81 protein-coding genes and 1 tRNA gene (2 of these 82 cut by a window edge) are annotated in these 115,343 nt (G+C 48.9%); 39 read left to right on the top strand and 43 right to left on the bottom strand.

Translation table 11 applies throughout. From position 1 onward, the window contains the following. From R3B84_11980 to R3B84_11990, 3 genes are all read right to left on the bottom strand, one after another. Positions 1 to 245, bottom strand: the start of a protein-coding gene (locus tag R3B84_11980) for a sialate O-acetylesterase (GenBank protein ID MEZ6141280.1). Its footprint begins 685 nt before the window's first position; only the first 245 of its 930 coding nucleotides appear in the window; its start codon is at positions 243 to 245; the stop codon falls past the left edge of the window. Between the two features lie 211 nt (positions 246 to 456). After that, positions 457 to 540 (bottom strand) — tRNA-Leu (locus R3B84_11985). A 148-nt stretch (positions 541 to 688) separates the two neighbouring features. After that, complete coding sequence (locus R3B84_11990; protein MEZ6141281.1) at positions 689 to 3,142, bottom strand: DUF1553 domain-containing protein; 2,454 nt, start codon at positions 3,140 to 3,142, stop codon at positions 689 to 691. Between the two features lie 349 nt (positions 3,143 to 3,491). Here R3B84_11990 and R3B84_11995 point away from each other — a divergent pair, with 349 nt between their 5' ends. Further along, a complete protein-coding gene (locus R3B84_11995; protein ID MEZ6141282.1) occupies positions 3,492 to 4,817 on the top strand; it encodes a serine/threonine-protein kinase in 1,326 nt (441 codons plus the stop codon). A gap of 143 nt (positions 4,818 to 4,960) precedes the next feature. Here the strand turns inward: R3B84_11995 and R3B84_12000 are convergent, their stop codons facing one another. The 4 genes from R3B84_12000 to R3B84_12015 all read right to left on the bottom strand — a co-directional run bounded on the left by R3B84_12000 (position 4,961) and on the right by R3B84_12015 (position 9,736). After that, the gene (locus R3B84_12000; protein MEZ6141283.1) at positions 4,961 to 6,757 is read right to left on the bottom strand and encodes an ABC-F family ATP-binding cassette domain-containing protein; all 1,797 of its coding nucleotides are present in this window, start codon (positions 6,755 to 6,757) and stop codon (positions 4,961 to 4,963) included. 289 nt (positions 6,758 to 7,046) lie between these two features. Next, positions 7,047 to 7,634 (bottom strand): polymorphic toxin-type HINT domain-containing protein, encoded by a 588-nt coding sequence (locus R3B84_12005; GenBank protein ID MEZ6141284.1) that lies wholly within the window; start codon positions 7,632 to 7,634, stop codon positions 7,047 to 7,049. Between the two features lie 193 nt (positions 7,635 to 7,827). After that, positions 7,828 to 8,370 (bottom strand): hypothetical protein, encoded by a 543-nt coding sequence (locus tag R3B84_12010; protein ID MEZ6141285.1) that lies wholly within the window; start codon positions 8,368 to 8,370, stop codon positions 7,828 to 7,830. 79 nt (positions 8,371 to 8,449) lie between these two features. Beyond that, positions 8,450 to 9,736 carry a polymorphic toxin-type HINT domain-containing protein gene (locus R3B84_12015; protein ID MEZ6141286.1) on the bottom strand — a complete coding sequence of 429 codons (1,287 nt, stop codon included), beginning with the start codon at positions 9,734 to 9,736 and terminating at the stop codon, positions 8,450 to 8,452. A 44-nt stretch (positions 9,737 to 9,780) separates the two neighbouring features. Between R3B84_12015 and R3B84_12020 the strand changes: the two genes are divergently transcribed. The 11 genes from R3B84_12020 to R3B84_12070 all read left to right on the top strand — a co-directional run bounded on the left by R3B84_12020 (position 9,781) and on the right by R3B84_12070 (position 27,656). Then, positions 9,781 to 11,385 (top strand): DUF1549 and DUF1553 domain-containing protein, encoded by a 1,605-nt coding sequence (locus R3B84_12020; protein ID MEZ6141287.1) that lies wholly within the window; start codon positions 9,781 to 9,783, stop codon positions 11,383 to 11,385. Between the two features lie 59 nt (positions 11,386 to 11,444). Then, entirely contained in the window at positions 11,445 to 12,707 is a 1,263-nt protein-coding gene (locus tag R3B84_12025) for a DUF1501 domain-containing protein (protein MEZ6141288.1), read from the top strand. Positions 12,708 to 12,728: 21 nt separating this feature from the next. Further along, on the top strand, positions 12,729 to 13,823 hold the full coding sequence (locus tag R3B84_12030) for a hypothetical protein (GenBank protein MEZ6141289.1): 1,095 nt from the start codon (positions 12,729 to 12,731) through the stop codon (positions 13,821 to 13,823). Between the two features lie 316 nt (positions 13,824 to 14,139). Next, the gene (locus tag R3B84_12035; GenBank protein MEZ6141290.1) at positions 14,140 to 17,604 is read left to right on the top strand and encodes a PDZ domain-containing protein; all 3,465 of its coding nucleotides are present in this window, start codon (positions 14,140 to 14,142) and stop codon (positions 17,602 to 17,604) included. A 240-nt stretch (positions 17,605 to 17,844) separates the two neighbouring features. After that, the gene (speY, locus tag R3B84_12040; GenBank protein ID MEZ6141291.1) at positions 17,845 to 18,999 is read left to right on the top strand and encodes a deoxyhypusine synthase; all 1,155 of its coding nucleotides are present in this window, start codon (positions 17,845 to 17,847) and stop codon (positions 18,997 to 18,999) included. A gap of 92 nt (positions 19,000 to 19,091) precedes the next feature. After that, positions 19,092 to 20,537, top strand: coding sequence for an MFS transporter (locus tag R3B84_12045; protein ID MEZ6141292.1), 1,446 nt, complete (start codon positions 19,092 to 19,094; stop codon positions 20,535 to 20,537). Beyond that, on the top strand, positions 20,510 to 22,018 hold the full coding sequence (locus R3B84_12050) for an NADH:flavin oxidoreductase (GenBank protein ID MEZ6141293.1): 1,509 nt from the start codon (positions 20,510 to 20,512) through the stop codon (positions 22,016 to 22,018). Before R3B84_12045 ends, R3B84_12050 begins: the two co-directional genes overlap by 28 nt. A gap of 53 nt (positions 22,019 to 22,071) precedes the next feature. Next, a complete protein-coding gene (locus R3B84_12055; GenBank protein MEZ6141294.1) occupies positions 22,072 to 23,088 on the top strand; it encodes a KpsF/GutQ family sugar-phosphate isomerase in 1,017 nt (338 codons plus the stop codon). Then, positions 23,085 to 23,621: an HAD hydrolase family protein gene (locus tag R3B84_12060; GenBank protein MEZ6141295.1), complete on the top strand. Its 537-nt coding sequence runs from the start codon at positions 23,085 to 23,087 to the stop codon at positions 23,619 to 23,621. The genes R3B84_12055 and R3B84_12060 overlap by 4 nt, the downstream gene beginning before the upstream one ends. 7 nt (positions 23,622 to 23,628) lie before the next feature. Further along, positions 23,629 to 27,000 (top strand): hypothetical protein, encoded by a 3,372-nt coding sequence (locus tag R3B84_12065; protein MEZ6141296.1) that lies wholly within the window; start codon positions 23,629 to 23,631, stop codon positions 26,998 to 27,000. Positions 27,001 to 27,017: 17 nt separating this feature from the next. Beyond that, positions 27,018 to 27,656 carry a hypothetical protein gene (locus R3B84_12070; protein MEZ6141297.1) on the top strand — a complete coding sequence of 213 codons (639 nt, stop codon included), beginning with the start codon at positions 27,018 to 27,020 and terminating at the stop codon, positions 27,654 to 27,656. Between the two features lie 4 nt (positions 27,657 to 27,660). Here the strand turns inward: R3B84_12070 and R3B84_12075 are convergent, their stop codons facing one another. Both R3B84_12075 and nadA read right to left on the bottom strand, forming a co-directional pair. After that, entirely contained in the window at positions 27,661 to 28,329 is a 669-nt protein-coding gene (locus R3B84_12075) for a hypothetical protein (GenBank protein ID MEZ6141298.1), read from the bottom strand. A gap of 35 nt (positions 28,330 to 28,364) precedes the next feature. Next, positions 28,365 to 29,348, bottom strand: a complete 984-nt coding sequence (gene nadA / locus R3B84_12080; protein ID MEZ6141299.1) for a quinolinate synthase NadA — start codon at positions 29,346 to 29,348, stop codon at positions 28,365 to 28,367. Between the two features lie 331 nt (positions 29,349 to 29,679). Here nadA and R3B84_12085 point away from each other — a divergent pair, with 331 nt between their 5' ends. The 3 genes from R3B84_12085 to R3B84_12095 all read left to right on the top strand — a co-directional run bounded on the left by R3B84_12085 (position 29,680) and on the right by R3B84_12095 (position 32,970). After that, complete coding sequence (locus R3B84_12085; protein ID MEZ6141300.1) at positions 29,680 to 30,387, top strand: hypothetical protein; 708 nt, start codon at positions 29,680 to 29,682, stop codon at positions 30,385 to 30,387. Between the two features lie 566 nt (positions 30,388 to 30,953). Beyond that, on the top strand, positions 30,954 to 32,105 hold the full coding sequence (locus R3B84_12090; GenBank protein MEZ6141301.1) for an acyltransferase: 1,152 nt from the start codon (positions 30,954 to 30,956) through the stop codon (positions 32,103 to 32,105). A gap of 124 nt (positions 32,106 to 32,229) precedes the next feature. Further along, positions 32,230 to 32,970: a hypothetical protein gene (locus R3B84_12095; GenBank protein ID MEZ6141302.1), complete on the top strand. Its 741-nt coding sequence runs from the start codon at positions 32,230 to 32,232 to the stop codon at positions 32,968 to 32,970. Between the two features lie 10 nt (positions 32,971 to 32,980). Here the strand turns inward: R3B84_12095 and R3B84_12100 are convergent, their stop codons facing one another. The 4 genes from R3B84_12100 to R3B84_12115 form a co-directional block, all read right to left on the bottom strand. Continuing rightward, on the bottom strand, positions 32,981 to 35,311 hold the full coding sequence (locus R3B84_12100) for an AMP-binding protein (protein MEZ6141303.1): 2,331 nt from the start codon (positions 35,309 to 35,311) through the stop codon (positions 32,981 to 32,983). A 108-nt stretch (positions 35,312 to 35,419) separates the two neighbouring features. After that, positions 35,420 to 36,403: an amidohydrolase family protein gene (locus tag R3B84_12105; GenBank protein ID MEZ6141304.1), complete on the bottom strand. Its 984-nt coding sequence runs from the start codon at positions 36,401 to 36,403 to the stop codon at positions 35,420 to 35,422. Positions 36,404 to 36,411: 8 nt separating this feature from the next. Further along, a complete protein-coding gene (locus tag R3B84_12110; protein MEZ6141305.1) occupies positions 36,412 to 36,621 on the bottom strand; it encodes a hypothetical protein in 210 nt (69 codons plus the stop codon). After that, positions 36,614 to 37,291, bottom strand: a complete 678-nt coding sequence (locus tag R3B84_12115) for a hypothetical protein (protein MEZ6141306.1) — start codon at positions 37,289 to 37,291, stop codon at positions 36,614 to 36,616. The genes R3B84_12110 and R3B84_12115 overlap by 8 nt, the downstream gene beginning before the upstream one ends. Positions 37,292 to 37,384: 93 nt before the next feature. Between R3B84_12115 and R3B84_12120 the strand changes: the two genes are divergently transcribed. Both R3B84_12120 and R3B84_12125 read left to right on the top strand, forming a co-directional pair. Beyond that, positions 37,385 to 37,843 carry a helix-turn-helix domain-containing protein gene (locus R3B84_12120; protein ID MEZ6141307.1) on the top strand — a complete coding sequence of 153 codons (459 nt, stop codon included), beginning with the start codon at positions 37,385 to 37,387 and terminating at the stop codon, positions 37,841 to 37,843. Next, on the top strand, positions 37,824 to 38,519 hold the full coding sequence (locus tag R3B84_12125) for an IS630 family transposase (GenBank protein MEZ6141308.1): 696 nt from the start codon (positions 37,824 to 37,826) through the stop codon (positions 38,517 to 38,519). The genes R3B84_12120 and R3B84_12125 overlap by 20 nt, the downstream gene beginning before the upstream one ends. 14 nt (positions 38,520 to 38,533) lie before the next feature. On the opposite strand, the gene R3B84_12130 is transcribed toward R3B84_12125, so the two are convergent. From R3B84_12130 to R3B84_12140, 3 genes are all read right to left on the bottom strand, one after another. Beyond that, positions 38,534 to 39,154 carry a hypothetical protein gene (locus R3B84_12130; GenBank protein MEZ6141309.1) on the bottom strand — a complete coding sequence of 207 codons (621 nt, stop codon included), beginning with the start codon at positions 39,152 to 39,154 and terminating at the stop codon, positions 38,534 to 38,536. A gap of 183 nt (positions 39,155 to 39,337) precedes the next feature. Then, a complete protein-coding gene (locus R3B84_12135) occupies positions 39,338 to 40,552 on the bottom strand; it encodes a DUF790 family protein (protein ID MEZ6141310.1) in 1,215 nt (404 codons plus the stop codon). A gap of 2 nt (positions 40,553 to 40,554) precedes the next feature. Beyond that, a complete protein-coding gene (locus R3B84_12140; GenBank protein MEZ6141311.1) occupies positions 40,555 to 41,925 on the bottom strand; it encodes a DEAD/DEAH box helicase family protein in 1,371 nt (456 codons plus the stop codon). A gap of 137 nt (positions 41,926 to 42,062) precedes the next feature. Between R3B84_12140 and pckA the strand changes: the two genes are divergently transcribed. Next, positions 42,063 to 43,652, top strand: a complete 1,590-nt coding sequence (pckA, locus tag R3B84_12145; GenBank protein ID MEZ6141312.1) for a phosphoenolpyruvate carboxykinase (ATP) — start codon at positions 42,063 to 42,065, stop codon at positions 43,650 to 43,652. On the opposite strand, the gene R3B84_12150 is transcribed toward pckA, so the two are convergent. The 5 genes from R3B84_12150 to R3B84_12170 form a co-directional block, all read right to left on the bottom strand. Beyond that, the gene (locus R3B84_12150; protein MEZ6141313.1) at positions 43,653 to 43,985 is read right to left on the bottom strand and encodes a cystatin domain-containing protein; all 333 of its coding nucleotides are present in this window, start codon (positions 43,983 to 43,985) and stop codon (positions 43,653 to 43,655) included. It abuts the gene before it with no gap. A gap of 18 nt (positions 43,986 to 44,003) precedes the next feature. Next, positions 44,004 to 45,845 (bottom strand): hypothetical protein, encoded by a 1,842-nt coding sequence (locus R3B84_12155; GenBank protein ID MEZ6141314.1) that lies wholly within the window; start codon positions 45,843 to 45,845, stop codon positions 44,004 to 44,006. Beyond that, entirely contained in the window at positions 45,842 to 46,576 is a 735-nt protein-coding gene (locus tag R3B84_12160; GenBank protein ID MEZ6141315.1) for a hypothetical protein, read from the bottom strand. Before R3B84_12160 ends, R3B84_12155 begins: the two co-directional genes overlap by 4 nt. Positions 46,577 to 46,592: 16 nt before the next feature. Further along, a complete protein-coding gene (locus R3B84_12165) occupies positions 46,593 to 47,210 on the bottom strand; it encodes a hypothetical protein (GenBank protein ID MEZ6141316.1) in 618 nt (205 codons plus the stop codon). Positions 47,211 to 47,686: 476 nt separating this feature from the next. Then, positions 47,687 to 50,026: a fused MFS/spermidine synthase gene (locus tag R3B84_12170; GenBank protein ID MEZ6141317.1), complete on the bottom strand. Its 2,340-nt coding sequence runs from the start codon at positions 50,024 to 50,026 to the stop codon at positions 47,687 to 47,689. Positions 50,027 to 50,206: 180 nt separating this feature from the next. Here R3B84_12170 and egtB point away from each other — a divergent pair, with 180 nt between their 5' ends. Genes egtB through egtD form a run of 5 tightly spaced genes read left to right on the top strand, consistent with a single transcriptional unit; the run spans position 50,207 to position 55,006 of the window. After that, the gene (gene egtB / locus R3B84_12175; GenBank protein MEZ6141318.1) at positions 50,207 to 51,418 is read left to right on the top strand and encodes an ergothioneine biosynthesis protein EgtB; all 1,212 of its coding nucleotides are present in this window, start codon (positions 50,207 to 50,209) and stop codon (positions 51,416 to 51,418) included. Positions 51,419 to 51,431: 13 nt separating this feature from the next. Continuing rightward, positions 51,432 to 52,157 (top strand): ATP-binding cassette domain-containing protein, encoded by a 726-nt coding sequence (locus R3B84_12180; GenBank protein MEZ6141319.1) that lies wholly within the window; start codon positions 51,432 to 51,434, stop codon positions 52,155 to 52,157. After that, positions 52,157 to 53,680 (top strand): glycine betaine ABC transporter substrate-binding protein, encoded by a 1,524-nt coding sequence (locus R3B84_12185; protein MEZ6141320.1) that lies wholly within the window; start codon positions 52,157 to 52,159, stop codon positions 53,678 to 53,680. Before R3B84_12180 ends, R3B84_12185 begins: the two co-directional genes overlap by 1 nt. A gap of 20 nt (positions 53,681 to 53,700) precedes the next feature. Beyond that, complete coding sequence (locus R3B84_12190; protein MEZ6141321.1) at positions 53,701 to 53,985, top strand: DUF427 domain-containing protein; 285 nt, start codon at positions 53,701 to 53,703, stop codon at positions 53,983 to 53,985. Positions 53,986 to 54,031: 46 nt separating this feature from the next. Then, on the top strand, positions 54,032 to 55,006 hold the full coding sequence (egtD, locus tag R3B84_12195; GenBank protein MEZ6141322.1) for an L-histidine N(alpha)-methyltransferase: 975 nt from the start codon (positions 54,032 to 54,034) through the stop codon (positions 55,004 to 55,006). 10 nt (positions 55,007 to 55,016) lie between these two features. On the opposite strand, the gene R3B84_12200 is transcribed toward egtD, so the two are convergent. Genes R3B84_12200 through lipA form a run of 3 tightly spaced genes read right to left on the bottom strand, consistent with a single transcriptional unit; the run spans position 55,017 to position 57,552 of the window. Beyond that, positions 55,017 to 56,015 (bottom strand): DNA polymerase III subunit delta', encoded by a 999-nt coding sequence (locus R3B84_12200; protein MEZ6141323.1) that lies wholly within the window; start codon positions 56,013 to 56,015, stop codon positions 55,017 to 55,019. Beyond that, positions 56,012 to 56,638: a dTMP kinase gene (gene tmk / locus R3B84_12205; protein MEZ6141324.1), complete on the bottom strand. Its 627-nt coding sequence runs from the start codon at positions 56,636 to 56,638 to the stop codon at positions 56,012 to 56,014. The genes R3B84_12200 and tmk overlap by 4 nt, the downstream gene beginning before the upstream one ends. Then, positions 56,626 to 57,552: a lipoyl synthase gene (lipA, locus tag R3B84_12210; protein MEZ6141325.1), complete on the bottom strand. Its 927-nt coding sequence runs from the start codon at positions 57,550 to 57,552 to the stop codon at positions 56,626 to 56,628. Before lipA ends, tmk begins: the two co-directional genes overlap by 13 nt. A 167-nt stretch (positions 57,553 to 57,719) precedes the next feature. Here lipA and R3B84_12215 point away from each other — a divergent pair, with 167 nt between their 5' ends. Beyond that, the gene (locus R3B84_12215; GenBank protein MEZ6141326.1) at positions 57,720 to 58,073 is read left to right on the top strand and encodes a DMT family protein; all 354 of its coding nucleotides are present in this window, start codon (positions 57,720 to 57,722) and stop codon (positions 58,071 to 58,073) included. A gap of 35 nt (positions 58,074 to 58,108) precedes the next feature. Here R3B84_12215 and R3B84_12220 read toward each other — a convergent pair whose 3' ends face one another. Continuing rightward, positions 58,109 to 59,002 (bottom strand): alpha/beta hydrolase, encoded by an 894-nt coding sequence (locus tag R3B84_12220; protein MEZ6141327.1) that lies wholly within the window; start codon positions 59,000 to 59,002, stop codon positions 58,109 to 58,111. 88 nt (positions 59,003 to 59,090) lie between these two features. Between R3B84_12220 and R3B84_12225 the strand changes: the two genes are divergently transcribed. Continuing rightward, positions 59,091 to 60,071 (top strand): diadenylate cyclase, encoded by a 981-nt coding sequence (locus tag R3B84_12225; protein MEZ6141328.1) that lies wholly within the window; start codon positions 59,091 to 59,093, stop codon positions 60,069 to 60,071. 20 nt (positions 60,072 to 60,091) lie between these two features. Here the strand turns inward: R3B84_12225 and R3B84_12230 are convergent, their stop codons facing one another. The 6 genes from R3B84_12230 to R3B84_12255 all read right to left on the bottom strand — a co-directional run bounded on the left by R3B84_12230 (position 60,092) and on the right by R3B84_12255 (position 69,884). After that, on the bottom strand, positions 60,092 to 60,736 hold the full coding sequence (locus R3B84_12230; GenBank protein MEZ6141329.1) for an SCO family protein: 645 nt from the start codon (positions 60,734 to 60,736) through the stop codon (positions 60,092 to 60,094). A 29-nt stretch (positions 60,737 to 60,765) separates the two neighbouring features. Further along, entirely contained in the window at positions 60,766 to 63,012 is a 2,247-nt protein-coding gene (locus R3B84_12235; protein MEZ6141330.1) for a PSD1 and planctomycete cytochrome C domain-containing protein, read from the bottom strand. Positions 63,013 to 63,063: 51 nt separating this feature from the next. Then, complete coding sequence (locus tag R3B84_12240) at positions 63,064 to 64,602, bottom strand: YifB family Mg chelatase-like AAA ATPase (protein MEZ6141331.1); 1,539 nt, start codon at positions 64,600 to 64,602, stop codon at positions 63,064 to 63,066. A gap of 93 nt (positions 64,603 to 64,695) precedes the next feature. Further along, positions 64,696 to 68,385, bottom strand: coding sequence for a DUF1553 domain-containing protein (locus tag R3B84_12245; GenBank protein ID MEZ6141332.1), 3,690 nt, complete (start codon positions 68,383 to 68,385; stop codon positions 64,696 to 64,698). 94 nt (positions 68,386 to 68,479) lie between these two features. Further along, on the bottom strand, positions 68,480 to 69,367 hold the full coding sequence (gene dapA / locus R3B84_12250; GenBank protein ID MEZ6141333.1) for a 4-hydroxy-tetrahydrodipicolinate synthase: 888 nt from the start codon (positions 69,365 to 69,367) through the stop codon (positions 68,480 to 68,482). Positions 69,368 to 69,443: 76 nt separating this feature from the next. Next, positions 69,444 to 69,884, bottom strand: coding sequence for a hypothetical protein (locus R3B84_12255; protein MEZ6141334.1), 441 nt, complete (start codon positions 69,882 to 69,884; stop codon positions 69,444 to 69,446). 492 nt (positions 69,885 to 70,376) lie between these two features. On the opposite strand from R3B84_12255, the gene R3B84_12260 reads away from it, so the two are divergent. The 3 genes from R3B84_12260 to R3B84_12270 all read left to right on the top strand — a co-directional run bounded on the left by R3B84_12260 (position 70,377) and on the right by R3B84_12270 (position 74,025). Next, entirely contained in the window at positions 70,377 to 72,293 is a 1,917-nt protein-coding gene (locus tag R3B84_12260) for a DUF1549 domain-containing protein (protein ID MEZ6141335.1), read from the top strand. A gap of 69 nt (positions 72,294 to 72,362) precedes the next feature. Then, the gene (locus R3B84_12265; protein MEZ6141336.1) at positions 72,363 to 72,869 is read left to right on the top strand and encodes a gamma carbonic anhydrase family protein; all 507 of its coding nucleotides are present in this window, start codon (positions 72,363 to 72,365) and stop codon (positions 72,867 to 72,869) included. Further along, a complete protein-coding gene (locus R3B84_12270; GenBank protein ID MEZ6141337.1) occupies positions 72,862 to 74,025 on the top strand; it encodes a M24 family metallopeptidase in 1,164 nt (387 codons plus the stop codon). Before R3B84_12265 ends, R3B84_12270 begins: the two co-directional genes overlap by 8 nt. 26 nt (positions 74,026 to 74,051) lie before the next feature. Here the strand turns inward: R3B84_12270 and R3B84_12275 are convergent, their stop codons facing one another. The 4 genes from R3B84_12275 to R3B84_12290 all read right to left on the bottom strand — a co-directional run bounded on the left by R3B84_12275 (position 74,052) and on the right by R3B84_12290 (position 82,543). Continuing rightward, positions 74,052 to 77,525, bottom strand: coding sequence for a pyruvate carboxylase (locus R3B84_12275; GenBank protein MEZ6141338.1), 3,474 nt, complete (start codon positions 77,523 to 77,525; stop codon positions 74,052 to 74,054). Positions 77,526 to 78,195: 670 nt separating this feature from the next. Further along, positions 78,196 to 78,816, bottom strand: coding sequence for a hypothetical protein (locus tag R3B84_12280; GenBank protein MEZ6141339.1), 621 nt, complete (start codon positions 78,814 to 78,816; stop codon positions 78,196 to 78,198). Continuing rightward, positions 78,765 to 80,201, bottom strand: coding sequence for a hypothetical protein (locus R3B84_12285; protein ID MEZ6141340.1), 1,437 nt, complete (start codon positions 80,199 to 80,201; stop codon positions 78,765 to 78,767). Before R3B84_12285 ends, R3B84_12280 begins: the two co-directional genes overlap by 52 nt. A 35-nt stretch (positions 80,202 to 80,236) precedes the next feature. After that, a complete protein-coding gene (locus R3B84_12290) occupies positions 80,237 to 82,543 on the bottom strand; it encodes a serine protease (protein ID MEZ6141341.1) in 2,307 nt (768 codons plus the stop codon). A 251-nt stretch (positions 82,544 to 82,794) separates the two neighbouring features. Between R3B84_12290 and R3B84_12295 the strand changes: the two genes are divergently transcribed. The 4 genes from R3B84_12295 to R3B84_12310 all read left to right on the top strand — a co-directional run bounded on the left by R3B84_12295 (position 82,795) and on the right by R3B84_12310 (position 86,901). After that, positions 82,795 to 83,310, top strand: a complete 516-nt coding sequence (locus R3B84_12295; GenBank protein MEZ6141342.1) for a hypothetical protein — start codon at positions 82,795 to 82,797, stop codon at positions 83,308 to 83,310. A 130-nt stretch (positions 83,311 to 83,440) separates the two neighbouring features. Further along, entirely contained in the window at positions 83,441 to 84,364 is a 924-nt protein-coding gene (locus R3B84_12300; protein MEZ6141343.1) for a hypothetical protein, read from the top strand. Between the two features lie 104 nt (positions 84,365 to 84,468). Then, positions 84,469 to 84,918 (top strand): hypothetical protein, encoded by a 450-nt coding sequence (locus R3B84_12305; protein ID MEZ6141344.1) that lies wholly within the window; start codon positions 84,469 to 84,471, stop codon positions 84,916 to 84,918. Between the two features lie 198 nt (positions 84,919 to 85,116). Beyond that, positions 85,117 to 86,901 carry a YdjY domain-containing protein gene (locus R3B84_12310; protein MEZ6141345.1) on the top strand — a complete coding sequence of 595 codons (1,785 nt, stop codon included), beginning with the start codon at positions 85,117 to 85,119 and terminating at the stop codon, positions 86,899 to 86,901. A gap of 75 nt (positions 86,902 to 86,976) precedes the next feature. Here R3B84_12310 and R3B84_12315 read toward each other — a convergent pair whose 3' ends face one another. The 4 genes from R3B84_12315 to R3B84_12330 all read right to left on the bottom strand — a co-directional run bounded on the left by R3B84_12315 (position 86,977) and on the right by R3B84_12330 (position 91,204). Next, entirely contained in the window at positions 86,977 to 87,942 is a 966-nt protein-coding gene (locus R3B84_12315) for a DUF58 domain-containing protein (protein MEZ6141346.1), read from the bottom strand. Then, on the bottom strand, positions 87,942 to 88,397 hold the full coding sequence (locus R3B84_12320) for a hypothetical protein (GenBank protein MEZ6141347.1): 456 nt from the start codon (positions 88,395 to 88,397) through the stop codon (positions 87,942 to 87,944). The genes R3B84_12315 and R3B84_12320 overlap by 1 nt, the downstream gene beginning before the upstream one ends. A 23-nt stretch (positions 88,398 to 88,420) precedes the next feature. Next, entirely contained in the window at positions 88,421 to 89,446 is a 1,026-nt protein-coding gene (locus R3B84_12325; GenBank protein MEZ6141348.1) for an AAA family ATPase, read from the bottom strand. A 174-nt stretch (positions 89,447 to 89,620) separates the two neighbouring features. Continuing rightward, positions 89,621 to 91,204, bottom strand: coding sequence for a hypothetical protein (locus tag R3B84_12330; GenBank protein ID MEZ6141349.1), 1,584 nt, complete (start codon positions 91,202 to 91,204; stop codon positions 89,621 to 89,623). 382 nt (positions 91,205 to 91,586) lie between these two features. Between R3B84_12330 and R3B84_12335 the strand changes: the two genes are divergently transcribed. Continuing rightward, positions 91,587 to 92,780: a DEAD/DEAH box helicase gene (locus R3B84_12335; GenBank protein ID MEZ6141350.1), complete on the top strand. Its 1,194-nt coding sequence runs from the start codon at positions 91,587 to 91,589 to the stop codon at positions 92,778 to 92,780. On the opposite strand, the gene R3B84_12340 is transcribed toward R3B84_12335, so the two are convergent. From R3B84_12340 to larE, 3 genes are all read right to left on the bottom strand, one after another. Then, a complete protein-coding gene (locus tag R3B84_12340; GenBank protein MEZ6141351.1) occupies positions 92,781 to 94,094 on the bottom strand; it encodes a hypothetical protein in 1,314 nt (437 codons plus the stop codon). Positions 94,095 to 94,119: 25 nt separating this feature from the next. Further along, positions 94,120 to 95,412: a hypothetical protein gene (locus R3B84_12345; protein MEZ6141352.1), complete on the bottom strand. Its 1,293-nt coding sequence runs from the start codon at positions 95,410 to 95,412 to the stop codon at positions 94,120 to 94,122. A gap of 79 nt (positions 95,413 to 95,491) precedes the next feature. Then, positions 95,492 to 96,349, bottom strand: a complete 858-nt coding sequence (larE, locus tag R3B84_12350) for an ATP-dependent sacrificial sulfur transferase LarE (protein MEZ6141353.1) — start codon at positions 96,347 to 96,349, stop codon at positions 95,492 to 95,494. 704 nt (positions 96,350 to 97,053) lie between these two features. On the opposite strand from larE, the gene rpoB reads away from it, so the two are divergent. Next, positions 97,054 to 100,818 carry a DNA-directed RNA polymerase subunit beta gene (gene rpoB, locus R3B84_12355; GenBank protein MEZ6141354.1) on the top strand — a complete coding sequence of 1,255 codons (3,765 nt, stop codon included), beginning with the start codon at positions 97,054 to 97,056 and terminating at the stop codon, positions 100,816 to 100,818. Between the two features lie 166 nt (positions 100,819 to 100,984). Further along, the gene (locus R3B84_12360) at positions 100,985 to 105,550 is read left to right on the top strand and encodes a DNA-directed RNA polymerase subunit beta' (GenBank protein ID MEZ6141355.1); all 4,566 of its coding nucleotides are present in this window, start codon (positions 100,985 to 100,987) and stop codon (positions 105,548 to 105,550) included. A gap of 96 nt (positions 105,551 to 105,646) precedes the next feature. Here the strand turns inward: R3B84_12360 and R3B84_12365 are convergent, their stop codons facing one another. After that, positions 105,647 to 106,426 carry a hypothetical protein gene (locus R3B84_12365; protein ID MEZ6141356.1) on the bottom strand — a complete coding sequence of 260 codons (780 nt, stop codon included), beginning with the start codon at positions 106,424 to 106,426 and terminating at the stop codon, positions 105,647 to 105,649. 140 nt (positions 106,427 to 106,566) lie between these two features. Between R3B84_12365 and R3B84_12370 the strand changes: the two genes are divergently transcribed. The 4 genes from R3B84_12370 to R3B84_12385 all read left to right on the top strand — a co-directional run. Further along, complete coding sequence (locus R3B84_12370) at positions 106,567 to 109,059, top strand: DUF3656 domain-containing protein (GenBank protein MEZ6141357.1); 2,493 nt, start codon at positions 106,567 to 106,569, stop codon at positions 109,057 to 109,059. Positions 109,060 to 109,206: 147 nt separating this feature from the next. Further along, entirely contained in the window at positions 109,207 to 112,455 is a 3,249-nt protein-coding gene (locus tag R3B84_12375) for a DUF1553 domain-containing protein (protein MEZ6141358.1), read from the top strand. A gap of 14 nt (positions 112,456 to 112,469) precedes the next feature. Continuing rightward, a complete protein-coding gene (locus tag R3B84_12380; GenBank protein MEZ6141359.1) occupies positions 112,470 to 113,924 on the top strand; it encodes a DUF1501 domain-containing protein in 1,455 nt (484 codons plus the stop codon). Beyond that, on the top strand, positions 113,921 to 115,343 hold the 5' portion of the coding sequence (locus R3B84_12385) for a serine/threonine-protein kinase (protein ID MEZ6141360.1). Its footprint extends 293 nt past the window's final position; only the first 1,423 of its 1,716 coding nucleotides appear in the window; its start codon is at positions 113,921 to 113,923; the stop codon falls past the right edge of the window. The genes R3B84_12380 and R3B84_12385 overlap by 4 nt, the downstream gene beginning before the upstream one ends.

Here is a 115,343-nt window from a genome sequence, read left to right on the forward strand (position 1 = left end):
TCACGCACCTTCCATTTGCCATTCCCTTCATAAAGCGATCCGTATTTCTTTTTGGTGGCAGCATCTGTTGCAAGATACTCCAGGCTGCCTTTTCCTCCATTCCTCTTGGGATCGGCGTTTACAAAACCTGCACCAACCATGTTTGATTGGCCTGCCAGAATAAACACTTTCACGGGTCGTTCCGCACTATTTGCGGTGCCAAGAAGCAAACAACATAACCCACTGAGGAGGAGATGGTTTCTCATGGTTGAATTTCCTGAAAAAATTAATGAACGCGCCTTGAGCAGCACAAATGGCTGCGAAATTGACGCTTGTTTTCTGTGGGCATCGTACCACGCCTGCAAGTTGTGGTGCAACCAAAATGCGCAGTTTCAGGTATAGGCGATGCTTACGCTACTGGTGGGAATCTAAAGAAATGTGCAAAATAGAATCGCAATAAAATTGTCGTAGTCCAAATACCGGAGGTGGGACTCGAACCCACACCTCTTTAGGGGAGACCGGATTTTGAATCCGGCGCGTCTGCCATTCCGCCACTCCGGCAGGGAATCCATGATTGCAGATGGAATTCACTGGATTTAATACATTATGCGCCCAGCGAAGAATCGACAAGTGCCGTACTGCAAAGGTCCAGCAACTTCGATCTGATTCTGCTGGCAAACACGCACAAGTGGGACAAATAGCTGGCAAATTAATTATTACTCAAAAATTCGTCCATGTTCAGGATGCTCCACAGTACATCTTCCCACGCACTGTCGCGGTTGGTAGATTTTTTCAGAAAATCGGTCAGCAACTGCACTTCCTGTGGGTTGGGATTGCGGGCGAATGCTCGTCGATATAGTGCCTGGATGATTTCTGTATCTGCTTTCTTGGCAGTTACTTGCGCCTTCAGCCAGTTGTTCGGCTGGCGAATTTTCTCATTAATGGTGGCACCATTAATGAGTTGCAACGCCTGGGCCAGGTTCCCTTCATTCTCCCGTTCGCACTCGCACGCTAATTCCCGCGCGGGCTGGCCAAACGTTTTCAAAAACGGGTGATTCACCTCGCCATCGGGCAATTGAATCGCTCTGGTGCCTGCTGGCAGACCTGCGTACTTCTCTGGCACACCGGTCAGGTCGCAAATTGCATCCAGCAACTGTTCCGCAGTCAATGGACGTGGGATCGAACGAGAAAAATACCGAGAATCATCGGCATTGGTGGCATTCGGCTTGGCACTCAACTGATAGGTAGTCGATAGCACAATCGTACGAATGAGGTGTTGCATATCGAATTTGTTTTTGGCAAAATCAGCTGCCAACGCATTCAGCAATTCTTCATTGGAAGGTGGGTTTGATTCGCGGAAGTCGTCCACCGGATCAACTATCCCCTTACCAAACAGATGAAACCAGACCCGGTTCACCACGGAGCGTGCGAAAAATGGGTTATTGGTGTCGGTCAGCCATTTAGCGTAAACTTCTCGACGTGAAGCACTTGCGTCAAGTGGCGGGACTTCGCCCTTCAGATATTTGGGTGCCATTACTTTCCCGGTGCGGGGCTGGGTAATTTCGCCCGCACGTGCCGAAAAGATGAACTGGGCATTGTTGGCCTTTACCGGAATGCTGGTATCTTTCCGCAGTTTCACGCGGGCAAACCATGCAGCGGTGCTGTAATAATCGTCCTGAGTAATCGATTCAAACGGGTGGTTGTGGCACTTTGCGCATTGCATCCGAATGCCCATGAACACCTGGGCGGTGTTCTCCGCGAGTACAGTAGGATCTTTGGTGATCGTGTAGTAATTTGCCGGTGGGTTGCGGTAACTACTGCCGTTGGCAGTCAGAAGTTCACGAACCATCAAATCAAATGAAGTATTTTTCATAAAGTGCTCGCGCAACCACTGTTGCAGTGCGTAGGCACCTTTCACATCAATTACTTTCCGGTTAGAACGCAACACATCGGCCCACTTCAGGGTCCAGAAATCGGCATATTCTGGTCGTTGGAAGAGGTTGTTGACCAGTTTGGTGCGTTTATCCGGGCTGGTATCCTGCAAAAACTGATCCACTACTTCCGGTGGGGGCAGCATCCCACAGACATCCAGGTAAACCCGACGCAGGAATTCCGAATCTCCCGCCAGTTCGGAAGGCAGGATGGTCATCTGCTTTAACTTGGCAAAAACGTGTTGATCCACAAAGTTGGCTTCGGGCGGTGCCTGCCACGTAAACCCTTTGGCAGGAGGAAGATACGTAATTCGCACCGATTGCATTTCTTCCAGATAGCGTACCAGAATTGCCACCTCACCAGGCGAGCGAAATTCTACTTTCCCCGTGGCATCCACGTCGGCAATATTCGTATCGCTGCTGGAAAAGTTGCACAACCGAGTTACATCCTGCGTGCGGCTATCTTTGAACTGCGCCACCACACGCACCCGCTGGGTCGATTGTGGTGCGTAAATTACTCTCTTGGAAGGAGTTACGGAAAGTGAAGTTACCGGTGCTGCAGTCGTCACATCGTTGGGAGCCCCCTGGGCGATCCAGGTTTTCATCACTTCGGTAACGAAACTATCAATTCCAAGGCGTGCACCACCTTCGTGGGCCACCTGACCGGTCCCTTTCTGGACTATCAGACTATGTTCTGGCTGTTGTACAATCAAACGACGGTTGAATTGATCGCGGGTCAGTTGTTTGTAATCATCGGCAGGATCAAACCCACGCAGGCTAAGGCGAAAGCCATTTTTCCCACTGGGGGTGCCATGACATGCACCCATATTGCAACCTGCCACATTCAGCGTGGCCACCAGTTCATGAGAAAAACTCACATTTTCAGATGCAGTGACATTTTTCGCAGTGATCTGCAGGGGCAAAGTTAAGTTTTCAAAAGAAATTTTTGCTGTGGCCTCAAAATTTGTTTGGGCACGAAGCCAGCCATTTTCCCACGTAGCCTTGCCAGCGGCTGCCTGCAAATCGATTTTGCAGAGATCAGTCACATCACGCACGGTCTGGTCAGAATAGTGGGCAGTTACCAGCACCTGAACTGGCGAGCGTGGACCATCAATCAGCACCACCGGTGGATCTATTGACAATTGGGCGAGTGTTGGTTTCTCTTGCGTAAATCCTTGCTGAACAAGGATTAACGATGATAGCACGAGCGAGAATCGCACAAATTGTTTCATCTTGTTGCCTACCAAAGAAAGAAATACCCAGGTGGGATGAATAAGAGGGTACGATGGTTTTATTTCTCGATCATAACCGATCGCCGACAAAAAATCGAGTAAAAACCATCAAAATGGTTCCAATTGTGTGCCATGGCTGGTTAAAATTGAAGTAATACAACTGTTGCGTTGTAACAACATTGCAACAATTTTGTATCCCGCCGAGCAAAAAATTGTTGAGGATCGTCTTTAGATCAGCACCACACAGGGAAGTCATGTGGTAAACTTGAAGGTAATTTCCAAGAAAGCACTGCCTCCCCCTGCTTGCGATGAAAATATGAACATTAAACTAGGCATTCTGGAATAATCCATGTCGAACACTCTCGCCGCAAGTGACAGCACGGTTTTCCGTGCAACGGTGCTGGGCAGCAGTCTGCTGGCCGAAAGCCAGTATGATGTTGCAATTGCCGACCTGGAGCCCACTGCCGATCCGAAAGCGATCGCCAAACACCTGATTCGCAAAGAACTGATCACCAAATATCAGGCAGAACGATTGCTGGCTGGCCGCACCGATGGTTTCGTGGTGGGGCAATACCGCATTCTTGATGAACTTGGCCGTGGTGGCATGGGACGCGTCTACAAGGCACTCCACACCAGTATGAGCCGCCTGGTGGCGATGAAAGTGATCAGTCAGAACCTGCTGAAAACTGAAAAAGCCAGGGATTTCTTCCAGCGGGAAGTCCTCGCTGTTGCAAAACTGATTCACCCGAACATCGTCACTGCATATGATGCCCGTCAGTCGGAAGAAATCTGCTATTTAGTGATGGAATTTGTCGATGCACCCACGCTGGCAGATACGATTCGAAACCGCCCACCGATGCCTTTTCAGCATGCTGTAGAAATCATTCGGCAGACGGCAGCCGGTTTATCTTGTGCCCACGCACTGGAAATTGTGCACCGAGATATCAAGCCATCAAACTTGCTGGTCCAGAACAGTATTGCTGGCCCACTGGTGAAGATCGTCGACTTTGGTCTTGCCCGCCTGAATGTGGGGGATGAGGCACCCAAAGCATCCTCGGTGAATGGTGGGGCAATGGTCGGCACTGCCGAGTACATTTCGCCCGAGCAGGCCCGTAATTACAACAATGTGGACGCTCGTAGTGATATCTACAGCCTGGGCTGCACTTTCTATCTGTTAGTCACCGGATCGGTGCCATTTCCGGGGGGGACTTCGATGCAGAAGGCACTCCGCCACCTGACCGATCAGCCTGTTCCAGTGCGGCAGTTACGCCCCGATACTCCCCCACCACTGGCAGCGATTATCGAACGAATGCTGCAGAAAAAACCCGAAGATCGTTTCCAAAGCTGTCTGGAACTGCTTGCAGCCCTGGAAGGTTTTGGCGGGCCAATCAGTAGTTTTCGATTACCCAGCTACCGCCCAATGTCGACCGAACAGGATTTTCATGTACCCACCACGGTGGAAGACCCGTGGGCAAATCTGGCCGATCCTTCTTCTCAAACCCTTGCTTCTGTTGATACTCCCACGGGAGAGCAGCCCGCACCGAAGAAAAAGGAAGTCCGCAAACCATACCGCAAACAGGCAAAGCACCAGATGATCTGGATTACAATCGCGGTGCTGGTTTTCTGCCTGATTGTTGCCGGTATTGTGGGCGTTGTGCTCAAAAAAGTTGGTTGAAATTGCCCTGGCTCGCCTTTCGATAGCCAGAAATGATTGCTGTATAGTAAATGCAGCACGGATATAAACGATAGGCGTAATCTGTTAATTCAACAGAGTTCTTCTGGTATTGTTTGATCTATACCGTTCCACAATCTTAACGATTATTCTGCATTTCGTTTCGCTTCTAACTCAGCCCAGCGGGCATACAGTTGCTCTACTTTGCTTTGTGCTGATTCCATCGCCCGGCAAGCTTCGGAGAGTACGGTGTGACTTGAGGTGGCCGCATCTTCGACTTTTTGCTTGAGCACTTGCAATAATTCTTCCGCTTCCAGGATAGCCGTTTCCATGTTGTTGACTTCCTGCTGCTCTTTGTAACTGAGCTTTTTGGGCTTGGAAGTAGTGGGATTGGCAGATTTGGTGGCTGCTGGCTTCGAAGGAGCATTGGCTTTTTCGTAAGCATTCAGCCATTGATTGACACTGCCGTACAGTGCAGAGCCACCCAGGCCATCCAGGCCAATGAACTCAGTGCAGAGTCTGTCCAGTAAATCGCGATCATGGCTGACAATGACTAAAGCCCCGGGGAATTCATCCAGATTTTCCTCCAGCAATTCCAGTGCGGCAATATCAAGATCGTTCGTCGGTTCATCCAGCAATAACAAGTCCGCCGGTCGAAGCATTAATTGGGCAATGCGTACCCGGGCCTGCTCCCCGCCGGATAGGGCACTCATTTCCATATCGAGTTGGTCGGCATGAAATTGAAAACGGCTGGCCCAACCGGCAACATGCATCGGCTGATCGCGGAATACAACCGTATCGCCATTGGGGCACAACGCTTCCCGCAGGGTGATTGTTTGATCCAGTGATGATCGGCCTTGCTCGAATACTTCGATTCGCAATCCTTCCGCGTGGGTAATCGTCCCGGTATCGGGGGCGAGTTCTTTCGCAATAATTTTCAGGAATGTGCTTTTTCCGCTACCGTTGGGACCGAGCAGCCCCAGCTTCACCCCCGGTGAGACTAATAGTTCCAAATTTGCGAACAATTTCCTGCCGGCAATTGATTTGCTGACATTGGCAATGGTGAGTAGCTTTTTCGTCTGTCTCCCAGTACCGGCAAAGTCGATCCCGGCGGCTGATCCCTGTTTCGTGCGATAATTCAGTTCGGCCAGTTGCTCGCGGCGATCTGCTGCTGCCTCAATCCGGGAGCTGGCTTTCCGCGTACGTGCCTGGGCTTTGTGCCCCAACCAGTCAGTTTCGATTCGGACCCGGTTGGCAACCGCTTCCCGCTGTCGTTCCTGAGCTTCAATAAATGCTGCTTTCTTATCGGCAAATGAATCAAAACCGCCATCCGCCCGGAAAACACCTGCGGGATAAACGCGGTTGATTTCGACAATTTCATCGGCGACAGCCCGCAAAAAGGAACGATCATGGGTGGCAACCAGATAGCCAAATGCCGAACCACGTAATAACCGTTCCAGCCAGATCACTCCGGGAAGATCCAGATGGTTTGTTGGCTCATCCATCAGCAATAGTTCGGGCTCTTTCGCCAGCTCCCGCGCGATCGATAACCGCTTGCGCCAACCGCCAGACAAGGTATCCGCCCGCTGTTCATGATCGTAGAAGCCGACTTGGGTCAGGGAAATTGCTGCTCGGACATCTTTCTCGTGTTCCTCAAGCGTTTCTGCGATTAAACCGTCGAGGACAACCTGGGTAACAGTATGGCCAGCCGGGAAAATATCATCCTGAGGTACGTAACCAATTCTTGCCCCCCGGCGGATGCTCCGGGTGCCTTCATCAGGTGTTTCCAGCCCGGCAAGGATTTTCAATAATGTCGATTTGCCCGCACCATTGGGACCAACCAAACCGACTTTCTCCCCTGCGTGCATATCCAGGCTTAAATCGGTGAACAACTCGCGGTGCGAATAGCTCTTGGACACATGTTGGGCCGACAACAAATTCATGAATCACTCTTGAAAATACGTACCAGATTCCACGTACTTGTTCTATGGAATGCCCACACGACAAGAAATTCAGCACCGATGCAGAAAACAACCGGGAACCGCTTTGACGTTACCCGCTCCCTTACCCATCATCCGACCGGCCATTCCTCCGGTGATGAACCCGGCAGACGGGTCATCTAAGACGAAAATTTGATTTCCACTGCGAGTAGAAATACCTACGCTGCTGTCAATCTGGAGTGGTTAATTCACCTGGTTTCCCATTCGCCGGTATCAAAGATTTCTTCAATCGCTATCCACTGGCCATCGTGCGAAAGGAAGCGGTCGCCGGGGTACACGCTGCATTATGCGCCCAGGCGCTGAAGCCCCAACTCTCGCAACCCACGAAGTACGTGTGGTGGTCGGCGATTCTCAAATTATAGACGGTTTCCCATTCGTCTGTATCAAAGATTTCCTCAATGGATATCCATTGATCTTCGTGCGAGAGGAAGCGGTCGCCGGGGATCAAATCCTGGGCATCGATCCAGCCCTTATTCTCCACATAAAATGGATGCTCACCCGTTGTATTAATCACCTGGCCATGAACGTGGATAGAAAGAATCGGCGAATTTCTTACAAAGACCTCTTCGACAACCTTCGCTTCAATCAGTGCTGTCAAGTCGTATTCATTGCGAGATAGAACCACATCGCCAACCTGGAAATCCTCGATATTCTTCGACCCCTCCGGGGTCAGCAATGGCGTGCAAGCGGCGAAGCAGGCTTTGATCCCGAGGTGGTGCGCCATCGCCGCCAGGTTGTCGTGGATTCCCAGCGATTTGGTGAAATTGTTGTGAATGAAGAACGAGGCGATCTTATCCAGCCACGTCTTTGGCTTACGCACGGTTTGCGGAATCGCGTTGTCGCCTTGGAAATTCTTCCAGCATCAAATTTACAGGCGACCCTACATCGTTGCCAAAACCATAACATGAGTGTGTATCAAATGTCTTCGTCGCGTTATCCACAAATCATTTCTTCGAGAATAGCTTGCACCTACGTACGTCGTGTTTAGTGTTCTTGGAAGAATAATAAATGTCTTATATTGGTATATCAGTGTTTTGCACATAGTTAAAGCACTCGCCACTACCAGACTCTGTAAACCCCATTATTGCAATAGTGCGATTCCAAGTCGTACGAGACAGATAGTCTGATAAGAACTCGCCAAACTGTTTACTAGAAATCGTTTTTGCAGATTGAAACTGAATTACTTCAGTACCTTGTAGTTTTCTTGCAGAGTTCGCGAGCAGCGATATGATTACTAATGTATCGCGAAAATCATTGCGCAAATTTTCAATGGCAAGCGCGACCAACCCTTTAAATATAAGCAATGGATTATTTTTTCTGACTGAGCATACCGCCATCCAGTGAGCGTAACTATGAAACGTGTTGACGCAATTTTTTGTCACCGATAAGATTTTCGCGCGTTCATTTTCGTCGCCTTCCAAGAAGAACTTAATGAGTGCATCAACAGCACCATATTGTTTTTCAAAAAACAAAGAATCATCGCCGTCATCTGGGTCCGGTGGAAATTCTTCCAATGTATGAATATTGTTTGCTAGAAAAAAATCTAGTTTTGACATCGTTTTCACCTCTTAAAATTTTTTGCATATTATTAATATTACTCACATCTCAAGTAATTGCAAAAATGGTGGCTCTAATTCAAGAAGGTTTCAATGAAATGAATAGCGCTGACCAAGCATTATTGAACAACTTGAAAGCTGAACCAGTTGAAGTGTTTGTAGGCACGCGATAACCGGCATTCTTCAACATATTCAGTTCTCTTAAATAAACACGATCAATTGCAATGCCGCCTGGCAATCTCCGGACAAGGGCTGGCGTTGAGGGTCTAGTAACGAGATAAAACGTCTTTCGCGAATCAATTCCGCCTAACATCCACGCATCATTTGCGCCAATGCTCCAGCCGTGTACGGTGTCATCTAGTAATCCTTCAAGATACCGTCTCCCATGAGGATGTCTGGCTGTGTGGGTAAGTACATCCGGGCTATTTCCGAGTACTCGTGGTAAACGTCCCCTTGAGCCCATTTGATAGACTTCCCAGAGGTATTGTTGAAATGCTAAATCATGATTTCTTAATAATTTAGTCTCGATCCGTGCTAATTCCTTAATTCCATTTTGAGTTTTGTACAAAAACCGGTCGAAATCACGATTGCCGTATCTTTTAATAAATTCGTCAACATTGGCGCAGGCCGCATTATGCACCCACGCGCTGAAGCCCCAATCGTCGCAGCCCACGAAGTACGTGTGGTGGTCGGCGATTCTTAAATTATAGACGGTTTTCCATTCGCTGGTATCAAAGATTTCCTCAATCGAAATCCATCGATCATCGTGCGACAGGAAGCGGTCGCCGGGGATCAAATCCTGTGCATCAATCCAGCCCTTATTCTCAACATAAAACGGATGTTCCCCGGTGGTATTAATGACCTGGCCATGAACGTGAATTGAAAGAATCGGCGCCAGTCTGACAAATACTTCTTCGACAACCTTCGCTTCAATCGGTGCTGTTGAGTCGTATTCATCGCGAGATAGAACCAAATCGCCAATCTGGAAATCCTCGATATTACAGGACCCAACGGGAGTCAGCAACGGCGTCCCCGCCGCGAAGCATGCTTTACTGGTGTTGCGTTCGGCCCACTTCTTAAAATTTTCATATCTCTGTTCCGATGCGAACCGTTTGGCAACCGTGTGGATAAGGAAATCCCCTACCACTCGATCAACGACTCGCTCAAAGCGTGACCTCGGCTCCTTCACATCCATTGGATGCGGGCCGTCAACGCCCTCTTTGGGCAGAGCGTCGTATGTCGGGAAATCACTTTTTCTATGAGTGGGGTTGTGAGTTCCGAGTTCGACAGTCGGGATAGCCAAGGTCAGAATTCTTGCCAATTGTGAAGAATTATCTCTTGCATCCCACGTGGGCTGTGGTAACATCCACTTAACCTACCCGATGATGTTCAAATTAATGTGTGATTAAAATGTGTTTTCCCTCCCGAATGTTGGCCTGGCTGGTTACTGGAACTCTATTTTGCACAGCGAATTTGGCGTTTGCAGGTGATTTAACCACATTAATTGATCGCGAAATTGCTGCTAAATTGACGAAAGAGAAGGTGTTTCCTGCACCACCTGCGAGCGATGGGGAGTTTTTGCGTCGCACCTACCTCGACCTGGTGGGAACGATCCCCACGGCAACGGAAGCACGCGAATTTCTGCAATCCAAAGATGCCAATAAACGTAAGTCCTTAATTCAGAAGCTTTTAAACGATCCCGGCTATGCAATTCACCAATCAACGGTGTGGGATCAGGTGCTGTTTGGTCGAGACCCGCTGAACGAATATGCCACACGCACGCGGAGTGCGTTTCAGGAATGGTTACGGCAGCAATTTGAGAAAAATCGTCCCTACGATCAGATCGTGCGGGAGCTGATCCTGGCCGAGCAGGATGGCAGCGAGATGTACCAGGTACAGTTCCGCAACAATCCGGAGGAAGCCACTGTCGCTGTCAGCCGAATTTTCCTGGGGATTCAGCTTCAATGTGCCCGCTGCCACGACCACCCGTATGAAAACTGGACTCAGAAGGACTTTTACGGCATGGCCGGCTTCTTTGTGCGTCTTGTGGTGCAGGAAAAGCCAGGCAGCGGCAAAGAAAAACGCTGGAAGATTGCCGAAAAAAGCAGTGGGGAAGTATTATTCACGGGGCCGGCAGCCGAACAGAAGCCCGGCCAGAAAGGGGTGCCGATCCCACCTAAGTTCATTACTGGTAAGCCTTTAGAAGAACCTGCCCTGCCAAAAGATTTTAAAGAACCCGATTATCGCAGTGCGAAAGATTTGCCCAAGCCGTTTTTCTCCCGCAAGACGCAGTTGGCAAACTGGCTGGTGGATCACAATAACCCCTATTTTGCCCGTGCCTTAGCCAACAGAATCTGGGCTCAGTTCATGGGCCGTGGGTTGGTGCATCCGGTCGACGATCTCAGCGAAGATCATCCCCCCAGCCACCCGGTAATTCTGGATGCACTCAGCAAATGGCTGGTCGAGCATCACTTTGATCTGAAATCGATTATTCCGGAAATCATGTTGTCGGAAGCTTACCAGCGATCATCCGAAGGTGATAGCACTGTGGCGATGCCCCGGTGGTACGAACGTTCTGCGGTGCGTCCACTATCTGCGGAACAGCTCATCCGTGCTTTCCGGCAGGCCACCGAGTTTGATACACCAGGAAAACCGGAAAAACAGCTTCCTTCGGCGATGAAAGACTACATGATGCGCTATTTTGGCACCCCCACAGACGGTCAGGGGGAGTTTCAAGGTAGCCTGACGGAGCACCTCTTCCTGAATAATGGTGGCCACTTGCAGCAACTTTCCTCATCAGGTAGCACATTTGCGCGGGTGAAAAGTGCCAGTTTGGACAATGCCGCGAAAACCGAAGAACTCTATTTGAGCATTTTAAGCCGTTTTCCAACGGAAAATGAGAAGAAACTCATTATTGAGTTTCTGGACAAGAACCAAAAAGTGAAAATCGACTCATTAATCATCGACATCATGTGGGCACTGATGAATACGTCGGAATTTCGCTTTAACCACTAATTGAACGCTATTAAGTACTTACAAACCAGAAACTTACGCAGATAAATCAGGATTGTGTTATGATCCCCAGCTTCTCCGATCACTTCAGTAGACGGGCATGGATGAAAGGTGTTCTCGCCACATCCGCCGGTGTTGCTGTTCCCAACTTTGGCAGGTTATTCCACTCGCAGTTGGTGGCGGCAGAAGCCAAAAAGCGTGGCAAGAAATGTATTCTGCTCTGGATGAATGGTGGTGCCAGCCAGATCGACACATTTGATATGAAACCCGGTCGCCCCACGGCAGGCCCGTTTCGGCCCATTTCCACGAATGTGCCCGGGGTACAGATCTGCGAATATCTGCCCAAAATGGCAGCAATCACGAATAAACTTGGGATTATTCGTAGTATGAAAACGCAGTCGCCGGACCATCCCGACGGCATTTACCACATGCATACCTGCTACAAGCAATCGGAAAATGTGCCCCACCCGGAGTTGGGTGCGATGATTGCCAAGTATTGTGGCGACCCGAACAGCGATTTGCCCAGCTTTGTGCGGATGGGCCCCACTGGGAATGCCGGGCCAGGCTACCTGGGGCCAGATTACACCCCCTTCAGCCTCGGTCGTGATGGGAAGCTGGGCACTTTTGCCCGCAACAATTCGCCTGAAGACACTCTTCAGCGCCGAACAGAATTGTTTCGGTCGCTGGAAAAGGAATTCGCACAAACCCACGCAGCAGAACCGTTTAACAGCCACCGGCTGGGCAAAGAAAAAGCCTGGCGGCTGATGCAGGCCAAAGACGCCTTCGAAGTTGATGGTGAGTGGGCAAAATACCGCGATCGTTATGGCGATTCCGACTTTGGCCGTGGCTGTTTTCTGGCCCGCAAGCTGATTGAACGTGGTGTGCCATTTGTGGAAATCGGTCAGGATAACTACGACAGTCATGCAGACAACTTTGTCTGCCACAAGGCGAATATGCAGGTACTGGACCCTGCGTGGTCCAGTCTGCTGCTGGATCTGGAAGAACGCGGCATGTTGCAGGATACGCTGGTGGTCTGGATGGGTGAGGTCGGACGCACCCCGAACATCAATAACCGGGCAGGTCGCGACCACTATATCCGAGCCTGGACGATCGTTCTGGCTGGTGGTGGGATCAAAGGGGCTGTCCATGGCAGCACCGATGAAGACGGGAAGAATGTCAAGGATGATCCTGTTTCCGAAGGTGACCTGTTTGCCACCATCTACCATACGTTGGGGATTGACTACCGCGTGAAGCATTACGTGGGCGTGCGACCAATCTGGGCCACACCGGAAGGTGCCCAACCTGTGAAAACACTGATTGGCTGATCCATTTACGAGGAAAAAGTCATGGCAAACTGGAAATCAGCTCAATTAAAGTGGACCCTGACGTGGGATGCCGATTGGGTGACTGCGGTAGAGTTTTTGACGGATCAACACGTGGTAGCTGGCAATAATCTCGGTCAGATGATGAGTTGGGATTTCACCAATTCGGACAAAACGGGAAAAACAGCCCCGCCTCCAACCCGACTGTTGGTGGGGCATCAAAATTCCGTTACTCGAATTCGCAAATTACCCGGTTCCAGTACGTTTTTCTCATCAAGTTTCGACCATTCGATACAAACCTGGTCTGCGGACAGCCCCACCAATGGAAAGCAGCAGATTACGTTGAATGCCACTGCGATTGCCGATGCGGAAGCCCGCAAGCGAAACGGTGCCAAAGTTCCCCCACCGATCACGGCGGAAGTATCGCTGCAGCAATCCGTGGGCAAAATGACTGGCCATACTGACTGGATTGCCGACTTCGCGATTTCTGCCGACGGGAAAAACATGCTCAGTGGCGATGATGGCAATCAGGTCATCTGGTGGGACCTTGCCACGCAGAAAGAACTGCACCGTTGGAAATTAAAAGGTTGGGCGTACGCGATCGCGATTTCGCCGGACAAAAAAACGGCACTGATTTCCGAACGAATCCCACGGGTGTTTGATTCTGGCAGTCGCAATGCAGTGGGACTGTGGGAGATGTCCAGCGGCAAATTAATGAAAGATCTCTCACCAGATTTCAAAATGTACATTGCTTCGGCTGTTTTTTCTCCAGATGGCAAATCACTGTATCTCGGCCAGGGTGGGGAAGCCAACGGTAAATTATTCCGGCTGGAACTGGAAGGTGGCAAAAAACCGCAGGAACTCAGCCCCGCTCATCAGTATGGCGTTACCGATTTTGCATTGGATCCCACTGGCAAACTTTTTGCAAGTGCCGGCCGCGATACCGTGGTGCGGATTTGGGATGTTGCATCTGGGAAAATGCTGGCTGAACTTGGCAAGCCACGTGGGGGCCAATTCAAAGACTGGATTCACGCAGTCTCTTTTTCGCCCAACGGGCAGATGCTTGCTGCAGCCGATATGGCAGGTGCGGTGCAAATCTGGGAAGCTGGCAAAAATTAAAGTTCACTAACTAATTAATTTTTGTGTGGCATTTCTCATTAAACTATTATCACAATTCGCTTAACTTCAGAATTCGTATCGATTTTACCACCTGTTGTGGCAGAAAATTGGTCTGTTAACCCATCCATTGCTATTCTTCTATTAACGATCTGTTAAGCTGGGCTTATTGGTTAATTTAATTAACCTGGCGAATCTTTTCCGTATTTCCAATGACGAACGGTTACAAAAGATGAACAACCTGTATCCTCGATTGCTATTTTCATTTAAATTTCTTTTCTGTGCCACATTTGTATTATTTTGTCTTACCTCACCTCTGGTGAGTCGCTCTCAAGAAAAAGAGCAGGACAAAAGCAAGCAAATTGAAGACCTGGAGAAGCAACTCGCTGAACTTCAGGACCGGCTGAACAAATTAAAAGCGCCACCTGCACCTAAAAAGTTAAGTGCAGAAGAGCAAATTCTGCCCACTTCGTGGGTGGATCAATTCCACTGGCGGTGCGTCGGACCTGCAACAATGGGTGGCAGAGTTACTGGACTAGCAGTGTATCCTGCTGATCCCACTGTCTACTACGTTGCCACAGCAACGGGTGGGGTATTGAAAACCACCAATAACGGAATTAAGTTCGAGCATCTTTTCCAGCACGAAAATACAGTTTCGATTGGTGCAATCGCAGTCGCACCCAGCAACAAAGACATCGTCTGGGTGGGAACGGGTGAAGCAAACCCCCGCAACTCGGTTTCGTGGGGCGATGGTGTTTACAAATCCACAGATGGTGGCAAAACCTGGGCAAATATGGGCCTGCGACAGTCGTTCCAGATTGGTTCAATTGTGGTGCACCCCAAGAATCCCGATATCGTCTACGTGGGGGCATTAGGTCGCCTGTACGGACCCAGTGATGAACGTGGCTTGTACAAAACCGAAGACGGTGGCAAAACCTGGAAAAAAGTACATTTTGTCAACAATCAGACAGGTGTAATCCAGGTGGCCATGAACCCCAAAGATCCAGAAAATCTCATCTTTGCCACCTGGGAACGCCAACGCGATGCGTTTGACAGTTTCATGGGCAATGCAAAAAGCCCACCCGGAACAGATGATTACGCTCCCACGCTTTCTTATGGGCCTGGTTCGGGCATCTACCGCACGAAAGACGGTGGAAAAACTGTGGAAAAATTGTCGAAAGGTTTACCCACGGTGAAGTTAGGTCGGGTCGGTTTTGACTGGTCTCAGCAAACTGCCAACACCATTTTTGCCATCATCGATACTGAAAAAGCGGGTGCAGGTAAAGTATCCCCCAGCCCATACATGGGTTTAAGTTCCGAAACTGCCCAGGGTGGTGGTGTGCGTATCACAGCAGTCACAGAAGGTGGGCCGGCTGAAAAAGCGGGTTTCAAAGAAGGCGACATTATTAAGTCCTTTGATGATAAGAACTTGCGCACTTACAATGCGATGATCGAAGCATTGCAGGATTACGCACCTAAGGACAAGATTAAAGTTGCAATTATCCGTGGGAAAACGGAAATGGTGCTGAATCTGGAATTCGGCACCCGCACGCAGGTGCAAGGGCGACCCAGCATCGGCATTCAAGTGGATGAAGGGAAAGATGGCACGCTGCTGACAGAAGTTCTTGCGAACAGCCCCGCCGAACGAGGTGGTCTGAAAGTCGATGACCTTGTCATTGAAGTCGACGGCAAACCCACAAAAGACCGCCGTGCCTTCTTTGAAGCGATTCAAAATAAGGCTTTGGGTGACAAGCTGAAGGTAACCTACATTCGTGGGAAAGATAAAAAAACTGTTGAATTGACTCTGGATATGACTGCCGCCCAGATCAGTGGTCGTCCATATCTGGATCAATTAGGTGGTAACCGTGCCAACGTTCAGAAACGACAGGGTGCGGAAGGTTTCGAAACAGGTGGTGTGTACAAATCAACCGATGGCGGCACCAGCTGGACCCGAATTAACAGTATCAACCCACGTCCGTTCTATTTTTCTACCATCCGTGTTGATCCCAAAGACGACAAAACCATTTACGTGCTGGGCGTGAACCTTTCCCGCAGCACCGACGGTGGGGCGACCTTCACTGCAGAAAAACTGAACGATGGAGTGCACTCCGACCAGCACGACCTGTGGATCAATCCTGCCAATTCCCGCCATTTGCTGTTGGGAACCGACGGTGGGTTTTACACATCGTACGATCAGGGTGCTAACTGGGATCACATGAACCACGCAGCCGCGCTGGGCCAGTTTTACCACGTTGCAGTTGATAACCAGACCCCTTACCGAATCTATGGTGGGTTACAGGACAACGGTAGCTGGGGTGGGCCTTCGCGTTCCTCCAGCGGACCTGGCCCGATTAATGATGATTGGTTATTTGTCAACGGCGGCGACGGTTTCGTCTGCCGTGTCGATCCACTGGATCACAATATTGTTTACGCGGAAAGCCAGAACGGAAACATGATGCGTCGCGATATGCGTACTGGCCGCACCGTGGCTATTCGCCCACAAGCGATTCCTGGCAGTGGCGGGTACCGATTTAACTGGAACACTCCTTTCATTATTTCTTCACACAACCCAACCACGTTCTACGCGGCGGGGAACTACGTGTTTAAATCGCTGAAACGTGGGCAGGATCTGGTGCGTATCTCGCCAGAAATCACTCTCACGAAACGTGGCTCCGGCACCGCACTGTCCGAATCACCACGCGATCCGAACACGATCTGGGCTGGAACTGATGATGGTGGTGTCTGGTTGACCCGCGATGGCGGCACCAATTGGACTAATCTCAGCGAAAAGTTCAAATCAGCAGGACTGCCTGGAAATTACTGGGTCAGCACCATTGAAGCAAGCCGTTGGTCAACCGGTAGGGCTTACGTGGTGTTTGACGGCCACCGATCCAACGATGAAAAGCCGTATGTCTATGTTACAGAAGACTTTGGGGCAACCTGGAAGCCGATTAACAGTAACCTGCCGGAAGGTTCTACCCGTGTACTTCGTGAAGATATTGCCAACCCGGATTTACTCTACCTGGGAACTGAATTTGCAGTATTCGCCTCCATCAATCGTGGGGGTGCCTGGTCTAAAATCAATGGTTCGAAAGGCCTGCCAACGGTTGCGGTCCACGAATTTGCCCAGCCAACGACAGCAAATGAACTGGTGGTTGCAACACACGGTCGTTCTATCTGGATTCTCGATGTGACCGCTTTGCGGCAGATGACACCGTCTACATTAAGCGGTACAACCGCATTAATGATTCCCAGCCCCGCGGTACGCTGGGTTCGTTCTTTCAACAATGCACCATTCAGCTCATCCCAACGTAAGTATTATGGTGAAAACGAAAAACCTGGTGCCCACATCGATTACGTGCTAGGTTCAAAGGCTGCGAAAGTGGACATCATTATTGAAGATGCCACTGGTAAAAAGGTGCGGGAATTCTCTGGTAAAACGGAAGCAGGTTATCATCGTGTTACCTGGGATTATTCACGATTTACCGACCGTACCAATCAACGCCCCGCCCGCAAAGGCCCACCAGTGCGTCCGAAAGGACCTACGAACGATCCCATGTCTCTGAATCCATTGGCACGTGATGCGTCTCCAAGTGCTTCTCTTGTAGGAACTTACCGCGTAGTGCTGAAGGTGGACGATCAGGAGCCAATCATTCAGCCCCTGGTGGTCAGTGCGGATCCCACGGTTCCCAAAGAAGCTGCCACTGCTGTGGATGAAGCTGGTTTATTACGCGAAGCCATGAAAAAGTATGAACGTGGCCCACTTGGCCGAATTGAAGATTAAAGATTAGCGAAATTTTCTCATTTTTCTTCGATTTTTGTCATTCTGTTCACTTTCTGAAAGAAATTTCCCAATAATTTCAAATTTTCGCAAACTATTTTAGTGGAACTACGTTTATAGTATACATATGATCTATTTCTATGGGAATGGAGCATCTTTTTATAGTCCTTGTTGTTACTTCACCACCAATACAATGTTGAATTGGCGGTTGGAGTATCACCTAAACAGAGAACGGAAACGAATATGCACCCACACAAAACTGTACACGATCGCCATGGTGCGAGTGCGGACAGTGTCGAATTCATGAAGCAGATCAGTCGTGAAAAGATTGCCCCACCTGGGCTGGCGACGGGCATGCTGGCCGCCGACTTGATTGATCAGGCGTTTTTGTCCTACAACGGTGGGAGAATGCGCGAAGGCTGTCAGTTGTATGCCCAACGGATGCTGCATGACGACTGCACCGTTGGTCTGGCACTCAGTGGTGCTTTAACACCAGCCGGGCTGGGGATTTCCTGTCTGGTGCCCCTGGTGGAAGCAGGCTTCATTGACTGGATTGTTTCAACCGGTGCCAATCTCTACCACGACACCCACTATGCACTGGGCATGGATCTGTACCAGTCGGGTCCGAATCTGCCCGACCTGCAATTGCGTGAAAATCAAATCATCCGCATCTACGACATTATTTTCGATTACGAAAATCTGTTGGGTACGGATCGATTTTATCGCACGCTCTGTCGTGGGGAAGCGTTTCAACAAACTTTCAGTACGGCAGAATTCCACCACCTGGTTGGGAAATATCTTGACGAGCGTGAATCGCAAACAGGTCATCGTCGTCAAAGTTTGCTGGCGGCTGCATATCGTGCAGGAGTGCCGATATTCACCAGCAGCCCGGGTGACAGTTCCATTGGGATGAATCTGGCCGCACTGCAACTCGAAGGCAGCAAGTTACGAATTGACCCACTGCGGGATGTGAACCAGTCTGCAGCGATTGTCTGGAATGCCAAGGCTTCCGGTGGAACGAGTGGCGTTTTCATTCTGGGTGGTGGCTCGCCCAAGAATTTTATGCTCCAGACAGAACCACAGATTCAGGAAGTGCTGGGACTTTCGGAAGCGGGCCACGATTATTTTCTGCAATTTACTGATGCTCGCCCGGATACTGGCGGCCTGAGCGGTGCCACACCATCCGAAGCAATGACCTGGGGCAAAGTTGATCCAGACAAATTACCTGGAACGGTAACTTGTTACGTTGATTCGACGATTGCCTTACCGTTGATTACTGCATACGCACTGACTCGTCGGCAGCCAAGAACGCCGAAAAGATATATTGACAAATTACCCGCACTGATGGATCAGTTAAACGAAGAATATTCCAAAAATTTGGAAAATCGCGCTGACTGATCGACCATTTCAAGTGTCTAACAGAAAGATACCGTACAGGAAGCGGTACCAGTTAATATGTTCAAGTTATTTTCACACCGTAGGACAATTCGATGATTGCCGGTTCGCACGGACCTCGTTTGGCAGTAATGATGTTTGTGCAGTATTTCGCGTTGGGTGCATGGATTGTGCCCCTGGGTACCTTTTTGCGAACTTCTGCCACCAGCGGCGGAATGAGTTTTTCGCCTTCTGAAGTAGCCTGGATTTACAATTCCAGTGCCATTGCCGCACTGATCGCACCTTTGCTGCTGGGGATGCTGGCAGATCACCTGTTTTCGGCACAGAAGTTACTGGCGATCCTCAATCTGGTGGGTGCGGGCCTGGTCTTTTACGCAGGCCAGATTTGCACGCTGCACCAGCCATTGATTGCAGAAGCGGCACTGGTCTCTGCGGAAGCAAAATCATTGGCAGTCAAGGATGCTTTCCAGCCGCTGTTTATTACCATGCTGGCATATTCAATGTGCAACGCCCTGATTCTGCCACTGACGAATATTGTCAGTTATCGTCATCTGGCCAATCCCACGAAATGGTTTGGTCCGGTGCGGATGCTGGGAACGCTGGGCTGGATTGCCGTTTCACTTTCGCTGGATATGTTTGGGAAGCCGTTTTCTCCAGAACCCCTTTACTGGGCAAGTGCAGTATCGTTATTAATGGCAGTCTATGCCTGGACGTTGCCTTCCACCCCACCAGTGGGGCATGGGCGCGGCTTCCGCGAAATAATGGGGATACCCGCACTGAAGTTATTGCGGCTGAATAGTTTTCGTGTGCTCTTGATCACGATTTTTATTCTGGCAGGTGTTCAACAATTTTATGTGTTGTATGCGAACAGTTACCTGAAAGATCTGCATGCGGCCAAGCCCACATCGGTACAGTCACTGGCACAGGTTTCCGAAGTGGTTTGCCTGCTGTTTATGCCACTGATTCTAGGCCGATTCGGTTTCAAGTGGGTGCTGGTTTTTGGCATTGGGTGCTGGGTGGCCCGCAACGCCTTGTTCGCCACGTTATCGCTACCAATTGTCGCCGGATTTGGTCTGCCAATGCACGGGTTGTGCTACGGACTGTTTTTTATTGTCGCGAATCTGTATGTGGATCGCAAAGCCCCCACCCACCTGCGGGCAATGGCACAAGGAATGTTTGCAATTGTATCCAGCGGACTTGGCCAATTATTCGGCGGGATGTTGTCTTCGGCAGTGCTAAGTTCCTTGTCTCACAACGATGTCGTGGCCTGGCGCTGGTTCTGGCTCATACCCGCAATCATGGCCGCAGTAATGCTGATACCGTTCATTCTGTTTTTCAAAGAAGAAACCTATTTTGAAGGCAGTCACGAACGGCAGTCCACGCCACCCGATGATGGGAATAAATTGGCCCCACATTTGCCAGCAACCAGTGATTCGCCAGTAAAATCTGTTGATGAAGGTGTGATCGTTGTGCAGCCTAAAGAGCAGCCATCCATGGTGTCGGAAACGGGTCGGTGCGTGAAAGAGTGCGTGCCCACATAGCAATTTCGTGGTACAACGGAAGTAAAGTTCAACTGAGAGTAATCAGCGTGGCAAAATATTTCAAATACAAGAGTATCGATGATCTATTGGCAGAAAATGCCCGCCTGGGGTTGGATATTGCTTATTCAGACGATCTGGCCCCACTGTTTCAACCAGTTCACGTAGGGCAACGAGTGGTGGGCAATCGATGGTGCATCCACCCGATGGAAGGGTGCGACGGTGAATTGAATGGCCATCCCGGTGAACTGACATTTCGACGCTACAATCGTTTTGGTGGCGGTGGGGCAAAGCTGATCTGGGGCGAAGCGTGTGCTGTGAATATGAACGCACGTGCGAACCCACGCCAGATCGTTTTGAACGAGGATACGAAGCCCAGTTTTCGGGAATTAGTTGTTCAATGCCGACAGGCTCATCGGGATAATGGTGGCACGACAGATGATCTGCTATTCGGAATTCAGTTAACACACTCCGGCAGATACAGCTATCCCCACCCGATTATTGCAACCCACGATCCGTTGCTCGATCCCAGAACCATCGCGGATCGTACGACTGGTAAGGTAGTCGATGCTCAGTACCCACTGATTTCTGATTCTGAGCTTTCCCAACTTGTTGATGACTATGTGCAGGCAGCAAAGCTGGCACGCGAAGTGGGGTTTGATTTTGTCGATGTCAAGCAGTGCCACCGCTATTTGCTGAACGAATTGCTGGGTGCCCGCAATCGGCCTGGCAGGTATGGTGGGTCGCTTGAAAACCGTACCCGGCTTGCCACGGAGATCTTTACGGCGATCCGTGCAGCCGTCCCTGATATCCTGCTGGCAACGCGGATGAATGCCTTTGATGGTATTCCGTTCCACAAATTGCCCGACCAGTCAGGTGGGCCAGTGTCCCACACCACACCAGTGGTCAATGGGTGGGGCATCTCGGAAAACGATCCGCTTGAACCAGACCTGACCGAGGTGCTACAATGGATCGGCACGATGCAGCAGTTAGGTGTGCAACTGGTGAATATCACGTTGGGGAATCCGTATGCCCAGCCCCACTTTGGACGTCCGTTTGAATATCCCCCACCTGATGGCTACGATTCACCAGAACACCCGCTGGTGGGTGTGTCCCGCCACTTTTCGATTACTGCCCAGATTCAAGAACGCTTTCCCACGCTGGCCGTGGTGGGAACGGGGTATAGTTACCTGCAGGAATTCATGCCCATGGTCGGTGCGGCTAATGTCCAGTCGGGAAAGGTAACTTTTGTCGGAGTGGGCCGGGCATCACTCGCACAGCCGGATTGGGTAAAACAGATTCTGGAAAATGGGAAACTGGATCGGAAGCGAATCTGCCGTACATTCAGTTATTGCACGGCAATGATGCGTTCGAAAAACCACCCACTCGGCCAATATCCCGCAGGTTGCCCACCTTTTGATAAAGAAGCATACCATTCGCTCTGGCAAGAAATCCTGGAATTGGGTAAAAGGACCGATTCGTAGGCGATTTGGCTTCAATCATGGGAATGTCGCACCTGCCAGAACCGGAACACACAATGATCGACGTCGATCCGCGGCTGGCGTACGCACGTCAGGTGCTGGAGCACGAGGCGAACAGTATTATGCGGGTGGCTGAGGGGATTGATGTCCAGTTTACCCAGCTTGTCGATCTTCTATGGGATTGCACCACTGCAGACGGTAGAATTGCTGTCACGGGTGTGGGAAAATCTGCCGATATTGCCCAGAAAGTGGTGGGCACGCTGAACTCAACAGGTACGCGGGCATACCTAATTGACATTACAAGGGCTTTGCACGGCGACCTGGGGATGATTCACCCACAGGATTCTGTGCTGATCCTGTCGAAAAGTGGCGACAGCGAAGAGATTGTTAAATTATTGCCTTCATTACGCCGGATTGGCTGCAAACTGGCTGGATTGTGTTCAAACGAGCATAGCACGCTGGCGAAATCGGTCGACCTATGTTACATCTACGGGCCAGTGGAAGAATCCAGCCCTTACCGCCTGGCACCCAGCACCAGCGCACTGGTATCGATGGCACTGGGCCAGGCTTTGGCATTTTGCCTGTGCGAAATGCGAAACTTTTCTGATGAAGATTTCGCCCGCTTTCACCCGGCAGGCAGCCTCGGCTTTCGGCTGGCACCGGTAGAGCAATACATGCGGAAGGGTCGTGATGTCCGGATCGCCAGTGATCAGCAGACGGTTCGTGAAGTCTTTGCAGCCTTGCCCACCACAGGCCGACGGACTGGCGCCGTGATGCTGGTGGATGGATCAGGTCGACTGTCAGGCTTGTTTACCGATAGCGATCTGGCACGGTTATTTGAAAAACGCCTTGATCATCTGCTCGATTCCCCCATCCTGCAGGTAATGACCAGAACACCGATGACAATTACCTGTCGAGAGCGGGTCAGTACCGCCATTACGATGATGCGGTTGCGAAAAATCAGTGAACTTCCCGTGGTGGATGATGAAAATATCCCCCTGGGACTTCTCGATATCACCGATTTGATTGGTTATGATTCGCAGGCCGAGGCGGATGTGGGGACTACATCATGAATAATGCACGGCTGCAACAGATTCAATTATTGATTCTTGATGTCGACGGTGTGTTGACCAATGGGCAGATAGTCTACACATCCACCGGAGAAGAATTAAAATATTTTCATGTTCGCGATGGCACCGCGATCAAAGCGTGGCAGCAAACTGGGCGAAAACTGGCAATTATTTCCGGTCGTAGCAGTCCTGCGGTAACGATCCGTGCAAAAGAACTCGGGATTCAACTGATTTATCAGGGTGTAGCGGATAAAAGTGTTGCACTATCCAGTATTCTGGCAAAAGAATCGTTAGAACCCACCCAGGTGGCTGCAATGGGGGATGATCTCGCCGACATCTGCCTTTTCCTGCAGGTCGGAGTGGGAATCGCCGTTGCAAATGCCTGTGCAGAGCTTCGCCAGCTTGCCTATTTTACCACCAATGCCCACGGTGGGGACGGTGCTGTACGCGAAGCGATAGAATATCTGTTGACACCTTCGGGTGAATGGAAGCGGGTTGTGGCTCGTTTCCATGAATTATCTTCGAGCAAGGAGTAGAGGACTGATGTGGACACCCCGACGGATCATTTATGCCATCCTCGGTTTCGTCGTGTGCATCACCTGCTACGCCGTGTATACGTACTATTTGGGTGCATATAACGGTTTACCCCGCCTGCCGGAAGCATACCACCAGGAAAACGGCATGCAGCCGTTGGTTTCTGCAGAAATGGATCGTTCGATCCTCGAAAATCCATTCATTCAGGCCTTTGGAGTGAATTGTCCGGAAGCACGCCGGACCATTCGCCTCGATTTGCGTGCCTCTAAAAACCTCTTGCTTGCTGCAGACAATTTTACCCCCATCATGGGTGGCCCACGTGATGGGTGGGTCAGTTTATCACCTGTAAGTGTTGCCCACTATGGGAAATCTGTGGGCCCGGAAGGCATTAAAGATATTTCATTATTCATGTGCGACCGCGTTTACGTGCAATTTGATCGTCCCGTGCGTTCCGCCAATGAGATTGAAGGTGCCAACCCACAACGAGTGGAAATGTTTGCGGAACCGGAATCGGAACATTTTCACCCACGCAAAGGAAAAATCTGGATCATCAATAATCGGAAAACCTTTGATCGCTACGACGACATTGAAATGTGGACGAATGGCCCGATTTATTACCTGCCCGAACCGGCAGCAGGTGATCCCCACATCTGGACAAAATCCCGTGTAGAGGTGTTTGATTTTCAGAATACGAAACAGCCACTGCAGGACCGTGACCTGGGCCGTGCGGTGCCCACCGTGGCTGGCAATGGAATGAACCTATATCTGGTAGACGAAAAGCAGAAGAAAGCGAATATCAAAGCCAATCCGAATCAGAAAAGTGCAAGTGGGTTGGAACGCTTAGTTTTATCGTCCAATGTGGAAGTGAACTTATGGACTGATGGTGATGGTGCCTTTGCCAACGGTGGGGAGAACAAGCCGAAAAGCAAACAGGAAAAGAAACCGAGTGATCGCAAGTTAATGGAAATACGCACCAACGGTCCATTGCACTATCACATGCAGAAAGAAACGGCCGAGTTTTTCCGACCACAGGTGGTCAACCCGGGCCTGATCGAACGGGTTACCGTAGCCCGTGCAGGCCGTACCAAGGGATTGGATTTGCTCGATTGCGAATATCTATTGGTGAAATTTGCTCAGGATCAGGCGAAAGCCAAATCGCCTGCAGGTGGGAAAGGCTCCACCAGCAATGAAGCAGGGTCTTCGATTGAATTTATGAAGGCCACCGGCGAAAGTATCACCCTGACCTCTGATTCAGAAGAGTTAGAGGCTTCTGGGGTGGAATTGAATTACCACGCCGAAAAACAACTCACCGTTCTTTATGGCAAAGATGCAGCAGAACCGATGTATGCCCGCAAAGGCACCAATGTCATCCGTGCCCCACTGCTTGAAATGTGGGGAGGTGGCGAAGAACTGCGAGAAGCAATTGCCAATGGGCCAGGCTGGATTGGAATTGGTGAAGTGAACCCTCGCACCGGAAAACATCTCAAAGTAGCAGAATGGTCTGAAAAAATGACCTTCAGCAAAAAAATTGTGGATCAGAAGACTTTTGACGAAGTACGCTTTATCGGCACAAAAAATGGTACCCAGGCCCGCTTTACAGATCTCAGTGAAGAATCCCCTCAGGTGATCACCGCAGATGAATTGAAACTGCTTCTCTGGCCCGATGATCCGAACGCCAAACCGGTCGTCGAATCCGCCAGGAAAAAGGAAAAACAGGCGAAGCCCTATCAAGTTGAAGCGATTGGTGCGGTGCGTGGGATTACTCAGGAAACCATCATTCGCTACACCGAATATCTGAATGTTCGCTTCAAAGATGTCAAAGAGTTGACCGTGCCCAAGAAACAGGAGCACAAGACGTTAAAGCCCAACGATCAGCCCCCACCGACAGGTGGGGACCCGAAACTATTGCCACCCACAGGTAATGGAGAGTTGATTCTACCACCGATCCCAAAAGCGAATGAGCCGAAGGATACCAAACCTGCCAAAAAGCAACCACTGAAGGTGAAAGCAGATAGAATTGATGCATTTGTCAATCGTGATCCGGAAGGGAACCAGGAACTCGATACGGTGATTGCGACTGGCGATGTGACTGTTCAGCAGGACCCCAAAGGCTTGGAAGATCATGGTACATTCATCAGTGGGACCACCGTGAAGTTACGGAACTTCCCCCTTGGGTATTACCTGCATGTCATTTACGCACCTGCAATGGGTGTGGCGGATGCACAGACAGGCACCGTCAAGTTCGACAAACTAACGATGTTTGGCAAAGATATCATCATCGACCAGCGGATCAATGAGTGCCACATTGCAGGCCCTGGGCAAATGAGTATGCTGACTTCGAGTGACATGGAAGGCAAAAAACTGGAAGACCCCAAACTCCTGCATGTGTGGTGGTCGGAACAGATGGATTTCTATGGATCAGAACAACGCGTCGACTACCACGGCAAAGTGAAGGCACTCCAGGAAGACACCCGATTATGGTGCGTCTGGATGCAGGTATTGCTGGATCGGCCGGTATATCTTCGTGAAGTGAGCGAAAAAAAACCTGGTGAGAAAAAGGAAAATCCCAAGATTGAATCAGTCGTATGTACGCACGTTCCAAAGAATCCGGAACCGGGCCATCAACCCGAACCTGCTGATCTGGTAACGATCATTCAAGCTCAGCCGCTGGAAGGCCCGCCTGAAAAGATGATGGCGATACAGGCACCGTTTGTGGAAGTGGAAAATGCTTTGAAACCCGATGATCCCAATGGGCCACGGATGATTGCCCGTGCTGATGCGAACCACCTTGGGATGGTGCGTATTTTTCAGGAAGGGAGCCAGAATAACAACCTGTTGAACGATCCCGGACCTGCGTCTCCGATGCCAAAACAGGAAAAGAAAGAAAAGAAACTGACTCTGGTGCAGTTTGAAAATCAAATGCAGGCGTTTAATCGGCGACAACGGGCAAAGTTTCTGGGCAAAACCAGAGTGCTGCACCTGCCCACGGAGAATCATTTGTTGAATGTCAATCTGCGCGAGCTGGATATTCCTGCAGAATCATTTTTCATGGATTCCCGCGAATCCTTGTACGTGTATACCATTGAGGCAAAACAGAAACTGCCTGATGGGAAAATTGTGGATGTAAAATATCAGGCCATGGAAGCGATCGGTAATGTGAAGTTTCGCAAACAGGGTGAATTCTTCGGGGATGCCCACAAAGTGGATTACAACGAAGAAAAAGGCACCCTGACATTCCACGGTCTGCCCGATAACCCGGTCGTGATCAATAAATTGAAAGGGCAGGGGTTGCCCACAGAACAGATGCGTGGGACCAAGATTGTCTATTTCCTTCGCACCAAAGTTTTTGAAAAACAAGATGGTACTGGCGTTTCTCAGTAACGGAAGAGTCGAGATTCATGCCAACAGAGCCGATTAACCTCATCAATCTCTTTACATTTTATCTGGCGACTGTGTTTGTTATCAACACCTACCGTCGCATCAGACAGTATGGAGATATCTCTCAGATCGTTTTCAGTGCCCCTGGTCGCTGGCCCAATGTACTGAAACAGTTGAAAAAACATGGGGTCATGTTTTTTACCTGGACTACCTTGCGCCCTGCTGCTTTGGCAGTGCTGCTGATGGCAATCCAGATGATCTGTTCCAGGGTTCTCTATCCCAACGCAGTTTTGGCAATTCGTGATATCATTCGTGAATGGTGGATGTGGCCCGCACTGCTGTTGACGGGCGTTGGGATGATTGCGGTCGATCTTTACTTTATCATTCGCGTCGGTGCGTTCGATCGCATGGAAACCTTCCGCTACCTCGATGAAGCGGAGCACTGGCTGACATCGTGGAAAGCTCCACTAGTTTCCGTGGTAACTTTGGGATTCGTCAACCCTCGCAGAATGGTGGATGATGCGGTTCAACTTGCCGTTGCCCAGGGCAGTACCTTGTTACAACGCACGTTATGGTGGGTTTCTTTACAGACAGGATTGCGTGTGGCTTTTGGGCTGAGTTTATGGCTTTCGTGGGCATTATTGCCAATGTCGAAATAAACAATCAGCTTTTTGCTGGTGGTACCAGTTCCAGGCTGTGCCACAAAGATGGGTCGTTATCGTACGGATATTCTTCCGTGGTCCCTGCAAGTTGCGTATCTGTGTGGTGGTTAATTCGCCAGAAAACACCACATGTGGAAAATTCTGCCGGATGATACCCCGATAGTTCGGTGGCAGGTAGAAAAATCTCCCACAGTTGGCTTGATTGTTGGGGCGTGCAATGTAATATCAGGTTTTCCGTGTTCGGCAGTGGGGCATCCACCAATGCTCTGGCGATCCGAAACGCACCCACGCTGGGGGTGTCATCTTCCGGCCCAAAAGGAAAAATATGAAAATGGTGGCAGGTGCGGGTGGCACGGTGGCCAGTGCGATCCCCACGGGTGTCCAGCCAGAGGGAAATTCCAGTCGATGAAGTGGGCTGATCCAGCAGAATGGTTGCCTTTTTGCGATCAAATGCCGGCAACAAAAACGAAAAACCAATGCCATGATCGTTCCAGCCGCAGCGGATTTCAGTGAAATCAGGTCGATCGTCGAGATCGGCAAAGGTATCCAGCAACCCCTCCTTAGGAATTGCCAATTGTGCCCCTTTCCGTCGGCTGGCGGGCATATCAGGCCAATGAATGGCCCGATAGCGAAAATGCACATACATCTGGTAGGGAATGAGCTTCGTCATGAATGGTTCTTTCGTTGCAGAACTGCAAGGGAACGTTAATCACCCTGTGGCTGGCCCGCAATCAGCGTTTTTGCAGAGGGTTTCAACAAACTTCTGGACAATACTTCTTTGGCACGGTCAAACTCCGGCTGCCAGGTAATTTCCGGCGAAAGATCCCGCATGCAGTCCCGCAATTTTTCCAGTGTATTCAATGCCATATGGGGGCAATTGTTGCAGGAACAGGTGATTCCAGGAACGGGCAGATACGTATGTTGTGGGTGCTTCGATTGCAATTGCCAGAGCATATTTGCTTCAGTTGCCACCAAAAACGTTGTGGGGCTGGCGTATTCGCCCACATACCGGATCATTGCTTCAGTCCCACCGATGTAATCGGTGTGCTCCAGCACATTGGCGGGGCATTCAGGGTGGGCAATAGTAATTGCTTCCGGATGTTTTATCTTCATTTTCAGCAGATCCTGCACACTGAAAATCTCATGAACCATGCAGGAACCATCCCACAGGATCATTTTGCGTCCGGTCACTTCCTGCAGATACCGGCCTAAATGCTGGTCCGGTACAAATAAGATTTCATCTTCTTCCGGGATGGCACGCACAATTTCTTCCGCGTTACCGGATGTAACCACCCAATCAGAAAGTGATTTCACTGCTGCTGAACTGTTGATGTAAGTAACCATTTGAAAGCGGCGTCCATTGATCCGCAGCATTTCCTGATATCGTGCCAGCTTGTCGGGTGGGCAACTGTCGACCAGACTGCACCCCGCGTTGAGGTCTGGCAGCAGCACTTTTTTCTCTGGATTGAGCATTTTGGCGGTTTCCGCCATAAACAGCACGCCACAAAACACGATTACGGGCGAATCAACTTTGGTGGCTTCGCGTGCCAGTTTCAAGCTGTCGCCTGTAATGTCTGCCAGTTCCTGAATTTCACCCGCCTGATAATAGTGGGCGAGGATGGTGGCACCAATCTGCTTTTTCAGGTCGTTAATTTCGGCGAAAATATCGCCAGCTACAGAATTGCTCATTATTGTCCTTGTTTTTACGGTGGCGTAGGATCAACCCACACACAATATTGTATGGTAACAGCCAATTGTAGACAATTTTCCACGAAAAGTATCACGCTGTGGTAGGCTTAGAAGCAAAATTCGGTGGCAGCACGCACATTTTAACATTCAAAGCAAAAGTTCTTGCCCTCACCATAAGAATAGGTGCGGACAGGTGGGTGAAAATTACGATCTACAGCATTTAGCGTGCTTGTCGACTGATCTTGACACAATCACCACCACGGTGCACGCTATGGATGGTTGGATGTTGGTTCCAGATTAGTGGAATATTGCCAGATCGGCAGGAGATAAGATGCAGAAACTCTGTGCCTTTGTTATTCTAAGTTCTTTCTTGGCAAGTGGTTACGTTGGTGCACAGGAAAGCTACTCTTCCACAGATACGGCTGGCAGGGAAACCATTCGCTTACCCGCCTCGCTTGAGCAGCTTTCTGCAAAACAGAAGAAGCACATTTACGAAATTCTGCAGTACCCCACTCTGAAGACCCAGGCACCTGCTGAAAAGTTTGTTGCTAACAAAGAAATGTACCAGTGGTTGCTGGACCATCCGGACAAAACTTCCAAAGCATGGCAGAATCTGGGCGTTGCAGCCATTAATATTCAGGCGTTGAATGATGGGCGGTTTGTCTGGAAGGATGAAACAGGCAGCGAAGTGGTGTGGTATCCCATTGCCACCAGCGAACGGGGACGCATCTGGTATGCCACCGGTAAGGTAAAACCTGCAAAATTGATTCCCACGGTGCCCGTGACAGCGGTAGCTTTGCTGACCCATAGCGACGAAAAACGACCAGCAGGTGATGCTACAATCACCCACAAAGTGGAAGTTTTCATGCAGACAGACAGTAAAGTGGCTTCCGTAGTCACCCGAATGATGGGCGACCAGATCCCCACCATGGCCCAGACGGGGTGCGAGCAGATGTTGCTCTTTTTCTCAGGAATCGCCCGCTACACGCACCAGAAACCGGAAAAAATCGACGGATTATTCCAAACCAAGAAGCAGTAAGTGCTGATTATCTCAGTATCAGGTCAATAGATCTAAAGTCCTATCAATAAACAACTTAAACCAGAATCCTGGTGCCCGATTCGTTGCATTCTGGTCGAAAATTGGAAAATTTGTTCATTTTTAATTTTTTCTGAAACAAAATAGCCACTAGATACGTATAATAATTTACACAATGAATAATTGTTTATTAAATTGACAAAATGTGGAGTTATGATGAAGAAGTTATCACAAATGAAGAAGCAATAAGCATCTAGCGTCTACCATCGCCTGAAGGTAGTCGTGGGGTTGTTTAGCAGTGATCAACTGTGGATGGAATGTAGACTGGAAAGCAAAATTACTTGCGATGGCGGATCTTAGCCCGCATCCGGCGTTTCTTTCGACCTACTTTGCGACGTCCGTTACCTCGGCGGCGACCCATAAACCAATACTCCTTCTAACGATTTTAGATTCTATAACGAACCAAATATCTTAACGATGTTTCGGCGATTGGACAAGTATTCTTCCAAGAGATCAACAAAATTCGACATTTAATGGAGGGTTTTCAAGATCAAGATGAGTGATTCTGCATGATTTTGACCACAAAGCAGCGTTTCGACATCGATCCCATCCGTGGGGTTGTTGCCATCAGCCTGGCTGTGCTGCACTTCTATGTCGCTTCGGACCTGTCCGGCCGATTCGACCAGTTATTCGGAAACACTGGTAAGTGGATCGTTTGGAACATCCGATTTGGTGTGGAAAGTTTCTTTGTTCTGGCAGGTTTGCTGCTGGCATATAGTTTACGTCCAGTACCAGGTGCCAGATTATCGATAGGCGGTTACCTGCTGCGTCGATTTGTCCGACTGGTGATCCCACTTTGGATTGCAATCTGGCTGGTTGCTGCAAACCAATGGCTACCCACGCTTCTGGGTATCTCCACACATACGCCCCCTTCGACATTGCGGGAGATATTGATCCACATGACCTTTCTGGACGAGTTGTTTGGCATTCGCAATGCCGCAATCGGCTATTGGTCGATGGTGTCGCTGGAGCAGTTCTACATCCTTTACATTTTATGCTTTTACGTAGTAGGCAAACTAACACAGTTTGCGGGAAAAACCCAACTGTGGGATCATGAACGCTGGATGGCCCACCTGGTGTTGATGGTGGCACTGTCATCGGCAGGTTGGGTGATTTTTCGCTATCAGACCGGAATGCCTGGCCAGGATGCGACCCACCCGGAATTGAATAGTCCCTATGCGGCTCAGTTCAAGGTGACAACTTTTGCAATGTTCCTGTGCCTGGGGATACTGTTGTTTTGGGCTGTTCGTTGTGGATTCGCCCGTATCCACTGTGGGCTGGCATTTGCTGCCGTATTATCGGTTGGCATCTTCGCAGGAAATAATCAGCAACTTGCATGGAAGGCGTGCCTGATGGCGGTCATTCTGATCCCACTGAGTAAAGGGATTCAATTCCCGAAAAATTGGCTGACCCGTGGCCTGGCTTTTGTGGGTAAACGGTCTTACAGCCTTTATTTAATGCACCCAATCATTGGGTATCGCGTACTGCTGGTTGATCGGAAGTTGCACCAGCTTGGCAACTGGGTAGTAGTTTTCGAGCTGATTTTTGCGGTGGCTTGCAGCATTATCGGTGCGTACTTATTTTACCGCTTTGTTGAAGGCAGGTGCCTGCAACTGGCGCAGAAGATTCAGTATCGCCCCCAGCCAGTTTCAGGTACATAGAAAAATCAGAGATCAGGTTTACCCAGATTGTTTTTTCGAAAAATTTTCCCTTCCTTGTGCAAGTTCCGGCAATCGCTGCATTTTTCCTGCGTGAAGATTGTAACTTACATCAGGGAATATGGAAATGAGTGCATTCACACGTAGAGGATTGTTCGCCACCTGTGCAGGTGCAGCTACCGCAGCGTTGACATTGGAAACCAGTGAACTTTTTGCCCAGAATAAGCTGGATTTTGTCCCACTGCAACTGAACCGGCAGGGACAGGGGCAATTGAACCAGCAGGTTACCGCCATGGACCAGCACGAAGATCAGTTGCTGGATGACTTACTGGCCGGGAATCAGAATAATGAAATCCGCGACCTGGGAGATATCAACAACGATCTGACCGGAATTCAACGAAATCCTGGCCTGCAATTAGGTAACCAGCAGAATATTTTCGGGCAGGAAGCACAACAGATTCAGGTGCAGATCAATCTGATGACCAGACAACGAATGTGCCAGCGACGAAATATCTTCGGCTGCGTTCGGATGGTCGACTTTTTTGTGGGGCACTGGTATCCATGCAACGATATTCTGGAAATCGGCACCTGCGAATCGAAAATCTGGAACTATTGCAATCTCCGTCGGCCAAACTTTATGGCAATTGAGTTTTATCTGGAACATCTGCGATATGAAATGATGTCGATGTTTCAGTACCATCGTTGCAATGGTCGATTTCTGGAGCATTCTACCCAGTTGGTAACGATGGTTACCCGCGTTGAGCGGTGCGCCTCTTTTCAAATGGTGACTGAATGCCGTACAGAGATGATGCGACTGAGCATGGCAACCGACATCATGTATCGGAAATATTACCCACAGTGGTGCTGAAAAGTGCGTGTTATCCTGGGCTGCCCGTTGCGGCAATTGCCAATTGTTTGATTGCCTTTAAATCAAGCTTTCCCGTACCCAGCAATGGTAGAGATTCGGTCTCGTAGCAATCGCGTTCGCCGGGAATCCACAGATTTGGCAATCCGCGTTCCTGTAACAGTTTTAATGCATCCTTGATCTGGATGGGAATCGTTTCCAGATAGAGGACAATCAGGCGTTCCCCACGTTTTTCGTCGACAACGGATGATACCGCCAGATAACGTTCGCTGGTGCTGACGCACTGCAATAATTCATCTTCCACACGTTCGATCGGTACCATTTCACCAGCGATCTTGGCAAAGCGGGAAATCCGCCCAGTGATGGTGATAAAACCATCATCATCAATCCTTGCCATGTCGCCGGTTTTATACCAGCCATTCTGAACCACTTTAGCGGTTTGTTCTGGTTGGTGGAGGTAGCCTTTCATCACGTTGGGGCCCTTGACCCACAGCATCCCCTCGGCACCTGGTGGGAGCACTTGATTGGTGTCCTCATCCCGCACCTGTACGGCAACACCTGGGATTGGCTGACCCACACTGCCGTATTTGTACCGCACCTGGCGAATTCCCGCAATTTCTTCGTCGTAGGTGCTGACTGCAACCGCAGGTGTCAATTCGGTCGTGCCATAACCTTCCAGGGGTAGAATGCCGAATTTCTGATGAAACTCTTCTGCAAGCGATGGTGGAAGGCGTTCTGCACCACAGACCAGAAATCGCAAGGTTTTAAAATCGTCTGGCTCGCACCTGCGAATGTAGAATCGCAGGAAAGTGGCAGTGGCAACAAAGCCAGTACAGGCAAATTTTTTGCAAAGTTCGCCAATTTCTTTTGCCTGTCTGGGATCTGGGTACATCACGCACGATGCCCCCACCTGCAGTGGCATCCAAAGCAGAACTGTGTAGCCAAAACTGTGAAAAAATGGCAGCACTCCCAGGAGTCGATCTTTGGGAACTACAGTCAGGTGATCCACGACACCCGCAATATTTCCCGCCAGATTCTGCTGGGTCAGCATCACACCTTTCGGCTCACCAGTCGAACCGCTGGAAAAAATAATCGTGGCAACATCGTCTATGGAATGTTTGCCCATTCCCAATATCCAGCGATCGAGAACCCAGCCTGGCAGGAGAGCCACTTTCAGCATCGTGAACAATTTCTGCCACTTACCAATTTCAGCCAGGGCATCTTCGAGATAAACAATCGTAACCCCTTCGACGTTGAGCGGCATTCTGCTGAGAAATCGCTTGGAAGTGATCACGACATCCATACCGGTTTGACGCACAGACGACTGCAGCGCATCGGCACCTGCGGTGTAATTCAGATTCACGGTGACGCGGTGTAGAAACTGCAACGCAATATTGCCCAACGCACTGCCCGCACTGGTGGGGAGCCACAAGCCCACGTGCTGTTGGGTCCCGATCCTACTTTTCAGCCATTTTGCCATGCAAATGGCACCCACCAATGCCTTTGCGAAGGTAAATTCCCGTGGGCTACCTGCGGAAGCATCCACCCAGGCGGTTCGGCGCAGATTTCTGAATTTGGCAGCCACACGAACAAATCGACGATGGACTGGTAGTAATAGTCGGGACGCTTCAATGGCGGCATCAGCATCCATTGACATAATTACCTGGCGGATTTCTCCTGCAGTGCTGTTGCTGGGCATTGGGGCACCAAAAATCATCCGGACAGGGTAAGGGATGCGTTTGGGAAGTTTCCAAAGCACTTTCCCACGCGAATAGCTGAAAATACTTCCCCATAGCTGGTGCAGGCAAACTGGGATGATGGGAACCTGGTGTTTGGTATCTCGCAGTAGTTTTTCGAAGCCGCGCCGAAAAGGGAGCATTTGCCCACCGCCACGGGTGAGAGCACCTTCCGGAAATAAACAAACTACTTCACCAGCATCGAGTGACTCGACGATTTGTCGCAGTGAACGCACCAATTGCTTGGGCCCACCCTGGCCGTAGATCAAAATGGCATCGGTGGAACGAATGAACCAGCGGAAAACCCGGTGATTCATCCAGCCTGCCCACGCCACAAACCGCACTTTCCGTGGGCATGCCGACCAGATCAGTAACCAGTCGATGAAGGTAACGTGGTTACTCAACAGCAAAACTGGCCCCGTGGTGGGGATATTTTCCTGTCCAGTCGCTTTCAATCGATAGATGGTGCGCAAAAACAGCCAGGAAATTGGTCTCAGGAAGATCAGCGGGTAGAACAGTACCCCAATCAGGTAGAGCACCACGATTCCGGCAATAACACTGCCATCGATCCAGTCGAACTGGCCACTGGTGCTGATATAACCGAACATGGGTCGAGTCCTTTCACTAAGTATGAATCTTTTTTAATGAATATCGCCCACGTTGACGTGGGAATACAGTCACTGCTAACCATTTTCCGAAAAGATAGTCGAAGTGGTTCAAAATTGAAATAGTTTTCTGGCATTACCACCCAGAATCTGGGCAACTTCAGCTTCGGTAACGCTGCCCAGCATTTTTACCAGTCGTTCACGTTCATGTTTGTAACTGACTGCCGTGGCGGTGCTGCTGTATCCCCCACCGTACATCAGGCGGGATGCACCGAACCGTTTCAGGAGAATCTGGACAATTTCATCTGGTTTTCGGTGGGGATAGCTGTTGTTGTTTGGCAGCGATGACAGTTTTACGGTCACATGATCCCACCGCGACCACTTGAGCACTGTTTCGTGTTCTTTGGCCGTGCCTTGAAATGGCCTTCCCAGGTGATCTACCAGCACTGGCACTTTGGGAAATTCCTGAATCAGTGTGGTAAATCCCTCCGCATAACGAGGTTCAAAATGCAGTTGAACTGCCAGGCCAAAATCCGCTGCCAGTTTCCACATTGCTTTTAGTTCCGGTTTGCCAAACGGTGGCAACCGATCGGGGTTGTAAGCATGAATGCGTAAGGCCACCAGTGGCACGCTATTGGCCAGTTTTTTCAGATTTTCCTCATTCTTGGGTCTGCCAGCAAAGAAAAGGCAGGTGCCTTTCAATTTCTCTTTGCCCACCTTCAGGCAATGTTCCAGATAACGGTGGTCATCCTGGTAAGGTTCGGGGTGCACCACGATTGCCCGGTCGATGCCTGCTTCGGTCATTAATTTCAACAAATGTTCCGGAGTGGCGGGTGCTTCTGGTCGATAGGGTGCGTCCGGATGATAAGGAAAGTCTTTGCTGGCCCCACCCGCAAAACAGTGCAAGTGGGTATCAATAATGAATGATTTTTCATCTTTGCCGTGGGCGTTTGCAGTAGCAAATGCCGCACCTGCGATACCAGCAATTGCCTGACGGCGATTGATGCTGCTTTTCAATGGTGGAAAATCCATCGGTACTTCCTCTTCGATGCACCCCACGTTGGGGAGATTTGTGCTGAGTATGATCGACGACACTGAAAAAATCACGCAGAAAATGATGCCAGTCGATTTTTTTCAGCACAGGCAATATTTTCTGCTGCCAGTGGCTGGCGTTTGTAAACGTAAACAGAATCTGGCAAGAGATCTTCGTTATCATCTGCCCGCATCGAATCGGAAACGGCCATCACATGCTGATGGATAATAAGATGGATGTTAGCCAGTGGCTGTAAACTGTTAAAACTCAGGTCATGCAACGATTAGTTCTTCCAAAACGGTAATGTGGTGTGGAAGAATCGCATCAGATTGAATCACGAACCCGTGAACTGAAAAAGGGTCACAGAACAAATCATCAATCCCTTTAGTGTCCACTTGCAACAGTGTGTAATTACCTGAAGGGATGCGGCCTTTGTTATCTGGAAGTAGTAGAAACCGCTCCGTTGCATGTTCGCGTTTCTCGAAGAGATGAATCCAACGGTGGGTCTCAGGGAATTTGGTTGTATTCACTTTTGTCAGCCGACCAGGCTTAAGTCCAGAAGCCATGATACTATCAAGGTGCTTTGTTGGAGTTGTATGATACATTAAAACTGGTTTCGGCTGAGGCAGCATATCGAAAATAACAAGGTGTGTCTCTTGGAACTGTTCTCCGTTCTTTCGTTCAATGGTAATGGGCCTCAAATGCCCAAAAGCTTGAAGAGCTTGTAGCTGTGCTTCCTGATCTTCCGTCAACGTGTCCTCACCGTACCAACGCGTTTGAAATGCGAAAGGGGGGATGAATGCAGTTGGTGTGGAACGCCACTCATAGAAATCCGCAGAACGATCTACTGGCCAACAATCGTTGGTGATCACAAGAAATACACGGTACAAGATCGCTTGAAACTGAGGGTGTAGCATTGGATTTCGCGCTGGCTCGATGCTCCCGTCCATTTCGTGTTTCATACTAGTGCTTTGTCACATCTAAAAAGTCGGATTGGCAATTCCAGTCAAATCTGCGATACTGCATGGTACAAGGAGTTTGCCATGCGGAAGTTGTATATCATTCGACTGACAAAGCAAGAACGAGTCGAGCTTCAGAGTGTCGTCAAGAAGTTGAAGGGAACCGGGCAGAAAGTTCGACGTGCTCAGATTCTGCTGAAGGCAGATGCCGATGGTCCGAATTGGACTGATGAGCGTATTGCCGAGGCGTTTTCGTGTCGGACTAGAACCGTGGAACGGCTTCGCCAGCGGTTCGTCGAGCAAGGATTTGAAGAAACACTCAACCGAGCTAAACGTCAGCAACCACCCGTGGATAAGCTATTGACGGGCGACCAAGAGGCCCGCATCATCGCGACTCGGCTTGGGCCGCCTCCGAAAGGCTACAACAACTGGACGCTTCGGTTGCTGGCACGCAAGGTCGTGGAGTTGGAAATCGTGGAGTCGGTGAGCTACGAAACGGTCCGACGCACGCTAAAAAAATGGCATGACGAATCGGAAGATTGAATATTGGGTGATTCCTCCGGAGGCGGACGCCGAGTTTGTCGCCCATATGGAAGATGTGCTGGAAACCTACGAAAAACCGTACGATCCGAACGTGCCGGTCCTGTGCATGGACGAACAACCGGTGCAGTTGTTGAAAGAAACACGCGTTCCTATTCCCGCCACGGCCCAACATGCCAAGCGGGTTGACTACGAATACGAACGAGCGGGCACGGCGGCTATCTTCATGTTTACCGAACCGCTGGTCGGTTGGCGTGAAGTCTCCGTTCGCGAACGGAGGACGAAGATTGACTGGGCCATCGAAATGGCTCGGTTGTTGGAGGGTCGCTATGCGTCATGTGCCAAAGTGATCGTGGTGTGTGACAACCTCAACACCCACACCAAGGGCGCGTTCTATGAAGCGTTTGAACCCGTGCAAGTGCGGACCTTGGTTCGACGGATCGAATTCTGCTACACACCCAAGCATGGAAGTTGGCTGAACATCGCAGAGAATGAACTGAGTTCGTTAACCCGCCAATGTGTCGCGGACCGTCGCTTTGAAGATGTTGCCACTTTGAGTGAAGAAACCGAGGCATGGTCGAACGATGTCAACACCACACAGCGTGGCGTTGACTGGCAAATGAAGATCGACGAAGCACGAACGAAATTAAAATCGGTTTACCCGACAATTAAGTCGTGACAGAGCACTAGGTTTCAGGAGTTCTTGACCTTCCACACTGCAGCGCGAGGTTGAGCGTTCGCGGTCTCAGAATAGTGGCCCCTTCCCATGCAGTAGAGGTCGTGTAGCGGGTAGCGAGCCCAAAGAAGAAGCGTTTCAACCACTTTGCGAGCGTCGGATACCACTTCAACTGCCTTCCTCTCGTTCAGGTACAGTTCAAGCCAGTCGGGAAAGCTGTGTTCTTCCTGTTCGCAGCCCGTGTCAATGTAGCACTGTTCACCTACCCAAGTCTTGCCGTGTGCCAGCCTGTCCCTCATACTGAACGCTTCTTTGGCGGTCTTGAACGGTGGCTCGGTGAAGTCTGGCGTTTTGCTGCCAAGTGCCGCAACCTCGATGAGCTTTTTTTCCCATCCGCCCTTTTTTCGTTCGTCCTTTGCCCAGTCTTCGATTTGTTCAAGCCCAATGTGGTTAACGACGGCTTCGACCGCGAAGGCAGAGAAGATCACTGCACTTGCATAGTGATAGTTCCGGCCCCGGTTGTGGTCGTATTTCTCAACCAGCTTAGCAGCTTCTAGGGAGTTGTCTGCGGCAATTAATAGATAGCAGTATGGGTAGAACTCTGTGTACCCTTCCATAAATGCTGGCCTGCGTTTCATGTTCGATCCACTTCGGTTGTATAGTTGTAACTATGTAGACACGTTTCGTGCAGAAAACGTTCACCACAATCGCGGAAGATTCTAAACACACTTGCACTACTATCCTGGCTGATGGTTTACTTCCTCTTCGATGCACCCCACGTGGGAGATTTGTGCTGAGTATGATCGACGACACTGAAAAAATCACGCAGAAAATGATGCCAGGCGATTTTTTTCAGCACAGGCAATAATTTCTGCTGCCAGTGGCTGGCGTTTGTAAACGTAAACAGAATCTGGCAAAAGATCTTCGTTATCATCTGCCCGCATCGAATCGGAAACGGCCATCACATGCTGATGGGGGTAAACTGCCGCCAATCGCTGTAAATCTTTCTGAATATTGCCTTTACGCCAATAGCCGCGAATTTCTACCCAGACAATATAGCCACTGGGTTGGTGCATCAACGTGAAATCGGGCACCCAGATTTTGTCCCCCAAGCGTACAAGATCGGCTTCTTGGATCACCTGCCAGTCACCTGCCAGTTTTTGCAGACCCTGCAGCACCAGTTTTACTTCCAGTGGCTGGTAATCCCCATAATCCACCAGGTGAGATCGCAAACCAAAGCGATTGGTCAATTGAAAGACTTTTTCAACTTTTTTGGGCCCCCAGTATATTTTTGCAGTCAGCTCAAAGTCTTTGCAATGCAGCAGATGTGGGAGAAAGTTAGCCAACTGCACCCCATATTTCTGCGTCGATCGAAACAGGCTCAGTGGGCCATCCAGTTCAATACGAAACTGGTCTTCGCTGATTGCAGTCACCTGGGCAATCAGGCGGTGGAAATTTATTGCCCGAAACAACTGGCGATAGCGGGCAGGAATCTCTTTTTGTAACAGAATGGTAACATGATAGGCCCGCCCCAGCATCGATTGTGCCAGCGCCAAGTTATAGCGATTCATCAGCCATTCGCTGGTGCATGCTTCAAACGCAATCAGCCGCTGTTCCGCAACCAGATCAGCTAAAAATGCCTGTTCCAGCACTTCAGGGTTCGTTTGCAGGTCTTCCGCAACCCGATTCATAATCACAGTGCGATCAAACTGCTGCCCACTTCTGCGGGATTCGGTAGCAAAAGTGAAAAGTTTCTCACGAATTTCTGACGGGGGCAGTTCCGATTGGGCTTCAAATTCGCACCGATCCATCAACAGGTGGATGAAGCCATCCCGGATCATCTGCTGGGTAGAATTGTCGGAAGTCATCTGCTTGAACAGATCTTCCAGCTCCCCACGTGGGCAGCCGATGGAAGTTTGAATGATTTGAATTAACTGTTCAATTTCATCGAGCCAGCCACGGTCATTGGTGGGGAGATATTTCGGAATGATCAGTTCCTTCTGATTCCGAATCGGCAGAAGCTTTTGTGGCAACATGGTTATTCAAATGCCTGGTGTTGTCTACGGCGTTGGCTGATCCATTCTTCGGAAGTACCCCGCACCACGATTTCGTACAAAATTGATTGCTTGGTGCCCTGTTTTCGCAATAAACGCCCCAGTCGCTGGACATTTTCACGAATGGTGCCCGATCCAGAAAGCACAATGCCAATATTCGCATTCGGCACATCCACCCCTTCGTTCAATACCTGACTGGTAACCACGGTGTTATAGATGCCCTGGTGAAAGCGTTCCAGAATCTGCTTCCTTTCTGCAGATTTTGTCTGGTGGGTAATTGCTGGGACAAAAAATAAACGTGAAATGCGATACACTGTTGCATTGTCTGCGGTAAAGATAATCATTTGATCGCGGGCATGTTGTTGCAATAATTCCTGCAGACAGGCTAATTTAGCGGATGATTCTCGTTCGATTCTTTTCTGTTCGCGATAGGCCAGCATCGCACTGCGGCCTTCTGGTGAACGCGAAGATTCCAGAATAAAGCGTCGCCAGCCATCGGTACCATTCATTTGAATTCGATGGCTCGTGAGGAAGTTGCGGTATTCATCGCGTGCATTCTGATACTGTTCTGCTTCTTCTTCGGTCAGTTCCACATACCTGCGCTGGGTATCGTATCTGGCCAGAAAGTCGCCGGATAATTCCTGAATTTCCCGTCGATACACAATTGGTCCAATCAGCGGGTAATACAGTTCTTCCCCACCATCACTGCGTTCTGGTGTGGCAGTCAGTCCCAGGCGGTAGGGGGCAATTGCTGCCAATGCAGCCATCTGGCATGTAGGCCCAGGTAAATGGTGGCATTCATCGAATATCAACAATCCATATCGATTGCCCCACTGTTCTACATAGATGTAAGCCGAATCATATGTAGAAACAGTGATGGGTTGCAGATCGTGCGTGCCGCCACCTAACTGTCCAATGGGAATGCCAAAAGCCTGCGAAAGTTCCCAGGCCCACTGATGCAGCAGGTCAATTGTGGGGGTGACAACAAACGTCGGTCGGCCGCACTTCACGATAGCCAACATCGCGGTAAATGTTTTCCCGGTGCCCGTGGGAAGTACCACCACGCCACGACCTTTCTGCTGCCACCACGTATGCACTGCCTGTTCCTGATGCGGATAGGGTTGCCGGGAGGTTTGCAGCGTACAAGGAAAACGATCGTACAGACGGGCTTCATCGGTAAAGGCAAGTTTGCGTGCCACAAATAATTCGACAATTGCCCGGTAATAGCGTGCTTCTGCTCGTTCTGTTTCCGTGCGTGGGTCGAACATCACACCCGGCAGTTCTGCACGCAAAGTAGGTTCCCCACCAGTGACGATGATCGTACCACGGTCATACTGCAAACGAAATGGTTCCATAACTGTCAGGTTTCTCGCGTGGGGGAAACAATTCTCCACTTTTCAGCAGCGTGGTACTTCCCAGGAGAGAGCATACAATAACTGAAAGGTTATCTTACAGCCATTCCAACCAAATTGTGCTGCAACGAGGAACGATCGTGGAACGTTTCAATCTGAAAGATTATGAAATCACCGTGGAAGATATCTGCAGAAATACCGCACCGGCGGAATTATATGCGGAAGCGATTCGAGGTGATCACCTGGCAGCGATTTCATCGAATGGTGCACTGATTGCATATTCTGGTGACAAAACTGGCCGATCTCCCAAAGATAAGAGAATTCTGCGAGAGACACCCACAGAAAATGATATCTGGTGGGGTGCGGTCAATATTCCCATGGATGAACGTGGTTTTCAGGCGAACTTGGAGCGTGCCAAAGATTATTTAAACACCCGCAAACGCCTCTACTGTGTGGATGCCTTTGCAGGCTGGGATCCCAAATACCGCATTAAAGTGCGTGTGATCTGTTCTCGCCCGTATCATGCTTTGTTCATGCATACGATGCTGATTCGCCCCACCGATGAAGAGTTGGCAAATTTTGGCAAACCAGATGCAGTGATCTACAATGCGGGACAGTTCCCGGCGAATAAGTTCACCGAAGGGATGACATCCAAAACCAGCATCGACCTGAAACTCAGTACGCGGGAGATGGTGATCCTGGGTACGGAATATGCCGGCGAAATGAAGAAGGGTGTTTTCACGTTAATGAATTACTTCATGCCCGCAATCGGTGTGCTTTCGATGCACTGTTCGGCAACTGAAGATCGCGCCACCGGACAATGCAGCCTGCTATTTGGCTTGTCTGGCACTGGTAAGACCACGTTGTCTGCTGACCCCAAACGAAATCTGATTGGGGATGATGAACACTGCTGGAGTGATGACGGCATCTTCAACATCGAAGGTGGGTGCTATGCCAAGGCAGTTCACCTGAGCAAAGAAACCGAACCAGAGATTTATGAAGCCCTTCGCTTCGGTGCTGTGCTGGAAAACGTGGTGTACGATCAGGCGACCCACAAAGTAGATTTTGATGATACCCGCTTTACGGAAAACACCCGTGGTGCATATCCCATTGAATATATATCCAATGCGAAAATTCCCTGCATTTCCGGCCATCCCACTGATGTGATCTTTCTGACATGCGATGCTTATGGGGTGCTGCCACCTGTCAGTAAGTTGTCCCACGCACAGGCAATGTATCAGTTTATCAGTGGTTACACGGCCAAAGTAGCAGGCACTGAAATGGGCATTAAAGAGCCACAAGCAACGTTTTCACCATGTTTTGGTGGTCCATTCCTGGTGTGGCACCCGGCACGCTATGCCGAACTGCTTGCTTACCGCTTGAAGAAGCACCACTCGAACATCTGGCTTGTCAACACAGGCTGGTCTGGTGGGGGGTATGGAGTGGGCAAGCGAATGAAGCTGGAAATTACCAGAGCCATCATTGATGCGATCCACGATGGCTCACTGGCAACAATTCCCACTGTGGCTGATCCGATTTTTGGATTTCAGATTCCACAAAGTTGCCCCAATGTGCCTTCAGAAATATTGCTGCCACGTAACACATGGCCGCAAGGTGAACAATACGACCTGGCTGCAAAACACCTGGCAGAATTGTTCATCAAAAACTTTCAGCAATATGCAGATATTGCCGGGCAGGAAGTGGTGCAGGCAGGCCCGAAGGTGGGATAACTACTTTTGCCATTCCCACTTGGTAAGCTCACGTGTGCCATCCAGTTTTGCCCACACCACAATAATTGCTTCGCGAGACTTGTCACCTGTTTTGATCTGCAATTTCAGTCGATAGTTCCTGCCAGCAACCACTTGTGCTTCAGCCGAAAGTATTTTTTCCAGCTTCCCATCCTCTTTTTTGAATTGTTCTTTCATGGCAAACTCTGCGATCTTCTTCACTTCTGCATCATCAACAGGTACTTTGCGATAACCCCCCACCTGGGCCTGTGCATGTGAAAATAAAACAGTGGCTGCAATCAAAACAGCCCACCCAATAATAAATTGACGCACCATCTGAACTTCTCCTGGTAATTACGATTCACCCGTTTTCTTTTTCGAAGCAGACTTCTTTGCCGGTTTCTTAGTTGTTTCTTCAACTGCCTCTTCGGATGCTTTAGTTTTCTTAGTACTTTTCTTTGGTGCCGCTTCAGCAGGTGGCGAATCTGCTTCTTCTTCTGCCACTGGTTTCGCTTTCGACTTCCTGGTGACAGCCGCTTTTTTTGCTGGTGTAGGAGCCGGTTCTTCAGTTACCGGAGCGTCTTCAACTACTTCAGGTGCCCTAGTTTCGCTTACTGGTGCTGTAACAGTTTCTGCAGGGGAATCGATTACCTGCTCTACCACGGGATCTGCAGTTGAGGCTGCTTTCTTTGGCGCCTTCGCTTTTGCGACAGCAGGTTTTGCGGCAGGTGCAGCACCGACCGGTGCCCAGCCTTTCGTGAAATATTCCGCGGCAAGTTCCTGCCAGAGTTCTTCGATTTGTTCGAGTGAATTGGACACGCGAATATCACGTTCCAAAGGCGTTTTTCGATTTGGGCTGTAATCTGTCAGGTGAACCACATAGGCGGGGTAATCGGGATTAATTGTTTCCTTGTTTGTTTTCCACATCACCAGTTTGCGAACCATTGTACTTTCTTTGAGAACTTTGGTTTGCACTTCTCTTTTCAGCACTGTGCTTGCAGGAAGACTTAATTCGCGGGCATCACGATCGGTGAATGCCACTTCAACCAGATCGGTAATCTGTTTGATGCGAATATCGTGCTGTACAAATTGTTTGTCTTCACGTTTTCGCAAAAACTGTGGCGATATCAAGCCAACCATCGGCAAACGGCGAACGATCCCATAATGCTGCTTTGCAGAATCCCACTGCAGAACCATTTTGTTGACCGATTGCCCACGCGTGGAAGTGGTGATCAGATCCAATACGCTGATTTCAACAATCCACTCTGGCTTCACCATATGGTAGGCCACCTGATCGTTGACTTCGGCGTAATCGCTGGAGACAATCATGTCTTTCAGATCGCTGAGAAAATTACGTCGATCATCATTCGTAAAACCGCCCCCCACGTGGCCGATGATGTGCAGGCAACCGTCTTCCCGCATTACTGCCAGTAACAGATCGTGCAGCATACCTACACGATCATCGGTGCTTTCGGTAAAGCCAATCACCACAGCATCAAGTGTGTGTCGTGGCTTGATCTTGCTGAAGCCAACTTCCTCACTGCGGACAACAATACCTTCGGCACCGCCATCAACGTATTTGCGAAAGTGCTTCTGGATTTCCGTAGCATTCGTGCATTCGTGAGTTTCTACCAGATGACACATTTCGCCCTGGGCAAAGATTGCATTGAGTTTTTCCCAACGAATGCTGTATTGTGGTCCAGAGAATTGCTCGCCATCGCATTCCAGAAGATCAAACACCGCTAGGCACAGGTGCGATAACTCCTCGACAGATGCTGGCTGACGTGCCGCACGACTGATGTCGTGCACGCGGGAGCGTTTACCAGGATCTTTCTTGAAATAATATTCTGCAGCGACAACAGCGTTTTTAATACCTGCACGTTGAAAATGCTGGGCGGCTTCCTTCAATGCAGGCAGGCCAGTACGCACAGTGCCACCGGGATTGACGAGGAAGCATTCACCATCCAGATAAAATAACAGATCAAATTCACCATCAACCTTCAAACTGAGGTAATATTTTGATTCCGGGTATTCCTTGGGAATATCTTTCTCTTCGCGGGCACGCATTGCACCAGCTACCAGACGACGATAATCCTGAGCACGATTTACAAGCAGTGGATCTCGCAGGGCTGTGGCAGAACCTACAGCATATTCACCCATCAAGATTTCCATACGTCCTGGGTCGATCATTTTCATTGTGCTTTCTCCACTGCGGTTGATGTGGGGGCCTCAGGTACTTTCAGTTCCATATTGGATAAATGTAAGATCAGGCAGTATTCACTGCCTTTCGTGCGTCCTTCCAGGAAGCCACGGTAAGGGACTGCACCACGGCGAAGTACCAGTTGCTGCAATCCTTTCGGGCCAGCACCAAGCAATAACATACTGTTTTTTTCTTCTAGTTCTTTGGCAATGTCAAAAAGGAAATCGTACGTCAAACCGTTGATGTGCACGATCTGCATTTTCGATGCAATCACAAACTTACGATACACTTCCTGCTTGGAAAACAGCTTCCCACTATACTTCAGGGGGACTTCTTCCGACACGTTCACTTCTGGAGATTGTTTGGGCCGTGTCAGTTTCACCGATCCATCAGGATTGCGGACAATTTCCATCTGCGTGACACTATGTACAATTTCCTGATCTGAATTTACATAAACTCGCGAAGTATCACGCAAAAAACTACCATATAATTCCACATTCAGTTCAGGATCTTCATTAATCAGATTCTGAGCAAGCTGTTCTGTATTATTGTCTGCGGCGGCAAGCAACAACTCAAAACTCTTATCAAGCGTTCCCTTCATGATTCTGGCTGTGCCCGCCTGACGATTGGATTCATCGATCCAACGCACCCGCATTGATGTGCGAACACTTTCTGCTTTGACTTGCGAATCGCGATTTTTACTATTCGATATACTAATTACTGGCATCTGGGTTCTCTTTATGTTACATCATGGAGAAATCTAAAATATCGTCTTCATCGTCCGTGCTTTCAGCAGCATCTTCCACCACTTCTGCAGTGTTCTGAAAGCCAATAAACTCCAGCCGGGTTGGGCTGCCGACACAAAGAAATATTACCCCGTCGGCATTGGCCAGCAGAAAACCAGCAGAAGAGTTGAGTCCCCCACGGTAACTGAATGGGAATTGAAAGATTCTACCATCCTTCAGTGCCGTAACCAGTTCCGGGTGCTGTTCTTCGGCCTGCAAATGGTACACCAGATTAATGTTGTGGGATAAATATTCTTCGATGCTGACTTCAGTGAGTTCTGTCACTGGTGCATCAAATGTAGACTTCACAGGCGTAATCGGGTTGCCTTGCACATCGATTGCTTTCAGTTCATTTTTTTTCCGCCACAGTCCATCCGGGGAAAGATAGGCCAGCGATGTCCCACCTTTGCCTACGATGGTGTGTCCATCTCCAGACAATGTGGCCAATTCGCACTTCTTGCCAGAGTCGTCGTGCACTTCCGTTTCCACATATCCATACAGTTTTGTTCGATCAACTTTCTCGAGCTGAAAATCAATCGATTTGCCCTCGAACTCAATTACCAACGGCTTGGCCATGGCCAACCTCCCAGAACGTGGTTGTCGAAAAACATAGTCGTCATCGTAAACCTTCCTTTGGGCAGTTGCAAGCACCGTAGCGAAGTTTTCACATTTGTCCCCTATCCCCACTGGTTGCATCCGGTTAGTTACTTATCAGCACCAATCGATTTTGTGTGCACAGGAAATAATATTGCCTTCAGGGCACCCCAGTTGAGCAGAAATTTGCCATAAAATTGACAAATGGTGGAAAAAAGTTGGTTTTGGCGGAAATAATCAGATGGATGTTTGATTGAATGATTTCACGAAATAATTTTCAACTTTCCGCAAGTCCTTATTTTGGAATCACTTGCAACAATTTACTACCAAATCTCCAAAAAATTCAAAAATACTGCAAACCATTTTCTGTTTCAAACGTTTAATTAATAAGTGTACTTAGTGCCACTGTCACAGTGGTATCAAATGGAGTATAAGCGTGAGGTATCAAAGATTAATGTTTACTCATCCTGATTCAGCTTTATTGCCGACCATAGATCCACTCGGTCGTCTGTCCATAGTTTTCCTGAACGGGAACGGTACTGGGTAAAGCCACTCATTGGTGTTGCCAGCCAGCCAAAATCCTGTTCGCTTCGGGCCAGAATTACCCAGCGTGAGGGGAATTTTCCTTCTTTTTGTGCGGTATCACTGACCACCAGGTCATCATTCAGCCGCATTGCCAGTGGGGGTGTTTGTGCCTGAGCAATCCTGGCAACAACAGGTGCCAGATCGAAGTGCAGGTTCGATATATGCAGCAGTATCACGCCGCCTGGACGCAGTTTCTGCAGATAAAGAGCAAAGGCTTCTTGTGTGATCAAGTGCGTGGGGATGGCATCCGAAGAAAAGGCATCCAGCACCAGCAGATCAAAATGGTGATCGGGTATTTCAGCCATGCGGATTCGTGCATCTCCCACAATCATTTTGAGGTGGTGTGCCCGCGATTGCTGCAAGTAGCGAAAGTAAGTGCCTTTTTGTGCCAGTTTGATGACTACTGGATCTAATTCAAAAACAGTCCAGTCTTCATTGGGTCTGGCGTAATGCACCAGGGCACCCGTACCCAGCCCGACCACACCAATGTTGCGGGATTGATGAAATCTGCTGTTGTATTGTTCAAATACTTTGCCTGCAGGACCAGTGGGATAGTAGTAAGCAAGTGGGCGTCCGATATCATCCCACTTGCGATATGCGGCATGTTGCAGGCATGCCTGCATCAGGGGGTGCTGTACACAAAATATTTGTGCGTAGGCTGCAACATACTCTGGCCTGGTTTGAATGCGTTGTCGGCCATGCACCGTATTGCCATGTACCATCTGGTAGAGTTTGTGATCTGGTGACAAAGTAATTTTTACTTGCCCCAGTGTGCTTCGTTCCAGATAGACTACTTTGCCTTGAATGCCAGGGGAAAGTAAGTTCGCCAGGATGATAATGCTTAAACCAAGTGCATAGTGCAGGGGCTTTTGCACAAACAAGTAAGCGATTACACTGGGGAATCCCACGACGATTGTGGTCCGTACCATCGACGCTGGTAATGGAAAATCAGCAGGAAGATTCCCCAGCCAACGAGTGAATAAGGCCAGTTGTGCTGTGTATATCAAGCCCACGACCAGGCAGAGAAACAACAATACTGGGATGATTGATTTCCAGGTAATGAGTTTGTCTTTGGAAGCCCTCAACAGCAACGGTGCGACAAGAAAAATGGGATATTCCCAGAATCCGAGATGGCGAAAGAGGAGTGGTGCCATAAATGCATTGAATGCTCCACCAAGAACACCCCCCAGAGACATCAGCAAATAGTAATGCGTAAGTCGATCTGTTGTGGGTCTGACATTGGAAAGACGCACATGACAAACAAGGGCAGCAAGGAAAAACGAAATCAGGTGGATTGCAACAACAACAGTAACTGGTTCTGCCGCACCGGACAGGTAGGTAACCACCCAGGCGATCATGCAGATGCACAATGCTTTATCCAGCCAACGGATCGGAATTTGAAAATTCGGAAGAAATGCAATGATAAACGTCAGCAAGTATAAAATCAGGGGCAGTAGCCATAACATCGGAACGGGGGCAATATCAGTTGTAATTGCCTGGGTGACCCCACTTAGCAAGCTGGCGGGAATGAACGCCAGCAGCAACCAATACCCCCAGTGGCTTGATTGTCTGCTAGTTGTGCTTTCAGCATCAGTGTGGTTGCCATCCTGGGAAATAATTTTCCCGGGACGTTGGCATCCCACATAAATACCAGTGAACACTAGTGCGATTAAGAATGCAACATAGAGGTATTGCCACAGTTTTACTTGTTCGCTAAGGCCGTATCGAACTTCCAGCCAGAAGGGATATGCAATCAGTACCAGCATGCATCCTGCATTGCTTACCACAGACAAAAAATATGGGTCGTTCGCCTTGCGGTGGTTTGTATAAGTAAACCACTTTTGCAGCAAAGGGCTGGTGATCGCAACAATAAACAGCGGAAAGCCGACTGTTTTTACCAGTTCCTTCAGCAGCCAGACGCTCAGATAGCTGTCTGGTACTGCCGAAGTAGAAGCTTGAATGGGCATGGTGAAGAAACACAGCGTTGCCAGGAGCAAATGGATAATTACTTGTAAAACGCGAGAACAATACTTCGTAAGTATGTGGCAATACAAGTAACCAGCCAGCAGCGTGGCCTGAAAAAATACCAGGCAGGTTGTCCAGACAGCCGGGGAGCCACCTAACTTAGGGAGTAGCAATCGCCCCACGATAGGTTGAATGGAGAACAACAGCATCGCACTGAACAGCAACGTGCAAGCAAACAACAACGCCACGGGGGATTCCTCGACAGGTTCTAGTAAATGATCGGAATTTCGCAGGGAAATGTCTGGTGACTGCGGTAGAAACTTCCAGAACAATCAAAAAAGTTTGAAGTTTTTGTGCAACTGCCCTGATACCACTTTGAGAAATTGACTGACTTCGGTATCACAGAAAAGGATGAAAACGGTAGAGAAATGGTGAATCTCGAGCAATATCATAAGGTACGCAATCAGACATTACTGCTCTGCGAACACCTGTCGTCAGAAGATTGTCAATTACAATCGATGCCGGACGCCAGTCCTGCGAAATGGCACCTGGCACACACCACCTGGTTCTTCGAAGCTTTTCTGCTCAATGAATTACCGGGGTATCGTCCATTTTCGTTGGACTTCCAGTACCTGTTTAACTCGTATTACAATTCGCTGGGTGAGAGACATCCCCGCCATCAGCGTGGTTTGTTATCTCGACCAAATCTAACAGAAATACTTCAGTATCGATCACATGTGGATGCTGCAATAGCAGATTACACCGAGCGAAAAATCGCCATTAATTTTCAGTTACTTGAACTCGGGTTACACCACGAACAGCAACACCAGGAATTATTACTGACCGATATCAAACATGCCCTGAGTTGTAACCCACTTTATCCCAAGTATGCCCCACCAGTTGATGGTGCTTCTCCAGGTGTTATGCCCCACCAGTGGCTGAAGATGGAGGCGGGATTATTTGAGTTTGGCAGTGCAGGTGGTTCGTTCTGTTTCGACAACGAAACGCCATTGCACCGTGGCTACTTGCACAATTTTGCCATCGCGAATCGCTCTGTAACTAATGAAGAGTACCTACAATTCATACAGGATGGTGGCTATCAACGTCCAGAATTATGGCTTTCGGATGGCTGGTATGTGAAAGAATCTCAGCAGTGGCAGGCACCAATGTACTGGATCGCCAACGATACTGGCTGGGAATCGTTTACTCTTCACGGCAGATTGCCCATCAACCCGCATGAGCCTGTCTGCCACATTTCATATTACGAGGCAGATGCATACGCACGTTGGGCAGGTGGGCGATTACCCACAGAATTTGAGTGGGAACACGCAGCTCGTTCTGGTGTTCATGCTGGCAATTTTCTGGAGAGTGGCCAGTACCACCCCGCTGTGCAAGTGATGCACAATTTTTTTGGGGACATTTGGGAATGGACATCCAGTGCCTATTCTGCATACCCTGGCTATCAGCCACTTCCGGGTGCCGTCGGGGAATATAACGGCAAGTTCATGTGCAATCAATTTGTGCTTCGTGGAGGATCCTGTCTAACTCCATCCAGCCATATCAGGCCAACATATCGGAATTTTTTTCATCCCGACAAACGCTGGCAAATGACGGGCATTCGGCTGGTGAAGAATCTTTGAGGGGTAACCAGCGATGATACAGACAACCAAACTATCGAAAGCTTATGGATCACATCTGGTGCTCGCTCCCTTGAATCTGCAGTTTGCAGAAAATGAATGCACTGTACTGCTGGGAACCAGTGGCAGCGGCAAATCAACCGTGCTGCAATTACTTGCTGGATTGATATCCCCCACCACAGGTGAGATATCAATTGATGGGACACGATTGACAAAACAGAATGCACGCACTACCCGCCAGCGAATAGGGTATGTTTTGCAGGAAGGTGGGCTGTTCCCACACCTTACAGCGGAACAAAATATTCGTCTGGTTGCAGAAAACTGGAACATGGAAGAGCTATTGTTTGTCAAACGATATCGAGAATTATGTGCCTTGACGCAACTTCCGTTGGAGACTTTACAACGTTACCCGGCAGAATTGTCCGGCGGGCAACGGCAACGAGTGGCTTTGATGCGTGCTCTCATTCACCAGCCAAAATATCTTTTGCTTGATGAGCCATTAGGTGCATTGGACCCACTGACCAGGTGGGAAATGCAGCAGGAATTAAAGCAGATTTTTCTGCAATTGCGAAGTACCGTCATTCTGGTTACCCACGATATTGCGGAAGCTGCCTGGTTTGCGGATCGGATTATTCTGTTCCAACATGGAATAGTACAACAGAATGGCACCTTTCAGGAACTGCGGGCTGCACCCGCGAATGATTATGTTGCCCGATATCTGCAAACCCAGAGGGCAATTTGATGACCACCTGGAGCTGGCCGAAAATGGCATTGTGTGTGGTAGTGCTGGGCATGCTTGCTTTTGTGCCCATTCAACGCCAGAATGCACAAATACAAATCGGTTCAAAAAAGTTTACCGAATCGGTAATTCTTGGTGAAATCCTGACTATCCTCGGTCAACAACAAAAGATTAGTACGCTGCACTTGAAAGAATTGGGTGGGACGCGATTGTTGTTCGATTCGCTGGTTCATGGGGAAATCGACCTCTATCCAGAGTACATTGGCACCATTGAAAAGGAAATACTGGCAGGGGATAGTTCTGAAGAGGCAATCGAAATTCGCCTCGAGAAACGTGGTCTCCGCCTGGGGCCAAAACTGGGATTCAATAACACGTACGCACTGGCAATGGCCGCAGCCACTGCCAGACAATTAAAAATTTCCAGAATCAGTGATTTGAAGAATCATCTCAATCTGCGATTTGGTTTCAGTAACGAATTTCTTGATCGTGGTGATGGCTGGAAGTCGTTGCAGGCGCATTATCGGCTGCCACATCAGGAAGTACGCGGGATGGACCACGATATTGCCTATCGACAACTGGCTGCAGGAAGCATTGATGTAATCGATGTTTACACCACAGATGCAGCGATTGTTCGTGAACAGTTAGTGGTGCTGGAAGATGATCTGCAGTTTTTCCCCAGGTACGATGCGGTGATTCTGTACCGTACAGACCTGGAAGAAAGGTTCCCAAAGTTTGTAGAAATGTTCAGAAAAATTCGAATTGATGAACCTTTGATGATGTCCATGAATCAAAAGGTGGACAGTGGTGAGCAGTCCGAAGCACAAGTTGCTGGGGATTTTCTGGCAGAAATGCTCGGAATTGCACCATTAGCACAGAAAGAATCCTGGCAGCAGCGTGTCTGGCAGCGAACCATCGAACATGTTGATCTGGTGCGGAAGTCGATGTTCCTGGCAATCGTCATTGGTCTAGCGTTGGGGATCATAGCTTTTCAGAATCCCAGGTGCTGCCAACTTATCCTGGCTGTTACAGGGTTATTCCAAACTATCCCGGCAATCGCGTTGCTTGTGCTGTTGATACCGGTGGCCGCCGCACTTGGTCTGCAAAGCCTGGGCCTAGCATCCCAGACTGCAATATTTGCTTTGGTAGCGTACTCTTTACTACCAATAGTGCGTAACACCGTTGCTGGCCTGGAAGCAACACCCAGAGATATTGAGATTTCTGCTGTTGCGATAGGACTATCCCCGGCAACAACTTTTCTGAAGGTTCGGTTACCATTAGCCAGTCCAACAATCCTTGCTGGCATTTCTACGGCAATGGTACAGAACATTGGATTTGCGGCCCTGGGTGCTTTGATAGGTGCTGGTGGCTATGGGCAGACGATCCTTACGGGCATCCGGTTGAACAGCACTGCATTAATTCTGGAAGGGGCAATCCCTGCCGCATTACTGGCAGTTTTGTCGTTATTTTTGTTTTCTGGACTGGAGCGAATCCTGATACCACGTGGGATCAGAAAACGTGCCGTCTAGTTGTTTTTTTATGGAGTGAGATGATGAAGGCGATTTGGAACAACCAGGTAATTGCGGAAAGCAGTGAAACAGTTGTCGTGGAAGGGAATCACTATTTCCCACCTGATAGCATTATTCGGGAACACTTTCAGCCCAGCGATACGCATACGGTATGTGGCTGGAAGGGAACAGCGAGCTATTATCACGTGGTGGTGGACGGTAAAACAAATCCCGATGCTGCGTGGTTTTACCCAGAAACGAAAGATGCTGCCAATAATATTCGTGGTTATGTCGCGTTCTGGAAAGGTATTCAAGTAGTTGCTTAAGCAAGATTGTTGCTGATGAACATTATTTGAAGGGGATAGCGGACTGATGATGAACGCCACGAAATCCAGGCCAGTCGATATGGTGCGTACTGGTGAACAGAACGAATTTCTCCATGATGTATTGCACGGATTAAGCTGTAAACCTAAAAGATTGCCATGTAAATATTTTTACGATCTTCGTGGTTCGCAGTTGTTTGATCGGATATGCCTTTTGGAAGAATATTACGTTACCCGCACTGAAGTGGAGATCATGAATCAGTCGATTCAGCAGATTGCCACAGCACTTGGTGAGCACGTATTACTACTGGAGTTTGGCAGCGGCAGCAGTACAAAAACGCTTCAATTGCTTCAGCATTGTCAGCAGCTTGCAGGCTATGTTCCCGTCGATATTTCTGCTGAGCATCTGCAAAATACAGCCAGACAACTTCAGGAACAATTTCCGAAACTGGTGATCAAACCGCTTGCAGCCGATTTTACACAACCTTTGGTTATTCCAAAGGTCTCGGATCCCAGTCAGCGCAAGGTAGTGTATTTCCCTGGTTCTACGATTGGTAATTTTACACCTGCGAAGGCAACTGCACTATTAAGGCAGATTGCCCTTGAAGTGGATGCTGGTGGGGGGTTATTGATTGGGATCGATCTGGTAAAAGACACAAATGTCCTGGAAGCTGCCTACAACGATTCCCAAGGCATCACGGCAGCGTTTAATCTCAATCTGTTGCGAAGAATCAATCGGGAACTGCACGGTACATTCCGGGTAGATCTGTTTCAGCACCGTGCACATTTCGATACCAGCCATAACAGAATCGAAATGCATTTGATCAGCAAAGTGCCCCAGGTGGTATCGGTGGCTAACAACCCGTTTCAATTTGCAGCACAGGAAACGATCTGTACCGAATATTCACACAAATATGTTCTGACTGATTTTCTGCAGATGGCGGCAGGTGCAGGATTTGCTTATGACCAGCATTGGACGGATCCGCAATCTTACTTTGCAATCATCCACTTGGTAGCAAAGTAGAATCATGAATTCAATCGGATTTCATCAGCTGTGCGGTCAACCACTCCGTCGATAATTCGGTGGAAACCATTCGATCTATCTGAACGATAGATTCCGTAATGGCGTTCGACCAGCGCAGCATCTGTTCCACAGATAATTGCTGCACAATTTCCTGTAAGTGGTGATGATCCTCGGCTTCATTCCCCGCAGGCAAATTATAGTGCACATACAGTAATTCCTGAATCAGTTGCAGAAACAGGGTCAGGCCAATTTGTGCAATCCGGCGTTTGTCAGCGGTGCTGGCACTACTCAGTTGAAAAAGGTCGGTCCAGAGTTGATTGAATGCGATCGGATGGATTGGCGATTTTAACTGATTTAACAAGCCATTGCGGAAATCCCAGTATTCCTGGTGCTGGTATTCTTGTGCCACACCCGGGCTTCCCTGGGCAACTTTACCCAATCGTTGTGCCTGTTTCAGATCGACTCCCTGATTTACAAGCACTTCAACCGTCTGATCGAGTGTCAGTGGGCGAAAGTGCAGGATCTGGCTGCGGGATCGAATTGTTTGCAGTACGCCATCCTCCGCCTGTGCAATCTGGATGATGATACTCTTCGGTGTGGGCTCTTCTAATGTTTTCAGAAGAGCGTTACCCGCTTCCATCGACATCATGTCGATATTCCGGATGATTGTGATTTTCCAATTGCCTCGTGCGGGTTTCAGTTGGCTCTCGGCGATATACTGCTGGACCACTTCCAGCGGAAATGTGCTTTTATCATCTGGCTTGTCAAGCAGTTTCATGTCTGGATGGGTATTTGCATCGCACAGCAGGCAGGCAGCACATCGATCACAGGATTCGAACCCAGACCGGTTTTCGCACAATAATGTTTTGCCTAGTTGTCTGGCGAATGAAGTTTTACCGATACCCTGATGACCTAGAAATAGATATGCATGGCCCAGGCGTTCGCGGGATACTGCCCGTTCCAGCAGAGCGAGATGTTCTCGATGACCAACAATGCTCGACCAGCTCATGGCGCATTCTTCAATGTGAATCGATTGAGATAAGGCTGAATCATTTTCTGCAATTGCTGCTGCACATCTTCAACAGAGCCCTGGGCATCTACAAGACAATATCGATTGTTGTCGTCGATGGTCAATTGTAAATAGCCTTCACGGACTTTCTGAAAATAAGCATCATCGCGCTGTTCGATCCGGTCGAGCGTTGTTTTCCGCCTTTGGTGGGAAAGCTCAATTGGGATATCCAGAATAAATGTCTGGGTGGGCATGCACTCATCAATCGAAAATCGGCCTAAGTCGGCAATTGCCTGGTAAGTTAAACCGTTGGCAAAGCCCTGATAGGCGAAATTCGAGCTGATGAACCGATCACAAATCACTATTTCATCACGTGCCAAGGCGGGTTGAACCACCTCATGGATCAGTTGGGCCCGGCTGCACATAAAGAGCAATGTTTCGGCTCGAAGGCAGATATCTGTGGTGGGGGATAGCAAAATGGACCGCAATTGATCACCCAGGGTGGTGCCACCTGGGTCCCGGCAAAGCTGCACCTTGTAACCCTGGGATGTCAGCCAGTCACTCAACATACGACATTGAGTCGTTTTGCCAGTGCCATCAATGCCATCGATCACGAAGAACATGATGAATCTGAGGGCTGAGTTTGAAGATGGTCTACCATTTCATCAGCGTGGTAGCTGGAACGGACAAAAGGACCCGCAACAACCTGTTTGAAACCAAACTTGCGGGCACGGTGGGCAATTTCATCAAATTCTGCGGGTTCCAGAAACCGTGCAACTGGAATGTGCTTTAACGTGGGTGCCAGATACTGTCCCAGGGTCAGCACATCGCACTCAATTGCACGCACATCGGCGATCACATCAAAAAGCTCTTCGATCGTTTCACCGATTCCCAGCATCAGACCGGTTTTGGTGATAATGCCTGGATTTGTGTCTTTCACCTGTTTCAGCAGGTCTAAGGAACGCTGGTAATCTGCTCTACCACGGACTTTCCGATATAACCTGGGCACTGTTTCCAGATTATGGTTGTAAACTTCTGGCGTGGCTTGAATTACGCGATCAATCGCCTGCCGATTACCCATAAAGTCAGGTGTTAGCACTTCTACTGCAGAACCAGTCCGTTTCCGCACCTCCAGGATGCAACGGTAGAAATGTTCCGCACCACCGTCTTCAAGGTCATCGCGGGTAACCGAGGTGATCACTACATGCTTCAGCCCCAGCCGCAGTGCCGCTTCGGCTACGCGTGCTGGTTCATCGTCCTGGATCTCTTCCGTCACCCCACGTGGGGTGGAGCAGAAGCCGCACGGTCGGGTGCAAACGTTACCCAGAATCATAAATGTTGCAGTACGGCGGGAATAGCACTCGGGGCGGTTGGGACAGCGGGCATTTTCACATACAGTCTCAAGATTCAGGTCATCCAGCAAATTTTGTGTGAAGAAATTCTCATTTCCCTTCGGCAATGGGCGCTTTAACCACGCTGGTAAGCGGTGCCGAGACGGTGTGGAGGTTTCCTGATCCAAAAGTGGTAGCTGCAGCATTCAAACAAATCCATAGCAAGATTGTTAATTATTGTAGTGTCCCCACGGGCATTTCGTAGTTCATTTTGCTGATGGCTTGCCCGTTATCCTTTTCTCATTGAAGATTCCTATTGCGAAATAGATTTCACCACACTATTTGGGGGGATTCTTACTTCATCCAGAGTTGTATGTCGCCGATTGTAAAATTTGTGGTGTTGCTTACCTTTTCCAATCTGTTCATGACTTTCGCGTGGTATGCCCACCTGAAGGAAATGAACCAGAAACCATGGATTCTGGCCGCACTATTCAGTTGGGGAATTGCGTTATTTGAATACCTGCTGCAGGTGCCTGCAAACCGCATCGGGCACACAGCATTGAACGTGGGCCAACTGAAAATGGTTCAGGAAGTGATTACTTTGATGGTTTTCATACCATTTTCCGTTTTTTATCTGAAAGAACAGCTCAGGTGGGACTACCTGTGGGCAGCACTCTGCCTGTGTTGTGCTGTATTTTTTGTCTTCCGCACCAAATTATTTAGTTGAGTGTTATATAATTTCAGGTGAATATAATCGATGTGTTATTTTTCCAGCGTTTCCAGAAATTTCAGCATCTTTTGCGTTGTGTCTTCATAGTATTTGTTTTCGTTCCGCCCATAATTGAAAAATCCGTGCGGTTGGCCTTCGTATCCCACTAATTCGCACCGATTGCCCGGAAATTTTTTCATTTCCTCCTGAAATAATTCGACGGTGCGGTATGGCACTGTGGTGTCACCTTTCCCATGAAAAATGATCATCGGTGGCAGATTTTTCCCAACATGATGAAAAGGTGAAATCGCTTTTGGTTCGCATCCGAGCGATTTTGCATCTCGATTGCCGCCAAAGGTTTTTTCATTGAAGTCCACCACTGGGGCAATGATGACTGCTGGGTTGAACATGACAACGGCATTAGGTACAGAACTGACATTTTTATCATCTTTGGGATCATCCAGCCCAGGCAGCAGTGCAGTCGATGCTGCCAGATGCCCACCTGCAGAACCACCTGCCGCCACAATTTTGTTGGGAAGGATACCCAGTACTTTGGCGTGGGAGCGAACATAACGGATGGCGGATTTGGCATCGGCGACGCACTCAGTGGGCTTCACCTGATGCCGACTGGCAACGCGGTAATCCACAGTGATCGCGACATAGCCATGTTTGGCAAGTGTCAGGCATTGTTGCTCAAACTGTTTCGGTGTGCCGGAACTCCAGCCACCACCAAAAAAGAAGACCACTGCCATTCTGGGCTGATTTGGTGAATGGTCCTTTGGTGTGTACATATAGAGTTTCAAGGTGGTTTCCCCAACCGTTTTGTAGGTGATCTCTTTGGATCCTGGCAGGTCAGGTGGATAGTTTTTTTGCGCGGGCCGCTGTGCGAAAATTTGGCCATTCAGAATGAAGAACAGGCTAAAAACCATAAAAATTTGCTTGTACATGGACAGCCCCCCTAACTTTCATTAGTGCTAAAGATACCCCACTATCATTCACAATATTGGTTCCACAGCAAGCGGTAGGAAGATTTTCATGGGCATTGCAAAACAAACGGCTTCTTTGCTGGATGCCGCTCGAGATATTGCTCGTGCAATTCCGGCAGATGCAGTGCTGGTCCTTACCGAAATGAACCTGGATTGGAATGCCGTTTACTCCCACCTGAAGGGGTGTAAAGTTCTGGTGGCCACCGAAGAGGAGGCTCTTCGTGAGAAATTACGCAGTAATCCTGACCTCGATCTGATTGAACTGGATCGGGAGCCAGTCCCACAGCGGGAACGGTTGAGCCTGGCTCTGTTGAAAGCGGTGACCACGGGGCACCTGAAACCTGGCTCCCACCTGGTGGTGGTGTATAACGGGATCGCCACGCCGGAAGATTTACCAGAACCGATCGACAGCATCAGTTTAATTCACCTCAGTGAGCACCTGGAACAGATGACCCTGCAGGATCTGCGAGAGTTACAGACTGGGATTCCGGTGGAAACATTACGACTGGTGATTAACCTGTGCACCGAAATTGGCCGCGAAGGCCGCGAAGGCAAGCCAGTAGGCACCATTATGGTGGTTGGGGACACCAGAAAAGTGTTAAGCATGTCCCGCCCACTGAATTACAACCCATTCAAAGGATACAGCAAAGAAGACCGAGATCTGCGTCGAAAGTGGGTCCGAGAATCGATCAAGGATCTGGCACAATTAGATGGTGCCATCTTGATTGATGCGGATGGTTGTGCGGTGGCAGGCTGCCTGTCGCTGGAAACCGACAAAAAAGGCCTTGATGTGGGCAAAGGCTTTGGCACCAGGCACCTGGCGGCGGCGGGCATTAGCAAAAAGGCAAATTGTGTGGCGATGTGTGTCAGCCAGTCTTCGGGTACATTACGAATTTATTACGAAGGGAAAGAGGTAATGCACATCGAACCGCTCAATCGACCACATATCTGGCAACCGTTGCGCATTGAGGCACTGGAAGAACCAAACATGCCCAATACAGACGATAATGCCCCACCTTCTGTGAACTGATCACCCGAATTTTGTGCAGATTACTCTCGATGGTTCAATTTGCGTACAAGAGCCTCAATCGCAGCCAAGTTGTCATTATATTCCTGTTCGGCATTTGCAGAACTTGGGGAACGGATGCCATCAAACACCCCACGAACGACACCAGCATGATCCACCACCATTAATTTGGTGCTGTGATCATATTCTTCACCCGGCTTGGCATTGGGCACCCGATCGGCATGAATATGAAAGCCTTCATCCAGTAATTTCTGGATTGTTTCCTCTTTGCCTGTTAAAAAGAGCCAGCGATCAGCGTCAGCTCGAAAATTTTCCGCGTACTTCTTCAGTTCTTCTGGCTGATCCCGCACTGGATCGACGGTAAAAGTTACCAATCGAAAAGCGGATACATCTTTCAATTTGGTTTGCAGTTGTGCCATTGTTGCTGAAACCTGTGGGCATGGGCCAGTACAGCGGGTAAAGACAAACCCAGCCAGCCAGATTTTACCTCGCAAATCTTCTCGAGTGACCTGCTTGCCACTCCGCTCTGTCAGGGTGAAGGCGGGCACGATATAACCAGGATCTTCTCGTGGAGGCAACGAACTGGCAGTTCGTGGCGAGGTGTCGTCACAACTGATGAGAAATAAAAATCCCACGATCAGTGGCGGGATCAGTAACCGATTCAACAACAGATTTCTCCTGATAATAGATGCATACCTTATTCTCTTGTGACGAATTCATCGAGATTGAATAAGACCCGTGCCAGCAAAAACCGTGCTCCAAGTTCAACAGATTCTGGTGTGATCGTTTTCTGTTCCAGCAATTCAGTCAATTTTGTCTGATCGCTGGAAAGCATTTGCTGTGCAGAAGTGTAAAACCGATCCAGCCGAGTTAATTCTGCTGCCGTGGGAGAGCGACCCAGCACGCTGGCAAACATTGTGGGAATCAGCACCGATCGATCACTGGTGGTGAGAGTCCTCGCTAGCGCATGAGCGGCTTCAACAAAAACACGGTCATTTAACAGGGTCAGCGCCTGCAGGGGAGTATTGGATCGCTCTCGTTTGATGGCACAAACGTTCCCATCCGGACTGTCGAAGGTCATCAGCATTGGATACGGGCTGGTCCGTTGAAACCAGATGTATAGCCCACGCTGGTACCGTTCAGCGCCACGAGATTCTACCCATCGGGCACTGTTGGCGTAGGTCAGTTCCGAAATCCCAGGTGGTTGGGGTGGGCGGATGCTGGGTCCACCGATCTGCTGAGATAGCAGCCCGGAAGATCGCAGTGCATTATCCCGTAATAATTCTGCCGGCAAGCGGACACGGGATTGACGAGCCAGGAGTCGGTTATCTGGATCAATTGCCGTCAGATCTGGTCGCACCGCTGAACTTTGCTGATAAGTGCTTGAAAGTACGATCAGCCGTTGCAGTTTTTTCATTGAATCGGCGTTTCGCAATAAATAATCAGCCAGGTAATCAAGTAACTCCGGGTGGGATGGTTTTTCCCCACGAAGGCCAAAATCGTCTGTTGTTGCAACAATGCCCCTCCCAAACAACTTGGACCAGATCCAGTTCACCAGTACGCGACGGGAAAGGGGATTATTTTTTGAGATAATCCAGTTTGCAAGGTCCAATCGTGTCTGCGGTTGTTTTTCGGCAGGTGGAAGGATTTTTGGTGTGCCCGGAACCACTTCAACTCCTTTCCGGAGAAAATCACCCCGAATCAACAGGTGGGTGGGACGCGATTTGCCCATTGCTAAGGTGGGTGCCAGTGGATTGGGTGTTTTCTTATTTGCAGGTGGGGGCAATTTACCCAACAACGGTGATGTGGGGGCGGGAAGATCTTTTTCCACATCGTGATTAAAAAATGCAAATAATTGGTAGTACTCCCGCTGCGAAACAGGGTCATACTTGTGGTCGTGGCACTGGCAACACGCCATCGTCAAACCCAGAAACACCGTTGCAGTGGTATTGACGCGATCAACGACGGCTGCAACGCGAAATTCTTCCTGATCGACCCCGCCTTCTTTGTTAGTGAGGGTATTCCGATGGAAGCCCGTTGCAATCTGGTGCTGAATTGAACCACCAGGAATCAAATCACCAGCAAGTTGGTGGGTGACAAACTTGTCATATGGCAGGTCATTATTCAGTGCATCAATCAACCAATCGCGGAAACGCCAGGCCCACGGTCGTCCGGTATCTTTTTCGTATCCGTCCGAATCAGCATAGCGGGCAGCATCCAGCCAGTGTCTGGCCCACTTTTCACCATAATGGGGAGATGCCAACAGGGAATCCACAAAGTGCTCGTAAGCGAGAGGCCCATATCGTTCCTGGAAGGCGGCAATTTCCTGTTCAGTGGGAGTAAATCCCACCAGATCCAGCGAAACACGCCGAAAAAGAGTTGCATCGTTGGCACGAGGCGATGGTTGTATCTGCTGTGATTCTAATTTCGCAAGAACAAACGAATCGATTTCATTTTGTACCCACGCTTGTTGCCGCACAACAGGTGGGGGAACTGCTTTCACTGGTTGAAATGCCCAGTGGTTGGATTTAGAGGCACTTGCGGCATTCTTGGAAACCGTATCATCCCAGGCGGAACCCTGATCAATCCACGCACGCAGGATACCGATTTCTTTCGCCGATAGTGCGGGTCCTTCTGGGGGCATTTTGCTATCCGCATCTTGCCCTGCAACAAGATGAATCAGTCTGCTTTCACTGCTTTTGTTCGGTACATAAACCTTCCCTGTATCCCCACCAGCGTTCACAGATTCGCGAGTTTGCAGCGAAAACCCACCAGACTGCTTCGCTGCGTGGTGGCATTTGATGCAGTGTTGTTGAAAGATTGGCCAGACATCGCTGGCAAAATCTACCTTGCTGGTGCTGGCAGTTGGCAGTTTTGGAAGTGGCTTTTCTTCCGCCCAACTGCAGCAGATCACTGTGAGTACGCAAATCAGGGAGAGTTTCATACCACAATCCTTATCGTAAAGTTCGCACCTGTGCCAGCGAAGATAGAACAATCAACGTTGCCATAATCGTCGATCCAGGGTGCGGTAACTGATTGCTTCGGCAATATGGGCAGATGTAATGTTGTCACTGTCTTCCAGGTCTGCAATCGTTCTGGCAAGACGCAAAATTCGATCGTGGGCACGCGCTGATAATCCCAGTTGTTCCATTGCAGTCTGAAGGATCGTTTTTCCTTCTTCATCCAGTACGCAGTATTTGCGTAACTGCTTGGTATTCATCCGCGAATTGGTGATGCTGGAGCCAAGTCCGAAACGTTTTTCCTGCACTTCACGCGAACGATCCACACTTTCCCGCATCACTTCACTTTTTGTGCCATCCGCCTGTGCCGACAGTTCACCAAAGGCAACAGCAGGCACTTCAATGTGAATATCGATTCGATCCAGCAGAGGACCACTGATCCTGCCCATATATTTTTCGATCTGGATCGGTGAACATTTACAGACATGTTTCGGATCGCCCATATATCCACATGGACAGGGATTCATGCTGGCAACCAGAAGAAAATTTGCTGGAAAGGTGCTGGAATTTAATGCACGTGAAATCGTCACCTTTCCTTCTTCCAGTGGTTGCCTTAACACTTCAAGGCTACGGCGGTTAAATTCCGGCAGTTCGTCGAGAAAAAGTACCCCATGGTGGGCCAATGATATCTCGCCTGGGCCGGGTACATGGCCACCCCCCACCATTCCTGCATCGCTGATCGTATGGTGAGGCGACCGGAACGGTCTGGCAGTTAACAGAGATTCACCTGCAGGCAGTCTGCCAATGGCACTGTAGATTCGTGTGGTTTCCAGACTTTCATTCGGTGTCAGTGGGGGTAAGATTGTTGCCAGGCGTCTGGCAAGCATGGTTTTCCCTGTACCAGGGGAACCGATCATCAGGACATTGTGAAAGCCCGCAGCAGCTACCACCAGTGCTCGCTTTGCAGATTCCTGCCCACGCACATCAGAAAAATCGACATCATACCGATTCAGTTTCGGTGTGATATCTCCCATGCCACTTGGTGTGGGTTCAAAGGGAATTTTGCCTGTAATCAGCCCCACTGCATCGTTCAGTGCGGTAAAGCCAAACACTTCCACTTCTGGAACCACGGCAGCTTCACGGGCATTTGCCGCAGGAACGATCAATTTGCGAATCCCACGATCTCTGCAAGTGATCGCCATGGAAAGGGCACCTTTGATTGGTCTCAGCCCACCATCGAGCGAAAGTTCGCCAATACAGGCATATTGCTCCAGATCTTCCGGGCGAATTTGCCGCGTTGCTACCAGCAGGCCAAGCGCAATCGGTAAATCGAAGGCACTTGCTTCTTTTCTTAAATCTCCAGGTGCCAGATTGATGATGGTACGGCCTTCTGGCAGATGGAAATCCAGATTGCAGAGTGCCCGTTCGATCCGATGCACGCTTTCACGCACGGCAGCTTCCGGTAACCCAACAAGCACAGTTTTGGGCATCGACGAGGGTGTGTTATCAACCTCGATTTCAACAGGAACGGCATCAATGCCCACCAAAGCAAATGTATTTAGTTTGGCAAGCATAACATTACCGCGTGCTGAGATAATTGTGGAGACATGAAACTATTGTAGCAAACATTGTTTCTCTGTTGGCGGGTTTCAGCGTGTCATTCATTGTTACGGGCGGTAGATCATTTCTGGAGACATCAGCATGGTCCAGAGCACATCTTCCAGCTTTTCCCGCCAGGGTGCTGTCAGTTTATTCGTTGGTGGATCTCCCCTGCGTGCCTCTCCTTCTTCCTGTAGTTTCAACGTGGTGGCATCGGGGTGTAAGTGATTCGACCAGGAGACAAACGGTTTGGGTTTCCGCACCTGGGCTTGTGAGGCAGGGGTTGCCACCATCCTGCTGGTAAAGCCATCCTGTAGATATTCCCCCAATTGCGCTCGTTCGGCAGCAGTTGCAGACCGCGTGAACAGTCGCTGATGCAGTGCCTCCACAAAATCTTCTGCAGATTTGGCTTCGATTGCCATTTGTGTAATTTGATGATCATCGCTTAAGCGTGTCAGCCAGGTCATCATTGTACCATTTGCCAGAATTGCCGGTTGAATGACGTTGGTATCCGCATCTCGAATGGTGATCGGGTCTTGCCGGGCCCCACGCCAGCCAAAAGCAGTAAGCACATCGGCAACGGCCTGCACGCGGGGAAGTGCCAGACTGGGTCTGTCCCGTTCATTGGAGGTGGAAGTCAACATCCAGGAACGAGTGGGCACACCCAGCGAAATTGAATTTCGCACATCGCGTCGCCCATCGATATCCAGACTTACTTCCTCAGTAGGGAAAGACTTTCCTGCAGCATGGAACAAGGAATCGACGATTTGTTCCGCCTGCAATCGCACGCGGGCAGGTGCCGTAAACAATGGGGATGGCTTGGTCAGTGCGGGATCAATCTGCCGCTGATATGCATGCGAATTGAAAATCAGGCGAGCGATATGTTTGGTGTCGTAGCCGCTGCGGACAAATTCCCGCCCTAACCACTGCAATAATTCCGGGTGACTTGGCTGGGATTTCTCCCAGTCATCAACTGTTTCCACAATCCCACGACCCATGAAACGCTGCCAGATACGGTTGGCCATTACCTGGGCAAATCGCTCATTCTGTGGTGCTGTCAGCCAGCGTGCCAGGTACTCTCTTGGTAGTGCATTTTTCTCGGCATCCAGCGCAGGAGCCTCAAAAATTGTGGTAAACGGCCATGCAGGTGCTACCGTTGTGCCTGGCTTCAAAGTGACCTGAATTAGTGGCTTTCGCTGTAATCCATGGAAAGCATCCAGCGGCACACTACTGCTGGCGGGCAGCTTGATCGGTTTGGTCTGCAGCAGTGCCGCAAGTTGAAACAGCTCTTCTTGTGTAGAACGGTGTCCGGGTGCATCGTGGCAGCGGGCACATTTCATCTGCACACCCATGAAGGCATTGGCAACAATCATCGCCTTGGCAGCCATTGGCACATCATTCTGAGAAGCAATGCCAAACCCAGCAGGCCCACCAAAGCGTTCGCTTCCTTCCATGCGGATCAATTCCGTAACGAATAGATCCATTGGTTTGTTATCAAGCAGCGATTCGTAGATCCACCAGCGAAATGGCCCCGTGTTATTTAACGTGGGGTTAAGAATATTTGGATTTTCGGCCAGTACATCTAACCAGTAACCCATCCACTGATCAGCCCACCTGGGGTCTGAAAGTCGCTTTTCAATCCAGCGTTGGCGTTTATTCGGTTGGTGGTCTGCCTGAAACTCAGCAATTTCTGCCAGAGTGGGTACCACGCCAACCGTATCCAGAGATAATCGGCGCAGGAAAGTCAGATCATCGGTCAGATCGGTTAGTTCAAAGCGGTTCACATCCAGGTCTGGCCATGTCGCACCTTGCTTGATCCAGGCAGTGATTAATTCAATTTCTTTGGGCGATAATTTCTCACCTTTTGGTGGCATTACTAACGAGGAATCATTACTGTTGACACGCGACAACAATGCACTTGTTTCCGGTTTCCCAGGCGAAATCGCAGCACCTTCGTCATTGCCACCATGCATTGCATGCTTGAGAGAATCGAGCCGTAGCCCACCCTTGGCATTACTGCCTGCGTGGCACCCATAACACTTCTGTTGCAGAATCGGTGCGATCGACCGATAGAAATCCACATTACCAGCTACAACCTGTTGTTGCTGATTTTTAACCGTAACAATTTTAAGTGCCAGGAAGTGATCAATTGCATTGTTTGCAGGATAACCAGCCAGCAACTTAGGAATTGCCGGTTCTGGTGTGCTTTCCAGCCATTGCCGTGCCGCTTCTCGGCGGGCTTTCCATTCCTCAGCAAATTGCGTGCGGAGTTTTGCACGTGCTGCAGCATCCATTTCCATCAGCATTTGTTGCTGACCTCGATCATACTCATGCCAGCCAGCATCGTTGTAGCTGATCTCTTGTTCCGTGGGGGTCAGCAGTTGCCAGCGATCGGTGCCTTCGAAAGATATGGCTACCACAGTTTCGCCCATTTCCGGGCGACGATTCAGCTTGCCAACATATCCCCCCACAATCGTTTCCAGCACAAATAACTGCTTCTTACCAGTCGACTGCAATTCCATCCAGCTTTCGCTGTTTCCTGGCGGGGCAAAGCGAAAATCTGGCCCAAGGTTCAGGTAACTATCAGGTAACTTGATCGTACCGTGCCCAGAAGAATCTTCTTTGGGAAATGGATTGGACATGACCAGTTTACCATCCACATACAAACGTGCTGCACCGCGCCCGCGCAAGAGCAGGCGGTGATTCCCTGGCGGTAACTGGATCATACTTGCAGCGCGAAACAGGAACGGATTGGCACGGTCGGCCCGCACCCCCGTTGAGGTATATTTCTGCGGGTAACCGGAAAAGCCAAAGTGGGTCGTTTCGTACTTTTCATTAGGCTTCAATTGTTCATCCGGCCAGGCATTTCGTGTGGGCATGCCATCTTCACACAGATGCACCAATACTTTGCCATCAGGAATATCCTGTGGTTTCAAAATTGGTACTGGTGGCTGCATCTGAAATCGCTCTTTCAATACTGCATCAGGTACTGCTTCTCGCCACACCATCACATCATCAAGCCATCCTTTGAATGTATTGCCAGCACCACCACCGTTGCCAGTTCCCAGCATCAGCTTATCGCCATCCTCTACTGGCGGTGCGGCGGTTTCACCTGCCATGTCCCATTTGCCACGTACTACCTGACCATCGATGAATCCTTTGATGGTTTTTGGTTTGCCGAAGGTATACGTAATAGCCACGTGGTGCCAGCCGGACGTGCCAAAACCCTGGTCGCTGGTCCAACGATGCCACTGGGCAGGCGTTTCTTTCGTGGGGGCAGATGAAAACAAAAAACTGATAGCAGTGTGCTGGGGTGTCTGGTGCAAACGCAATGCATAATTCTGATTGATAGTGGGAAAACCTTTCTGCAGCGTTCTACCTTTACCAATCAAATAAGCGTAAGAATTCTGCGGCAGACTTTGAACCTTAACCCAGCATTCCATCGTGATGGAATCACCATTGGAAAAACGCAACTGCTGATCTGGCAATGCACTGTCTTCCAGCACAATTGGCTGTTTGCCAAACTCGCCCGCCATGTTGGTGGCAGGGTAATTGGGGTAAACAGGCAATCGCGGCCCCGCACCACGTGGGAAATTGGCGGGCACACCTTTTTCCTTGGGATCGTCAAATGTCCAATGCAGAATTGGCTGGCTTTTGGGACTACCAGAGTCGTTATTAGGCTGGGCATGGACCGTGGGAAATGAACCAAAACTGATCAGCCCAAGCAGCGTGAAAAGTGTAGCGTTTAATTTTGACATGACTTTTACCATCTTTCAGTTGAATAGAAGGTACCAGAAGTTGTGCAGATATACAACTCTCTGGCACGAAAATGTGCGATGAAATAACGCGTAATCAGCTCAATAATCCATAGTTTACCAGGGCCTGTTTCACTTTTGCCTCACCATCCGCATCCAATGGATAAAGTGGCAGCCGTACTTCCCCGGTGCCTTTACCAAGCAACTTCAAGGCGGTTTTAACCGGGATCGGGTTCGAGGCAATGCCCAGCATATCGCGACACAGTGGGAACAGTTTTTTGTGCAGACGAATGGCTTCATCGATATTCCGACTGGCAAATGCCTGTACCATCGCTTTCATATCTTTGGGCACCAGATTCCCCACCACGGAAACTACGCCACCCCCACCAATACTCATCAGTGGGAGAGTCAGTGAATCGTCGCCGGAAAGAATATTGATGTCGCACAGTGTGGCGATTTGTGATGCCTGATCCAACGAACCAGTGGCTTCTTTGACTGCCACCACCGAAGGGTAGCTTTTGTGGATGCGGGCAATCGTTTCCGGCAGAATGTTCGAACCTGTGCGTCCAGGAATATTGTACAGTACAATTGGCAGGGCAGTTGCTTCGGCCAGTGCTGCAAAATGGCGGAAATAACCTTCCTGATTCGGTTTGTTGTAATACGGGCCGACAATCAACGCACCATTCGCCCCACATTTTTCTGCTGATTGTGTCAGGCGGATTGCTTCCCGAGTGGAATTCGATCCGGTTCCAGCCATCACTTTAATGCGACCTGCCGCACGTTCTACCACTGCGGCAATCACTTGTTCGTGCTCCTCATGATCCAGCGTGGGAGATTCTCCAGTGGTGCCCACGGGTGCCAGGCAGTCTGTGCCCTCTTCTACGTGCCAGTCGACCAGTTCCTGCAATGCAGGAAAATCTACTTTGCCATCCTTGAATGGGGTGACAATTGCAACTGTTAGTCCTGAAAAACGTTCCCCACTCATATCCTGATGCTCCCAAATTCCGACAAATGGAATAGTGTTTTTAGAATTTTGTGTTGGCTAGTCGAGGCCGGATTTTTTACTCTTCTACTTCTGGTTCATCCAACTGCATCACATGCAGCATGCCGCGCAGAACTTCACCGTTTAATTCCGATTCATCATCCGTGAACTGTGCCATCAACAGTAATGAACCACTGGTCATTGGCACGGCACGGATCCATGTGGTGTTGGTCAGGTCGAAGTGAAAGAATTGTGCGTCATAACCCACTGCAGGCAGGCCGGAAATCGTATCGATTGCATCGATCACTTCCAGCTTGGGATATTCAGATTTCAGTTCCTGCAACGCCACATCAGCTGTTTCACCCAGGTCAAACTCTCCTTCGGTGAAACTGACAAGAAGAAAAGCGGTCGATGGGCTTTGAACAAAGGCCGACCACGATTCTTCCCCAGGAGAAATCTCTACCTGCCAGTTTTCTGGATAGGGAAACCTAACACCCGCATAATTGAATGTGGCTGGCATGGCACAACTCCCACTTCGAATCAGTTCATAATTTGTTATTCTACGTAATCATTGACAAACTCCTACGTGCACTCAGAAAACTAATCGGGCGTACATTATATATAACGCAGATCAGTGGAAAAAGTTTCACAAAAATTCAAATTTTTCAAAAAATAATGGCGAGGTCGAATTGTCTGTGAGTTTTTACTCATATTTTCCATGGTCGCCGCATAAAAATGATACGATTCTCATTAATTAATGCACGAATTGCAGCACTGATGCTGAACTTTTTCGCACTATTTCAAGAAACTGGTGCAATGCAGGGAACTTATCCCACAGTGATTTCGTCAAAAGGATGAGGATATTTTCGTAACACGGCAAATTTGGTTTCTTAAAAACCAAAAAGCTGGGCTACGATAACATGAATACAGACCACGACTCGCCATTTTTCAGCAGAAGCAACATGATGAGGCGAGTTTTTTTGAAAGTTGTCGGTTCACAAGGAGAATCACGATGACCAACCGTACATTCCGGTGGGGGAGCACGTTCAGCGTCGCTTTTGCCATGCTGGTAGTGGGCAACGTCTTCGGGCAGAATCAGGCACCGCCTGCAACAAGCATCATTAACGAAGAATTGTCCAAATCCTGGAAGGCAGCCGAATTGCGACCTTCCAAACGTTCAACAGATTACGAATTTGTCCGTCGGGCATTTATCGACATCATTGGGCGTATTCCCTCAGCAGAAGAAGCACGTGATTTTGCCGATCTGGACCGCACCCCGAACAAGCGGGCGAAACTGGTCCATCGATTGCTGTACGCACGAGATTACAATCCCAAAGACAGTCGGGGCCGTCCGATGATGGATCCCGCGAATCCGAAGCAGAAAATGACCTACGATTACGCTTCGGAATACGCACGTCACTGGTCGAACATCTGGACCGTCTGGTTAATGACTCGTGGTGGTGTTGCTGAAGAATACCACGATTCGATGGAACTTTATCTCGAATCGGAATTTGTGAAAAATACCCCCTGGAATGAACTGGTGCGTGCGTTGGTGACTGCCAAAGGCAAAACCAACGATAACGGTGCCGCTGCATTCGTGATGGCTCACCTTGGCGAACGCACCCCGCAGGATCGTCGGATGGAAGATGGTCCTTGGGATGCTGTACCCATTACTTCCCGCGTTACCCGCTTGTTCCTGGGCATTCAAACCAACTGTATTCAGTGCCACGATCACCCGTTCAGTCCGGAATTGAAACAGGAGCACTTCTGGCAGGTGAATGCGTTTTTCCGCACCACCGATATTGACCGGATGCCCGCCAACCGCAACGGCAATAACAACAAGAAGATGGCAGCACTGCCTGTGGAAGTGAAAGATGATCCCGAATACAACCGCAGCCAGCGGATTTTCATGGAACGTCGCAGTGGTGTGATTTTTGCAGTGAAACCAAATTTCCTGCCGAACATGGCTGAACTAATGGAAGATGCTGGTGCACCGAAACGAACCGTGCCCGCCGGGAAATCGCGTCGGGATGCTCTGGCAGATTACCTGTTACAGCATGATAACTTCGGAAAAGCATTCGTTAACCGAATGTGGGGGCACTTCTTTGGCCGTGGTATGAATGAACTGGCCGCAGCCGACGACTTTGGTGGCCACAATCAAGTGGTTCATGTTGACCTGCTGACCAAACTGGGCCACACATTCTCAGTTGAATACTACTACGACATTAAGAAAATGATTGAAACCATCTGCAATAGCGATGCCTACAGCCTGTCTTACCAGGCTAACGGCCTGCCCGAGGGCAAAGGCGGCAACGCAACGTTGGAAGCAGAACCGTATTTCACCCGCATGCCGTTGAAATCGATGTCGCCTGAAGTGCTGTTCGAATCCTTGGAAGTTGCAACCCGCCTTGGGGAAGCAGCAGACAAAGATGCCCGTCGTGCCAAACGCACCACCTGGATGAACAAATTGGTGGCAAACTTTGGTGATGATGAAGGGAACGAAGTGACCTTCAATGGTACGATTGTTCAAGCGTTGTTGATGATGAATGGTCCGGAATTGAACAGTGAAATCAGTCGCAAGAACAACAGTACTGTTGAGCGGGCAATGGCCATGTACCCCGGCCGTGGTACTGCATATGATGAAGCATCGATTGTCAATGAACTGTTTATGACTGCATTGGCACGCAAACCAAGCACGGTTATTAAGGTTGAAATCCCTCGCGTCAATCCTCGCACCAATGAAGTGATGAAGGATTCGAAAGGTGATGTGCTGACCACGCAGATTACCGAGGATATGTTTATCAAACAACAGATCCTGGCTGTGCGTCAGAAAGCAACAGGTGGCAATGCCAAACAGGTTTATCAGGAATTCTTTGAAGATTTGTTCTGGTCGCTGCTCAACTCTTCAGAATTCATTCTGAATCACTAATCTCTTTTCGGGATTTGTGATTTTCATAGCCCATTTGCAGAATACCTGATTCCTTCTGGAACCTGACACATGTCTTTTCGAGAACACCAAGGGGTGTATCTTGCCTCCAATGTGATCGTTACTGGCAATGTGGTGCTGGCCACCGGGGTGAACCTCTGGTACGGTACTATCATCCGTGGCGATATTGCCCAGATCAAACTGGAAACCAATGCCAATATTCAGGATGGATGTATTCTGCATACCGACTTCGGTGTTGATCTGCTTATCGAAGAAGGGGTTGTCGCAGGGCACGGTGCCATTATCCATGGTTCCCGCGTTGGCAGAAATACCCTGATTGGCATCGGTGCTAGAATACTTTCAGGAACTCTGATCGGTGAAGAATCGATCATCGCTGCTGGCAGTGTTGTGGTTGAAGGTGCAGTGATTCCCCCACGTTCGGTGGTAATGGGCATACCTGGGAAAGTGGTGCGTCAGGCAACAGATGAAGACATTGCAAAAACAATCAGCATCAACCAGCGTTATCTGGAATTAGCTCGGTCTTATACACGCAATGAAATAGTTTTTCCTTATGACTGATCATCTCCTCTCCGAATTCGAAACCAGATCAACGTCACTCCATGACGAACTTGGTCATTTCATTTCACGCCGTGCAGTCATCGATGAACGGCATGCCAGAATTGCACGTTTATTACAGGAAGTGGGGTGCGATGGTGTACTCATTCAGGAGCCCACCAATTTTCGCTGGCTTACTGCAGGTGCAGAACCACGTGGGCTGATTGGTCGGGAAGAACGCCCCGCCTTATATTTCAGCGATCAGATGCGCTGGCTTTTGTGCTCATCGATTGATTCCCAACGTTTTTTTGATGAAGAGCTCGATTCTCTGGGTTTTCAATTAAAAGAATGGTCATGGATGCACAGTCGGGAAAAACTGCTCAGTGAGATGGTGTATACCCGAAAGTTTGCCGGAGATGTGCCTTTTAAAGATGGTAAAGTACTTGGGCCGTTTTTGATTCAGGAGAGACGGGTGTTAAATGACTGGGAACAAGGGATTCTCAGTCAGCTTGGAAGGCAACTAGCCCACGCACTGGAAGCAACTGCCAGAGATTTCCGTGCAGGTGAAACGGAAGACGAAATCGCTGGTCAGATTGCCCACCGTTTATACAAGCACGGAATTGAACCGCTTGGAATCGAGGTCCATGGCGATGGCCGAAGTGGGGAATACACTCGACGTGGCGTAAGGGCGTTAGCTGTAAATCACTGGGCCGTTTTACAGGCGACTGGACGCTGGCGCGGGCTGCATGTAACTGCAGCACGCACCGTCAGTATTGGTCAACCGGCTAAGGAGTTGCTCGATGCCTATGCAATGGCTCACCGGTTATGTGCAGCCCAGTTGCATCTTGCAACAGTCAACGACCGAATGAACCGCGTGTATGATGTGGCAAAACAGTTTTTAAAGGATACCGCCTGGGAGCATGATTGGCGAAAGTATCCAGCCGTTATCTTTACGGGACGCGATTCAATTGAGCAGATTTTATCACCTACGAATGCTGCTGGTTGGAAAGAATATGGTGGTGTGTTATTTCAGCAGCGTCTGGCAGATTCCATCCTGATGGATACCTATCTGCTCGATTTTTCAGGCTGGAAACTGGTCACCACTGCTCAGGATTGGCCAATCAGAATGGCGATTCTGAATGGCAAGAAATATCCCAAGGCAGATATGTTGATTCGTTAGAAATGTGGCACATGCACACTTTCTGATCAGGTATCCTGATAAACAATCAACAAGTCACCCCCATCGACAGAATCTTTCTGGCGGACACATACTTCTGCAATGGTAGCAGCCACTTCTGCGTTGATTGTGGTTTCCATTTTCATTGCTTCTAGTGTCAGAAGTTTCTGTCCAACTTTCACCTTCTCTCCTGCTTTCACAGCAATCGCTACCACCGCACCGGGCATAGGGGCGCCGACATGCTTAGGATTACCCACCTCAGCCTTCCGCTTACTAGGCGTGCCTGCCTTTGCTGCTTTGTTGTCTGGCACTGCGACTTCACGTGGCTGACCATTCAGTTCAAAGAACACAAGACGCTGGCCATCATCCACATCTCCCATTGTCAGAAACTTGATGATCAGCGTTTTGCCGGCTTCAATATCGACGCTGATCTCTTCCCCCGCATCCATGCCATAAAAGAATGTTCTGGTGGGCAGGATCGAAGTATCGGAATACTGGTTTTGGTGGCTGACTAAATCCTGAAACACCTTCGGATACATGAGGTGCGACGAAACTTCCTGTTCTGTCGGTTCGTGGTCAAACTGCGTGGTCAATTCCTGCTTCAGTTTGTCGAAATCTACCGGAGGCAGCACCACGCCAAATCGTTCGGTCATTGGCTGCTTATCACGCAGAATCTTTTTCTGCAGTTCAGGCGGGAAACCACCGGGAGGTTGGCCCAGGCGGCCCTCAAAGAATTCAATTACTGACTGTGGGAACGAAATCTCGCGCGTTGGATCCAGAATATCGGCAACGGTAAAATTGTTTGCAAGCATAAAGATAGCCATATCGCCCACCACTTTGGACGATGGGGTGACTTTGACCAGATCGCCAAACATTTCATTCACCGCGGCATACGTTTTGCCCATTTCCCGCCAGCGATCTCCCACACCGATCGATTTCGCCTGTTGAAAGAGGTTGGCGTACTGTCCGCCTGGCATTTCGTGCAGATACACTTCCGACGATGCGGCCTTCATGCCGGATTCAAATGGCGTGTAGGGTAAGCGGGCTTCTTCCCAATAGTTTGATACATCCTGGATGGTATCAAAATCGAACTCGGGAAATCGTTCCGAGAAACGCATTGCCTCGTTTAGTGCATTCAGGCTGGGTTGACTGGTCAAGCCAGCCATTGATGCAAAGGCACAATCCACAATATCCACACCTTCTTCTGCGGCCATCATGTAAGATGCAATCTGCCCACCAGCGGTGTCGTGGGTATGGAAGTGGATCGGGATATCAATTTCCTGCCGCAATGCCCGCACCAGTTCTTTGGCGGCATAGGGCTTTAACAGGCCAGCCATGTCCTTTATGCCCAGAATTTGGGTGCCACCTTTGACCAGTTCTTTGGCAAGATCCACAAAATATTTCAGGGAATATTTTGTTCGTTTCGGATTCAGGATGTCGCCCGTGTAGCAGATCGCTGCTTCTGCAATTCCACCGGAATTCCGCACAGCATCAATCACAGGTAGAATGTTCCTGGTCCAGTTCAGCGAATCGAAGATCCGGAAAATATCGATGCCAGCCGAAACTGACTGTTCCACGAAATGTTTGACCACGTTATCTGGATAATTGGTGTAGCCCACTGCGTTAGCGGCCCGAATCAACATCTGGAACAGCACGTTTGGCACAGCGGTGCGGAGGCGTTCCAGTCGATCCCAGGGCGATTCTTTCAAAAACCGCATACTGGTATCGAATGTTGCCCCACCCCACATTTCCATTGAAAACAGATTTGATAGGTTTTTGGCATATTTTGGGGCAATCCGAAGCATGTCGAATGTACGCATCCGGGTGGCAAACAACGATTGGTGGGCATCACGCATCGTTGTATCGGTAATCAGCAAGCGTTTCTGCTGGCGAATCCACTTGCTGAGCCCTTCCATCCCCTGCTGCTTGAAAATATCCCGTGTGCCTTTGGGCAAATCGGTTGGCTGCTGGATTCGAGGTGGGATCGACTGATAATCTGTCAACGAACTCTGTGGCACGCTGCCTGCAGGAACATCGGGGTGACCGTTAACAATGATATTCGCGATATAGTGTAGCAGTTTTGTCGCCCGATCCTGCCGCACCGGCAACTGGAACAATTCAGGCGATTCATCAATAAACCGCGTCGTCGTGGTGCCATCCAGAAACTTGGGATGGTTGATCAGGTTCATCAGGAACGGCAGATTGGTTTTCACCCCGCGGATCCGAAATTCCTGTAAACATCGCTCCATTCGGCGGGCAGCATCTGAAAACCGAATCCCACTTGCTGTAACTTTCACCAGCAACGAATCATAGTAGGGGGTAATCACAGCACCTGAAAATGCAGTGCCAGCATCCAGGCGGATGCCCGTCCCACCCGAGGATCGATAGTGGCTCAAGCGACCGTAATCGGGCACAAACTTATTCGCTGGGTCTTCTGTGGTTACACGGCACTGAATGGCAAAGCCCTGTGTTCGGACTGCCTTCTGATCGCCCAGGCCCAGAATGGGATCGCTCAGTGGCATCCCCTGAGCCACCATAATCTGCGTGCCAACAATGTCAAAGCCCGTTACCACTTCGGTAACAGTGTGTTCCACCTGGATGCGGGGATTTACTTCAATGAAATAAAACTCATTAGTATCTGCATCGACCAGGAACTCTACTGTGCCAGCGTTGTCCAGCCCCACCTGACGGCCGATGGCCAGGGCGGCATCCAGAATCGCATTTCGCGTGGTGGGGTTCAAATTGGGTGCGGGCGCCAGTTCGACCACTTTCTGGTTACGCCGCTGTACGGAACAATCCCGCTCAAACAGGTGCACCAGATTTCCGTGTCGGTCCCCAATTAACTGCACTTCAATGTGCCTTGCACGGGAGACAAATTTTTCCAGAAAGACATCGGAAACCCCAAAAGCCGCACCTGCTTCCCGCTGGCTTTGCAGAATCGCTTCCTCAAGCTGGGTAGCATCGTGAACGGCACGCATGCCACGACCGCCCCCACCCATGCTCGCCTTGACCATAATGGGGTAACCGAGTTTCTCTGCCAATTTCAAGGCGTCGGAAACTTCTTTGACTGGTTCCGATGAACCCGACAGAACCGGCACCTTCGCAAGTTGGGCAATTTTTCTGGCTGCGACTTTATCGCCCAACTGGTCCAGGATTTCTGGCTTGGGACCAACGAAGGTAATCCCTGCATCGCGACAGGCACGGGCAAAGTGGGCATTTTCAGACAGAAAACCGTATCCCGGGTGAATGGCATCCACACCGATTTCTTTGGCCAGTTTCACAATAACTGGGATATCCAGATAAGAGCGGATCGGCTCTCCACGATTACCAATCAGGTATGCCTCATCTGCCTTGAAGCGGTGCAACGCAAAGCGATCTTCGTACGAATACAAGGCCACCGTGCGAATATTCAGCTCGTGAGCAGAACGAAACACGCGGATCGCGATTTCACTCCGATTCGCTACCAGTAATTTCTGAAATGGTTTAAAGGTTTCGTCCGCCATCTAGGTCTCCTATGAATTGATGGTTATTATGTTGAAATGTCGCTTGACTTCCAGCAAACTGGAATTTGCTGCTGGAAGAACGTAGAGGCGGCTCTCATCAAAAATTCATTTTTTAACTGTTCAGCACATCATCTTGCAATTATTTCAAATTTGATCAAGAAATAAGTTCCCACGAATTGAGATTTGTAGCAGGTGTGAATCAAGAACAAATTGCAGCGAATCACCATCGTGTCAAAAATACAGGAAAGTAATATAATTTCGTTCACAAAAATTGCTGTATCCACGAGGCACAGATTCTGGAAATCTTAATCTCGCTAGAACGAACTTTTCTGAGAATTGCTCTTCGCAAGTTATTATTATGAATGCAGTTGCGCCATAGAGAAGTTGTTTGTGAAATTTGCAAAATTGAGATCAGGAGATATGTGATTTTCACTGAATCAAGGACAGAATCAGCAATGAAGGGCTATTTGACAAGATTCGAAGTTGATTTTGAGGCGTCAATTGCGGACAGAGTTGGTTCAACGACAGCATTTTACAGAACTAGTTAATAAAAGTGGATTGAAGAAGGTTGTTTGGAAGGTTTTCAACAGGCAATATTTGACTTGCAAACGACCGCCCGTGAGAAGAATGACTTTATCGTTGAGCGACGAGTGAATAAAGTGCTTGATATTTAACGTGGGATAAATAATTCATTAAACTGAATGTTCAAATTTGGATTAAGTTTATTGATTAAATGAATGTACTGGCCGACATTGCTTTCGGTATTGCCTGAAAATGAAACAGTATTAAGTTTTGGAAGCTGAGTTAGCCTCAGGACTTCACCACTGGAAAAGCCAATGTTGGTAAAATGCATGTGAGTTAATTCTGGTAAGACTGAAAGATCGCTAAGCATTGTTCCATTGATTGAAGACATCTTTGTCAAAGTAATTGACTGAAGTTTAGAGCAATGAGATAAAGTAGTAAATAGTTTATCAGTAACAGATGAAGAAGGGTTGTCAATGGAAATTTTTTTGAGGCCAGTCATCGTGCGAAATAATGAATACTGATCATCTTTGCCGATTATATTCGTTATATTAAGATTAGCAAGATTTTCTAGCTGACTGAGAGAGCGAAATAATTCTGGATCCACGACTTCGTTAGGCTCTCGTCCAACAATAGTGAGTTCTTCTAGATGTTTCAAAGACGAGAGAAATTTGATATTGCCAAGTAGAGCTAAATTGAAACGAATCGAAAGTTTTTTTATCTGCTTTGCCTGAGATAAAGCAAGAAAAAACTGAGGGCTTCCACGCAATTAGTAAGTGTCAATTCTGTAATCGATGTTCTCGATAGTAAGGCAGCATCAAAGTAGGCCAAATTTGTATCACTAATATGTAATGTTTGTAGATTCTTCGCACCAGCCAATGCAACAGCTTCTTCTTTGTTGAGTTTACAATCAACAAGTCTTAGCACAGATAATGTCGGATGCTTTATGATCTCTCGCAACGCGATTCCAGAAATATTACTTCCTTGAAATGAAACTTCTTTCAACTTGGTTAATTTGGTTAAATGAACAAAGTCTTTAGAATCAATAGAAGAAAAAATTGGCATATTGATGACTTCTACATCGTCAAAATCGAAAAATGCAGTAAAAATTCGAGTAGGAAGTCTGAGATTCGAAGTGTTAACATCAATGATTTTTTGTCCATTATTGGTTTTTATATCAAACATGACATGGAGTAACTTATTCATAGAAAGAATATCAATCAGTTTGTCATTAATGTATCCCGGAGGAAAGTGAAATCGTTTCACATTAGGCAGTGCACGGATGTGATTCAAGAAGTCAGGATTTGTATCACGTTCAAAATTGATAGCAGTTATATCTTCTCGAGATTTTGGTTTTGTTCCTTCATTATTCCGAAACCACGGCAATAAGTGAGTTTTATCGGCCTGATCAAAAGCCTGGACAGATAATTTTCCAATGGATTTTTCTGGAAAATAGATCGTTTCTAAATTAGGCAACTGGGCTAGTTTTGCTATTCCTGAATCAGTAATCTTTGGGGAGTTTGAACCAATCCCGGTTAAGTTAGGCATTTGACTAAGTATATTAATAGCCCGATCAGTTAAGAACTGAGAATTAATGAATATTTCCTGGAGTGTCGGATTTTTTGCAAGCATGGTGATGTGTTGGTCAGTCAACGTTCTACTTGTAATTGAAATGCTGGCAAGGTTATTCAGATTCACTAATTGCTGATAATTTGCCGCTGTAACGTTCAGTTCATTACGTATCACCAGCATTCTGACGTTTGGCAATAATTTAATATTAGTGATAAAAGTATTGTCAACAATACGTGAGGGAACCTCCAGCAAGATTAATGATTTTTGTGCAGTGAGCGAAGCAAGTGCTCGAGATGTTGTTTTGCTGCGTGTGAGGTCTAATCCATATGGTGACTGATAAATATACTGTTTAGAGAGGTTTGCATCTGTAACCGTGTCATGCAGGCGATATATGGGCACTTTGTAATCTTTCATGCCTGGATAATTCACTACAGAGTACGAAGGGCTTATTTTTGCTGGAAAAATTCGTTCGAATTGGCTGATTGATGGTTCTGTTTTGGGAGGCAACTCCTCAGGGTAAGCTTCATTGGTAATGAGCAGTATAATTGAAGACACTAACAATAATGTAGTATAATTATTCATGGATATTCTTAATTGTTTGATGGTAGTTAGCTAACTTACTTGAGTATTACACCAAAGATGCTCTGGCCCGGAGTACGTATGGTTTCTTGCAAAACGAGAAGATGGTCTGAGTCAGAGTGTTGCAGAATCTGGTGAACGTAATTTGGTCTCATATTGGTTAAATTATGCGAGCGTATTTCTTTGCCTTCAAAGTCGCACACATGAATTGTTGTTAATGGCCCTTCGTTGTATATGATCCATTTTCTAGAACTGTTAAACGCACAGCTGGACGTCGTCGCTTGTAGTTTTGAAGGTATATTATCGGCAACTATTTCCATCGTGTTTGAGTCATATACTCGAAATGCAAAGCGAGATGGGTTTTCTCGCAATTTTGTCACTACTCCCAGATATTTACCATCAGGACTAATGAAAGAATATTCCATGAAAAGCACTGTGTTTTCTGTAGTCAATGTCTCTTTTTTTACTTTTAATTCACCATTTCTTCCTACGGTCATCGTCACAATACGATCTCTTTCAATCAAATAGTAATTTTCACCATTTGGAGACATCAGTGTACGAAACATTATCGGATCATTAAAAGGTGAAGAAACTTGCATATCTTGTATGATTTTTCCAGAAGATGTGTCCAGTACGACCAATTTATATTCTGTTTTCGATTGAAACGAAGTTGTCTGATGACCTATCGCATATGAGCTAGTTGTTGATGCATCGAATCGCACACATTCCTTCGTTTCGACTTTTTTAATCACCTTCATATTGTCTTCATTGATAAGCCAGCTCTCCTGCAGTTCTGGTATGGTTGCTAACAGTCCATCTCTACATAGCGTTAGCCAAGTAATTTCTCGCTGGACATCCAACTGTTGCTGAATTTCCATCTCTGGAAAACTACACTTTACAATTTTGCCATGGTTCCGGTGAAATGCAAAAAATGATTTGCCATCTCGGCTCCACACCATTCTCGATGGATGATATTTTACTCTTTCAATCGGCCTAATTCCCGTACGAAGAATGCCTCGCCCCCACCACATTTCTTTGGCATTCATTGCTGTACCTTCAGCAATTTCCGTATAGTTTGGTTTTAGTTGATATGCAGTTGCAGGTTCCAAAATATTACTAAATCCACTGTCTGATGGTAATGATGGATTTACCATCGGTATCGGCGGATTTGGCTCATATGGCTTTGGTGTACTCGATGCTAGCTCACTTGTTATTAACTTTTTTATTCTATTCGCTTCCAGTATGCATTCCTTAAGAGGTGGGGTATTAATCGAATGATATTTCAAACTGTTAGAAATCTCTGCTTTTTCTGGCTTTAAGTAAATTTTGGTTCCACCGATCAGCTCAATGATTGGTTGTACGTAGAATCCAGGATGATCTTTGCCCATATCGAAATCCAACTCGCCAAACGCCCTTGAACCTACAAGTTTCATTTCAACAAATTTTCCATCTAACTTTCCTGGTTCGTTTCCTGCAGGCGGGAGTGGCTGGTCGGCTTTTTTTAGTGCAAAACTACAACTTTTAATTATTTCAAGGTAATCCAAAAGCTCATAATCTACGCGAAGAATCGACCTATCCTTGAGCAATTGGCAATAACTGTTCCATCCTAACATCCGAGCTGCAAACATTTTTATTGTTTGTTGATTCGCGATACAGGATAGTGATTTCGGTCCTTTCGGTTGTGCAGTAGAAATTCCTATCAAATGTCCATTTTGATTAACTACAGGTCCTCCAGCATTTCCCGGATTGTTCAACGTATCTACTTGAATTATGGCTGGTTCAGCTAGCAAGCTATTTTTAATGCTGGAAACACTTCCTTTTGTTGCAGCAAATGCTGGAGGTGCTTGCTCTTTTCCATTTATTTCACCCGCTGGATATCCCAGGGCAAACACTGTTGACGTGAGTGCTGGTTTCAGTTGTGGATCAAATAAAATTGGTTTTATCTCTAACCCGATCTGCTTGATCACATGAATCATTGCCAGTCCAAGTTTTGGATCTGTTGCAACAACGGCTGCCGGCAGTCTTCTTTCTTTCTGAATTATTCCACTACTGAAAACTACATCCACCATTCGATTTGTACCTTTTGGAGTGTTACCAAGTACTTGTGTAGTTGTCAAAATAGTCCAATAATTTGTATTGCCGCCAATAACAAATCCTGTTCCTATCAGTTCTACTGGATTATTTTGCTGTTTATTAGGCAATTTCCTGCTTTCATCAAAATAAGCCACTTTTATCAGAACTGTTGCTGACTGACAATGTTTAAGAGTTTCTTTATCTAGCGACTGCCCGATTCCAAAACTTGATTGAAAAAGCACTATGGTACAAGCTATGAGTGGGATCTTCATTTTCAGACTCGATTATTTGCACTGTGGGCGGTTGAAGTGATTTGCAATTCAATCGTACAATGCAATTGGCGTTTGTCTTCCCGTTACTTGGCGAGGAAAGTAACAGCACAATAATTATTCGCATATGCTAACACAATCACCATCCTGGGGGCAACATCTTTTTTTCAAATTCAATTGAATTCATCGTTGTAGAAGTGATTGTCTGACGGTTATTTTGTTAACTAATGGAAAGGATTAGCGCGGGTCACAACATGTCTAACTCTGTTCACTTTTGTCTCGTTACCGTGCATTTGCTCGCGGGTGCGGCGTGGTTTGGGGCGTTGGTGTATCGCACGTTCTTTGTTGATCCACGCATCTGGGCTTTTTTCACTAGTGATTCCCCCCAGCCACCTCACGGCGGGGTGGTTTCGTATAATAAAGTATCACTTGATTTCGCCCACGGGATGCGTTATGTGGTGATGTTCGCTCTGGCGACTTTAGGCCTCACTGGTGGGATTCTTGTGGGTTACCAGTGGCCTTCAAGTTCTGGCACCTGGCAGGGGCTCATGTGGGCCAAAACCGCATTATTTACGATTGGGTGCGGTATTTTCGCCTACATTTCGTGGCGATACTGGCCTAAAAGGGTATTCGCCAGCGATGATGAGATTCAGCGATCTCGAGGCATCGGCTTCATTTTGTCGCTTTTGATGATTTCTATTGCACTATTAGGCAGTATTTTGGGCATCGCGATGAGATTTTTCTCCAGTGAACCGATGGCAACGCTTTAATTAATGAAATAAATCTCATATTTATGTCGCTATCCATCTCTTGTCAATTATTTGCCAGAATTTTTACATTTTCAAGGAATCTGCGTAATGAAAATGCCTCCACGGTGTTGTTCTTTTGGAGGAGTATTCCGTGACGGATCCTGTTTTTCCATTACCGGATGATCGACTAGAACGATTTATGCGTGTTCGAACCGAACAGGAAGCACAGCACGTCGATATAGATCGTTTTTTGCAATTTCGTTCTGTCATTTCACTCCCATCCCGTGCTACGAGAGTTGCCCGGTCTATCCGACAATTCGCTGTGGGTGCTGCAATCGCAGCGATGGTGATCTTGCTGGTTGCTGTGGTTTTCACACCTACGGAGCAGATTCACGCCAGTCCGGCAGAAGTGGTGCAACAGTTACAGGAAGTAACGGATGTATCCCCCGACCGCACATATCTGGTGCGTACTGAAGTCATTCCAAGTTTTGAGAACCGCGTTCCCCAATTGTTGCGGGTGCGGGAAACTGTCCTGCATCTCCATGGCGAAAAAGTAGTACTTGAAATGCCCAATCGAATCAGTGTGTGGGGCAAAGATGAAGCGGGGAGGCTGTGGATTGTGCCGCACCGCAAAGCGGCTGTGTTGTTCGAAATCGATGAAATCCCAGAGCTTGCAGAGCAGTTTTTTGCTCTCCGTGCAATTCAGATCCCTAAATTGCTGCGGGAAGGCCTGGAAGACAACATGCTCTCCTGGGGCACCACCCACGAGAAGATGAAAATAATCCACATTCAGGCAAGGAATCCCCATCGGATCTGGCGGGAAATGGTGTTGAAAATCGATACCGAAACAATGACCATCCAGGAATTATCCATTACTCGTCGGATTCCTGTGGGTGAACTGAAAGTACAATATTTATTGCAAAGCACACAGCCGTTCAACGCCGAAAAGTACACACCAGAAGGGCATCTTGACCAGGCTGGGCTGGTCTTCGACAGCCAATCGCCCAATTTGCGTAAAGGCATATTAAACAGATACTTACGATGGTTGCAGCCAAAGCAGCTTCCCGCACCTTAATTCATTTTTCTCTCATCATTTTTGCACTTTGGGGACTACTTTTCCACTATCTTTGCCCGGCTGAAAATGTTATAATTACTTCACAATTTCTTAAAGGATAATCGATGAAAAAAATCTGTGTATTTGCGATGGTTGCTGCGATCTGTACTTGCAGCTCGCTGATTTACTGGAATACCACTGCGAATGTGGTTGCTCAGGAAAAGAAGGCTGATGCCAAAAAAGTAAAAGAATTAATGGGCCAAAAGCAAAATGCTGCCCAGAAAGTGATGGAATCGTTGATGAAGGGCGATTTGAAAAGTACGGTAGAGCATACTGCAAAACTGAAGGAAATCCGCAAAAATGTCGGTTTCAATGTGATTCAGAATGACCGCTACAAATTCTGGGCTGAAGAGTTCGAAGTGAGTGCAGATAAGCTGATCAAGACTGCCAAAGAAAACAACTTCGAAGGTGCCAAAATGGCTTACCTGGAACTGACGATGACCTGCTTCAACTGCCATGGCTTTGTGCGTGGCAAAGATGATACCACTTTTGAACTCCAGCCAATTGCAAAGTAGTCAAGTAATTAATTTGTCTTATTGGTAAACTATTGATCTGTAATTATTGTTTTGATCAGTCTCTTTTGTATCATTTTCTTAATTGATAATTACTTACTTATCAGATTTCCCTTGAAGCGAAATTTTTTGCGTGACAGACGCTTCATCGGTCCTTTACAATTTGGTCAGTGCGAAAAATACCACTTCGTTGAGAAAATCATGAGAAAATTCCTGTTTTTGGCCGTGCTGTTGTTCGCAGCACCGGATCAGGCAGCAGCGTACATCGAAGCTCCCCACACATTGGGTAAGTGCGTCAACGATTCCAGCAATATCGTGCTGATGGAAGTGACTAAGATCAATGCTGAGAAAAATCTCATTATTTTCAAGAAAGTGGCAGATATCAAAGGAAAACACCCCACGAATGAGATCAAGCACAACATCGGTAAACGTGGCTTTAATGAAAGGGAATGGAAAACCATTATGGCGTGGGCCAAAGTGGGTGAAAAGGCCGTTTTCATGTATAGTGGGAATGCCAGCGAGACCTGTATTGGCAAGTATTGGTACCAATGCTACCAGGAAGGGGAATGGTGGGGAATGTCCCACGCGGAACCGTTTCTGCTCCGCACCTACTTTGGAGATGCCGGTGTGCTTGGCGAACTGTGTGCCCGCATCCACAAAAATGAAGAAGTGATTGTGCCTTGCCTGCAGGATACCAACAAAAATGATCTTCACCTGGCGAAGGGTAAAGTTCAACGCCTGAAAGCCAGTTTAAAGAAGCAGGATTATAACCCGAAACGAGACTTCGTGGGCTGGGGAGACCTTGGTGGGGCGATTATTGAATACAAAGATATCCCAATTCTGAAAGCTGGCAGTTCCTGGAAATACCGCGAAGCGGGCGAACTCAACAAAACCAATCAATGGACACACGCGATATTCGATGACAGCAAATGGCAGGCGGGCATCGCGCCTATTGGTTATGGCGAAGATGAAATCGGCAGGCGAAAAGGTACCACCATCACAGCGAAAGGATTGCCTTTTCTTTTTCGTACAGAAGTGATGATTACTGCGGAACAACTGGCCACAAAGAATGCCACCATGAGCTTGCGGGTGGCCAGCGACAACCACGCAGTGGTCTATGTGAATGGTGAACTGGCGGATAAAGACACAGAAGCTGATCACGAGTTCGTTTACTGGAACCGAGATGTTGAACTGCCGCTGAAATTGTTCAAGGAAGGAAAAAATCAGTTAGCGGTGCTGGTAGAGAATGCATCAGGCAGTTCGGATTTGTACTTCGATCTGGAAATTGCGCTGCAGATTGCGGTGACAATACAGCCAAAACAGCCTGTTGCGGTGGTGGGGAAAGAGGGCCCTATGAATCAACAACCAGTAGCACCAGAGCCGAAAGATCCCACCGCATTAATAATTGATGAGAAAACGAAGGCAATTTTCATTAAGGCAATTGTGGCACCTCGAAAACTCGCCCACCTGAATCAGGTATATCCGATTGAGGTGGTGGCAACACTTGCCCACCCACGTGGGCAGAAAGCGCATGAGACGGTAGTGAATTTCCAAGGAATTCTGCCCAGTGAACTGCACAATGCCCTGGTAAAATTAGGCCTCAAACCGGGCAAACCAGCATTAGGGGAAGGTCAGCAGGCAACTGGCCCCGAGGTGAAAATCTTTCTCGAAATTCCCACCAACAATGGGGTGAAACGGATTCCAATAGAAGAATGCCTGGTGCATAAAGCCACTGGCAAGCAGGTTTCCGGTTTGAAATGGCACTTCACAGGCTCCGCCATCAAACAGCCCGACCCAGAGAAAGACGACAAAGTGTATGGTGCCGATTTATCGGGGACCTTTCTTTCTTTGTTTCCAGTGACTGATAGTTGCGTGTTGCAGACACAACTGACGATGAAGGACGAGCCGAACTATAAGTTAGAAGTGAATTCAAACTTGCTGCCCAAAGAAGGCGGCTCGGTCAAATTAGTCATCCAGGTGCCATAAGTCTGGCGTCCGAACAGGGATTCAATTTCCTTAAGTCATTTTACAGCAACTACTTGCAATAAATGTGAGAATAAATTAACGTCTGCGTGAGCGGGTCATCAGGTATTCGATCAGTGCCTTGTCAAAGTTAATTCCCGTATGCAATGGCACGAAATCGATTCCCACCTGCTGCGTTTCGGTGCGAAAGCGTTCTCGAAATGCCTCTAGACCAGCCAGATAATCTTCCCGCATCCCACGAGCTTCGATCTGCATTTCTTCATTCGTTTCACTGTCGACGAATTCAACCAACCCTTCAAATGGAAACGTTGCTTCCGCTTCATCCAGAATATGGAACAGGATCACTTCGTGGCCTTGGTGTCGTAACTGGAATAAGGACCGCAGCAAAACTTCGGGATCGGCGAGCAAGTCACTAAAAATCATAATCAGGCTTTTGTGGCGGATCAGTGCAGAGAGTTGTTGCAAACCTTGTGCAAGATTGGTATCACCTGCGGGTCGCAAACTGGCTAAAAGACCAAGAATATTCGCCAACTGACTGCGCTTGCTTTTCGGTGCCAGCATGTTGTGGATTTTGTCGGAAATGGTCACCATGCCAACCGGGTCCTGCTGGTGGATCATCAGGTAGCCAAGTGCCGCTGCCAGACAAATGCTGTATTCAAACTTGGTTAATCGTTCCGCTTCTTCTGCATAGCCAGTACCGGACAGATTATTTTTGCCGGCAACTTTTGCGGATTCCATTGCCCGCACGCCGCACCAATCCATGGACGCGGAGAGATCCAGCACCAGATAGCCAGTAACGTTGGTTTCTGCACGGTATTTTTTAACATAATACCGGTCAGTTTTGGCATACACGTTCCAGTCCAGATCTTTGAGGTCGTCCCCTGGGGTATATTTGCGATGTTCTGCAAATTCGACAGAAAATCCTTGAAACGGGCTGGCATGTAAACCAGTCAGAAAGCCCTCCACAATGAACTTGGCCCGCAAATCAAGTCGCCCCACCTGGGCAACGACTTTGGGGTTCAAATATCGTTCTGCAGAGGCCATTAATACTCCTTAATCAACAATTCGTTGTTCTGGTTGTACCAGCCATCACCTTCGATATATAACACGCCATTCGTTTGCTCAGCCAACCACATGGATAGTAGATGACATAAACGGGTCATCTGAATTTCGTCTGGATAATCGATCGGAAAGCGAGCTGTAATCAGTTGCTGGGTCTGAATCAGCCGTTCCATTAATGGTAAGCTGTTGTGGGAATAATCCAGCGTTTCCAGCCATGCTGCCCAACTATTGAGATCCTGCCTTAAATCATCCTGTGTGGTTAAAAATCGATCCACGGTCAGCGGGGTACCATGCCCCAACTGCAGGCTGACCTGGGTCCAGCCCAGATCGTCCCCTTTGAAGTGGCCTTCCACCAGCAAATGATTCTGGTGCAGATGGTGCAGCATCTCCGTGGGATCAGGTTCGATTTCAGATAAACCAAAAATACGGTACCACATCAGTTCAACTCATTAGCCTTCTTTCAGATCTTTTTCTTTGCAGCATACTTGGGTGGTTCCGCTTCTGTGATCAGTTGCAGAAGATCAAGCACGATATCGTCAGTGGTTTTCCCTTCCGCCTGTGCCTGAAAATTGGTGCCTATACGATGGCGCAGAACCGGCAGTGCTGCTTTGCGAATATCTGCAATGGAAACACTGAAGCGACCTTCCATTGCAGCGAAAGCTTTGCCAGCCTGTATCAAATACTGGCCCGCACGCACACCAGCTCCGAAATCAACCATCCGTCGTACAATTTCTGGAGCGGTGGGGTCTTTCGGGCGGGTGGCCCGAACCAGACGACTGACATAATCAATCACAAAATCGCCTACGGGCACACTACGTACCAGTTTCTGCAGGTTGATGATCGCCTTCCCGCTGAGCACTTTCTGGATCTCGTTCACTTCATCTTTCGCAGACATCGACAGAATTCGCTTTTCTTCATCCAGACTGGGATAGTCAACGATGATGTTGAACATGAAGCGGTCGAGCTGTGCTTCCGGAAGTGGGTATGTACCTTCCTGCTCAATGGGGTTCTGGGTAGCGATCACAAAGAACGGCTCTGGCAGATCATACGTGTCCTGACCGATTGTTACCTGGCGTTCCTGCATCGCCTGCAACATTGCTGCCTGAGTTTTTGGTGGTGTCCGGTTGATTTCGTCTGCCAGCACCACATTCGCAAAGACTGGTCCATGGACAAACCGGAATTCACGTTTCCCTTCTTCATTTTCATCGAGAATTGTAGTTCCAGTGATGTCTGAAGGCATTAAATCTGGGGTAAACTGAATTCGTTTGAATGCCACATCGAGAATCTGTGCCAATGAAGATACCAGCAGTGTCTTAGCCAACCCAGGGACACCCACCAGCAAACAATGCCCGCGCGTAAAGATTGCGGCCAGCACCTGTTCGACAACTTCAGACTGCCCCACAATAATGCGGCCAAGTTGCTCCACCATCTGCGAGCGGGATTGAGCAAACTGTGCCAGGTAGTCGGCAATGCGTTCGTTCGACACGAATGGGATCCTCGATTAAGTTCAGCATTCGAATTACTTCAGTATTGTAGGTAATTGACGGGCATTCGAATTGGAAAACTGGATTGACCCAGGTTGGATCAATAATTGTAAAATTTGGGACAATTTATTACGGAGAATAAGGCAGGAATTGGCTGAAAAAAGTTGTTCAGATAATTATTCTGCTGCTTGCCGCATTTGCGGCACTTCCATTGGCGGAGGATCAAGTTTTACGGGATCTATGTAGGCTTTGTCGTGGAAGCACATTAATAATCCATTGTCAGCACCTGCGTACAAGCGATCGTCCTGCTCGTTTGTGAAAAAGTGTGAAAATTTTCTAATGCTGTAGGTTCCAAGCGTACGGCCCCGTCGGTTATCAATAATTACCAGTCGACTCTGGCGGTCAAGTGCGTAAATCAGCCCTGGGTTTACCGCCAGGATGAAGTTTGCATCGTTGTTCGGTTGCGGAATGATGCGGCCATCTGGCAGGCGAGCGCCCCACAATGGCTGCAGGGTGTTCGGGTCCATTTTCAGCATTCCCCATCGTGTGCCAATCGCATACACTGCAGATTTCGTAACCACTGGTTTGCGTAATACAAAACCACCGAAGGTTGCGCGACCTTCGGGTCGTGCATTGGAAAGGTACTGTGGGGAAGTAATTACCTGCCTAGTGCTGACCACAGTCATGCTGGAATCCTTACCGCAACTGTAAATGTTTTTCAAATTAAAGTTGTACGGTGCAGAAATAGCATCTTCCGGCATATATTCGGTGCGGATCTGAGACGCACGTGTGACATTCAAATCGGTAAACAGCAGGTTATTACCTGAAGTAACGACAAATCGGTCATCCACTGGATTCGGTGTCGGTTTCAGAATTGCAGGAATCTCTTTCACTGCTTCATTAACCTGTAATTCCCACACGAGGCGAATTGTTGTGGCCTGATCTTTGCTGTTCAGTTTGTACAGATCACGCAAGTTTGGCAACAAGGCAATTGATGGTGCAGCGTTGCCATCATACGCACGATACGGTGGACGGATGCTTTTTAAACCGGTAATCGATACCGTGCGGTCAATCGTATCTTCATGGACGAACGGCGGGCGGGTGGTCGTCAGCATGGCGATCGATGGGGAACGATTGTTCGGCGTCGAAAGAAAACCAGGTTCAGGTGCTCGAAGTGTTACTCGACTAAGTGGGTCTGGTGAATCGGGCAATTTCGGCGAAACATAACCTGGTACAGGATCAGTATACGAATAACAAAGGACTTTGCGGCTCGTCATTGGCAGGTAAATGTTGTTGTCGTCTGCAAGAATCCCAGCAGAAATTGTGCTGGGTAATTCTTCCTGAAAGCGCGTTCTTCCGTCTCGGCGATCCAGGATGAACAGATTCTGCCCCACAACGATGAAAATCGAATCTTTGTTTGCTGCTCCAGGGTAGATGATCCCTTTGGGTACTGCGGGGCGAAAAGTCCAGACAATATCGCCTGCCTTTAAGACCCCACCTTTCTCTTCAACTCCCTGAACCAGACACACGGTGCCAGATTTCATCTGCACCAGCAACTGGTTCCCAAAGGTCTGCACGATGGCAATGCCATCATCACGATTTTGGACGGGTAGAAAGGCTTTCCATGCAACTACCAGGTTCAAGCGGTCCAGATCGGAAGTAGACGGCACAGAACCACGGGATGAGACGATCCGGTCTTGTGCACCCGCCCAAGTGGTACAAAGGAGTACCAGCCCACAGGAAATTGTCCGCAAGAACATACGCGTTGCACCCCACTTCAAAAATTACCCACTTTAATGTAACGGACGAAACTTTAGTTTGTTAGCAGAAATTCCTGAAGAAAGGGGAGAATCTTTGCGTTTTGGTCGGTTTATAACGGTAGATACATCACAACTTCGTTTTCAGAGAAAATTTCCAACCGTACCGTGGCAAAAATATCAAAAATGAATGAAAATTCATTAATTATTTGCATTGGTAATTTCTCCATCAATGGAGAAATTGAAAAGTTTTTTCGTGGAAACAAAAAAATGTTGCTAAACTAAACACAATTATCTTTCTCTGTTGGTTATATGGCGGCCAGTCTGAACAATGCAGCCAGTGAATGAAGTTATTTCGCAAGCGATTCCGGATTCGTTTGCAAGCATGAATCTGATCCTGCCTTTACAACAAGCACTTGCATCTGCGGGTTACGTGAAACCTTCCCCAATTCAGGCACGGTTGATTCCCGTTGCTCTGAAGGGCGTGGATGTGGTGGGTCAGGCACAAACCGGTACAGGCAAAACGGCAGCTTTTTTACTGCCATTTATGAACCAGTGGCGTGGTGGCAAACTTTCGATGCCACAGGCATTGGTTATCGCGCCCACACGCGAATTGGCCAAGCAGGTTGCTGAAGAAGCAGAAAAATTATCCCCAAGCCGGTTTTTCAAAACCGTTGTCGTTTACGGCGGGGCTAACATTCGCAGACAAATCCAACAAATCGAAAGTGGCTGCACGCTGCTCGTTGGTACCCCCGGTCGGATTATCGATCTCTTACAGCAGCGAGCATTATCCCTCGATCACCTGCGTTACGTGGTGATGGATGAAGCGGACAGGATGCTGGATATTGGATTCCGGCCCCAGATCGAGCGGATTATGCGAAAAGCGCCCGCTGAACGGCAGACGTTGTTGATGTCTGCAACCTGGGCGCCACCGATCATCAAGATGACGCAGAAATACATGCGTGATCCCGTTCACATCAACATCACACCGGAAACAATGACGGTTGAGAAAATCGACCAGAAGTACATCACCGTCGATGCGGGTAAAAAGGTTGACTTGCTGCTCTGGTTAATCCAGAAAGAAATGCCGAAACAGAGCATCATCTTTGTGGAACGGAAAAAAACTGCCGATGTGTTGTTCCGAAAAGTACAAAGTAGCATCCCTTCCAGTGCCGCGATCCATGGTGACCTGGACCAGCGAGATCGGGAAAAAATTATGGCACGGTTTCGTGAGGGCAGCATCAGCATGCTGATCGCCACCGATGTCATGTCGCGCGGGATCGATGTTTCGGGAATTACCCACATCATCAACTACGATCTTCCTACCGATTTCGATAATTATGTGCACCGGATTGGACGCACCGGGCGGATGGGTGCGGATGGTATTGCAATCTCATTCGTGACGCCAGAGCAGGGCAGTATTCTGACGGGCATCGAACAAACAATCAACCGCCTGATTCCTGCATTTAATGTGGAAGGGTTTGTGCCTTTTGAAAAGAAAGAGAAAGTAAAAGAAGAGGCACCTCCTTCGCAACCAGTTTACGGCAGATCCGGTCGTAAGTACTCAAATCGTCTGTAGTTATGGTAATTCGTATGACCCACGGATAAATCCCGAGTCGGCGGGGGCCTGGTATTCAATGTCCAGATCGGGCGTATCCAGTTTTTTCTTCTGCAGGCGAGCATCCAGTACCCAATCCAGAATCCCACCTGTCAACATGGTGCGTTCTACTGGGTAGGGCGGTTTGCCGGTATTGAAGAAATCTTCCACTTTTCTGCCCAGTGCTTCCAGAAATGCTGCCCCAGGTGGGGGTGGCAAGAAAAAGAGCGTTGAAATCGGCTCGTCTTTCCCAGCAATGGTTGCGGCAAAAGTTTCATCGGAAACATGGCCATCCAGTTGCAGTACGGTCGCTTTCAGCCCATCGCGGTATTCCAATAGAAATGCTCTCGGCGATTGAACATCCGTGTCGCCCAGCTTTCCGGGTCGGAAGTGCTGGCAATTTTCACGTGGGTCACCATTATTGCGGGACGGACTTCGCTTTAAGGCAGCATCGAGAAGTTTCCAGGACCAGAGACCGGCATCACCTGCTTTCCAGACTTCTGGTCCAGCGAGATATTGCACTGATTTGACACCCTGCTGGGCACGCCCTCGAAATCTGCGTTCCACCATCGTCTGAAGTGCTTCAAGTGCATGAATGCCGTAAATCTCTACTCCGGAACGACTTACGACTAACGCTTCCTTCATTGGGGTGCCGAGTTCCAGTTCCAGTTCTGGGCGACGATAAGTCACAGGCAGGCTCGATCCAGCCATCAACGGAAAGCCCATTTTTCTGGCCGCTGCAACCATCTCGAAGCCACGCTTTCGGTCGTAGCTGAGGTGTTTATCAACAAAGACCGGTACTACTTGTTCTGTTTCATGAAAAATCTTTAATATTTCCTGGAAGTACTCGAAACGTGGGTAGAGAATCTGGCCTTTTTTGTTCACAGGGTAATTACCGTGTTCGCCAATCAGCATGATTCCTTCGACTGCAAGCTTCTTTTCTGCTTGTTTCAAGGCGCTGGGAATCGTGGGAGCATCAAACACACCAAATTGTTCACAGATTCGTTTAGTCAAATCATTTTCAGGGCGTTGTTCTGTGTAAATCGACCCCACCCCGAAGTCGGGGAAATGGTGCTTGCCGTTAAGCCAATAGCCATTGAGAAATCGCCCACCAAGATGGTAAGAGTGGGACAGATAGCGGTATACTGTAGTTAAAATCGCCAGCTTTTTTGTGGCTTGTTTTTTGCGACGTGGCGGCTGGGCCAGCAAGTATTCTTCACCACGAAGCATACCAGGTAGGCCTGCCGTAACTCCAGCTCCTGCAAGCAGTTGCTGCAATAGAACGCGTCGATTCATCAGTAGTCTCCCTGCCCACAGAAAATTAGCGTGGGGCCAGCATCTGATAATCCGGATCTTCAGGATCGGCTGTCAAACGATAGATTTCCCGAAGGATTTCTCTTCGGCATGTCTGGGCAGAAGTCGCCATCAATAGACCGTATACCCAGAACGAACCCGTGAGGCTGAGTAACCAGAACGCCATCGCATGCCGAGCTTTTTTGGTTGGTTCGGGTGGATTTTGGTTATTCTGGAAATTCTGGTTGTTTTGATTGTTATTGTTGTTTTGATTGTTGACAGCAGCGTTGTTTGCACCACCTCGACGAAAACGTGGGGGTTGATTTTGTTGATTATTGTTGATTTTTGGGCGATTGTTGTTTGGAGGCACTTCTTTTTCTGCTTTGGGGTCGTCATCATCCTCATCACGATTTTGCTGAAAGACGTTTTGTTCTTGCTGTTGTTGCATCCGTTCGAATTCCCGCTTTTGTTTTTCGCCTTCAGCAGCAACAACAGCCATCGCTGCGATGAACGCTATCACTTGAAAAACACCCAGGAATATCAAAATCCGCACAGTCCACATCGTTGAGCGACGAACTGATTCGGTGCGTAAGCCCCGCCCCACCTGGATCTGGTAATACAAAGCAATACATTCTGTGATGCCGAAACAGGGAAAAGCCATCGCAGCGCCCATTATTCCCATCGCCATCAGCATGGCACCCGCCTGCAGGTTTTGTTGCAGGATCAGGCCTCCACCCACCATTGAAGCAAATGAGCCGACACCACCAAATGCAGTCAGTGCGGCGAAAATGGAAGTGATCGAACCTGTTGATTTCGCCGGACGATAAGGCACTTGAAAATGTTTGCCACGCCCAGTTCCCCACAACAGGAAGGAGAGGCCCATCAGGACACACCCACCGATTAGTAAGGCGATATTTCTTCCAGGATCGTGGTTTTCAACAAGCAGATTTTCCCGTTCGAGGATCAGAAATGCCCCCAAAACAAGACCACCACCAAAAATCAGGCCACCACTGATCACGATATTACGAAATCCGATCGCAACTCGATCCCACTTTGCCGCCCGTGCCGCCAGGTCTTCCTTCCGTGGTGCAGGTGGTTCAGTTGGTCTTCGCTTGTTATTTTGCGGAATAGGTGGGGGCAACTCCCGCGATTTGCTTTGCCACAGGATTTCTTCCCGTGGCAGTTCCAGTTCCAGCTCGAATTGTGTACCAGGAACGTGAATTACTGTCATGCACGATGGGCAACGGCCTTCCATTCCGGCGTAATGGTCTTCCACTTCAAAATTGACGCGACAACTGGGACAAGTGATCGGAATGGACATAAGTAGCAGGTACCCTCGTTCAATTCAGAAAACTTCCGGTTGGCCACTTTTTTCGACCAACAGGAATGTTGCAACTCTGTCAATGCAGTTGATAACGATTCTTCACATCCAGCGAGATCAACTCATTCATACTACCACTTCGCAGCCCAGCAAGGTCAAAGGTCACGAAACGAAATCCCAAATTCTGGCAGAAAATGAGGAATTTTTCACGAAAATCCGCCTCGAGCACAATGGGGAGGAATTCCACGGGGATTTCCACGCGTGCCAGTTCATCATGGTGCAGTCGGACTCGACAATCAGGTATTTCTTTTTCACGCAGCCACTGTTCGGCGAGTTCGATCATTTGTGTGCGGGCAGGGGTCACGGCTAACCCAGGTACAATTCTGCTCGAGAGGCATGGCGATGCGGGCCGATCCCAGATGGGCAACTGCCACAATTTTGCAATTGCTCGAACAGCTTGCTTACCAAGCCCCGCTTCCTGTAGAGGGTGCCGTACTGCGAAATTCTGTGCCGCAAGCAAACCAGGTCGATAGTCTCCCAGATCATCCTGATTCGCCCCACTACAAATGGTTGAGATCCCCAACTGGGGCGCAATTTCCTGAATTTGGGAATAAAGCTCTGTTTTACAGTGGAAGCACCGAGAACCATCATTGATGAGATAATTCTCATTTTCGAATTCATTTGTGCCCACAATTATATGGCGGATGCCGATTTGCTGGGCAATATCCTTCGCGATCTGAATATCGTTGCGTGGCACACTGGCACTGTCTGCCGTTACCGCAACCGCACGGTGCTGCCAGACTTGAAAGGCACCCGCCGCAACGACAGCAGAATCTACCCCACCGCTGAAGGCAACAACCGCACCATCAGGGAATGTTGCAAGCACCGCAAGCAAGTTTTTTGAAAGTAAGTGCGGGGATTCATCGACTGTCAACAAGGTAGCCTGCCAGATCCAGATTTCAGTTGAGATATTCTCGTATTATAGGAAGGTGATGCTGGCATTACCCGCCGGAAGTATACGTGGGGATGACATTTTGACATTTGCTAGACCTTTCATTTTTTATTAATCTTTGTGGCACCGAAACGAAGGTATTTTCAGGTTAGGAAGTTTGAAAATCGGCCAAGATTCGATGAAATTGGCTGAAAATTCTTGAACTGAAAGAAATTTTGGAAAAACTTAAAAAAATATTGACTTTTTCTGTTGCCCGGTTCCATCTGCTAGATACTATATCATTTACGCAATCCTTACAAATTAACCTCCACTATTTGATCGCTGGTGGTTGGTAGTTGTTTGTAAGTGGCTGATGCGTGCGGGAATAAGACTCATGAGTCAGAGGCATTGGGTGGGTGATTCATTTTGTGTTTCTGACTACTCGAGATTTCCCGGCAGCCAAGGCGTGTCGCGTTCTTTGTCCATCTTCGTGGTGAAAATGCGTACCATTCAATTGAATTCTGCTCTTTTTGATTGTTTCCACAACTTACCAGCTTCTGGTAAAGATTTCTGTAAATCGGCTCGAACCGCTCCAACAGAAGCACCACGAGCATAACTGAACCATTATCATCTGACTGGCTCGTTTTGCATCGCTGTGCAGCGAGTGAATCAGAAAAACAACGTTTATTCCCTCGGGAGACCTTTCGGCTATGGCCATCCCAGCTAACAGAACGATTATTCCAACCAAAGTTCGGAAATTCAACCGCGTGGGTGACGCTGTCAGTGTCCCACCGCTTACGGAAATCCAGACCAGTGCTTATGATCGCTTTTTGCAACTCGACATACCGTCGAACAAACGCACCCATACCGGCTTGGAAGGCGTTTTGCAAGAAGTTTTTCCCATCGAAAGCTACGACAAGAAAATCCAGTTGGAATACGTCAAGTATGAACTGGGCAAGCCACGCTTCGAGCCGGATGAGTGCCGCCAATTGCGCGTAACGTATGGCCGCCCATTCAAAGTACAGTTGCGTTTGCGTAAATCCGATGGCACCACCCTGGAAGAAGAAGTGTTTCTGGGCGACATGCCCATCATGATTGGCGGGGGCGAATTTATAATCAACGGTGCCGAGCGTGTCGTTGTTTCCCAGCTTCACCGCTCCCCAGGCGTGGACTTCGTGCAGACCATCGACGGTGACCTGACCCTGCACACCTGCCGGATTATTCCTGAGCGAGGATCCTGGATTGAAATCAATGTCACCAAGAAGCAAACTCTTGGTGTCAAAATCGACCAATCGGGTAAATTCAGTGCCATTACCTTGCTTCGCGCGATGGATCCGGAATATTCATCCAGCGCAGCAATCCTTCGGCAGTTTTATACACCGGAAAAGATTAAAGTGACCGCTGGTCCTTCGCGGGTGAAGTTGGTGGGTGATCCGGAAACGGAACAGCCACCGATGGTGGCTGATGATGATGTGATCGATCCGGAAACCGGTGAAGTTTACATCAACGCTGGCGAAGTTTTCACCAATGAAATCGTTGACCGAATTGTCGCTTCCACCATTAAAGAACTGACGGCACTCGCCCCACCGAAAGATTCGCTGATCCTGGAATCGATCAAGGAAGATGGTACCGAATCCCACGAAGCGGCTTTGCTGAAAATCTTTGGCAAACTGCGACCTGGGAATCCCGCCCAGCTCGAAAAAGCCAAAGAGCTGTTTCGAGAAAAGTTTCTCGATTCCAACCGTTACCGACTGGGTCGCGTGGGGCGTTTTCGCGTTAATCGGAAGTTCGATCAGAATGTTCCTGAAACCGAAATGACACTGCGTGCAGTCGACTTTGTGAACGCAATTCGCTATATCCTGAAGTTGCGTGAGCAGGACAAAACCAAAGAAGATGAAGCCCACTTCAACGTGGACGACATCGACCACCTGGGGAATCGTCGCCTGCGTACCATCGATGAACTCGCATGCGATGAACTGCGCAAAGGTTTCCTGAAGCTTCGTCGTACTGTTCAGGAACGGATGGCTTCCCGTGGGGAAGAAGAGCAGTCTCCCCGCTCGTTGATTAATCCGAAGAGTGTTTCTGCAGCCATTGAATACTTTTTTGGGCGAAGTGAATTATCGCAGGTAGTCGACCAGACCAACCCACTCTCTCAGTTGACCCACGAACGGCGACTTTCTGCCCTTGGACCTGGGGGTTTGAACCGGAAGCGTGCAGGTTTCGAAGTTCGAGACGTGCACCTGAGTCACTATGGACGTATTTGTCCGATTGAAACTCCTGAAGGAACGAACATCGGTTTGATTTCCAGCCTCTCGATTTATTCCCGGATCGATGAGTACGGTTTTTTGATCACACCTTACCGCACCGTAAATCAACGGAAGCTTTCCGAAGAAGTGCGTTGGGTGCGTGCCGATGAAGAATCCGAATTGAATATTGCATCTGCCGATGATACCAAGTTCGATGGGGATGAAATTGATGCCCAGCGAGTGAACGGTCGTCACGGTGGTGATCTCTGCCAGTTGAATGCCGAAGATGTTGAATACATTGACGTCTCACCTAAACAGATGGTGGGTGTTTCTGCCGGTCTGATTCCGTTCCTGGAACACGATGATGCCAACCGGGCATTAATGGGTTCCAACATGCAGCGTCAGGCGGTGCCACTGCTGGTGCCCGAACCACCGTTAGTGGCCACCGGCATGGAAACGGAAGTGGCTCAGAACTCCGGCATGATTGTGAAAGCAAAGCGTGCTGGAACAGTCACTTACGTCGATTCATGTCGTATTAAAATTGACGAAGACGAATACGTCATGCGGAAATTCGTCGGTTTGAACGAACGCACCTGTCAGAACCAGAAACCCCTGGTTCGTGTGGGTGATAAAGTGAAAGCCAACCAGATTATTGCCGATGGTGCCGCCATCAAAAATGGTGAACTCGCACTGGGACGGAACATTCTGGTCGCCTTCATGTCGTGGGAAGGCTACAACTTCGAAGATGCAATCATCATTTCCGAACGGTTGGTGAAGAACGATACCTACACTTCGATTCACATTGAAGAATTCGATATCGAAATTCGCGAAACAAAACTTGGGAAAGAAGTGTTTACCCGCGATATTCCAAACGTTTCTTCGAAGGCACTGGCCCATCTCGATGAGCATGGCATTGTGCAGGTGGGAACGTTTGTCAAGCCAGGTGACATTCTGGTAGGCAAAGTTTCGCCGAAATCTCGTTCAGAACTGACACCCGAAGAAAAATTGCTGCATGCAATTTTCGGCCGTTCAGGCGAAGATGTAAAGAATGATTCGCTGGAAGTGCCATCGGGCATCGAAGGGATTGTGATTGATACCCAGCGATTCAGCCGCACTACATCGATGACGGAAGCTGAGCGAAAAGCGCACGATAAACAGAAAACAGAAATTGAAAACCGTTACGGCAAAATGATTGCGGAACAGTTTCAGGCGTTTATCAATGAACTGGCCGAACTGCTGGGTCGAAAGAAAGCCGAACTGAAAGACCCCACCACTGGTAAAGCATTTGGAGACGACAAAGAGAAAGACGTTGTCATTGCCAGCCAGGCAATCGCGTTCAAACTGGACATGATTGATATTCGTTCTCCGGAAAAAGAGAAGAAAGCTAAAGAAATCTGGAAGCGTTACAGCGACCGGATTACTGTTGCAGTAGATGAGCAGGAACGGCGGATGAATTCGCTGAACCGTGGCAATGAATTGCAGCCCGGCGTGCAGCAAATGGTCAAAGTGTACGTGGCCACCAAACGACAGATCTCTGTAGGTGACAAAATGGCTGGCCGCCACGGGAACAAGGGGGTTATTTCCAAGATCCTGCCTGAAGAAGACATGCCATTTCTGTCTGATGGCTCTCGCGTTGAGATTCTGCTGAACCCACTGGGCGTACCAAGCCGGATGAACGTGGGCCAGATTCTTGAAACCCACCTGGGCTATGCTGCAGCCAAACTGGACTTCAAGGCAATCACCCCCGTATTCGATGGTGCTACCGAAGAAGAAATCCAGCAGGCACTCAGCGAAGCAGGACTGAACGTTTCCGGCAAGTCGCGTCTCTTTGATGGACGGACGGGTGAACCACTTGACCAGGATGTCACCGTGGGCTACCTGTACATGCTGAAACTGCACCACCTGGTGGATGATAAGGTACATGCAAGAGCGACAGGCCCTTACTCGCTGATTACCCAGCAGCCTCTGGGTGGAAAAGCGAGGTTCGGTGGGCAGCGATTCGGTGAAATGGAAGTGTGGGCGCTTGAAGCATATGGTGCCGCCTACATTCTGCAGGAACTTCTGACTGTGAAATCGGACGATGTCGAAGGCCGTACCAAGATCTACGAATCGATGGTGAAAGGGGAAAATACTCTCGAAGCAGGAACGCCAGCCAGCTTCGATGTGCTTACCCACGAAATCCGTGGCTTGGGATTGAACATGCAACTGGAAAAGAAACGGGCGTTTTAAAGAATCAAGACCAGATCTTGATTTGAGCAATACGTCGCCAGTCAGCAAGTTGATCTGACTGGCTGAAAGTTTAGGAAGACGAACCACAGGATCCACCTTTGCCTCGATCGACCACGATGTGGTTGTATTGGCAGAGGGGACATTAGAAATAACTTCGGAGTACGAGATGAACGCTGGAATCCCGAATCAAGCGACTGCCAACGAGAACACTACTTACGACCGCATTAATGATTACAGTGCGGTCCGGATTAGTCTGGCCAGCACCCACGACATCCGAAGTTGGTCTTTTGGTGAGGTCAAACGACCGGAAACCATTAATTACCGCACATACCGACCGGAAAAGGAAGGTTTGTTCTGTGAGAAGATCTTTGGACCAGAAAAAGACTGGGAATGTACCTGCGGCAAATACCGCGGGATGAAATACAAAGGCATGGTCTGCGAGAAGTGTGGTGTGAAAGTAACCCACTCCCGCGTCCGCCGGAAACGGATGGGGCACATTGAGCTGGCCGCGCCAGTTGTGCACATCTGGTTCTTCAAAGCAATGCCCAGCCGCCTGGGTACCCTGCTCGATCTGAAAACCAGCACCCTGGAAAAAATTATCTACTTCCAGGAATATGTGGTTACCGATGCGGGCGACACACCATTGAAAGAGCGGCAGCTCCTCAACGATGATGAATATCACACCGCAATCGATACCTATGGTCATGGCAGTTTTGAAGCCGACATGGGTGCCGAAGCGATTCGCAAACTGCTGGAAAAGCTGAATCTGGTTGAACTTTCGGACGAATTGCGCAAGCGATTGTCCGATGAAGATGCCAAAGGCGACAAAGCCAGCAAGCAGCGTCAGAAAGAACTGGTCAAGCGACTGAAAGTGATTGAAAGTCTGCGGGACAGTTCCAACAAGCCAGAATGGCTGATTCTGGAATGTATCCCGGTAATCCCGCCGGATTTACGGCCTTTGGTACTGTTGGAAAGTGGCAACTTTGCAACAAGTGATTTGAACGATCTTTACCGCCGGATTATCAACCGGAACAACCGCTTACGCAAGCTGGTGGACCTGAATGCACCGGAAGTGATCATCCGTAACGAAAAACGGATGCTTCAGCAATCGGTGGATGCATTGTTTGATAATGGTCGGTGCAAGCGACCGGTACTGGGCAGCAGCAACCGTCCGCTGAAATCGCTGACCGATATGATTAAAGGGAAACAAGGTCGTTTCCGCGAAAACCTGCTTGGAAAACGGGTGGACTACTCGGCCCGTTCAGTAATTGTTGTGGGTCCCGAATTGAAACTGCACCAGTGTGGTCTGCCCAAAAAGATCGCTCTGGAACTCTTTCAGCCGTTCATTATTCGTCGGCTGAAAGAGCTGGGGCATGCAGATACGATCAAATCTGCCAAGAAAAAACTGGAGCATAAGGAAGATCAGGTCTGGGATATCCTGGCGGAAGTAACCAAATCGCACCCGGTACTGCTCAATCGTGCCCCCACCCTGCACCGGATGGGGATTCAGGCTTTTGAGCCAGTATTAATTGAAGGCAATGCAATTCGCTTGCATCCCTTGGTTTGTCGTGGTTTCAATGCTGACTTCGACGGTGACCAGATGGCAGTCCACTTGCCACTGTCGATCGAAGCGCAGGTGGAAGCTCACGTGTTGATGATGTCCACCAACAACATTTTCAGTCCGGCCAACGGCAACCCGATCATTACCCCATCTCAGGATATCGTGATGGGTTGTTTCTACCTCACTGCAGCCCGTGGGGAAGAAGGGGAAAAGGTCGAAGCGGGTGACGGGATGGTCTTCCATGATCCGCAGGAAGTGTTCAGCGCGTACCATCAGGGGAAACTGGGTGTTCATGCACGGATCCGCGTGCGGATCACGATGGGCTACGTAGAAGTAGCGGTTGCAGGTACTTCTCGTTTTCAGCCTGGCCAGCTGGTCCGCAAAGAAGAATTCGCGATCGAAGAGAACCGAATTCGCGATTTGCAGAAAAAAGAACCCACCCATGTGGTGCCAGTGGCAGGTAAGTTCCATGCCAAAAAGTTCATTAGTGAAGTACGTGCCGAAAAAGGGATGGTTGTTGAAGAGTTACCTCGCAAGAGCAGTGGTATCATTAACACCACCGTGGGGCGGGTGATCTTCAACCAGATTCTCCATCCGATCATGCCGTTCTATGATGTCTCTCTGTCCAGCAAGCAGTTGTCGCGGATTATTGCCGATTGCTATCAGTTGCTGGGTAGAAAAGCCACTATTGAGCTGCTCGACAACATGAAAGAGATTGGCTTCCATGAGTCGACTCGTTCCGGCCTGTCTTTTGCTGCCAGTGATTTGCGGACACCGGACAATAAAGAGTCGGTGATCAAAGAAAAAGAAAAAGTGGTAGAACGTCTGCGTCGTAACTATGAAAATGGAACGATTACGGAACAGGAGCGGTATAACAAAGTACTTGAAAACTGGGGTGCAGCTCGCGATGCGATTACCAGTGCCTTGATGGTTGCATTGGCAAATGATCGTCGGATGTACAACGGTGTTGAATTGCCTTATCTGAATCCGATCTTCCTGATGGCTACTTCGGGTGCCCGGGGTGGTACTGAGCAAATTCGGCAGTTGGCTGGTATCCGTGGTTTGATGGCGAAGCCATCTGGCGAAATTATCGAAACACCCATCAAGTCGAACTTTCGTGAGGGTCTGACGGTGCTGGAGTACTTCTCCAGTACGCACGGTGCCCGGAAAGGTCTCGCAGATACCGCATTGAAAACTGCAGACTCAGGTTACTTGACCAGAAAACTGGCCGATGTTGCCCAGAACGTTGTGGTAACGATGCACGACTGTGGCACCACCCAGGGAATATCCAAGGGAATCATCTTCAAGGGTGATGACATCGATCGTCCACTGTGGGAAGCAATTCGTGGTCGAACGAGCCGGAACGAAATCCGAGACCCGACAACGAAAGAGATTCTGGTTGCAGAAAATGAAGTGATCTCTGTTGCGAAAGCCCAGTTACTGGATCGTTTGGGGTTGGATAAAGTCAGCGTCCGCAGCACGATGACCTGTGCCGCCACACTAGGTGTCTGCCGTTTGTGCTACGGCATGGACCTTTCTACTGGTGCATTGGTGGAAGAGGGGATGGCTGTGGGGATTATTGCCGCACAGTCGATTGGTGAACCTGGTACCCAGTTGACGATGCGTACCTTCCACATTGGTGGGGTGAGTCGCACAGCTGTAGTTGACAGCGAACGGAAAACCAAGCGGGGTGGAACGGTAGTTCTGGAACGGATCAGCACGGTAGTTCATGAATCGAAAGACGCCGCAGGTGAAAAGCAGAAGAGAACATTGATTTTAAGTCGAACCGGCGAAATTCTGGTTTATAAAGACCGAAATGCCCCGCCACTGGAACGACATCCGGTCCCTTACGGTGCCGAACTGTTTGTGAATGATGGTGAAGAAGTAGGTGCAGGTACTGTGCTTTGTATCTGGGATCCCCACTCTGCACCAATTATTGCGGAAACCAACGGACAAGTGCACTTTGTGGACTTAAAAGAAGGGGAAACCGTTCGTCGCGAAAAAGATAATAGCGGTACCGAACGCCTCATTATCATGGAACACAAGGGGAACCTGCACCCTGCTGTTGAAATCCGAAACAAAAACGGCACGGTGGAAAAGAACTACTTCCTCCCACAAAAAGCCTATCTGGAAGTACGTAACAACCAGCCGATTACTGCTGGTACCGTGATCGCCAAAACTCCGAAGGAATTGACAGGTAACTCCGACATCGTGGGCGGTCTGCCTCGTGTGACGGAAATCTTCGAAGCTCGTTCACCTAAAGAAAGTGCAGTGATTTCGAAAGTCACCGGTAAACTTCGGATCGGCGAGCGTAAACGCGGCAAACAGCTGGTTTATGTCCAGCCAGAAGATGAAAAAGGCCGTCAGGTGGGCGGTGAAGTTCTGCACGAACTGCCACGTGGGCGCGACCTTCGCTTTACCGATGGTGAATACGTGCGGGCGGGCGATCCTCTGATCGCTGGTCCGCTGCGTCCCCACGATATTCTGGAAGTTTCCGGTATCGAAGCACTCCAGGATTACCTGGTCAATGAGGTGCAATTGGTTTATCGCAGCCAGAAAGTGGAAATTGATGATAAACACATTGAAATCATCGCAAACCAGATGCTTCGCAAAGTTAAAATCAAGGAAATGGGCGACACCAAACTGCTCCCGGGCAGCGTGATGGATCGCATGCAGTTCAAACAGGCAAACGACCGTTTGATGAATGAGTGCGTGAAGATCAAAGCGAAAGGTGCCTCCGTCTTTGAAGTGGGCAAGATCGTCAGCAAGGAAGAATACGAAGACGAATGTGCCCGCGTGGAAGCGGAAGGTGGCAAAAAGCCCACGTGGGAAGCACCGACACCTGCTACGTGTGATGTCGTACTACTGGGTATTACCAAGGCTTCGGTGCAATCCGAGAGCTTCATCAGTGCTGCTTCGTTCCAGGAAACGACCAAAGTGCTTACGGAAGCGGCACTTGCGGGCAAAGTGGATTATCTGGTCGGCTTGAAGGAAAACGTGATCCTGGGTCACTTGATTCCCGCCGGTACCGGTTTCAACATCCACCAGGATTCCATTGTCCGTGCCACTGGTTCTGAACCACTGGTGATCCCACCAGAAGAAATGCCCGTGGTGGCTCCTCCAACACCTGCACCAGCAGCACAGTTGGACGATGACGACGATGAAGATTAAAGTTTTCTCATCGCCCAATCTATTTAATTAGTTTTCTGTCTTCAAAGTGCACATTAAGCCCAGTCCCTTTTCTTTGAAGCCCAGTATAATTAACATCTATTCATTTTCTGACTTCGTATTTTGTTTCACTATCCAGGTGGCACCAAGTGCGATCAGTAGACAGCACGCAGTGGCAATGCCTGTAAGAATGAGAATTCGCTCATTATTCACAATCCGATATGCTACAGGTGGGGTTAAACTGCCAAACCAGTGCCAACTCAGAGCAATTGCCCCGCCAACGCAGGCCGTGCCAAAAGCTCGGCACACCCACACCACCCCTACGTGGCTGCGGCGATTCGCATGCCAGACACTGTAAGCCATAATTATCAAAGCACTTACAGCGAAAAATTTTACCAGAACCGTGCGTGCGGTCCAGGGTCGCACCCGTTCAGGAACTTGTGGCTGAAACCATCCAACCGTTAGCCAGATTGCAATAAATACTGCTCCCACGCCCAGGCTGCGATAGCCCCATTTCGCAGCCATGCCATCCACCCAGTGGGCATGGATCAGAAAAAACGCCCACACCAGCAGGTTGGCAATGGCCCCACATCGCAAGAGGTTTGCATCGCTGACTAATGGCAGTAACCATTCCGGAAACTGTTCTGCAAAGCCACGGCGGGCAATGTAACAGGAAAGTAACAGCAGAATCACGCTGAAACTTCCCCAGATCGCAACGGAAATACCACCCACTTTTGTTATTCGACGCAACGCAAGCAAACCGAAGATTCCGCAGAACATGGCACCACCCATGTGGTAGATCTGATAACTTGTGTAACCGATATTGAGGTAGGTGCCCAGATCGAACGCAGCCAGGGGGATTGAATTCGATATCTTCATTGTGCGTTCCGGTGCTTTTCTTTATTTCATTATTTTAGCAAATCAATCAGCCATCCTGAATTCCGCGAAAATCCGCTGATTTCAACAACTGAAAAGTAAGTACAATAACCAATTGGCGAAATTTCACTTCAGGAATTGTTGTGGCAGAAAATATCCTTCCAAAGATTGAGTTGTTAGCTCCCGCTGGGAATTGGGATGCCCTGCGTGCAGCCTGTGCCAATGGGGCAAATGCTGTCTATTTTGGGTTGGATCGGTTCAATGCACGCCACCGTGCCACCAATTTTTCCCTCGAAGAATTACCCAGTGTCATGGCATTTTTGCACCAGCGAAATGTGCTGGGATTTGTGACACTCAACACGTTAATTTTCAGCGATGAACTGGAAGATGTGCTGGAATACGCCCAGCAATTGCATGAAAATCATGTCGATGCCGTGATCGTGCAGGATGTGGGGCTGGCATGGCTACTTGCCGTTACATTTCCCAATCTACATGTCCATGCCTCTACCCAGATGACTTTGTCCGAGCGACGTGGGGTACAATTTGTGCACCAGCACCTGGGAATCCGAAGAGTTGTACTTGCTAGAGAGCTTTCCATTTCCGAAATTAGCAAAATCTCCCAGGATGCTCCCGAAGTGCCCACGGAAGTTTTTATTCATGGTGCGTTGTGTGTCGCTTATTCTGGCCAATGCCTGACCAGTGAGGCATTGGGCGGACGCAGTGCGAACCGTGGGCAATGTGCCCAGGCATGCCGCTTGCCATATGACATGCTGGTCGATGGAGAAGTTCGCGATCTGGGAGATCGGGCTTATTTGCTCAGCCCACAGGATCTGGCAGGCTACGATCAGGTGGCAGAACTGATCCAGGCGGGGGTGATCAGCTTCAAAATTGAGGGCCGTCTGAAAAGTGCTGAATACGTCGCTGCAACCACTTCAACTTACCGTTCGGCAATCGACCACGCCTGTCGCGATGAAAAGTTTCAATTATCCCCAGCCGCAAAACACGACCTAGACCTGACTTTTTCTCGTGGCTTTACCCCAGGGTTTCTGCATGGTCCGAAACATCAGGAACTGGTGGCAGGTCAATTTCCCAAAAGTCGGGGTGCGTTTGTGGGAACAACCATCCGCAAGTCCCAGCGTGGCATTGTAGTTCAGTTAAAAAATGATGAGAATTCTTTCCTGAAACCGGGCGCTGGCATCGTTTTCGATCTGGGCAAACCACAGGAAAAAGAACCAGGTGGGTATATTCAGAACATACGCAAACTAGGCGAAAATACTGTTGAAATCACCATTGAATCCCCTCATTTTGACCCAAAAACGGTACCTTTGGGTGCAAAAGTATGGCAAACTGCCGACCCGGAAGTTCGCAATCGCCTTCTGAGTACTTTTCAACAGGATATTCCCTATTACCGACTGCCGCTGGATTTTCACCTGCATGGTCGACTGGCCGGTGAGTTAACTCTCACCGCAACAACTCCTGATGCTACAGCTAGTTGCATGTGGGTAGGGCCACTCGAACCTGCACGTAACCAGCCCACCACCCAGGAGATGATTGTGCAACAGCTTTCTCGGTTGGGTGATACGCCCTACCAGCTAGGTGCGTGCACAACCGACCTGCCAGAACAGGTGATGGTGCCCAAAAGTGTACTAAACCAATTGCGGCGCGAGGTAATAGACAAAATTCAAAAATCTTCGCAAACTATTGCCAATAAAGAGGTTACGAAACCAGATTCATTACTGAAAGAAAAAAGATCCGAAATTTTTCAAAATTTAGGGAACAAAATTCCATCTGAATCGTCTTACTTATGTGTACACGTACGTACACTGGAGCAATTGCAGGCCGTGGTGGATCATCAACCTGCCACAGTCTACTGCGATTTTGAAGATGTCCGTCAATATCGCGAGGCCGTCTCCATCGCACGTGGGGCAAAGGTTCCAATTGGATTAGCAACATTGCGGATCATCAAACCAGGAGAAGAAGGTTTACTGAAAACGATCGCCCAACTGGAACCCGATTATGTTCTGATCAGGAATCTGGCCGGTCTTTCGTACTATCGCGAACATACTCCCCACCTGGCGTTAGTGGGCGATTTTTCGTTGAACATTGCCAACGAAATGACCGCTGCATTTTTCATGCAGCACGGTTTGACACGAATTGTGCCCAGCTACGACATGAACTGGGAGCAGTTTGCTGCCATGGCGAAGCGGTGCCCTCCAGAATGGCTGGAACCTGTCATCCACCAGCACATGCCAATGTTTCATATGGAACACTGCGTGTTCGCGGCGTTTTTATCCACAGGAAACGATTGGCGAGACTGTGGGCGGCCCTGCGACAGCCACCGATTGGATCTGCAGGATCGCACCGGGGCATTATTTCCGGTAACTCCAGACACAGGGTGCCGCAATACGGTGCACAATGCTGTTGCCCAGTCTGCTGCAGAATATGTCAGCCGCATGCAGGGCCTGGGCATCATAAGGTTTCGCATCGACCTGCTGCGAGAAAATGCAGCACAGTCTGTGGAACTGGTACGCACTTACCAGAAGGTATTATCAGGTGGCGACGGCCGCACCGTCTGGAAGCAGCTCCAGGCGATGAACCAACTCGGCGTCACCCGCGGCACGTTGAATTTATTGTGAGGAAACGACCGCTCTGACTTGAAAATCAATTGGACAGGTTTGTTTGGTGTCGGCTTGAAACTCTTTTTCATTAGGCATTTCAACTGGCAAAGCACGTCCGCATCAAGTAAAATAATCTAACCCCAAAAGAACTTTCGGAATCATTCCATGCATCGACTATTCTCCCACTTTTTTCTGATATCTCTGGTAACGATTGCTTCCATCAGCACCGTGCGTGCGGTGGATTTTAATCGAGAAATCAAACCAATCCTGGCAAAAAACTGCTACGCTTGCCATGGCCCGGATGATGAAAGCCGGGCAGCATCGTTGCGGCTGGATCAGTTTGCAGATGCCACGAAGGCCCGAAAGAAAGGTGCGGCGATTGTGCCCAAGGCACCAGATAAAAGTCGAATCATCCATCGTATTGATGATCAGAATGATCCCATGCCACCAGAGGAAACGGGTAATCACCTGACACCAAAAGAAATCCAATTATTGAAAGACTGGATTGCCAGTGGTGCAGAATATACCCCGCACTGGGCATTTGTGGCGCCGAAAAAGGCCGAGCCAATTACATTGAAAGATCCCAACTGGGCAGCAAACCCTGTTGATACTTTTGTGGGTCAGCAATTGGAAGAAGCTGGAATTCGACTTGGACCTCCAGAAGACCCAAATGTGTTGTTGCGACGGCTTAGCCTCGATATCCGAGGTATTCCCCCTTCTATTGAAGAACTGAATCAATTTGCTGCAGACAGTTCCCCTGATGCCTATGCAAAGATGGTGCAGCAGTTTCTTTCTTCACCACGTTATGGCGAACGCTGGGCACGCGTTTGGCTGGATCTGGCACGTTATGCCGATTCGGCGGGCTATGGTTCCGACCCACTTCGGCTGAACATGTGGCAGTACCGCGATTGGGTAATTCGTGCATTAAACGACAATCTTCCGTACGATCAACTGACTACCTGGCAACTGGCTGGGGACCTTTTGCCTGAACCTTCAATGGCACAGCGTGTAGCAACTGCTTTTCACCGCAATACGATGACCAACACCGAAGGTGGTACTGATGATGAAGAGTTTCGGATTGCTGCGGTAAAAGATCGTGTGGATACCACTTTCCAGGTGTGGATGGGCCTTTCTGTGGGCTGCGCCAAATGCCACAACCATAAATTTGATCCTGTCAGCCAGAAAGAATACTACCAACTGTTTGCAATCTTCAACCAGACTGCTGACGCCGACCGTGGCGATGAAAGCCCTCTGATGCCGGTCATTAGTGAAACAGATCGTACACTGATCGAGCAGATTGACCAGCAGGTTGCAGCAAAACAAACACAGTTAAAGGCACTAGCAAAGACGAAACAAGTCGATTTTGAACAGTGGCTTCAAAATTTTACTGCCTACACGCACAACCTGCCAAAATCAGCGCACTCCCCAAAACTGATGCCAACGCAGAACAAGCCAGTAATCACAATCATGAGTGGCCCACTTCAACAACTTGATGGAGTCGTGCTGCAACATTCTGAAAATGCAATAGTCAAATCGGTGGATTTGGAAACCGATCCTGTGGCTCAAAAAGTGAAAGCAAGAAAGTTACGGATTGAGATTCCCGCCAAAGGAACATTCCTATCACTGGCGGAAGTTCAGGTGCTTAGTGGTGGGAAGAATGTGGCATTGACAGGTACAGCAATGCAGTCCAGTACCGATTACGGTGGTGTGGCGAAACGGGCAATCGATGGAAATACTGATGGGACTTATACCAATAACTCAGTTTCCCACACGGCTCGAGATAATAACCCATGGTGGGAGGTTGCCTGGAATAACGATCAGGAAATTGATTCGATTACTGTCTGGAATCGCCTGGATGGGGTGGGAGATCGATTAGCACCTTATCGAATCAATCTGTATGATGGCAACAATAAAGTAATCTGGTCGAAAGATTTCACGAACGCACCCAATCCCAAGCAGGAAATTTCAGTTGCAAAGCAGAGTGGATTACAGGTTGCAGAAATTATACCTGGAAAGTATCTCAACCCACCACAGCCGAAGATTACAGTGGTGCTGTTTCAGCAACCACTGACGATTGTATCTGACAAGAATCTGACGATTCGTGTGCATGCAACAGGTGATCTTGCCAGCACTGTTTCGCCGTTGCAGAAATCAACTATTTCTACACGTCGAGCTTTGACTGTGGATCTTCGGAATGCAATAAATCTGGCACTAGCTCAGAAACATGCCCCAAGTATTACGTTGTTGCAAGACCACTTCCTTAAGAGTCTTCCAGAAGCAATTCAGATCACCAGTGAAATTGCTCGCCTGGAAGCCAGTAAGCCAAAACCTACGATGTTGCCCATCATGCAGGAATTGCCAAAGACAAAACAACGTACCACTAAGGTGATGGTAAAGGGCGACTTTATGAACCTGGGAGAAAAAGTAGAACCGGGTCTATTATCTGCTTTTCATCACACAGAACAAAAATCACCCACGCGGCTGGAGCTGGCACAATGGTTGACAGATCGCAATAATCCACTGACTGCACGAGTGGCAGTCAATCGGATCTGGGCAAAGATTTTTGGACAGGGTTTAGTGGTGACTGAGGAAGATTTTGGTAACCAGGGTGACCTGCCCACGCACCAGAAGCTTCTGGATTGGCTGGCAGTGGAATACTTCGATTCCGGCTGGGATACCAAGAAGCTCATTACTTTACTGGTTACGTCGAGCACTTACTGCCAATCTTCTCGGGTGGAGAATGATTTACAGGCGAAAGATCCAGACAACAAACTTTATTGGCGAAGCCCACGTTACCGGCTGGATGCAGAAACGGTGCGAGACCAGGCATTGGCACTTTCCGGATTGCTCAGCCAGAAAATTGGTGGGCCTTCTGTTTATCCTCCACAGCCGAATGGATTATGGCAGGCTGCATTCAATGGTCAGCGAAATTATCCGACTAGCATGGGAGAAGATCGATATCGACGTGGGCTTTATACAATCTGGCGTCGAACAATTCCCAACCCAGCAATGACTACCTTTGACGCACCCAGCCGTGAAATCTGTAGCGTACGTCGCATTCGAACCAACACACCATTGCAGGCATTTGTCACGTTGAATGATCCAGTATATGTTGAAGCTGCTTTGGGTATGGCAGTGAATATTCACGCTACTTCCAGCGATCCAAAAACCTGGATTCAGACGGCCTTGCAACAGACAACATCCCGCCCCGCAACGGAAGTTCAGACTGCTGCATTGCTGAAGTTATACACCACTGAACTGGAACGATTTTCGAAGGATGCCGAAGCCAGAAAAACATGGCTGAATCAGGCACCTGCTCATCTGCGTACAACAGCCGCAGATTCTGCTCAGATCGCTGCACTGGCACTGGTGTGTAACGTGGTTCTGAATCTCGATGCGGTACTCACACGATAAATAAGGAAATAATCATGAATCCACATATTGATTACACACAGTTTCACACCCGCAGACACTTGCTGGGAAGTGCCGCAGTTGGCATTGGGGGAATCGCTGCCGCCACATTGCTTGGCAAACAACTTCATGCTGAGGATGAACAGTCCAACAATCCGCTGGCACCCAGAAAGCCACATTATCCCGCTAAGGCAAAATCGGTCATCTACCTGCACATGTCTGGTGCACCACCACAGCAGGATACGTTTGATTACAAGCCCAAGCTGGTGAAGTTGAATATGAAACCATGTCCTGATGAATTTTTGAAGGACAGGCGGTTTGCTTTCATTAAAGGCCACCCCGTCTTGCTGGGAACACCGTACAAATTTGCCCAGCACGGCCAAAGTGGTGCCTGGGTCAGTGAGCATTTGCCGAATATCGCAAAACATGTTGACGACATGGCATTTTTGCGCGGGATGTATACCGATCAATTCAACCACGCACCAGCAGAGCTATATTTATTCACTGGTTCCCCACGCAATGGGAATGCGTCCATGGGCTCGTGGATCACGTATGGCCTGGGTACCACCAACCAGAACCTTCCCGGTTTTGTTGTGTTGATTTCTGGTGGTACTGATCCCACAGGTGGGAAAGCAGTCTGGAGCACAGGTTTCCTGCCCGGAGTATTTCAAGGTGTTCAGTGTCGCAGCGTGGGTGATCCCATTCTCTATGCCAACAATCCCTCTGGAGTTGATCGAGAAACCCGTCGTCGCACATTAGATGCACTGCAACAACTCAATCAACTCGAGTTGCAGGAGTATGGAGATCCAGAGACAAAAACACGTATCGAACAATACGAACTGGCATTTCGAATGCAGATGGCCGTGCCTGATGTGATGGATTTTAAATCTGAAACGAAACAGACACTTGAGATGTATGGTGCCCAACCGGGACAGGCGAGCTTTGCTAACAACTGCCTGCTGGCACGTCGCCTGATTGAACGTGGGGTGCGATTTGTGCAACTGTTCGACTGGGGCTGGGACATTCACGGAACGGGTAAAGGTGACGACTTAATGAACCACATGCCCAATAAGTGCAAACAGGTTGATCAGCCGATCGGTGCGTTGCTTGCCGATCTGAAACGAACAGGACTGCTCAAAGATACCCTCGTCGTATGGAGCGGCGAGTTCGGCAGAACTTCGATGAATGAGGCACGCGGGGGATCGAAGTTTCTCGGTCGCGACCACCATCCTAACTGCTTTACCACCTGGATGGCGGGTGCAGGCATTAAACCGGGTGTTTCTTATGGTGCTACCGATGAGCTTGGCTACGCGATTACGGAAGGAAAAACATCTGTACACGATTTTCAGGCAACGATTCTACATTTACTTGGTCTGGATCCCTGGAAATTCCGCTATCCCTACCTGGGTTTGCAGCAACGCCTAATTGGTCCAGAAGGAACATGTGAAATCCGTAAGGAAATCTTGTCGTGAGCAATCTTGTTTCTGTGGATGATCAATTGGCAGCGTTGCTGGAAGAAATGCTTGCCCAGCGAGATGCTGGCGTAGTGATCAATCTCGATGAATATGTGCAACGGCTTCCAGAACAGGAAGCAGAGATTCGCAGTCTGTGGGCGACAGCACAGTTTGCAGGTTTTTTTGCTGGCACCCTTTCGAGCCATGCCACAGGACAAACAGAACAAGTACAGGGTATACCAGAACGAGACAATATTCCCCAGCAATTATCGGGAGACTATCAGATCATCCGTGAACTCGGCACGGGTGGAATGGGTGTCGTCTATCTTGCTCGGCAGCGCTCTCTGGGAAGACTGGTCGCCTTGAAAATGATGCGGGATAATCGACTCTCTTCACCCACGGATCGTGCCAGATTTCGTGCGGAGGCCGCTGCAGTTGCCCAGTTGAAACACCCGAACATTGTTACCGTTTTTGAAGTGGGTGAACACCAGGGAATCCCCTGGATCGTCATGGAATATGTGGACGGTGTCACGCTTGGCAAACGATTGACACACGGGCCACTGCCACAACGCGAAGCGGCCCGCATTGTCAGCATGATAGCCAAAGCCCTTCAGCATGCCCACGAGATTGGGATCCTACACCGTGATTTGAAACCCAATAACATTCTGCTGCCAGTATTAACGCAAACCGAAGACTCTTCAACCTCTCCCACCAGTTCGGAAGTGCAGTCGATCAAAATTGTGGATTTTGGGTTGGCGAAACAGCTTTCTGTTACAGAAGGTACCACGCAGTGGCGAACGCAAACTGGTGCCATTGTGGGTACTCCCGGTTATATGTCGCCAGAACAGGCCCAAGGTAAACGCGAACTGACTGCTGCTGCGGATATCTATGCATTGGGTGCCATTCTGTATGAATGCCTGACTGGTCGCCCCCCATTTCAGGCAGCAACCCCGATTGATGCATTATTGATGGTGCTGGAACAGGAACCTGTACCACCACGATTGCTGACCAGTGGTATTGATCGGGAATTAGAACTGATCTGCATGAAATGTTTGCAGAAGATTCCCACCCACCGTTATCCGACAGCGGCAGCCCTGGCAAACGATCTGGATGCCTATCTGACTGGGGAGGCACTTTCTTCCCGCCCCAGTGGGGTACGCTATTTTTTGATGCGTCTGTTCAGCGAAACCCACCATGTCGATGTGTTGAAGAACTGGGGCTTGCTTTGGATCTGGCACAGCCTGGCAACATTTTTACTTTGCCTGCTCACCCAGGTAATGTACTGGCAGAATATCCGCAGCCATTCCGCCTATCTGATTCTCTGGACAGTCGGGTTAGTCACCTGGGGAACCATTCTCTGGAAACTTCGCCGGCGGGCAGGTCCGGTACTGTTTGTCGAGCGGCAAATTGCCCACGCCTGGGCAGCGGGGGTATGTG

It is taken from the genome of Zavarzinella sp., assembly GCA_041399155.1.
GTDB lineage: Bacteria > Planctomycetota > Planctomycetia > Gemmatales > Gemmataceae > JAWKTI01.

Bases quoted from the DNA above. Each gene is read 5' to 3' on its own strand.
- R3B84_11990 (MEZ6141281.1), bottom strand. From the start codon at position 3,142: ATGAAACAATTTGTGCGATTCTCGCTCGTGCTATCATCGTTAATCCTT.
- R3B84_11995 (MEZ6141282.1), top strand. From the start codon at position 3,492: ATGTCGAACACTCTCGCCGCAAGTGACAGCACGGTTTTCCGTGCAACG.
- R3B84_12000 (MEZ6141283.1), bottom strand. From the start codon at position 6,757: ATGAATTTGTTGTCGGCCCAACATGTGTCCAAGAGCTATTCGCACCGC.
- R3B84_12010 (MEZ6141285.1), bottom strand. From the start codon at position 8,370: ATGTCAAAACTAGATTTTTTTCTAGCAAACAATATTCATACATTGGAA.
- R3B84_12015 (MEZ6141286.1), bottom strand. From the start codon at position 9,736: ATGTTACCACAGCCCACGTGGGATGCAAGAGATAATTCTTCACAATTG.
- R3B84_12020 (MEZ6141287.1), top strand. From the start codon at position 9,781: ATGTGTTTTCCCTCCCGAATGTTGGCCTGGCTGGTTACTGGAACTCTA.
- R3B84_12025 (MEZ6141288.1), top strand. From the start codon at position 11,445: ATGATCCCCAGCTTCTCCGATCACTTCAGTAGACGGGCATGGATGAAA.
- R3B84_12030 (MEZ6141289.1), top strand. From the start codon at position 12,729: ATGGCAAACTGGAAATCAGCTCAATTAAAGTGGACCCTGACGTGGGAT.
- speY (MEZ6141291.1), top strand. From the start codon at position 17,845: ATGCACCCACACAAAACTGTACACGATCGCCATGGTGCGAGTGCGGAC.
- R3B84_12045 (MEZ6141292.1), top strand. From the start codon at position 19,092: ATGATTGCCGGTTCGCACGGACCTCGTTTGGCAGTAATGATGTTTGTG.
- R3B84_12055 (MEZ6141294.1), top strand. From the start codon at position 22,072: ATGATCGACGTCGATCCGCGGCTGGCGTACGCACGTCAGGTGCTGGAG.
- R3B84_12060 (MEZ6141295.1), top strand. From the start codon at position 23,085: ATGAATAATGCACGGCTGCAACAGATTCAATTATTGATTCTTGATGTC.
- R3B84_12065 (MEZ6141296.1), top strand. From the start codon at position 23,629: ATGTGGACACCCCGACGGATCATTTATGCCATCCTCGGTTTCGTCGTG.
- R3B84_12070 (MEZ6141297.1), top strand. From the start codon at position 27,018: ATGCCAACAGAGCCGATTAACCTCATCAATCTCTTTACATTTTATCTG.
- R3B84_12075 (MEZ6141298.1), bottom strand. From the start codon at position 28,329: ATGACGAAGCTCATTCCCTACCAGATGTATGTGCATTTTCGCTATCGG.
- nadA (MEZ6141299.1), bottom strand. From the start codon at position 29,348: ATGAGCAATTCTGTAGCTGGCGATATTTTCGCCGAAATTAACGACCTG.
- R3B84_12085 (MEZ6141300.1), top strand. From the start codon at position 29,680: ATGCAGAAACTCTGTGCCTTTGTTATTCTAAGTTCTTTCTTGGCAAGT.
- R3B84_12090 (MEZ6141301.1), top strand. From the start codon at position 30,954: ATGATTTTGACCACAAAGCAGCGTTTCGACATCGATCCCATCCGTGGG.
- R3B84_12095 (MEZ6141302.1), top strand. From the start codon at position 32,230: ATGAGTGCATTCACACGTAGAGGATTGTTCGCCACCTGTGCAGGTGCA.
- R3B84_12100 (MEZ6141303.1), bottom strand. From the start codon at position 35,311: ATGTTCGGTTATATCAGCACCAGTGGCCAGTTCGACTGGATCGATGGC.
- R3B84_12115 (MEZ6141306.1), bottom strand. From the start codon at position 37,291: ATGGACGGGAGCATCGAGCCAGCGCGAAATCCAATGCTACACCCTCAG.
- R3B84_12120 (MEZ6141307.1), top strand. From the start codon at position 37,385: ATGCGGAAGTTGTATATCATTCGACTGACAAAGCAAGAACGAGTCGAG.
- R3B84_12125 (MEZ6141308.1), top strand. From the start codon at position 37,824: ATGACGAATCGGAAGATTGAATATTGGGTGATTCCTCCGGAGGCGGAC.
- R3B84_12130 (MEZ6141309.1), bottom strand. From the start codon at position 39,154: ATGAAACGCAGGCCAGCATTTATGGAAGGGTACACAGAGTTCTACCCA.
- R3B84_12135 (MEZ6141310.1), bottom strand. From the start codon at position 40,552: ATGTTGCCACAAAAGCTTCTGCCGATTCGGAATCAGAAGGAACTGATC.
- R3B84_12140 (MEZ6141311.1), bottom strand. From the start codon at position 41,925: ATGGAACCATTTCGTTTGCAGTATGACCGTGGTACGATCATCGTCACT.
- R3B84_12150 (MEZ6141313.1), bottom strand. From the start codon at position 43,985: ATGGTGCGTCAATTTATTATTGGGTGGGCTGTTTTGATTGCAGCCACT.
- R3B84_12155 (MEZ6141314.1), bottom strand. From the start codon at position 45,845: ATGAAAATGATCGACCCAGGACGTATGGAAATCTTGATGGGTGAATAT.
- R3B84_12160 (MEZ6141315.1), bottom strand. From the start codon at position 46,576: ATGCCAGTAATTAGTATATCGAATAGTAAAAATCGCGATTCGCAAGTC.
- R3B84_12165 (MEZ6141316.1), bottom strand. From the start codon at position 47,210: ATGGCCAAGCCGTTGGTAATTGAGTTCGAGGGCAAATCGATTGATTTT.
- egtB (MEZ6141318.1), top strand. From the start codon at position 50,207: ATGGTGAATCTCGAGCAATATCATAAGGTACGCAATCAGACATTACTG.
- R3B84_12180 (MEZ6141319.1), top strand. From the start codon at position 51,432: ATGATACAGACAACCAAACTATCGAAAGCTTATGGATCACATCTGGTG.
- R3B84_12185 (MEZ6141320.1), top strand. From the start codon at position 52,157: ATGACCACCTGGAGCTGGCCGAAAATGGCATTGTGTGTGGTAGTGCTG.
- R3B84_12190 (MEZ6141321.1), top strand. From the start codon at position 53,701: ATGATGAAGGCGATTTGGAACAACCAGGTAATTGCGGAAAGCAGTGAA.
- egtD (MEZ6141322.1), top strand. From the start codon at position 54,032: ATGATGAACGCCACGAAATCCAGGCCAGTCGATATGGTGCGTACTGGT.
- R3B84_12200 (MEZ6141323.1), bottom strand. From the start codon at position 56,015: ATGAGCTGGTCGAGCATTGTTGGTCATCGAGAACATCTCGCTCTGCTG.
- tmk (MEZ6141324.1), bottom strand. From the start codon at position 56,638: ATGTTCTTCGTGATCGATGGCATTGATGGCACTGGCAAAACGACTCAA.
- lipA (MEZ6141325.1), bottom strand. From the start codon at position 57,552: ATGCTGCAGCTACCACTTTTGGATCAGGAAACCTCCACACCGTCTCGG.
- R3B84_12215 (MEZ6141326.1), top strand. From the start codon at position 57,720: ATGTCGCCGATTGTAAAATTTGTGGTGTTGCTTACCTTTTCCAATCTG.
- R3B84_12220 (MEZ6141327.1), bottom strand. From the start codon at position 59,002: ATGTACAAGCAAATTTTTATGGTTTTTAGCCTGTTCTTCATTCTGAAT.
- R3B84_12225 (MEZ6141328.1), top strand. From the start codon at position 59,091: ATGGGCATTGCAAAACAAACGGCTTCTTTGCTGGATGCCGCTCGAGAT.
- R3B84_12235 (MEZ6141330.1), bottom strand. From the start codon at position 63,012: ATGAAACTCTCCCTGATTTGCGTACTCACAGTGATCTGCTGCAGTTGG.
- R3B84_12240 (MEZ6141331.1), bottom strand. From the start codon at position 64,602: ATGCTTGCCAAACTAAATACATTTGCTTTGGTGGGCATTGATGCCGTT.
- R3B84_12245 (MEZ6141332.1), bottom strand. From the start codon at position 68,385: ATGTCAAAATTAAACGCTACACTTTTCACGCTGCTTGGGCTGATCAGT.
- dapA (MEZ6141333.1), bottom strand. From the start codon at position 69,367: ATGAGTGGGGAACGTTTTTCAGGACTAACAGTTGCAATTGTCACCCCA.
- R3B84_12255 (MEZ6141334.1), bottom strand. From the start codon at position 69,884: ATGCCAGCCACATTCAATTATGCGGGTGTTAGGTTTCCCTATCCAGAA.
- R3B84_12260 (MEZ6141335.1), top strand. From the start codon at position 70,377: ATGACCAACCGTACATTCCGGTGGGGGAGCACGTTCAGCGTCGCTTTT.
- R3B84_12265 (MEZ6141336.1), top strand. From the start codon at position 72,363: ATGTCTTTTCGAGAACACCAAGGGGTGTATCTTGCCTCCAATGTGATC.
- R3B84_12270 (MEZ6141337.1), top strand. From the start codon at position 72,862: ATGACTGATCATCTCCTCTCCGAATTCGAAACCAGATCAACGTCACTC.
- R3B84_12275 (MEZ6141338.1), bottom strand. From the start codon at position 77,525: ATGGCGGACGAAACCTTTAAACCATTTCAGAAATTACTGGTAGCGAAT.
- R3B84_12285 (MEZ6141340.1), bottom strand. From the start codon at position 80,201: ATGAATAATTATACTACATTATTGTTAGTGTCTTCAATTATACTGCTC.
- R3B84_12290 (MEZ6141341.1), bottom strand. From the start codon at position 82,543: ATGAAGATCCCACTCATAGCTTGTACCATAGTGCTTTTTCAATCAAGT.
- R3B84_12295 (MEZ6141342.1), top strand. From the start codon at position 82,795: ATGTCTAACTCTGTTCACTTTTGTCTCGTTACCGTGCATTTGCTCGCG.
- R3B84_12305 (MEZ6141344.1), top strand. From the start codon at position 84,469: ATGAAAAAAATCTGTGTATTTGCGATGGTTGCTGCGATCTGTACTTGC.
- R3B84_12310 (MEZ6141345.1), top strand. From the start codon at position 85,117: ATGAGAAAATTCCTGTTTTTGGCCGTGCTGTTGTTCGCAGCACCGGAT.
- R3B84_12315 (MEZ6141346.1), bottom strand. From the start codon at position 87,942: ATGGCCTCTGCAGAACGATATTTGAACCCCAAAGTCGTTGCCCAGGTG.
- R3B84_12320 (MEZ6141347.1), bottom strand. From the start codon at position 88,397: ATGTGGTACCGTATTTTTGGTTTATCTGAAATCGAACCTGATCCCACG.
- R3B84_12330 (MEZ6141349.1), bottom strand. From the start codon at position 91,204: ATGTTCTTGCGGACAATTTCCTGTGGGCTGGTACTCCTTTGTACCACT.
- R3B84_12335 (MEZ6141350.1), top strand. From the start codon at position 91,587: ATGAATCTGATCCTGCCTTTACAACAAGCACTTGCATCTGCGGGTTAC.
- R3B84_12340 (MEZ6141351.1), bottom strand. From the start codon at position 94,094: ATGAATCGACGCGTTCTATTGCAGCAACTGCTTGCAGGAGCTGGAGTT.
- R3B84_12345 (MEZ6141352.1), bottom strand. From the start codon at position 95,412: ATGTCCATTCCGATCACTTGTCCCAGTTGTCGCGTCAATTTTGAAGTG.
- rpoB (MEZ6141354.1), top strand. From the start codon at position 97,054: ATGGCCATCCCAGCTAACAGAACGATTATTCCAACCAAAGTTCGGAAA.
- R3B84_12360 (MEZ6141355.1), top strand. From the start codon at position 100,985: ATGAACGCTGGAATCCCGAATCAAGCGACTGCCAACGAGAACACTACT.
- R3B84_12365 (MEZ6141356.1), bottom strand. From the start codon at position 106,426: ATGAAGATATCGAATTCAATCCCCCTGGCTGCGTTCGATCTGGGCACC.
- R3B84_12375 (MEZ6141358.1), top strand. From the start codon at position 109,207: ATGCATCGACTATTCTCCCACTTTTTTCTGATATCTCTGGTAACGATT.
- R3B84_12380 (MEZ6141359.1), top strand. From the start codon at position 112,470: ATGAATCCACATATTGATTACACACAGTTTCACACCCGCAGACACTTG.